This window comes from Neisseria sp. CP9 (assembly GCF_047758525.1).
Classification (GTDB): Bacteria; Pseudomonadota; Gammaproteobacteria; order Burkholderiales; family Neisseriaceae; genus Neisseria.
In genome coordinates, this window is the sequence record NZ_CP180502.1 from 748,479 (window position 1) to 863,821 (window position 115,343).

106 protein-coding genes, 3 tRNA genes and 1 pseudogene (1 of these 110 only partly in view) are annotated in these 115,343 nt (G+C 50.3%); 55 read left to right on the forward strand and 55 right to left on the reverse strand.

Annotation, left to right across the window (positions count from 1 at the left end):
- From ACMYUL_RS03500 to ACMYUL_RS03510, 3 genes are all read right to left on the reverse strand, one after another.
- On the reverse strand, window positions 1-23 hold the start of the coding sequence (locus ACMYUL_RS03500; protein WP_415772084.1) for a rhodanese-like domain-containing protein. The gene continues 304 nt to the left of window position 1, outside the view; 23 of the gene's 327 nt are visible here — the first part of the coding sequence; it begins with the start codon at window positions 21-23; its stop codon lies off the left edge, out of view.
- Window positions 24-122: 99 nt separating this feature from the next.
- Complete coding sequence (locus tag ACMYUL_RS03505; protein WP_415772086.1) at window positions 123-779, reverse strand: protein-L-isoaspartate O-methyltransferase family protein; 657 nt, start codon at window positions 777-779, stop codon at window positions 123-125.
- Window positions 780-880: 101 nt separating this feature from the next.
- Complete coding sequence (locus ACMYUL_RS03510; RefSeq protein ID WP_342032308.1) at window positions 881-1,384, reverse strand: GAF domain-containing protein; 504 nt, start codon at window positions 1,382-1,384, stop codon at window positions 881-883.
- Window positions 1,385-1,567: 183 nt separating this feature from the next.
- On the opposite strand from ACMYUL_RS03510, the gene tpiA reads away from it, so the two are divergent.
- The 5 genes from tpiA to ACMYUL_RS03535 all read left to right on the forward strand — a co-directional run bounded on the left by tpiA (window position 1,568) and on the right by ACMYUL_RS03535 (window position 4,827).
- A complete protein-coding gene (gene tpiA, locus ACMYUL_RS03515) occupies window positions 1,568-2,341 on the forward strand; it encodes a triose-phosphate isomerase (protein WP_101809926.1) in 774 nt (257 codons plus the stop codon).
- A 7-nt stretch (window positions 2,342-2,348) separates the two neighbouring features.
- Entirely contained in the window at window positions 2,349-2,711 is a 363-nt protein-coding gene (gene secG, locus ACMYUL_RS03520; protein WP_019270391.1) for a preprotein translocase subunit SecG, read from the forward strand.
- Window positions 2,712-2,724: 13 nt separating this feature from the next.
- Window positions 2,725-2,810 (forward strand) — tRNA-Leu (locus ACMYUL_RS03525).
- Between the two features lie 143 nt (window positions 2,811-2,953).
- Window positions 2,954-3,801 (forward strand): IS630 family transposase gene (locus ACMYUL_RS03530; protein WP_415772089.1). Its coding sequence is split into 2 segments (ribosomal slippage): window positions 2,954-3,269 and window positions 3,269-3,801, totalling 849 coding nucleotides; the frame shifts between segments, so codons are not numbered across the junction.
- Window positions 3,802-4,263: 462 nt separating this feature from the next.
- A complete protein-coding gene (locus ACMYUL_RS03535; RefSeq protein WP_342032307.1) occupies window positions 4,264-4,827 on the forward strand; it encodes a hypothetical protein in 564 nt (187 codons plus the stop codon).
- A gap of 195 nt (window positions 4,828-5,022) precedes the next feature.
- Here ACMYUL_RS03535 and ACMYUL_RS03540 read toward each other — a convergent pair whose 3' ends face one another.
- Window positions 5,023-5,412: a hypothetical protein gene (locus tag ACMYUL_RS03540; RefSeq protein ID WP_342032306.1), complete on the reverse strand. Its 390-nt coding sequence runs from the start codon at window positions 5,410-5,412 to the stop codon at window positions 5,023-5,025.
- A gap of 390 nt (window positions 5,413-5,802) precedes the next feature.
- On the opposite strand from ACMYUL_RS03540, the gene ACMYUL_RS03545 reads away from it, so the two are divergent.
- The 9 genes from ACMYUL_RS03545 (at window position 5,803) to ACMYUL_RS03585 (ending at window position 16,541) form a co-directional block, all read left to right on the forward strand.
- Window positions 5,803-6,702, forward strand: a complete 900-nt coding sequence (locus ACMYUL_RS03545; RefSeq protein WP_342032305.1) for a YoaK family protein — start codon at window positions 5,803-5,805, stop codon at window positions 6,700-6,702.
- A gap of 302 nt (window positions 6,703-7,004) precedes the next feature.
- Entirely contained in the window at window positions 7,005-7,685 is a 681-nt protein-coding gene (locus tag ACMYUL_RS03550; protein ID WP_342032310.1) for an OmpA family protein, read from the forward strand.
- A gap of 367 nt (window positions 7,686-8,052) precedes the next feature.
- The gene (locus tag ACMYUL_RS03555; RefSeq protein ID WP_415772092.1) at window positions 8,053-10,257 is read left to right on the forward strand and encodes a TonB-dependent hemoglobin/transferrin/lactoferrin family receptor; all 2,205 of its coding nucleotides are present in this window, start codon (window positions 8,053-8,055) and stop codon (window positions 10,255-10,257) included.
- Between the two features lie 226 nt (window positions 10,258-10,483).
- Window positions 10,484-12,304 carry a heme anaerobic degradation radical SAM methyltransferase ChuW/HutW gene (gene hutW, locus ACMYUL_RS03560; RefSeq protein ID WP_415772094.1) on the forward strand — a complete coding sequence of 607 codons (1,821 nt, stop codon included), beginning with the start codon at window positions 10,484-10,486 and terminating at the stop codon, window positions 12,302-12,304.
- Between the two features lie 380 nt (window positions 12,305-12,684).
- Complete coding sequence (locus ACMYUL_RS03565) at window positions 12,685-12,927, forward strand: hypothetical protein (protein ID WP_342032302.1); 243 nt, start codon at window positions 12,685-12,687, stop codon at window positions 12,925-12,927.
- A gap of 245 nt (window positions 12,928-13,172) precedes the next feature.
- On the forward strand, window positions 13,173-13,793 hold the full coding sequence (locus tag ACMYUL_RS03570) for an NAD(P)H-binding protein (RefSeq protein ID WP_415772096.1): 621 nt from the start codon (window positions 13,173-13,175) through the stop codon (window positions 13,791-13,793).
- A 186-nt stretch (window positions 13,794-13,979) separates the two neighbouring features.
- Window positions 13,980-14,417 carry a ribonuclease HI gene (rnhA, locus tag ACMYUL_RS03575; RefSeq protein ID WP_009310956.1) on the forward strand — a complete coding sequence of 146 codons (438 nt, stop codon included), beginning with the start codon at window positions 13,980-13,982 and terminating at the stop codon, window positions 14,415-14,417.
- A gap of 476 nt (window positions 14,418-14,893) precedes the next feature.
- A complete protein-coding gene (locus tag ACMYUL_RS03580) occupies window positions 14,894-15,292 on the forward strand; it encodes an HIT domain-containing protein (RefSeq protein ID WP_342032300.1) in 399 nt (132 codons plus the stop codon).
- A gap of 55 nt (window positions 15,293-15,347) precedes the next feature.
- Window positions 15,348-16,541 (forward strand): LD-carboxypeptidase, encoded by a 1,194-nt coding sequence (locus ACMYUL_RS03585; RefSeq protein WP_342032299.1) that lies wholly within the window; start codon window positions 15,348-15,350, stop codon window positions 16,539-16,541.
- A gap of 490 nt (window positions 16,542-17,031) precedes the next feature.
- Here ACMYUL_RS03585 and porB read toward each other — a convergent pair whose 3' ends face one another.
- The 3 genes from porB to ACMYUL_RS03600 form a co-directional block, all read right to left on the reverse strand.
- Complete coding sequence (gene porB / locus ACMYUL_RS03590) at window positions 17,032-18,105, reverse strand: trimeric porin PorB (RefSeq protein ID WP_070602345.1); 1,074 nt, start codon at window positions 18,103-18,105, stop codon at window positions 17,032-17,034.
- A 706-nt stretch (window positions 18,106-18,811) separates the two neighbouring features.
- The gene (truA, locus tag ACMYUL_RS03595) at window positions 18,812-19,630 is read right to left on the reverse strand and encodes a tRNA pseudouridine(38-40) synthase TruA (protein WP_070602344.1); all 819 of its coding nucleotides are present in this window, start codon (window positions 19,628-19,630) and stop codon (window positions 18,812-18,814) included.
- 83 nt (window positions 19,631-19,713) lie between these two features.
- Window positions 19,714-22,272: a FimV/HubP family polar landmark protein gene (locus tag ACMYUL_RS03600; RefSeq protein ID WP_415772100.1), complete on the reverse strand. Its 2,559-nt coding sequence runs from the start codon at window positions 22,270-22,272 to the stop codon at window positions 19,714-19,716.
- 348 nt (window positions 22,273-22,620) lie between these two features.
- On the opposite strand from ACMYUL_RS03600, the gene ACMYUL_RS03605 reads away from it, so the two are divergent.
- The 5 genes from ACMYUL_RS03605 to ACMYUL_RS03625 are packed head-to-tail and all read left to right on the forward strand — an operon-like array spanning window position 22,621 to window position 25,390.
- Window positions 22,621-23,154: a septation protein A gene (locus tag ACMYUL_RS03605; protein ID WP_342031468.1), complete on the forward strand. Its 534-nt coding sequence runs from the start codon at window positions 22,621-22,623 to the stop codon at window positions 23,152-23,154.
- Entirely contained in the window at window positions 23,154-23,444 is a 291-nt protein-coding gene (locus ACMYUL_RS03610; RefSeq protein ID WP_415772103.1) for a YciI family protein, read from the forward strand. Before ACMYUL_RS03605 ends, ACMYUL_RS03610 begins: the two co-directional genes overlap by 1 nt.
- Window positions 23,444-23,713, forward strand: coding sequence for a BolA family protein (locus ACMYUL_RS03615; protein WP_415772104.1), 270 nt, complete (start codon window positions 23,444-23,446; stop codon window positions 23,711-23,713). Before ACMYUL_RS03610 ends, ACMYUL_RS03615 begins: the two co-directional genes overlap by 1 nt.
- 34 nt (window positions 23,714-23,747) lie before the next feature.
- On the forward strand, window positions 23,748-24,611 hold the full coding sequence (locus ACMYUL_RS03620; protein WP_415772106.1) for a peptidylprolyl isomerase: 864 nt from the start codon (window positions 23,748-23,750) through the stop codon (window positions 24,609-24,611).
- 20 nt (window positions 24,612-24,631) lie between these two features.
- A complete protein-coding gene (locus ACMYUL_RS03625) occupies window positions 24,632-25,390 on the forward strand; it encodes a peptidyl-prolyl cis-trans isomerase (protein WP_415772108.1) in 759 nt (252 codons plus the stop codon).
- A gap of 130 nt (window positions 25,391-25,520) precedes the next feature.
- Here the strand turns inward: ACMYUL_RS03625 and ACMYUL_RS03630 are convergent, their stop codons facing one another.
- Window positions 25,521-26,678: an NnrS family protein gene (locus ACMYUL_RS03630; RefSeq protein ID WP_342031464.1), complete on the reverse strand. Its 1,158-nt coding sequence runs from the start codon at window positions 26,676-26,678 to the stop codon at window positions 25,521-25,523.
- 111 nt (window positions 26,679-26,789) lie between these two features.
- Window positions 26,790-27,170: a hemerythrin domain-containing protein gene (locus ACMYUL_RS03635; protein ID WP_009310946.1), complete on the reverse strand. Its 381-nt coding sequence runs from the start codon at window positions 27,168-27,170 to the stop codon at window positions 26,790-26,792.
- 171 nt (window positions 27,171-27,341) lie between these two features.
- On the opposite strand from ACMYUL_RS03635, the gene ACMYUL_RS03640 reads away from it, so the two are divergent.
- From ACMYUL_RS03640 to ACMYUL_RS03655, 4 genes are all read left to right on the forward strand, one after another.
- The gene (locus tag ACMYUL_RS03640; protein ID WP_003759367.1) at window positions 27,342-27,806 is read left to right on the forward strand and encodes an Rrf2 family transcriptional regulator; all 465 of its coding nucleotides are present in this window, start codon (window positions 27,342-27,344) and stop codon (window positions 27,804-27,806) included.
- Between the two features lie 520 nt (window positions 27,807-28,326).
- Window positions 28,327-29,298, forward strand: coding sequence for an energy transducer TonB (locus tag ACMYUL_RS03645; protein ID WP_342031463.1), 972 nt, complete (start codon window positions 28,327-28,329; stop codon window positions 29,296-29,298).
- Between the two features lie 59 nt (window positions 29,299-29,357).
- Window positions 29,358-30,017 carry a MotA/TolQ/ExbB proton channel family protein gene (locus tag ACMYUL_RS03650; protein WP_003759374.1) on the forward strand — a complete coding sequence of 220 codons (660 nt, stop codon included), beginning with the start codon at window positions 29,358-29,360 and terminating at the stop codon, window positions 30,015-30,017.
- Window positions 30,018-30,020: 3 nt separating this feature from the next.
- The gene (locus ACMYUL_RS03655; RefSeq protein ID WP_003759376.1) at window positions 30,021-30,458 is read left to right on the forward strand and encodes an ExbD/TolR family protein; all 438 of its coding nucleotides are present in this window, start codon (window positions 30,021-30,023) and stop codon (window positions 30,456-30,458) included.
- Between the two features lie 692 nt (window positions 30,459-31,150).
- Here the strand turns inward: ACMYUL_RS03655 and ACMYUL_RS03660 are convergent.
- The 4 genes from ACMYUL_RS03660 to ACMYUL_RS03675 all read right to left on the reverse strand — a co-directional run bounded on the left by ACMYUL_RS03660 (window position 31,151) and on the right by ACMYUL_RS03675 (window position 34,772).
- Entirely contained in the window at window positions 31,151-31,936 is a 786-nt protein-coding gene (locus tag ACMYUL_RS03660; RefSeq protein WP_210399678.1) for a cytochrome c1, read from the reverse strand.
- A gap of 14 nt (window positions 31,937-31,950) precedes the next feature.
- Entirely contained in the window at window positions 31,951-33,300 is a 1,350-nt protein-coding gene (locus tag ACMYUL_RS03665; protein ID WP_342031462.1) for a cytochrome bc complex cytochrome b subunit, read from the reverse strand.
- An 18-nt stretch (window positions 33,301-33,318) separates the two neighbouring features.
- A complete protein-coding gene (gene petA / locus ACMYUL_RS03670) occupies window positions 33,319-33,900 on the reverse strand; it encodes a ubiquinol-cytochrome c reductase iron-sulfur subunit (protein ID WP_003761390.1) in 582 nt (193 codons plus the stop codon).
- Between the two features lie 122 nt (window positions 33,901-34,022).
- Complete coding sequence (locus ACMYUL_RS03675; RefSeq protein ID WP_342031461.1) at window positions 34,023-34,772, reverse strand: Nif3-like dinuclear metal center hexameric protein; 750 nt, start codon at window positions 34,770-34,772, stop codon at window positions 34,023-34,025.
- A 231-nt stretch (window positions 34,773-35,003) separates the two neighbouring features.
- Between ACMYUL_RS03675 and ACMYUL_RS03680 the strand changes: the two genes are divergently transcribed.
- Window positions 35,004-35,942: a LysR family transcriptional regulator gene (locus ACMYUL_RS03680; RefSeq protein ID WP_342031460.1), complete on the forward strand. Its 939-nt coding sequence runs from the start codon at window positions 35,004-35,006 to the stop codon at window positions 35,940-35,942.
- Between the two features lie 116 nt (window positions 35,943-36,058).
- On the opposite strand, the gene ACMYUL_RS03685 is transcribed toward ACMYUL_RS03680, so the two are convergent.
- Together ACMYUL_RS03685 and ACMYUL_RS03690 are read right to left on the reverse strand one after the other, a co-directional pair.
- Complete coding sequence (locus ACMYUL_RS03685) at window positions 36,059-37,618, reverse strand: TerC family protein (protein ID WP_342031459.1); 1,560 nt, start codon at window positions 37,616-37,618, stop codon at window positions 36,059-36,061.
- 238 nt (window positions 37,619-37,856) lie between these two features.
- The gene (locus tag ACMYUL_RS03690; protein ID WP_342031458.1) at window positions 37,857-38,678 is read right to left on the reverse strand and encodes a fimb protein; all 822 of its coding nucleotides are present in this window, start codon (window positions 38,676-38,678) and stop codon (window positions 37,857-37,859) included.
- Between the two features lie 150 nt (window positions 38,679-38,828).
- On the opposite strand from ACMYUL_RS03690, the gene ACMYUL_RS03695 reads away from it, so the two are divergent.
- The 3 genes from ACMYUL_RS03695 (at window position 38,829) to mscL (ending at window position 41,962) form a co-directional block, all read left to right on the forward strand.
- On the forward strand, window positions 38,829-40,268 hold the full coding sequence (locus ACMYUL_RS03695) for an MFS transporter (protein ID WP_415772115.1): 1,440 nt from the start codon (window positions 38,829-38,831) through the stop codon (window positions 40,266-40,268).
- A 179-nt stretch (window positions 40,269-40,447) separates the two neighbouring features.
- Entirely contained in the window at window positions 40,448-41,236 is a 789-nt protein-coding gene (gene fabI, locus ACMYUL_RS03700) for an enoyl-ACP reductase FabI (protein WP_415772116.1), read from the forward strand.
- Window positions 41,237-41,521: 285 nt separating this feature from the next.
- Window positions 41,522-41,962: a large conductance mechanosensitive channel protein MscL gene (mscL, locus tag ACMYUL_RS03705; protein ID WP_003766815.1), complete on the forward strand. Its 441-nt coding sequence runs from the start codon at window positions 41,522-41,524 to the stop codon at window positions 41,960-41,962.
- Window positions 41,963-42,113: 151 nt separating this feature from the next.
- Here mscL and katA read toward each other — a convergent pair whose 3' ends face one another.
- From katA to mraZ, 13 genes are all read right to left on the reverse strand, one after another.
- Window positions 42,114-43,628 (reverse strand): catalase KatA, encoded by a 1,515-nt coding sequence (gene katA / locus ACMYUL_RS03710; RefSeq protein WP_415772119.1) that lies wholly within the window; start codon window positions 43,626-43,628, stop codon window positions 42,114-42,116.
- Between the two features lie 414 nt (window positions 43,629-44,042).
- Entirely contained in the window at window positions 44,043-45,335 is a 1,293-nt protein-coding gene (locus ACMYUL_RS03715) for a valine--pyruvate transaminase (RefSeq protein ID WP_342031456.1), read from the reverse strand.
- 215 nt (window positions 45,336-45,550) lie between these two features.
- Window positions 45,551-46,633: a phospho-N-acetylmuramoyl-pentapeptide-transferase gene (gene mraY, locus ACMYUL_RS03720; protein WP_342031455.1), complete on the reverse strand. Its 1,083-nt coding sequence runs from the start codon at window positions 46,631-46,633 to the stop codon at window positions 45,551-45,553.
- 279 nt (window positions 46,634-46,912) lie between these two features.
- Window positions 46,913-48,280, reverse strand: coding sequence for a UDP-N-acetylmuramoyl-tripeptide--D-alanyl-D-alanine ligase (locus tag ACMYUL_RS03725; protein ID WP_415772121.1), 1,368 nt, complete (start codon window positions 48,278-48,280; stop codon window positions 46,913-46,915).
- Between the two features lie 40 nt (window positions 48,281-48,320).
- Complete coding sequence (locus tag ACMYUL_RS03730) at window positions 48,321-49,205, reverse strand: peptidase (protein WP_415772123.1); 885 nt, start codon at window positions 49,203-49,205, stop codon at window positions 48,321-48,323.
- Window positions 49,206-49,229: 24 nt separating this feature from the next.
- Entirely contained in the window at window positions 49,230-49,751 is a 522-nt protein-coding gene (locus ACMYUL_RS03735) for a M23 family metallopeptidase (protein ID WP_415772864.1), read from the reverse strand.
- 282 nt (window positions 49,752-50,033) lie between these two features.
- Window positions 50,034-50,402 (reverse strand): hypothetical protein, encoded by a 369-nt coding sequence (locus tag ACMYUL_RS03740; RefSeq protein ID WP_415772125.1) that lies wholly within the window; start codon window positions 50,400-50,402, stop codon window positions 50,034-50,036.
- A 12-nt stretch (window positions 50,403-50,414) separates the two neighbouring features.
- On the reverse strand, window positions 50,415-50,609 hold the full coding sequence (locus ACMYUL_RS03745) for a hypothetical protein (RefSeq protein WP_415772127.1): 195 nt from the start codon (window positions 50,607-50,609) through the stop codon (window positions 50,415-50,417).
- Window positions 50,610-50,692: 83 nt separating this feature from the next.
- Window positions 50,693-52,171, reverse strand: coding sequence for a UDP-N-acetylmuramoyl-L-alanyl-D-glutamate--2,6-diaminopimelate ligase (locus ACMYUL_RS03750; protein WP_415772129.1), 1,479 nt, complete (start codon window positions 52,169-52,171; stop codon window positions 50,693-50,695).
- Window positions 52,172-52,195: 24 nt separating this feature from the next.
- Window positions 52,196-53,944, reverse strand: a complete 1,749-nt coding sequence (locus ACMYUL_RS03755; protein ID WP_415772131.1) for a peptidoglycan D,D-transpeptidase FtsI family protein — start codon at window positions 53,942-53,944, stop codon at window positions 52,196-52,198.
- Window positions 53,945-54,025: 81 nt separating this feature from the next.
- Window positions 54,026-54,289, reverse strand: a complete 264-nt coding sequence (gene ftsL / locus ACMYUL_RS03760; protein ID WP_003761340.1) for a cell division protein FtsL — start codon at window positions 54,287-54,289, stop codon at window positions 54,026-54,028.
- 55 nt (window positions 54,290-54,344) lie between these two features.
- Entirely contained in the window at window positions 54,345-55,298 is a 954-nt protein-coding gene (gene rsmH, locus ACMYUL_RS03765) for a 16S rRNA (cytosine(1402)-N(4))-methyltransferase RsmH (RefSeq protein ID WP_342031448.1), read from the reverse strand.
- On the reverse strand, window positions 55,295-55,750 hold the full coding sequence (mraZ, locus tag ACMYUL_RS03770; protein WP_003761336.1) for a division/cell wall cluster transcriptional repressor MraZ: 456 nt from the start codon (window positions 55,748-55,750) through the stop codon (window positions 55,295-55,297). Before mraZ ends, rsmH begins: the two co-directional genes overlap by 4 nt.
- Window positions 55,751-56,102: 352 nt before the next feature.
- Between mraZ and ACMYUL_RS03775 the strand changes: the two genes are divergently transcribed.
- From ACMYUL_RS03775 to ACMYUL_RS03785, 3 genes are all read left to right on the forward strand, one after another.
- Window positions 56,103-57,260, forward strand: a complete 1,158-nt coding sequence (locus tag ACMYUL_RS03775) for a class I SAM-dependent methyltransferase (RefSeq protein ID WP_342031447.1) — start codon at window positions 56,103-56,105, stop codon at window positions 57,258-57,260.
- Between the two features lie 165 nt (window positions 57,261-57,425).
- A tRNA-Met gene (locus ACMYUL_RS03780) sits at window positions 57,426-57,502 on the forward strand.
- 6 nt (window positions 57,503-57,508) lie between these two features.
- Window positions 57,509-57,584 (forward strand) — tRNA-Ala (locus ACMYUL_RS03785).
- Between the two features lie 281 nt (window positions 57,585-57,865).
- On the opposite strand, the gene aroB is transcribed toward ACMYUL_RS03785, so the two are convergent.
- The 7 genes from aroB to pilM all read right to left on the reverse strand — a co-directional run bounded on the left by aroB (window position 57,866) and on the right by pilM (window position 64,930).
- Window positions 57,866-58,945 carry a 3-dehydroquinate synthase gene (aroB, locus tag ACMYUL_RS03790; RefSeq protein ID WP_342031446.1) on the reverse strand — a complete coding sequence of 360 codons (1,080 nt, stop codon included), beginning with the start codon at window positions 58,943-58,945 and terminating at the stop codon, window positions 57,866-57,868.
- An 85-nt stretch (window positions 58,946-59,030) separates the two neighbouring features.
- Complete coding sequence (locus ACMYUL_RS03795; RefSeq protein WP_342031445.1) at window positions 59,031-59,543, reverse strand: shikimate kinase; 513 nt, start codon at window positions 59,541-59,543, stop codon at window positions 59,031-59,033.
- Between the two features lie 228 nt (window positions 59,544-59,771).
- Complete coding sequence (pilQ, locus tag ACMYUL_RS03800; protein WP_342031444.1) at window positions 59,772-61,907, reverse strand: type IV pilus secretin PilQ; 2,136 nt, start codon at window positions 61,905-61,907, stop codon at window positions 59,772-59,774.
- 17 nt (window positions 61,908-61,924) lie between these two features.
- A complete protein-coding gene (locus ACMYUL_RS03805; protein ID WP_003765902.1) occupies window positions 61,925-62,491 on the reverse strand; it encodes a pilus assembly protein PilP in 567 nt (188 codons plus the stop codon).
- Window positions 62,492-62,508: 17 nt separating this feature from the next.
- Window positions 62,509-63,201 (reverse strand): type 4a pilus biogenesis protein PilO, encoded by a 693-nt coding sequence (locus tag ACMYUL_RS03810; protein ID WP_003765893.1) that lies wholly within the window; start codon window positions 63,199-63,201, stop codon window positions 62,509-62,511.
- Window positions 63,202-63,819: a PilN domain-containing protein gene (locus ACMYUL_RS03815; protein WP_003759517.1), complete on the reverse strand. Its 618-nt coding sequence runs from the start codon at window positions 63,817-63,819 to the stop codon at window positions 63,202-63,204.
- A 1-nt stretch (window position 63,820) separates the two neighbouring features.
- Complete coding sequence (pilM, locus tag ACMYUL_RS03820) at window positions 63,821-64,930, reverse strand: type IV pilus assembly protein PilM (RefSeq protein WP_342031443.1); 1,110 nt, start codon at window positions 64,928-64,930, stop codon at window positions 63,821-63,823.
- Window positions 64,931-65,080: 150 nt separating this feature from the next.
- Here pilM and ACMYUL_RS03825 point away from each other — a divergent pair, with 150 nt between their 5' ends.
- Window positions 65,081-67,486, forward strand: a complete 2,406-nt coding sequence (locus ACMYUL_RS03825; protein WP_342031442.1) for a penicillin-binding protein 1A — start codon at window positions 65,081-65,083, stop codon at window positions 67,484-67,486.
- Window positions 67,487-67,780: 294 nt separating this feature from the next.
- Here the strand turns inward: ACMYUL_RS03825 and ACMYUL_RS03830 are convergent.
- Both ACMYUL_RS03830 and yihA read right to left on the reverse strand, forming a co-directional pair.
- Window positions 67,781-67,893, reverse strand: a pseudogene (locus ACMYUL_RS03830) (IS5/IS1182 family transposase); the annotation flags it as partial.
- Between the two features lie 164 nt (window positions 67,894-68,057).
- Window positions 68,058-68,711, reverse strand: coding sequence for a ribosome biogenesis GTP-binding protein YihA/YsxC (gene yihA, locus ACMYUL_RS03835; RefSeq protein WP_045073544.1), 654 nt, complete (start codon window positions 68,709-68,711; stop codon window positions 68,058-68,060).
- Window positions 68,712-68,911: 200 nt separating this feature from the next.
- On the opposite strand from yihA, the gene ACMYUL_RS03840 reads away from it, so the two are divergent.
- The 24 genes from ACMYUL_RS03840 (at window position 68,912) to dtd (ending at window position 97,999) form a co-directional block, all read left to right on the forward strand.
- Complete coding sequence (locus tag ACMYUL_RS03840) at window positions 68,912-69,538, forward strand: c-type cytochrome (protein ID WP_003759506.1); 627 nt, start codon at window positions 68,912-68,914, stop codon at window positions 69,536-69,538.
- A gap of 306 nt (window positions 69,539-69,844) precedes the next feature.
- Window positions 69,845-71,800 (forward strand): cytochrome c biogenesis protein ResB, encoded by a 1,956-nt coding sequence (locus ACMYUL_RS03845; RefSeq protein WP_415772866.1) that lies wholly within the window; start codon window positions 69,845-69,847, stop codon window positions 71,798-71,800.
- Window positions 71,790-72,977, forward strand: a complete 1,188-nt coding sequence (ccsB, locus tag ACMYUL_RS03850) for a c-type cytochrome biogenesis protein CcsB (protein ID WP_415772138.1) — start codon at window positions 71,790-71,792, stop codon at window positions 72,975-72,977. Before ACMYUL_RS03845 ends, ccsB begins: the two co-directional genes overlap by 11 nt.
- A gap of 420 nt (window positions 72,978-73,397) precedes the next feature.
- Complete coding sequence (locus tag ACMYUL_RS03855; protein ID WP_415772140.1) at window positions 73,398-74,240, forward strand: class II glutamine amidotransferase; 843 nt, start codon at window positions 73,398-73,400, stop codon at window positions 74,238-74,240.
- A 133-nt stretch (window positions 74,241-74,373) separates the two neighbouring features.
- Window positions 74,374-74,835 (forward strand): transcriptional regulator NrdR, encoded by a 462-nt coding sequence (nrdR, locus tag ACMYUL_RS03860; RefSeq protein ID WP_003776195.1) that lies wholly within the window; start codon window positions 74,374-74,376, stop codon window positions 74,833-74,835.
- A 40-nt stretch (window positions 74,836-74,875) separates the two neighbouring features.
- A complete protein-coding gene (locus tag ACMYUL_RS03865) occupies window positions 74,876-75,406 on the forward strand; it encodes a hypothetical protein (protein ID WP_415772142.1) in 531 nt (176 codons plus the stop codon).
- Window positions 75,407-75,476: 70 nt separating this feature from the next.
- The gene (gene ribD, locus ACMYUL_RS03870; RefSeq protein ID WP_415772144.1) at window positions 75,477-76,574 is read left to right on the forward strand and encodes a bifunctional diaminohydroxyphosphoribosylaminopyrimidine deaminase/5-amino-6-(5-phosphoribosylamino)uracil reductase RibD; all 1,098 of its coding nucleotides are present in this window, start codon (window positions 75,477-75,479) and stop codon (window positions 76,572-76,574) included.
- A gap of 505 nt (window positions 76,575-77,079) precedes the next feature.
- On the forward strand, window positions 77,080-78,387 hold the full coding sequence (locus tag ACMYUL_RS03875) for a nucleotide sugar dehydrogenase (RefSeq protein ID WP_039862706.1): 1,308 nt from the start codon (window positions 77,080-77,082) through the stop codon (window positions 78,385-78,387).
- 164 nt (window positions 78,388-78,551) lie between these two features.
- Window positions 78,552-79,985 carry a lipopolysaccharide biosynthesis protein gene (locus ACMYUL_RS03880; RefSeq protein WP_415772146.1) on the forward strand — a complete coding sequence of 478 codons (1,434 nt, stop codon included), beginning with the start codon at window positions 78,552-78,554 and terminating at the stop codon, window positions 79,983-79,985.
- Between the two features lie 126 nt (window positions 79,986-80,111).
- Window positions 80,112-81,284, forward strand: coding sequence for a glycosyltransferase (locus tag ACMYUL_RS03885; protein WP_070511912.1), 1,173 nt, complete (start codon window positions 80,112-80,114; stop codon window positions 81,282-81,284).
- A gap of 15 nt (window positions 81,285-81,299) precedes the next feature.
- Window positions 81,300-82,577 (forward strand): O-antigen ligase family protein, encoded by a 1,278-nt coding sequence (locus ACMYUL_RS03890; RefSeq protein WP_070511909.1) that lies wholly within the window; start codon window positions 81,300-81,302, stop codon window positions 82,575-82,577.
- Window positions 82,578-82,590: 13 nt separating this feature from the next.
- Entirely contained in the window at window positions 82,591-83,664 is a 1,074-nt protein-coding gene (locus ACMYUL_RS03895; RefSeq protein WP_415772149.1) for a glycosyltransferase family 4 protein, read from the forward strand.
- 13 nt (window positions 83,665-83,677) lie between these two features.
- Window positions 83,678-84,850, forward strand: a complete 1,173-nt coding sequence (locus ACMYUL_RS03900; RefSeq protein ID WP_415772151.1) for a glycosyltransferase — start codon at window positions 83,678-83,680, stop codon at window positions 84,848-84,850.
- Entirely contained in the window at window positions 84,843-85,460 is a 618-nt protein-coding gene (locus ACMYUL_RS03905; protein ID WP_049229481.1) for a sugar transferase, read from the forward strand. The genes ACMYUL_RS03900 and ACMYUL_RS03905 overlap by 8 nt, the downstream gene beginning before the upstream one ends.
- On the forward strand, window positions 85,447-86,421 hold the full coding sequence (locus ACMYUL_RS03910) for an ATP-grasp domain-containing protein (RefSeq protein WP_415772153.1): 975 nt from the start codon (window positions 85,447-85,449) through the stop codon (window positions 86,419-86,421). The genes ACMYUL_RS03905 and ACMYUL_RS03910 overlap by 14 nt, the downstream gene beginning before the upstream one ends.
- Window positions 86,408-87,094 (forward strand): HAD family hydrolase, encoded by a 687-nt coding sequence (locus ACMYUL_RS03915; protein WP_415772155.1) that lies wholly within the window; start codon window positions 86,408-86,410, stop codon window positions 87,092-87,094. The genes ACMYUL_RS03910 and ACMYUL_RS03915 overlap by 14 nt, the downstream gene beginning before the upstream one ends.
- 48 nt (window positions 87,095-87,142) lie before the next feature.
- On the forward strand, window positions 87,143-87,925 hold the full coding sequence (locus ACMYUL_RS03920; RefSeq protein WP_415772157.1) for a formyltransferase family protein: 783 nt from the start codon (window positions 87,143-87,145) through the stop codon (window positions 87,923-87,925).
- Complete coding sequence (locus tag ACMYUL_RS03925; RefSeq protein WP_415772159.1) at window positions 87,918-89,093, forward strand: DegT/DnrJ/EryC1/StrS family aminotransferase; 1,176 nt, start codon at window positions 87,918-87,920, stop codon at window positions 89,091-89,093. Before ACMYUL_RS03920 ends, ACMYUL_RS03925 begins: the two co-directional genes overlap by 8 nt.
- A 298-nt stretch (window positions 89,094-89,391) precedes the next feature.
- Window positions 89,392-91,284, forward strand: a complete 1,893-nt coding sequence (locus ACMYUL_RS03930) for a polysaccharide biosynthesis protein (RefSeq protein ID WP_003776168.1) — start codon at window positions 89,392-89,394, stop codon at window positions 91,282-91,284.
- Window positions 91,285-91,371: 87 nt separating this feature from the next.
- Window positions 91,372-92,505 (forward strand): polysaccharide export protein, encoded by a 1,134-nt coding sequence (locus tag ACMYUL_RS03935; protein WP_415772162.1) that lies wholly within the window; start codon window positions 91,372-91,374, stop codon window positions 92,503-92,505.
- Between the two features lie 162 nt (window positions 92,506-92,667).
- Window positions 92,668-93,114, forward strand: coding sequence for a protein-tyrosine-phosphatase (locus ACMYUL_RS03940; RefSeq protein WP_003759455.1), 447 nt, complete (start codon window positions 92,668-92,670; stop codon window positions 93,112-93,114).
- A 50-nt stretch (window positions 93,115-93,164) separates the two neighbouring features.
- Window positions 93,165-95,351 carry a polysaccharide biosynthesis tyrosine autokinase gene (locus ACMYUL_RS03945; protein ID WP_415772164.1) on the forward strand — a complete coding sequence of 729 codons (2,187 nt, stop codon included), beginning with the start codon at window positions 93,165-93,167 and terminating at the stop codon, window positions 95,349-95,351.
- Between the two features lie 606 nt (window positions 95,352-95,957).
- A complete protein-coding gene (locus ACMYUL_RS03950; RefSeq protein WP_415772166.1) occupies window positions 95,958-97,298 on the forward strand; it encodes a tetratricopeptide repeat protein in 1,341 nt (446 codons plus the stop codon).
- Between the two features lie 239 nt (window positions 97,299-97,537).
- Window positions 97,538-97,999: a D-aminoacyl-tRNA deacylase gene (gene dtd, locus ACMYUL_RS03955; RefSeq protein ID WP_070511883.1), complete on the forward strand. Its 462-nt coding sequence runs from the start codon at window positions 97,538-97,540 to the stop codon at window positions 97,997-97,999.
- 90 nt (window positions 98,000-98,089) lie between these two features.
- Here dtd and ACMYUL_RS03960 read toward each other — a convergent pair whose 3' ends face one another.
- The 18 genes from ACMYUL_RS03960 to nuoF all read right to left on the reverse strand — a co-directional run bounded on the left by ACMYUL_RS03960 (window position 98,090) and on the right by nuoF (window position 115,310).
- Window positions 98,090-98,389: a DUF2818 family protein gene (locus tag ACMYUL_RS03960; RefSeq protein ID WP_415772169.1), complete on the reverse strand. Its 300-nt coding sequence runs from the start codon at window positions 98,387-98,389 to the stop codon at window positions 98,090-98,092.
- Between the two features lie 128 nt (window positions 98,390-98,517).
- Window positions 98,518-99,960 (reverse strand): NADH-quinone oxidoreductase subunit NuoN, encoded by a 1,443-nt coding sequence (gene nuoN / locus ACMYUL_RS03965; RefSeq protein WP_415772170.1) that lies wholly within the window; start codon window positions 99,958-99,960, stop codon window positions 98,518-98,520.
- 9 nt (window positions 99,961-99,969) lie between these two features.
- Entirely contained in the window at window positions 99,970-101,466 is a 1,497-nt protein-coding gene (locus ACMYUL_RS03970; protein ID WP_060974819.1) for an NADH-quinone oxidoreductase subunit M, read from the reverse strand.
- Between the two features lie 108 nt (window positions 101,467-101,574).
- On the reverse strand, window positions 101,575-102,036 hold the full coding sequence (locus ACMYUL_RS03975; RefSeq protein WP_415772172.1) for a type II toxin-antitoxin system VapC family toxin: 462 nt from the start codon (window positions 102,034-102,036) through the stop codon (window positions 101,575-101,577).
- Window positions 102,036-103,253: an AAA family ATPase gene (locus tag ACMYUL_RS03980; protein ID WP_415772174.1), complete on the reverse strand. Its 1,218-nt coding sequence runs from the start codon at window positions 103,251-103,253 to the stop codon at window positions 102,036-102,038. Before ACMYUL_RS03980 ends, ACMYUL_RS03975 begins: the two co-directional genes overlap by 1 nt.
- A gap of 103 nt (window positions 103,254-103,356) precedes the next feature.
- On the reverse strand, window positions 103,357-103,677 hold the full coding sequence (locus ACMYUL_RS03985; protein ID WP_154885631.1) for a cupin: 321 nt from the start codon (window positions 103,675-103,677) through the stop codon (window positions 103,357-103,359).
- A 224-nt stretch (window positions 103,678-103,901) separates the two neighbouring features.
- Window positions 103,902-104,207: a chorismate mutase gene (locus ACMYUL_RS03990; RefSeq protein WP_415772177.1), complete on the reverse strand. Its 306-nt coding sequence runs from the start codon at window positions 104,205-104,207 to the stop codon at window positions 103,902-103,904.
- 69 nt (window positions 104,208-104,276) lie between these two features.
- On the reverse strand, window positions 104,277-106,301 hold the full coding sequence (nuoL, locus tag ACMYUL_RS03995; protein ID WP_415772179.1) for an NADH-quinone oxidoreductase subunit L: 2,025 nt from the start codon (window positions 106,299-106,301) through the stop codon (window positions 104,277-104,279).
- A gap of 311 nt (window positions 106,302-106,612) precedes the next feature.
- Window positions 106,613-107,059, reverse strand: coding sequence for a hypothetical protein (locus tag ACMYUL_RS04000; RefSeq protein WP_415772181.1), 447 nt, complete (start codon window positions 107,057-107,059; stop codon window positions 106,613-106,615).
- A 79-nt stretch (window positions 107,060-107,138) separates the two neighbouring features.
- Window positions 107,139-107,444 (reverse strand): NADH-quinone oxidoreductase subunit NuoK, encoded by a 306-nt coding sequence (gene nuoK, locus ACMYUL_RS04005; RefSeq protein ID WP_002215628.1) that lies wholly within the window; start codon window positions 107,442-107,444, stop codon window positions 107,139-107,141.
- Window positions 107,441-108,112, reverse strand: a complete 672-nt coding sequence (locus tag ACMYUL_RS04010; protein WP_415772183.1) for an NADH-quinone oxidoreductase subunit J — start codon at window positions 108,110-108,112, stop codon at window positions 107,441-107,443. Before ACMYUL_RS04010 ends, nuoK begins: the two co-directional genes overlap by 4 nt.
- 64 nt (window positions 108,113-108,176) lie before the next feature.
- Window positions 108,177-108,779, reverse strand: a complete 603-nt coding sequence (locus ACMYUL_RS04015; protein ID WP_415772185.1) for a hypothetical protein — start codon at window positions 108,777-108,779, stop codon at window positions 108,177-108,179.
- An 83-nt stretch (window positions 108,780-108,862) separates the two neighbouring features.
- Window positions 108,863-109,342, reverse strand: a complete 480-nt coding sequence (gene nuoI, locus ACMYUL_RS04020) for an NADH-quinone oxidoreductase subunit NuoI (RefSeq protein ID WP_002216341.1) — start codon at window positions 109,340-109,342, stop codon at window positions 108,863-108,865.
- A 184-nt stretch (window positions 109,343-109,526) separates the two neighbouring features.
- Window positions 109,527-109,751, reverse strand: coding sequence for a hypothetical protein (locus ACMYUL_RS04025; protein WP_415772187.1), 225 nt, complete (start codon window positions 109,749-109,751; stop codon window positions 109,527-109,529).
- A 49-nt stretch (window positions 109,752-109,800) separates the two neighbouring features.
- Window positions 109,801-110,877, reverse strand: coding sequence for an NADH-quinone oxidoreductase subunit NuoH (gene nuoH / locus ACMYUL_RS04030; protein WP_049226405.1), 1,077 nt, complete (start codon window positions 110,875-110,877; stop codon window positions 109,801-109,803).
- A 2-nt stretch (window positions 110,878-110,879) separates the two neighbouring features.
- Window positions 110,880-113,141: an NADH-quinone oxidoreductase subunit NuoG gene (nuoG, locus tag ACMYUL_RS04035; RefSeq protein WP_415772189.1), complete on the reverse strand. Its 2,262-nt coding sequence runs from the start codon at window positions 113,139-113,141 to the stop codon at window positions 110,880-110,882.
- A 333-nt stretch (window positions 113,142-113,474) separates the two neighbouring features.
- On the reverse strand, window positions 113,475-113,945 hold the full coding sequence (locus ACMYUL_RS04040) for a hypothetical protein (protein ID WP_415772191.1): 471 nt from the start codon (window positions 113,943-113,945) through the stop codon (window positions 113,475-113,477).
- Between the two features lie 66 nt (window positions 113,946-114,011).
- Window positions 114,012-115,310 (reverse strand): NADH-quinone oxidoreductase subunit NuoF, encoded by a 1,299-nt coding sequence (nuoF, locus tag ACMYUL_RS04045; RefSeq protein ID WP_415772193.1) that lies wholly within the window; start codon window positions 115,308-115,310, stop codon window positions 114,012-114,014.
- Window positions 115,311-115,343 lie beyond the last annotated feature (33 nt).

Sequence of the window (115,343 nt, forward strand, 5' to 3'; positions counted from 1 at the left end):
GGAGTGAGTTGTGGAATTGTCATGATGTTGTGTGTGTGAAATGATGGAAACGATGAAAGGTCGTCTGAAAACGTTTCGCCATGTCCGGCTGGTTTTCAGACGACCTTTGAGTTCAAAAAAGATTAAAAATCGAAATCGCCGAAAGGACGGTTTTCTTTGTCGTCCAAATGCGCGACCAGCGTGTCGAACAGGACTGTTTCTTCAAATTCGTTGCCCTTGCGCGTAATCAGCAGCGCGCGCTGTACCGGCCGGCGACCGACGATGACCGCCATGCGGCCGCCGTCTTTCAACTGTTCTTTCAATACGTCAGGCACGCGATCCACCGCGCCGCCGACGTAAACCGCATCAAACGGCGCGCCCGCGGAAGGCTCGGTCAGCCCGTTGTTTTGCACATAATCGATATTGTTCAAAGCCAAGCTGTCCAATACTGCTTTGGCGCGGTTTTGCTGCTCGGCATCGAGGTCGTCTGAAACCACTTTGCCCGCCAGTTTCGCCAAAAGCGCGGTCGCATAGCCCGAACCCGTGCCGATTTCCAAAACCGTATCGGTTTGGGTCAGCTTCAAACCCTGCGCCAACCGCGCCACAATTTTCGGCTCGAGCATCTTATGTCCGTTGGCAAGCGGCAGCTCCATGTCGGCATACGCCAAACCCTGCAAAGACTCGTTCACGAAACGCTCGCGCGGAATCTCCTCCAAAGCGTCCAAAACGTCAAAATCCAATACATCCCACGGACGGATTTGCTGTTCGACCATGTTGAACCGCGCTTTTTCAAAATCCATTTTGTGCTCCGTTAAATAATTGTTTTAGCAATGGCAGACATTATAAAACTACACTCCCGCCGCGCCAACTTCAGCGCGCGCCGCCCGCCTGTTTTTCAGTCTCAAGCCGCCTGACGCGAAGCCTTAAACCGTTTCGCCAAAATCTTCGCCAGTTCGCCCAAATACAAAGCATCCGTTTCATCAAACTGCGCCAAATGCTCGCTGTCCACGTCCAACACGCCGATACAGCGGTCGTCTGAAAACAGCGGAACCACAATTTCCGAACGCGACAAAGACGAACAGGCAATATGGTCGGGATGCGCGTTCACATCCTCGACGACCATCGTCTCGCCCTTCGCCCAAGCCTGACCGCACACCCCGCGCCCGAACGGAATCCGCGTACACGCCAAAGGCCCCTGAAACGGCGACAAAACCAATTCGTCCGTACGCGTATCGACCAAATAAAAACCCACCCAAAACCAGCCGAACGCCTCCTTCAAAACCGCCGCCGTGTTTGCCAAATTCGCCACCCAATCCGTCTCGTCCGCCACCACAGACTCAATCTGCGGCAACACCTCCCGATAAAGCGCGGCCTTGTCCGAAGCCGAAAAATGAAGCGCGTGCATAGCCAGGTCCTATATATGTGTATATCAAGCAGTTATTATAAAACAGGTCGTCTGAAACAGCATTTCAGACGACCCCGGTCATCCCGTTTCAAGTTGCTAACCCGTCGCATATCCACTAAACTTCACGTTACATCGCGCTACACGCAGCGTACAGCCAAAGAAACACAACACGGAGCAAAAAAGATGTATCACCAAATCGGAATGTGGGATCAAAAATGGGTCATCGGCAACTGGAAAATGAACGGCCGACTCCAAAACAACAACGCACTCATGCACCGCTTCCGCATCATGCCCACCGCCGAACGCGTCCTCATCGGCCTCGCCGCCCCGACCGTTTACCTGTTGCAACTGCACAACGCCATGCAGATTGTCCTCAACAACCGCATCCTCACCTGCGCCCAAGACGTCAGCCGTTTCCCCAACAACGGTGCCTATACAGGCGAAGTTTCCGCAGAAATGCTCGCCGACATCGGCACAGACATCGTCCTCATCGGACACTCCGAACGAAGCCTCTATTTCGGCGAGAAAAACGAAATCCAACGCCGCAAAATGGAAAACGTCCTCAACGTAGGTCTGATTCCCCTATTGTGCGTCGGCGAAAGCCTTGAGGAGCGCGAAGCCGGCAAAGAACACGAAGTCATTGCCCACCAACTCTCCGTATTGCAAGGACTGGACACCAAAAACATCGCCGTCGCCTACGAGCCGGTATGGGCAATCGGCACCGGCAAAGTCGCCACCGTAGAACAAATTGCCGACATGCACGCATTCATCTACAAAGAAATCTTGTCTTTGTGCGGAAGCGATGTTAAAATCCGCGTTCTTTACGGCGGAAGTGTGAAAGCAGACAATGCAGCCGACATCTTCGCAGTACCTCATGTAGACGGCGCATTGGTTGGCGGCGCGTCATTATCATATGACTCATTTACCGCCATCATCAACGCAGCACAAGCCTCGTAGAAAACATATGGAAGCCTTTAAAACCCTTATCTGGATTATTAATATTATTTCCGCTTTGTCAGTGGTTGTGTTAGTATTGCTGCAACACGGCAAAGGCGCGGACGCAGGCGCGACCTTCGGGTCAGGCAGCGGAAGCGCGCAGGGCGTATTCGGTTCCGCAGGTAACGCAAACTTCCTGAGCCGCGCAACCGCCATCGCAGCGACTTTCTTCTTCGCAACCTGCATGGCAATGGTTTATATCCATACCCACACAAACAAACACGGCTTGGACTTCAGCAACGTACAACAAACCAAGCAGGCACCTAAGCCCGCCGCTCCTGCTGAAAACCAACCCGCACCTGCTGCACCCGCTCCTCAGCAGCAGAAATAAAAGTTTTTCAAATGCCGACATGGTGAAATTGGTAGACACGCTATCTTGAGGGGGTAGTGGCCGTAGGCTGTGCGAGTTCAAATCTCGCTGTCGGCACCAACACAAAAAACCGCTTAGACTTCTAAGCGGTTTTTTTCTGTCTAAAATATTGATGGATAAGGTTTGATGAATCAATTGTTGATGAATAAAGTATAGTCAATTAAAAATAAAATAGTACAATACTCAACTTTTAAGGTCTAACCATGGCATACTCTGCGGACTTAAGAAACAAAGCTTTAAACTATTACGAACAATGCAAAAACATCAGCCAAACCGCAGCAACGTTTAACTTGTCAAGAAACACGCTTTACCTGTGGATTCGCCTTAAAAAACAAACAGGCAGCCTAAAACATCAAGTTACCGGTCTAAATGCCGTCAAATTGGATAGGCAAAAACTGGCTCAATATGTTGGGCAACACCCGGATGCCTATCTGCATGAAATCGCCAAACATTTTGATTGTACGCCAGCCGCCGTTTGCTATGCACTCAAACAGATGGGGATGACGCGCAAAAAAAGACCACCACTTACAAAGAACAAGACCCGGCCAAAGTAACGCATTATTTGACACAGCCGGCCGAATTTTCCGACTACCAACGTGTTTATTTGGATGAAACAGGATTTGACCGCTACCTGTTCCGCCCCTATGCCCGCAGCCTGAAAGGGCAAATAGTGAAAGCGCAGATAAGTGGGAAAAGATACCGACGCTTATCTCTGGTGTCCGCACAAGTCGGCAACCGGCTGATTGCTCCGATGGTTTATCAAAATACGATGACCGGAGTCTTTTTTGAAGCGTGGTTTCAGCAATGCCTACTGCCCGCATTGACTCAAAAATCGGTGATTATTTTAGATAATGCGCGATTTCACCGTATGGGTGTCTTACGGGAAATGGCGGAAAAATGGGGACATAAGGTATTGCCTCTTGCACCTTATTCACCTGAGCTCAACCCGATTGAGAAGGTGTGGGCGAATATTAAGCGGTATCTGCGAACCGTATTGTCTGATTACGCCCGATTTGACGATGCGTTACTGTCCTATTTTGATTTTAATTGACTATATTTATGACTAAGGTTTGGTAATAAAGCATTGAGCATTACGTTTTAAATCAGACAAGGCAACGAAGTCGCAGGCAGTACAGACGACCTGTCACTTTAGCCACCCAAAGAATCTCTCCTTTTACACTGAAGAAAAGTAATGCTGTTTTGGTCGAAACTTAACGCACCATAGCCCCAATTTAAAGCTCATTCGCCACCTCACCACCCTACTTTGCCGCGCAAAATCTTAATCCTCCCTATCGTCAAAATCGGCATTTTGCCTACCCGTGATATATCTTTACTTAATTTCAAGTAGCTTTGCGTAAATCAAATCCACTGTTTTCAAAAGAACAAATGTCACTTTATTGATAATGAGTATCGTATTTTCATATATGGACGAGACAAGCCTTCTTTTCTCTGTTAAGGTAGGGCTTTCTGTCAGCCTATGCTGACCCCGATAGACTAAATCCGGAGTAAATTGATGAAATCCAATCTGAAATTAATCGTTCCCGCCGTTCTTATCGCTACCGCGCTGTCTGCATGCGGCAGCTCCGGCTCTAAATCTAAACCGGAAACTGCTCCGACTCCTACTGCGCAACAATCTGCTCCCGCACCTGAAACGCCTAAAACCATGGAAGTCAATAATATTGAACGCACCAAGGAAGTGGCTTACAAATGCGGACCAAACGGTACTGATCCTTTGAATGTCATGTACGGTTTCCAAGGTGATGAGCCTGTGATCGCACAAGTGAAATACCAAGGTCAACTGACTCCGGGTCTTGCCCGCATCGTCGGCACCGGCAATGATGTCAATGGCTTCTGGGGTGAAGGCGTGGCATGGATTGCCAACCGCGCCAACTACGCCAACATCGACAAAGTGGACGGCAATATGCTGACTATCCGCCAACAAACTGTCGTCAACGGTCAAAACCAAGTCGTGGACAACATCATCACCAAGTCCTGCGTATTGGACCAAACCGCTACGGCCCAATTGAACAAAGCACCTACCAAACCTGCTAAGGGCAAAGGCAAAGCGAAGAAATAAAGACGTTGTATAAAGCGAAAGGTCGTCTGAAAACTTGCAATCGGGTTTTCAGACGACCTTTTTGCATCATCGGCTGTCTTTCTGCATGATTCGGTAAACGGACACTGCAACACCACAAACAACCCGCCTTAGCGCCGGCTCTCTACGATTGCCCCACTCTATCGGCTCAAGGCTGCACACATATCAAACCGTTTTTTACCACCAGTAATACGGTCGGTAAAACGGGAATCCCCACTCGTCGTAATAGCGGTAATAGCGTGCTTCGCGCAGCTGTTGTTGGGAAATATAATTTTGCCATGCCATCTTATAGCAGGCTTGGAACATGGGGTCGGACACTTTGTCGATGTATTTTAAACGGAAGGCTTTTTGTTCTGCACTGGGCGCGCCGACTTGTTCCGCCTGCTCGAACTGTTTGCGCATGAGTTTGGCGGTCTCCGGATCGCATTCGGCTGCCAGACTGACTTGAAGATTCTGTTCATAACGTCTTTGCGCTTGTTCGCGTGCGGCTTTTTGTTCGGGCGTAGTGGCACAGGCGGCCAGAGTTGCCACGATGCACAACATCAGGGAGGCTCGAATGGGAGACATGATTTTTCCTTTTTATATCAAGGGATAGGGATAATGTACGCCTTTTGCGACAAATTGTGAAGCCTGTCGTGCCGTCCATATTCGACTGACAAAAACGACAAAGCGCAGATAAAACCTGCCATAAAACCTGACAGGAGGTCGTCTGAAAAAAAGGAAAAGACGTTTTCAGACGACCCCGTATCTCGCCCTACCCTCTTTTATCATTTTGCAACGATTGTGTTGCGTTCATGTTCAACGTTGATGTTCACAAAATGAAAGACTGATTTGAATCAGCCCCGCAGCAGCCGTTTTAGTAATTTCGCCATATTCATTGAAGAAGCCCTTAGCGATACAATATCGCTCCATATCCAATCGAATCGAGGTCGTCTGAAAAATTGAAAAGGGATTGATATGACGGCAAATCATCACGAAGAAACACCAAGCGGGCAACAGCAGCCAACCAGCCGCCACAAGCGTCGGCACGAGCGCCTGCATGCGCCGCCGTTTTGGCAGGCGGACAGGCCGTATCTGCACGAACACCATATTTCCGATGTGCGCTTCCGCAGGCTGGGCTATATCATGGCGATGTTGGCGGGTGCGATTAATGCGGGCGGTTTCTTTGCGTTTGCACGCTACACGTCACACGTTACCGGCTCGATGTCGCTGCTGGCGGACGCTGTTTATCTGCGCGAATGGATAACGGCGGCAGTGGCTTTAATCAGCGTGTTGTGTTTCGTGGTCGGTGCGGCGCATTCGGGCTGGGTGGTTTTGTGGACGCAACAGAAGCGGTTTCGCGGCAGCTTTGGGTTTTCCATGTGGCTGGAAGCGGTTTATCTGCTGATATTCGGCTTGTTCGGACTGACGACTTCACAATGGAACATTGGAAGCGGGAATATGGTTTTCCCGTCTTTAGCGTTGTTTTTATTGTGTTTCATCATGGGGATGCACAATACGGTGATGACGCTTTTATCCGGCGGCGCCATCCGTTCGACGCATATGACCGGCACGGCGACCGACTTGGGCATCGAGCTTTCGCGCGCGCTGTATTACTCGAAAAAACATCATCCGCGCCTGCCGCATGTGCATGTCAATAAGCCGAAGATGTGGCTGTTGAACGGTTTGATGTGGGCATTTCTACTGGGCGGTATCGTGGGTGCTTGGGGCTACCACAAAATCGGACACCATTTCGCGCTGCCGGTATCGGCAATCTTGTTCATCTTGGGCGCGGGTTCTGTGGGCTATGATGTGAAAGTGCGCGTGAAATTTGCGCTGGCGGGATGGTATCGGCGGCATCGTGCGAAACAGCGTTAAGGAAAGCGGCATCGCAGTAAATCCGTATGCCGACATAGTCAAATTATCAGTTTTCAGTGAACCAAACCGCTTTTCTTTTACCCAATCAAATAGACAGTCCTGCGTGATGACAATCCCTTCAAATCTTTTGTTTTGAATGAAAAACACCTTAATCAAGGCTGCCGCGTCGCGTTATCCCTGAAACGCGCGGGCAATTTTGGATGAACGGAGATTGGATTAAGGATAATATGAATCATGGCGGGAGCCATCTCTTCTTCCAACTGATTTTCAGACGACCCCTGCGTCGTCGAAAGGACATCTTAATGAAACTCTTTAAATCCCTGACCGTTGCCGCGTTGGCAATCCCTTTGGCACTGACCGGCTGCGTAACCGACCCTGTAAGCGGACAACGCAACACTAGCAAAACCGCCATGTACGGCTTGGGCGGCGCGGCAGTGTGCGGCATCGTCGGCGCATTGACCCACGGCGGCAAAGGCGCGCGCAATTCCGCGTTGGCGTGTGGCGCGATTGGTGCGGGCGTCGGCGGCTACATGGACTATCAAGAGAAAAAACTGCGTGAGAACCTGAAAAACACCAACATCGAAGTAGAACGCCAAGGCAACCAAATCAAGCTGGTCATGCCTGAAAACGTTACCTTCGCTACAGGCAGCGCGGCATTGAGCGATCAGGCGCGAAACGCTTTGGCGACCGCCTCCGAAACGCTGGTGCAATACCCCGACACGACTTTGACGATTAACGGCCATACCGACAACACCGGCAACGATGCCATCAACGAGCCGCTGTCCCGCAACCGCGCGCTTGCCGTTGCCGACTACCTGCAATCGCGCGGCGTGAACGGCTCGCGCCTGACCACCGCCGGATACGGCTCACGCCATCCTATCGCGTCTAACGCCACTGCCGAAGGCCGCGCCCAAAACCGCCGCGTCGAGATTTTGATCAATCCCGACCAAAATGCCATCAAAGCGGCGCAACAGCAAATGTAAGCTATCCGTCTCAGGATAAAGCTTAAAGGTCGTCTGAAATCCGATTTGGGAGCCAGTTCACTTTCAGACGACCTTTTTTCATAGCCACATCATATGGACAAAGCATACGCCCTACTGCCCTTTCCTCGCAAACAGAAACTCACCCAAACGATTCCGCTCATAAACTTTTATCGAAAATTCAGTGTTATTCAAAAACGTTTTCCGCCTTCTTGTACATGATGGAAGCCGGATATTTTTTATTTCCATCCCCTCTTACCACACCACCGCCCGCCTTATCCCATTCCCGATATTCGCCATAAAACTTGCGCATTCCTCAAAATTACAATATAAATAGAAACGATTATTATTTGATTTACAGGTACGCTTTATGAAACAAAAAGCCGTCGTTTGTACTTTAAGCGCATTGTTTTCCCAACATTATTTGTATGCAGCGGATGTTCAGCCTGCCCAGCAAGTAGAGCTGGCGCCCGTGTTGGTTACCGCCGACCGCAACGCGCAAACGCTGGACAAAGCTGCGCCGAATGTGTCGGTTATCGGGCGCAAGACCTTAAACCAAGCGTCGGCGCAGAATTTGGACGACATCGTTTTGTACGAACCCGGCGTCAGCGTGCCGTCTGATAACAACCGTCGCGGTCATGCGGGCATCAATATCCGCGGCATAGACGGCAACCGCATCCTGATGATGGTGGACGGCGTACGCATTCCCGAGTCCTACGCGGGCGGCGGCTCCAACGGCGCGATTTCGGGACGCGATATGGTCGAAAGCGACACGCTCAAGCAGGTTGATATTGTCAAAGGTCCTTATTCCGCGCTCTACGGCAGCGATGCGCTTGGCGGCGTGGTGAACATGGTCACGCTCTCGCCGCGTGATTTTGTCGATGCGAGCAAACGCGGTCATTTAGGTTTGAAACACGGCTACCGCAGCCGCGACCGCAGCCACGGCGTAACGGCGACAGCCGCCGGTTTCCATGAAAACGCCGAAGGCCTGCTGATGCTGACGCGCCGCCAAGGACACGAAACGGAAAACATGGGCGGCGACAAAAGCTACTCGACTTCGCGCACCGCCACCAACCCGCAGAAAAACAATGCCTACAATATTTTGGCGAAAGGCAGTATCGGCAACGAACACCACCGTTTTGAAACCTTGTACGAACAGTATTACCACGCCAACGACACCGTGTTGGCAAACGGCTTGGGTTCACAATCGCGCGGGCCGGTAACGGTGGCGACTTCGGAAAGCAACGCCCGCGACCGCATCCGCCGCCAACGCATTGAAGCGAGCTACCGCTACACCGGCGAGGGTCGTCTGAAAGAAGCGAACCTGACCGCCTATCAGCAAAAACTGCGCACGGAAGACGATGCCGTCGATGTCAGCATTACCCGCATGGGCGTGCGCCAACTGGGCAACTCGACCCGCTATTCCGATTACGGTTTCGAGCAGGTGATACGCGGCTTGACCGGACGCGGCGTGTGGGAATTTGACGGCGCGGTCAAACAAACCGTCGTTGCCGGAGCCGAATACAAACACACCGAAACCGCCCGTCCGCGCGACAGCCTGACCGTGGACAACCTGACCGGCGCCGTCAGCAAAGTCTATGCGGGCAGCACCTATCCGAACAAAACCTTTCCCGACAGCAAACGCAAAACCGTCAGCCTGTACGCGCAAGACAGCCTGACTTTCGGCAACGGCATCGTCCTGACCCCAGCCCTGCGTTATGAAAAAGACAGGTTGACCACCGAAACCGACCAAGCCTATCTCAACGCCAATCCCGACGGCACGGCAACCCGCTTCAACGATTCCGCGCTCACGCCCAGCCTGCGTCTGAGCGTTCCGATGGGCGAGCATTTCACCGGTTTCGCCACTTATTCACAAGGCTTCCGCACGCCGCCGTTTGACAGCGCGACCATGGCGTTTGCCAACACAACCTACGGCTATGCCGTCATCCCGAATGCGAATCTCAAATCCGAACGCTCCAACAGCTTCGAATTGGGCATGAAGTTCAAAAACGAACGCGCCCGCGCGCAAGTTACCGCGTTCTACAACCGTTACCGAAACTTCATCGACCGCACCGAAGTCGGGACCGCCTCCATAGGCGGCCGCCCGATTATCCAGTACCAATATCAAAATCTGGATAGGGTCAAAACCTACGGTGCCGAAGCCTCCGCCGCCTACAAATTCCTGCCGGGCTGGCAAGTCTCCGGCAGCATCGCGTGGATGCGCGGCAAGCAGCAAGACGGCACGCCGCTGGATTCCGCCTACCCGCTCAACGGCGTTTTGGGCGTGGACTACGCGCAAGAAAAATGGGGCGTCGATACCAAACTGCGCTGGTCGAAAAAACACAGCCGCGTCAGCAGCGACAGCGTTTTCCAAACGCCGGGATACGGCGTATGGGATGTCGGCGCGTGGTACAAGCCGTCTAAAAACGTCGAAATCGGCGCGAACATTTACAACATCGGCAACAAAAAATACTGGCAACACGCAGACGTCGCCGGCATGAGCCGCTCAAGCGTGATGGATTTGTACACCGAAACCGGCCGCAATTTCGCCGCCCGCGTGCAGCTTAAGTTTTAGTGTTCCCAAAGAGGTCGTCTGAAAACAAGCCATGAGTTGAATGCTTCATTACTAAGGCTAAAGATTTTTCAGACGACCTCAAGCCATCCCGCACAATACCGAACTCAAAAATTAGTCAATTACCGATACTTTTCATTTTCTGTTTCCCCTCACTATCGCCCCTTGACACTACCTATCGCTAGTGATTTAATTTTCAAATCTGATTAATAATCATTTTTAATCAACTATGGAACAGCAGATTGTTTGGACACCGCGCCAATCCGCGCCCAAAGCCTTTCCCGAACGGCAGGCGTTGATGCCGATATGGGGCGGCATACCGATTCCTCGTCCGCAATGGCAAAATATTTGGCGGCAGAAGCTCCCCCATGCCGCCGATTCCGACGCGCTCGCCTATCTGCACATTCCCTTCTGCGCCAACCACTGCGTGTTCTGCGGCTTCTACCGCAACGCATGGAAAGAGAGTTACAGCAGCGTTTACACCGACAAAATCATCGAAGAAATGGCGGCAGAAGCCGAAATCCGCCAAGGCAACGGCAAAATCCGCGCCGTCTATTTCGGCGGCGGCACACCCACCGCGCTGCAAACCCAAGACCTCGCCAGACTCATCCGCGCCTGTTACCAATACCTGCCGATTGCCGACGACTGCGAGTTCACCATCGAAGGCCGCATGAGCCATTTCGACATCGAAAAAGCCCAAGCCTGCGTCGAAGCGGGTGCCAACCGCATTTCCATCGGCGTGCAAACTTTCGACACCGCCATCCGCCGCCGCCTCGGCCGCAAACACGGCGGCGACGAAGCCTTTGCCTATCTGGAAAAACTGTGTGAAATCAACGCCGTCATCGTTGTCGATTTGATGTTCGGCCTGCCCAACCAAACCGATGCCGTCTGGCAAAACGACCTCGAACGCGCCACCGCCCTGCCTTTGTCCGGACTCGACACCTACGCCTTCAACCTCTATCCCATGCTGCCCATCAACCGCATGGTGGAGAAAGGCGCATTTCCCGCCCCGCCGGGTTTCGACGTTCAGGCCGACCAATACGCCTACGCCGTCGAAACACTGGCGCAAAAAGGCTGGAACCAAGTCAGCAACAGCCATTTCGCCTATCCCGGCCGCGGCGAACGCAACCGCTACAACACGCTGGTCAAATCCAATATCCCCTGCTGGGCGTTCGGCTCCGGCGCAGGCGGCAACTTCGGCGGCTTCAGCTATCAGGTGCAGGGCGATTTGGACAGCTACCTCGCCACACCGAAAGGCGAAAAAAACATTGCTTTCATGAGCGGCCACAGTCCGAACAAAACCCTGCTCGGACAAGTGCAGCACGACATGGAAACAGGTCGTCTGAATCCCTCGCTGTTTGACGGCAACGCCGCCGCGCAGAAACTGATTGCCCAATGGCAGGCAATGCAACTCTTTGAAGAACAAGGTTCAGACGGCCTCATCCGCCTGAACACCAGCGGCCGCTACTGGTCGCCCACCCTCATCCGCAAACTCATGCTCACCCTCCCGACCCAAGAAAAGGATCAAACCATGCAAAAACTTTCATCCGAACAACAAATCATGTTGCGCCAATCATTGGAAAAAAATCCCGGCCAAGTGCTCGAAATGCTCGCCGCGCAAAACCAATGCAGCTTTGAAGATGTCATCCGCTGCCTGCCCGAAAGCTGCATCCGCCAAACCGAAGGCAGCCGCATCGTCGAAATCCTCCAAGCCGTCGCCGCTTGGGACGAAGCCGTCACCTTCATCGCCCACACCCCCGACGCCATCGTCGAAGTAACCGGTAAACTGCCCGGCGGCAAAGTCGGCCGCGGCTTCTACAACTTCGACCACCCCGAAACCGACGGCGGCGTACACGGTCATATCTATTACGAAAACTGCGCCGCCATCTACCTTTTAGAACGCCCGTTTATGGGCAAAGACACCTGCTCGCTCAACTTCATCAACCGCAACGGCGACGCCATGTTCAAAATCTTCGTCGGCCGCGACGAAGCAGGCGAACTCAAACAACACCAAATCGAAGCCATGAGAAAACTGTTCGAGGCAGCTTAAACAGGTTTCAGACGACCTCTGCCTGAAAACCGATAGAAATTGCCGCATTCCTGCACAAACGAAATCATCTTCCGGCATCGTAAATATCCGATGAAATTCGACAGGTTGCCTGCAAGATTGGCGTTTGCCACAAAGTAAGCTCGCGCTTACCGCCCTCTCCCTAGCTCTCTCCCGCGGGGAGAGGGAATTGAGGATACTGAGATTCAACCATTTTGTGCTTCTCTACCACTTGAAGTTTACCCGTCAACCCATCCCCTCTCCCCGTGGGAGAGGGCTAGGGAGAGGGCAAAGCCCGCATTACGACAGTTGTTATAAAACCTACTTTACCCGTTTTCAGACGACCGCAGCTCTGTCACGAAAGAAAACCAAAAAGAAGTAGCGTGAGCTTTGCCCACGACCACATGGCTTCAAACACAACAAGGTCGTCTGAAAGTGCAAACATCAATGAAGTTAAAACGAATGCAGCGAGTTTTGTTGAAACCCAAATACAGATTTCAGACGACCTTTGGGTTAAAGTCGCGGACAAAGCACGCACCACAACTGAAATCCACCCATTTTTGGCATTCTCTGTCGCTTGGATTCTCCCTGCCAACCCATCCCCTCTCCCCGTGGGAGAGGGTTAAGGAGAGGGCAAAACCCACGTTACGGCAGTTGTTATAAAACTTGCTTTACCCGTTTTCAGACGACCTCCACTCTGCCGCAAAAGAAAACCAAAAAGAAGTAGCGTGGGCCATGCCCACGACCACACAACATTCAAATGCAAATAAGGTCGTCTGAAAAATCAAAAATCCTTACCCCACACAACTCTTCCACAACAAAGTGGACAAATTATTGAACCCCTTACCATCCGACACACAAAGGAGTCCCCATGCAACTCATCTTCGGCGCCAACGGCCCGGCCGGCCGCGCATTCCTCCGCACGCTCACCCACTCCGCCGACACCGTCGCCGTATTAAGAAAGCCGCCTGAAGACTCGTTCTTCAGCGAACACCACATTCAGACGACCGTGGCCGACGCGCTCGATGCCGATGCGCTCGACAAAGTGTTCGCACAATACCGCCCCGACAGCGTCATCAGTTTCGTCGGCGGCAAAAACGAACAAGGCATACGCAGCGACGCACTGGGCAACATCAACATCATCGCCGCCGCCCAGGCCGCCAACCCGCAAGCCCGTTTCATCCTGATTACCAGCATGGGCTGCGGCGAACAATGGGACATGATGAGCGAACCCTTCAAACAAGCCCTCGGCGAAGCCGTCCGTGCCAAAACCGAAGCCGAAATCTACCTCAAACAAAGCAGCCTGAACTGGACCATCCTCCGCCCCTGCGGCTTGGACAACAGCGAAGACAGCCGCCACATCCTGACCGACCACCCCGACGGCATCCCTAAAAACTACATGAGCCGAAACGGACTCGCCGCCGCCGTCGCCGCTGTCCTGCAATACCCCGAAAGCATCGGCAAGGTTTACACCGTCGGCGCAGGCAGTTAACACCGCACACTTAATCAAACAGGTCGTCTTGAAACCGTTTCAGACGACCTGTTTTCTATTGCCGACAAGCGTAACGCCAATCAGCGCGGCATCCATTCATCCGCTTAACCAACCATTCCCAAACCCCGCTTTCAGACGACCTCCTGCCTTGTGTTATGATAATGGCTCTTCACACAAAGGTATTTTATGGACAAACCCGTCTATCTCTACACCGACGGCGCATGCAAAGGCAATCCCGGCGCCGGCGGCTGGGGCGTGTTCATGCGTTACGGCGCACATGAAAAAGAACTGTTCGGCGGCGAAGCGGAAACCACCAACAATCGCATGGAGCTGACCGCCGTCATCGAAGGGCTGAAATCCCTAAAACGCCGCTGCCAAGTCATCATCTGCACCGACTCGCAATACGTTAAAAACGGCATGGAAAGCTGGATTCACGGCTGGAAAAAAAACGGCTGGAAAACCGCCGCCAAAAAACCGGTGAAAAACGATGATTTATGGAAAGAACTCGACAGCCTGGTTCAACAACACGAAGTCCGCTGGACTTGGGTAAAAGGCCATGCCGGACACCCTGAAAACGAAAAAGCCGACGAGCTCGCCAACCGAGGCGCAGCAAAATTTTTATAACACTTAACCCATGACGATACTCAAACATCTCAAACCATGCTTTTGGATTGCCATCATTGCATCGATTTGTGTGACGCCAATAGCACTGATGTTCGCCTATTCGCCCTTTCATGATGTCAATGATTTTTTTCGCTTTGGCTTGTGTGATCACGTTAAGAGTGCCGAAGAGTGTGCCGACTTAATCACGCCCTCCTATTTATAGTGGATTAACTTTAAACCAGTACGGCGTTGCCTCGCCTTAGCTCAAAGAGAACGATTCTCTAAGGTGCTGAAGCACCAAGTGAATCGGTTCCGTACTATCTGTACTGTCTGCGGCTTCGTCGCCTTGTCCTGATTTAAATTTAATCCACTATATTTTGGTGAACCCTACCTGAATGGTGGTTTTACGCATTCATACCGCTGACTGCCATTTATCTCGTTCTAAAAATCCTGATTGAAATCATCCGATTCCTATTTAGACTCAGAAAGAAACCCCCATGACCTGCCCCATCTGCACTGCCGACAACGAAGATATTTTGCTACGAACCCCAAACCTGCGCGTCATCGCCGTCCACAACGAAGCCGCAGCCCCGGCATTCTGCCGCGTCATCTGGAACGACCACATCGCCGAGATGACCGACCTTTCAGCCGCCGAACGTGCCGAAATCATGGAAATGGTGTATAAAGTCGAAGCCGCCATGCGCCAAGTATTCCGTCCCGCCAAAATCAACCTTGCCAGCCTGGGCAACGTCGTCCCCCATCTGCATTGGCACGTCATCGCCCGCTTTGAAAACGATGCCAACTTTCCCGCCCCGATTTGGGCAGCCCCCGTCCGCGAACACGGCATGACCCTGCCGGACAACTGGACGGAACAAGTCAAAGCCCTGCTGGCGTAATGTTCAGACGACCCCTGCCGAAAAGGTCGTCTGAAACCCAACCAAAGGAAACCATATGACCTGGAAAACCTCCCGCCGCCATTTCCTCCGCGCCTGCTCCGCCGCAGCCGGAGCCGGACTGCTGCAAGCCTGCGGCACCGGCACTACCGTTACCCCATCTACTCAAACCGGCAACACAGCGAAAGCCCAACCCGTGCAGCCCAAAACCAGCCATCCCCCACGCTCCGGCGACAACCTCCTCCGCGTCGTCGCCCCTTCCGGCTTTGCCGAAGACCCCAACCGCGTCAACGCGGGCTTGACCCGCCTCTATAACGCAGGTTTTACCGTGACCAACCAACAAGCAGGCAGCCGACGCTATCAACGCTTCGCCGGCTCCGACGCCCAACGTGCCGCCGACTTCCAAGAGGTCGCCACCGGCCGCGTTGAAACCCCCAAAGTCCTCATGGGCTTGCGCGGCGGCTACGGCGCGGCACGCATCCTGCCCCAAATCGACTTCGCCTCACTCGGCGCCAGAATGCGCGAACGCGGCACTTTATTCTTCGGCTTCAGCGACGTTTGCGCCGTCCAACTCGCCCTGCTCGCCAAAGGCAATATGGCAAGTTTCGCCGGACCTATGGTTTACAGCGAATTCGGCAAACCCGAACCCAGCGTCTACACCATGGATTCGTTCATCCGCGGCACCACCAACAACGTCAACGTCATCGACGTTCCCGCCATCCAACGCGCCAACGTCAACGTCGAAGGTACCTTATGGGGCGGCAACCTCAGCGTCCTAGCCTCCCTCGCAGGCTCGCCCTATATGCCCGACATCCAAGGCGGCATCCTGTTCGTCGAAGACGTCAGCGAACAACCCTACCGCATCGAACGCATGTTGAACACGCTTTATCTTGCAGGCATCCTGCAAAAACAACGCGCCATCATCTTCGGCGACTTCCGCATGGGCACCATCCGCGACGTGTACGACTCAAGCTACGACTTCTCCGCCGTCGTCAACCACGTCTCACGCACCGCCAAAGTCCCCGTCCTGACAGGCTTCCCCTTCGGACACATTACCAATAAGAGCACCTTCCCCTTGGGTGCACATGCCAAAATCCACAGTACAGCCAACGGCGGCTACACCGTAACCTTCAGCGGCTACCCTACCCTGAACCCTGCCGCCCTAACCCTCAACAACCTGCTGCCCCCGCCTATGCCGACGTTCAACGGCTCTACCTACCGCAGCACGACAACCGAAGAAGTCATCGAATAAACAAACTTTCGATTCAAAAAAGGTCGTCTGAAAATCCGAACCCGGTTTTCAGACGACCTTTTTCTATCCAATAAACTTCAAGCCAGAATTGAATGAGTGACACACCACAATCTGCTGCAATCTTACGCTGTTACAGATAATATAGTGGATTAACTTTAAATCAGGACAAGGCGACGAAGCCGCAGACAGTACAGATAGTACGGAACCGATTCACTTGGTGCTTCAGCACCTTAGAGAATCGTTCTCTTTGAGCTAAGGCGAGGCAACGCCGTACTGGTTTAAAGTTAATCCACTATACAATCTACGGCAATCTTCCATCGTTATAGTCTATGCAAGCAATAGCGGGGTAAATTCAAATCAAGACAAGGCTGCGAAGCCACAGACCGTACAGATAATACAAAACCGATACACATCCAACCAAACACACATCATTCAAAAAACAAAAGAGCCTGCATAAAGCAGGCTCTTTATTTAAACTAATCGTACTAGATTAGAATTTGTGACGCAGACCAACCAGACCAGCGGTAGATTGAGTTTTGTCGCCACCTTTGCCTTCTTTCAACCAGCCGGCAGAAACAAGAGCAGAAGTACGTTTAGAGAAGTCGTAGTCAGCACCAACAATCACTTGGTTGTATTGGCTGTTACCTTGTTTCACGCCGTTTTCTTTAGCTTTGAAGCCGTGAGCGTAAGACAGACGAGGCATTACGTTACCCATACGGTAGCCGCCAGTTACAGCAACTTCAGTACGTTCGTTTTTCTTAGCGTCAGCTACGTCAGCTTTAAAGCCTTCGTATTGACCGGCAACAGAAACCAGTACGTTGTTAGCATCGTAACCACCTACCAGACGGTGTACTTGGTAGTCTTTGTAAACGCCAGAACCCAAAGTGGTGTTGCTGTTGAACAGTTCCAGATGTTCTGTATCCAAAGATTTACGTTTTGCGAAAGTACCAGCGTAGCGACCAAAGAAACCGGAGTTTTCATAGTTCAGACCCAGGTCGAAAGAGTGACGGGTTTTCACGTCATGAACATGTTTGTCCTCAGGGTTAGCATTGTCGCGTGGTTGGTATTGAGCGCTTGCGCTGAAACCAGCAAATACTGGAGAGTCGTAACGTACAGATACTTTACGCTCGTCAACACGTTTCAGTTTACCGAATTGCAAAACTGATGCATTCGCGTCGCTAGATTCCCAAGGATCTACGCTGTCGCTGTTGTCTTTCAGAGCAGTGTTCAATTTACCAGCGCGAACTTTACCGAAGCCACCTTCCAAACCGATGAAGGATTCACGAGTACCCCAACCTTTGTCAGTACCGGCAACAGAAGTATTTTGCTCTACTTGCCAGATAGCATTCAGGTTGTTGCTCAAGTGTTCGTGACCTTTGAAACCGATACGGGAACCAAAGTCAGCAATTTCAGTTGCAGTTTTGTTTTTGGTGCTTACGTGATTAACAGTTTCTTTAGTACGAGAAACTTCAACACCGGCTTTAACTTGACCGTACAGAGTCACGTCAGCCATAGCTGCAACAGGCAAAGCTGCCAAAGTCAGAGCAATCAGAGATTTTTTCATTGCTGTATTCCTTTTCTATCGTGAAGAAATAACTTAAGCAGACTCGGATAGAATCCGCTTAGGCTTTACATTATCGCTGGAATCAGCGATTCCATGACTCTCACTATAATTGTTCCTCTCTAAAAAAACAAACTTTATTCACTACCCCTACTGACCACCTGACCTCACAGCACCCGCATCACAACAAGGCATTCGCAATATTTTCCTTATAAATCATAATGTAATATCAACTTACCCGTTGTTTGCATTTTTACAACACAATTTCCTAAACGGTCGTTTTAGGCGATTGGCTGTTGTTTTTTAGCTAAATCAGCCGGATGAATGAATAAACGGGTGCAGGTGTGTACTTTCTTATAGCATGCAATTTATGTGGGATTAGCCGGTCATGAACATTAGGTATATTCCCTCCCTCAATGTAGAAACATAAATCCTGCCCTTTGAATTTGCGGTTTCGTCGGTGTAACACCGACATGACCTGTCCCGTAGTTTCCTCAAAAGAAAAGGTCGTCTGAAAATCTTTGTATTGATTTCAGACGACCTTTTGCCATTGGCACATACAATTCCCGCAAACCAAATTTCTGGAAAGGTTGATAGAAATATCTATTCGGGCAGACTGTGACCTTATTGATGCAGTGCGGGCATTACCCGCAACAGACTTTGGCAAAGAAAGATTCTCCATAAGCACGCACTTAGATTTCAAACGACCTCACAGCCATATTGGCATTTCGGGACGAATGATACCGAACTCGGACGGATAATCCACTCCGGTCAGATACAGCCCATCAGGCATAAAAGTCGGGGGGGCTTTTAATCGACTGCGCTCTTCGATTAAGTCCTGAAATCCGGAAACGCTAAGCCTGCCGCTACCAACATAAACCAATGCACCCATGATATTACGCACCATATGATGTAGAAAGGCATTGCCGTGCAGGTCTAATTTGAGGAATTGCGGCGTACCGCTGATTTTTGCGCTGTATAAGGTTTTAATGGGCGATTTTGCTTGGCATTCGGCAGCACGAAAGCTGGAGAAATCATGTTCGCCTTCTAATAATAGAGCTGCCTGTTGCATTTTTTCAGGATCGAGTTTGAGGTGCGTCCACCCTACTCTGCCTTGCAATATCGGGGAGCGGACGGGAGATGATTCCAAAAGGTAACGATATCTTCTACCGTATGCGTCAAAGCGGGCGTGAAAATGTGGGGCAACCTGCTGCGCGAACAATACAGCCACACCTTCAGGAAGATAAGCATTGACGCCCCGCACCCACGCCTGCTCGGGACGGACCACTGCGGTATCAAAATGGACGACTTGTGCAGTCGCGTGTACGCCTGTGTCGGTTCGTCCGGCAACAATAGTACGGATGGTTTCACCCGCAATCTGACTGAGTGCGCATTCCAAGGTCGTCTGAACAGTGGGTAAACCGTCGGCTTGTTTTTGCCAACCGTAAAATTGGCTGCCGTCATAAGACAGGGTTAATGCCCATCTTTGTATGGTTTTTATGGATAATGATTCGGTGTATGCAGTCATATGTCGTCTGAAAATAATAAAAGATGCCGTTTTCACGGCATCTTTTATTTTAGCATTGTTCAATTTCGATTTACTTGCCAATATTAGGCATTCAATTCGTTCATCAATGCTTGGGCTTTATTACGGATCTCACCGCTTGCGTCTTCCAGCAATTCAGTCAATGTCTCGCGGGCAGCATCGGGATCGCCGATTTCAACATACATTTTAGCTAGGTCATATTTAGCTTCCAGCGGAGCTGTCATACCGACGGACTCGGAGATGAAGCCTGAGTCAAAACCGGAATGTTCATTACTGTTGTCGGCAGTATCTTCAACACCCAGATTTTCCCATTCGATAGTTTCGTCAGCGCTGGCTTCTTGAGTGTTTTCAATACTGAAATCTTCACCATCTTGGAATGATAAAGGTTCGTCTTGTTTAATCTCAAACGGCTGAACATCGGCTTCAGGCTGTGGCTGCTCTGTTTTTTCAATAACGAAGTCCAGCGCTTCCTCAGAGCTATCTGCCTGTTTGTCTGCTGTTTCAACTTCAGCCAACACTTCTTCTTGTATGTCTGCGACTTCAACTTCAGACGACGTTTCTTCTTGTGCGCCTAATTCAGGGAAAGGCTCAATAGCTTTAGCCGCTTTTGGCTCTTCCGCGAAGAAATCCCAACCCTCTTCCGATTCTTCAGATTTGGCTTCTACTTCTTCTGCTTCTGCATCAATTGTTTCTGATTTAGGCTCTTCCACCTCTACTTCGAAAGGAATTGGCTCTTCTTCCGGTGCTTGTGGTTGAGCTTCTGACAGGTCGTCTGAAACAGATGGTGCTACAAAAGAGGAAACGTATGGGGCCTCTTCCTCATGAGCAACCTCTTTTTCTACTGCTTCTACTTCAGCAGCTCTGTCTTCCATTACAACAGCAACATGTTGATATGGATTTTCCGGCTCAGGCTCATATACACTTTCGGTAGATTCGACAGTATCCCAATCGATATCACGGCGTTTTTCGGTTTCTTCGTCGATGGTTACGGCGCTAGACACGATGCTGGCTTGAGTATTGTCCAGTTCGTTCAGATCCAGATCGACGTTTTCTTGTGCAGGTTCGGCAACCGGAGTCGGCTCATTAAAGAATACTTCATCATCGAAATCATCTTCAATTTCCAAACCGTCTTCTTCAGGTTTAGGAGCTTCTACGACAGTTTTCGGAACTACTGCTTGTGGTTGTGGCTGCAGTTGTGGTGCAGCAGCGGCAGGAAATACATCGTCTTCGATACTGATATCGAGATCGTCTTCATCCTGTTCATCCTCATTTATTGCACTAACAACAGACGTAGGCGCGACAGCGGATTTCTTACGTTTGCCCAACAAGAACAACAGCAGGAACAAACCTGCAAAAGCTGCGCCACCAATCAACAACCAGCGCCATAAACCGCTGTCTTCTGAAACTGCTTCCTCTTGTTGTTGTTTTTCTGTGGCAACTGCCGAGGCAATACGCGCTTCTACGTCAGCTTGTGCCTGAGAAATTTCTTGAGGTTCCGCGTTTACTGCTGCAGACGATGCATCTGGTTCAGGCAGAACTTTCACTTGCTCTGCAGATGCTGCGCCTGTTTCAGCTTTATTTTGTTCCGGAGCGCTCGCCGCCGTTACCGCGGGTTTGTTTTCGGGCTTGGCTTCTTGTGTCAGCTCAGCTTTTTTATCCTCTTTTTTATTTTCTACTTTGGTGTTTTCTACCGGGGTCTCTTTAGGTGCTGCTGTAGGAACTGTTGTGTTACCCGCTTTTTCAGACGAGCCTTGAGTTTGAGGCTTATTGCTTTCCTGAACCGGAGGTTTGACTTGGGCAGGTTTGGACGCCGTCGATTTCATATCGCTATGCATCGGGATGTACAAGACTTTACCTGCAAGCATACGGTCTGCATCTTTACCGATGAAAACACCGGGGTTCGCCTTAACCAATGCCTGTATGGTTTGTTCGACAGTCATACCTTGCGGGCGGATTTTGGTGGCAATTTCAGTCAGAGTCTCACCCTGACGAACCAGATGCTGCTTGCCATAACGAATCTCAGTGCCATTAGCACGGACAGCAGGTTGTTGCTGTTGTCTTGATGGCTGAGCCTGCGCTGCTTTATTGGTATTGTTTTTATCTTTTTTTGTATCCTCCTTGCGACCGGCTTCGCTTTGATTTCCGTTTTGTATCGCACGATTGATGCGGTCGCGCGCGGCTTGGCGATCAAATTGAGAATGGTATGAATTGTTGTCAGCCGAAGAATTGGAATTAGATGCAGATTCACTGCGTGCGCGGCTTGAACCATCCGTTTTGCCGGAATAGCCCGCAGGATCAATGATGGCTGTGTATTCGCGTGATTGCGAACCTGCGCCGACTTGGAAAATCAACACAGGATCTTTAATCGCTTTGTTTGAGCGGATGGTCACGACTGCTTTGTCGCCTGACTTATGAACACTGGTACGCAAATTGCTATTGGAAACAGTTGCTTTTCCGCCTTTCAACAGCGCTTGAGCCTCGTCACCGGTTACGGTGATACTGCCTGAAAACGGCTCGCCCAGGTGGGATTGGACGTTCAACCCGCCAAGCCCGGCACTCGCACCAAACGACACTACCAAGGCCACAGATGCCGCGATTAATTTGATTTTATGATGGTTTTTCAAAACTTGTCCCCTGTGTAAAATGACAACCCTGCTAGAACTGCTACATGCTTAACCGTATATTACGATATATTACGTTATGATATCTTCTAAAGTCGCAGTCTGCCAAGTAATCCGATGAATTAAGTGATGAAACAAACGAGAAATTAACAGGTTTGTAATTTCTGTGTTTCTTTTTTACAAATCTTACTGATAACATAGTTTATCATCCCAACAGCATTTTTTAAACCCCTTTTTTAGATTATCGCCCGCCTGCATCGGCAATTTCAGTTCAAGGTGGTGCAAAAAGGTAAGGCTGCCTGTATGATTAGCGTTTGACCGATTGGTTTCATCTTTTTTGTTTGTTTGATTATGAAAGTTTTAAGCGATTTATTAGCAGTCATTTTGTTTTTCCTGACTTACACGATAACGAAAAACATGATTACTGCCACTGCAGTTGCCGTCGTATTCGGCATTTTGCAGGCTGGTTTTACTTACTGGAAATACAAAAAACTCGATACGATGCAATGGGTCGGCCTGATCCTGATTGTCGTATTCGGCGGCGCAACCATTCTACTCCGTGATGACCGTTTTATCATGTGGAAACCGACCGTTTTGTTCTGGATTGGCGCATTGGTTTTACTGATCAGCCATTTAAGTGGAAAAAACGGACTAAAAGCGACTATGGGTAAAGAGTTGGAGCTGCCTGAACATGTTTGGAGCAAACTGACTTATGCCTGGGTCGCATTCATGATATTTTTAGGTATTGCCAACTGGTTTGTGTTTACCCACTTCAAAGAACAATGGGTAAATTACAAAATGTTTGGCTCTACCGGCTTTTTGTTTGTTTTCTTTATCGCTCAATTTTCCTATTTGAGCCGGTATTTACCCAAGAAGGATAGTTAATGGAATATTACATGCTACTGGCTACTGATGCCGACGATGTTCACGAAGCGCGCATGGCGGCACGCCCTGCTCATCTGCAACGCTTGGAAGCTTTGAAGGCAGAAGGACGTCTTCTGACCGCCGGCCCCAACCCTCTTCCCGACAATCCGGAGCGCGTGTCCGGCAGCTTGATTGTGGCTCAATTTGAATCTTTGGATGCTGCTCAAGAATGGGCCGAACAAGACCCTTACGTAGATTCGGGCGTCTATGAAGAAGTATTGATTAAACCGTTCAAAGCCGTATTCAAATAATGGATATGCGCGAGGCCATCGAAGGTCGTCTGAAAACACTGAATCCTGTCTTCTTTGACTTTCAGGACGACAGCCACCTGCATGCGGGTCACGCAGGGAACAAAGGAGGTGGGCATTATACCGTCGTGGTCGTCAGCGAAGCTTTCGACGGCATCAGCCGTCTCAACCGCCAACGCACCATTAAAACCTTACTGCACGATCTGTTTTCCGAAGGGCTGATTCACGCATTGAGCATCAAAGCGGCCACTCCGGACGAATACTTCCACTAAATTACAGACATACTGGACATAAAAAGAGAAAATTATGAAGAAAAAACATCTCATCTCTATGCTGATGACTGCCTTGGTTTCCGGCAGCCTTTCTGCCCAAACTTTGGTTACTGTTAACGGTCAAGCCATCGACAGCAGCGTCATTGATGCCCAAGTTGCCGCGCTGCGTGCCACAAACAATAAAATTCCCGATTCTCCCGAACTACGCAGGGAGCTGACCGAGCGCCAAGTCATCAATACCGTCGTATCACAAGAAGCCAAACGCCTGAAACTCGACCAAAGCGCCGAATTCAAACAAGCTTTGGAACATGCCCGTACGGATGCCAAAAAACAAGGTGCCGATAAAAAAGCACATTTCAAAACCGAATGGGCGGCATTTGAAAGCGATTTACTTGGACAAGCTTATGCGATTCACGTCCTCCGTCAAAATCCTGTCCAAGAAAAAGACGTCAAAACCGCTTACGATAATTTCAGCAACTTCTACAAAGGCACTCAAGAAGTACAACTGGGCGAAATTATTACCCGCACCCAAGCGGATGCCCAAAAAGCCATTTCTGATTTAAATGCCAAGAAAAGCTTTGCCTCCGTCCTGAAGCAATATTCAATAGATGAACGCGCCAAACAAGCGGGCGGCATCCAGCAAGGTTATGTTCCCTTAAAAGATTTGCAGGAGGCTGTTCCCCCGCTCTATGCCGCAGTTAAAGATTTGAAAAAAGGCGCGCACACTACAACGCCTCTGCAAGACAGCGACGTATATGCCGTCTTCTATGTCAACGACCGTCGGGATGTAAAGCTTCCGTCTTATGACGAATCCAAAAGCAGTATAGCCCAAGACCTGCAAGCCTCCCGCGTCGATGAAGCACTACAATCTCTGTTGCAAAAAGCCACAATTAAATAACTGTTCACGGAGTTTTTATAATGAAACACCAAACTGCCGCCGCAGTCATCATGGCGACGGCTGTTGCCGGATTCGCCGTCGCCAAAGTGCCTGATATTGACCCAGCGCGTATAGACGGCGAAGTTGCCCGCATTCTCAAGCAAGCCGAACAGCATCCTGACTCAAAACAGCAGCCTGATGGCAAAGTGGTCCGCCAAGAAGTCGTCAAACACTTGCAAAGCATAGAAATTCTCAAAAATGCCGCACTCAAAGCCGGATTGGATAAAGACCCCGAGGTCCGTAACCAATTCCTCACTATGGAAGCGGAATTTTACGCGGCGCAATATGCCGACTATCTGAAGCGCACTGCCGAAATCAGCAATGCTGAATTATTGAAGTTTTACGATCAGCAAACCCGTATGATCAAGATTCAGCAGGTTAGCTTCGACACGCCCGAAGAAGCACGAGCAGCACAAGAATTGCTCTTGAAAGGCTTATCATTTGAAGAATTGACGAAACGATATCCGAATCAGCAACCTGCATTTGAAGATTTCGTCATGGCAAGGCAGCTGCGCCAACCGCTTGCAGGCATCTTGGGTCCAATGAATCGGGGAGAGGTAACTCGCAATCCTGTTGAAATTGAAAACAAGTTCTTCCTGTTTAAAATCAGCGAAGTACAAAAAGATCCTCAAGCACCGCCATTTGATCTGATTCGCGATCAACTCACCCAGCTGCTGAAAGAAGATAAAGCCCAACAGCAAATTCACCAGCTATTGCGTGAAAACGGTATCGAGCAATAACACGCACTGAAACGATACGGACTTCGGTAAAACCACACCGTACCGGTTTAAAGCGGATTCCCATATAAAAAGGTCGTCTGAAACCTTAAAACAAGTTTCAGACGACCTTTCGTTTACTATCTTGGTTTAATTAACCCGGTTTGCCATCCGCACGCGGACGGATGAGCCAAGGGATGTATTTCCATGCGTAAAGCAGCAAGGACAGGGCAAACAAGACTGCGGAAGTGCGGATGCTGTGGGTATAACCGGTGCCGCTGACGAAGGTTGCAATGACGCGGATGACAGTGGCGGCTATCATCAGCCAAAAGGCGACGGGTACGGATTTAGGCGGCGGATAGATGGAGTTGCCGGTATGTCCGAGCGCAGTGCGCGCCATCATGCCTAATGTCAGGACGCCGATACCGCCGACGCCGATGAGATGTACGCCAAGATTAAGGAAAGAGCTGTGGAAGTAGGAAGCACCGATGGCAATCAATCCCAAACCTGTGAACAAATAGCCTGCGAACAAAATCCACAGCATCGGTTCTTTCAGAACGGCTTTATACCACCAGCGGTAAACCTGTACGGTAAAAATCACGCCCGCTGCAAAGGCAAAAGCAGATGAAAGCCAAGGCAGGGCATGGTGCGCCATCAGCATGGCAGTCAGCATGGGCAACCAGAGGGATGCGTGAGCGACCCACATAGGGCTGGGGATTTGCGGAACATTCAGGCGTTTGGAGGTAAAGAAGGAAATAATCCGCATACCGATAAGGCCAATAAAGCCTGAGACCATAATCAGACCGGACTGCAGCCCGCTGAGCAGTGCAGATGCGTTTCCGGCATGCAGTTGGAAGTGGAATGCGGCATGCGTGCAACCCAGGACGACGATGGCGAATACGGCGACGTAATTGCGTTTGTTTTTGGAACGGATGACAGGCAATGCCATGCAAACTGCGCCGTACCAAAAAAACAGCGTACCGAGTATGCCGCTGGCGGTTGCACCCCAGCCCGGAATGAAAACGGCAATCCTTGCCGCCAACCAAAAAGCGGTCAATCCTGCCAAAACGCCGCCGCGCGTGGGCGGCTGCCCCGTCCAAGTGGCAACGGCAGTCAACAGAAAGGCAATGACGACGAGTCCGGCATAGCCCCAGATCATCTCATGGGCGTGCCAATAAAAATTGGACAACTCGGGCGTACCCGTATAGCCGAAGCCCCAAAGCAGGATGGAGAGTGCGCCGTATAGTGCCGCCAGCGAGTAAAACGGGCGGAATGCCATTGCCCAAACAGGGTGTTTGAAAAAGGCGGTCATGGTAGTTCCTTGGTTTGTTTTTTGAATGGTTTGTTTTAGGTTTGAATAGACAGGAGGGTCGTCTGAAAACACTAAAATCGTGCTTTTGGACTTTTCAGACGACCTTTTTTATCAGATTCCTTCGGGTTCCGGTAAAAACGGCTCGACTACGGGAAACAGTTCGCGTTCTTCAAAACGGGCATGGTCGCGTAGGGTAACGGCAAAGTCCTTATTCCATGCTTCGTTAAGATATTCAGGATTTGCCATCATACTGCGCAGTTTGGCGTGTTCGGCTTCGAAACGTTCGCGCATCGCAACGGGAATATTCTGCCAATGCGGGGCGAACATGGTTTCTTCTTCGACAAAATGCGGTTCCAATTCAAGGAAATGGGCTTCAAGCTCTGTTTGATGGCTTTCAGCGGGCGCACGCAGGAGGCGGACGCAGAGTGAAAGAGCGTGATGGTGTTCGCGGGAAAGTTCGATAAGTGCTGGGTGGCGTTTTAACGGCTTCATAATATTTGATTATAATGATAATAAATTATCAAACTACACTGGATTAATTTAAATGTTTCAGATATTATGAAACTTAATCATATATAAAGTCAAACACATAACGGCGACAATTTCCCACTGGAAACACTGCCGCCGCCCTAAAAAAATAATATATTCTGAACAGAGAAAACCATGTATCTGACGCAACATACGGATTATGGTCTGCGGGTATTGATTTATGCGGCCATAAACGACGATTCGTTAGTCAATATCGGAACCATTGCCGAAGCCTATAACATTTCCAAAAGTCATTTGATGAAAGTCGTTACCGCGCTTGTCAAAGGCGGATTCCTGACCAGCATAAGAGGGAAAGGGGGCGGACTGCGTCTTGCCGACACACCTGATAAAATCAATGTCGGAGCGGTCGTTCGCCATCTTGAACCCATGCAGGTTGTCGAATGCATGGGAGAGAACAACGAATGCCTGATTACGCCGTCTTGCCGCCTGACCGGCATTTTGGGCGGAGCGATTAAGGCTTTCTTTGCGCATTTGGACGGGTTTACTTTGCAGGATCTACTCAATAAACCGACCTACGATTTACTATATGAACCCAAAATCGAAATCGTTGTCGAAAAAACAGACGATAAATCAGCATAAGCTACCTACCCTGCCGATATGTTTTAAGAGACTTAACTGAAAACCCGCACAATCCCAAAATAGGAAACATCTGATCATTCTTACAACCACAACATTTCACAAGCATCAAATTTTCTATTTTCAGACGACCTTTTTGGGAAAGTGTACGGGTTCATCCCGCTATTCAAGCCACACCAACTACCGACCTGCAATAGCGGGAATCAATCTAAGAACACAAACCAATCAATAAAATAATATTTTTGCAGCTTTTTCTCCTCTAAGGCACGCCATCGCCATCGTTTTATCCAAACCACTTTTATTGTAAATTTGTGAACTTTTCCAGATGAACGACTACTAATGCAGTTGACTGAGGCGTCGCTTCCTCTTTTTCTTTTGTTTTATTGTGATAATGAATAGCAATATCAAAACATTGCATTGTACATATTAATATTTTAGATTATTTCAGAATAAATATTAACTCAAAAAACAGATGTAAAAATAGGTTGCAAACAAAAATTGTTGCTATTATCATGCGTCGATTATGAATAAAGACCGAATTTTAATCCCAGTAGCCGTCATTACCGTATCATTGCTTCACGCGGGTTTGATTGCGCTTTTGTGGGAAACATACAAACCGCTTATACCGGAAATGGCAAATATTGAGTTTGTCGATTTGGCGGATTTGGGTGGTGGCGACGGAGGTGGAGACGGCACCCCCGAAGGCGAAGGTGCGCCTGCCGCTCCGGAAAAAACGCCCGAACCGCAAAAGCCCAAGCCTCAACCGAAACCCAAACCGGTCGAACAACCCAAACCACAGTTCAAGCCGGTAATAACAAAAAAAGCGGATGCCGATATTCAGCAACCGAAAGAGAAGCCCAAGCCGGTTGAGAAACCAAAACCTGAGCCTAAACCCGAACCCAAACCGGAACCTAAGCCAGAGCCCAAACCAGAGCCACGCCCAGAGCCTAAACCCCAACCCAAAGCAGAACCTAAACCTGCACCTAAAGCCTCAGACTATACCAGCAGCAAAACTGGTCCGAATACTGCGGAAAACGGTAAAGGCAACGGACAAGGTAAAGCTCCTCATGGCGACAGCAAAGGAAACGGCGGAGGCAACAAAGGTCCTGGTAACGGACAAGGTGAAGGCAGCGGCCCCGGCAGTGGTGGCAACAAAGGCGAACATGGTTCAGGTAGTGGCAGTGGAGGAGGTTCCGGCGGTGGAAATGGCCCTGGAGCCGGACCGGGTAGTAGTAGAGCCAATCCCGTTAAAGGCGGCACTTGCCATATTCCTAAACCGCCATATCCGCCTATAGCGGCAGAAAACGGAGATACAGGTACAGTTATGCTGAGTGTCTTGGTTGGCCCAGGAGGAAAAGTTGCTGAAGTTAAAATTTTAAAACGCAGTGGCTCCAATGCTCTTGACCAAGCTGCCCGTAAAGCAGTTAAAAATGGTGCTTGCAATGCCTCTGTCTGGACTGAATTCCGAGTCCCGGTCTCTTTTACTCTTGAGTAATCGAGCGCAACACCTTTATCGACAAAAGTTTTAATTTACTTGGAAAATTTGGAAAAATTATGGATTTAAAAACAATATTCGAATCAGGCGATTTTGTTCTGATCAGTGTATTCGTGTTGATGTTAGTAATGAGTATCGTGACCTGGTGTCTGATTATCCTGCGCTCCATCAAACTGAAAAAAGCCAAAACCGCCAACGCACTCGTTAAAACGCAAATGCTTAATGCCTTTACGCTTACCGAAGCCGTGCAAAAAGTGAAAGATATTGATGCGCCCATGAGCCGCGTAGCGGACGAATCCCTGCGTGCCTACCAAAGCTATCGTCAAAGCAACGCGAAAACACTGACTACCGAGCTGCCTTTGAACGAATACCTCGTCATTCAAATCCGAAACAGCATGGAACAAAACATGCGCCAGTTTGATTACGGCATGACTGCTTTGGCATCCATCGGTTCAACTGCCCCGTTTATCGGCTTGTTCGGTACGGTCTGGGGGATTTACCACGCCTTGATCAATATCGGTCAAAGCGGTCAAATGAGTATTGCCGCAGTAGCCGGCCCGATTGGTGAAGCCTTGGTATCAACCGCCATCGGTTTGTTTGTCGCCATCCCTGCTGTCTTGGCGTATAACTTCCTCAACCGCGGCAAGAAAACCCTCTCTCAAGATATGGACGCTTTCGCACACGATTTACACGTCCGCCTGTTGAATCAAAAGGACTAAATTATGGCATTCGGCTCTATGAATTCCGGCGATGATGCACCGATGTCAGACATCAACGTCACGCCTTTGGTCGACGTGATGCTGGTACTGTTGATCGTTTTCATGATCACCATGCCCGTACTGACCCACTCGATTCCTTTGGAACTGCCGTCCGCTTCAGAAAATGCAGCGAAGCAGAAGGAAAAGCAGCCTAAAGACCCTCTACGCCTGACCATAGATGTTAATGGCAACTATTACATCGATGGTGATTCTGCAACCAAAGCGGATATTAATACGGTTACTTCCCGACTGAAAACTGAAAAGCAGAAAAACGCCAATACCATCGTTGCCATTTCAGCAGACAAGGCCGTTGAATACGAATATGTCAACAAAGCCCTCGAAGCTGCCCGCGAAGCAGGTATTACCAAAATCGGCTTTGTGACCGAAACTAAAGCACAATAATACCGGCAGTAAAAAGGTCGTCTGAAAAGCATTCCTACTTTTCAGACGACCTTTTACATACAAATCAGACACAGCCTAAATACATCCAATACACTCATTTTCAGTAATTCCTCTTTTCTTCATAGTGCAGATGAACCGCATTTTTTATAAATTCGACTTCCTAGACACTCAAATCTGCCCTAACCTTCCTGATTGGAGAATAGTTAGACACAAAGCCGGAGACTCTCCATTCGCTCAAGGATAAGGGGTCGTCTGAAACCTTCACTCTTTTCTGTATAAATACCCTTAGCCGCTACAATATAAGGATTCGGGAAGGTTGTTTTTAACACCCCTATTCCCCGATTTCCCTTAATAACAAAACCACCATGCCGGATTAGCATCCACCCAATAAAGCGATGAAACCATCTTTATCTTCAATCAAACGAGCACAGAACACACTCTCTACAAAACACTTTCCATTTCAAAAAAGGTCGTCTGAAACCAGATGTGTAACATAGTGGATTAACTTTAAATCAGGACAAGGGGACGAAGCCGCAGACAGTACAGATAGTACGGAACCGATTCACTTGGTGCTTCAGCACCTTAGAGAATCGTTCTCTTTGAGCTAACGCGAGGCAACGCCGTACTGGTTTAAAGTTAATCCACTATAAAAAAGGCAAACCCGATTAGGTTTGCCCTTTTTATTACAAGACTTAATGAACGTCTTTCCAATATTCTTTTTTCAGGAAGTATGCCAGAGGCAGCATTACTGCAAACAAGAACATCAACACGATATAGCCTGTACGTTTGCGCTGGAGTTGCGCCGGTTCACCCATGTAAACCAAATAGTTCACCAAATCGCGTACATAAGCATCGTACTCTGTTTGGACGACTTTGCCGTTTGGCAAACGACGGCTGTGCGCGCCGGTAGATTCCCAATAGAGCTTGGGTTTCAATTCGCCATGTTCGTCTTTCACCATGACCGGCTGACCTTTGGCATCCAGCTCAACTGCTTGAACGCCTTGTTGCTCCCACAAGGGGTGAGGCATGCCGACTTTGTCGAATACGACGTTGTTCCAGCCGCTAGGACGGGTCGGGTCTTTATAGAAGCCGCGCATATAGGCATACAGATAATCCGCGCCTTTAGAACGGGCAATCAGTGTCAGGTCCGGAGGAGCCGCACCAAACCATTTGGCAGCATCTTTAGGATTCATCGCCGCCAACATGACATCACCGACGTTGTCTGTCGTAAACATCAGGTTTTTCTTGATTTCTTCGTCAGTCAAACCGATGTCTTTCAGACGGTTGAAGCGCATACCGCTTGCCGAGTGGCAGGATAAGCAGTAGTTGGTAAAAATTTGAGCACCGCGCTGCAAGCTGACTTGGTCGCGCAGGTCAATCTCGACTTTTTCATAGTGTCCGCCACCGCTGGCGACGGCGGCACTCATAGGCACTGCCAATAACAAGGCAGCAAACCAGTTTTTCAGGGTATGTTTCATTTTCGCTGCCCTCATCAGATATTGGTTGCAAACAGGTAAGCACCCACTGCGGTAATACCGACATAAACAAAGAACATGATTTTTTGTTTAGTGGTGCTCATGGTTACGCGTTCCGGAACCGGTTTGTTTGTATCCAGTTTGGTATAGAACGGCATACCCAGGAAGAATGCAAAATAGACGAAGGACAGGATACGCGCAACCAAAGTACGGGTCTCGGTTGCTACCATCGCACCCAAAATACCCAAACCGATAAAGGCAATGATGAACAGAACCAACGCAGTTTTGAAGATTGGGCCGCGATAGCGGACGGATTTCACTTCACCTTTATCCAACCAAGGCAACAGGGCAATCAGGACAACTGCTGCCCCCATACCGATTACCCCCCAAACCTGAGTACCGAGGAATGAAGGAATCGCACGCAAAATAGCGTAGAACGGGGTAAAGTACCATACTGGTGCAATGTGCGGCGGTGTTTTCAGCGCGTTTGCCGCGTCAAAGTTCGGGGCTTCAAGGAAGTAGCCGCCGCCTTCGGGTGCGAAGAACAATACGGAGCAGAAAACAATCAGGAATACGACAACGCCCAAGATGTCTTTGACGGTGTAGTACGGATGGAAAGGAATGCCGTCGAGCGGAACGCCGTTTTCATCTTTGAGTTTCTTGATTTCCACGCCGTCAGGGTTGTTCGAACCCACTTCGTGCAAGGCGATGATGTGTGCCACGACTAAACCGAGCAACACCAGCGGTACGGCAATAACGTGCAGTGCGAAGAAGCGGTTCAGGGTAACGTCGGAAACGTTGAAGTCGCCGCGAATCCAAGTGGATAAATCAGGACCGATAACAGGGATGGCGGAGAACAGGTTAATAATCACCTGCGCGCCCCAGAAGGACATTTGACCCCAAGGCAGCAGGTAGCCCATAAAGGCTTCGGCCATCAATGCTAGGAAAATCAGGGAACCGAAAATCCACACCAATTCGCGCGGTTTTTTGTACGAACCGTAAATCAAGCCGCGGAACATATGCAGGTATACGACGATGAAGAAGAAAGATGCGCCGGTAGAGTGCATGTAGCGGATAATCCAGCCGCCGGACACGTCGCGCATGATGTACTCTACTGCGGTAAAGGCAGCAGGCAGGTGATAGGCATTCAGGTTGCCGTCCGGTTTGTAGTTCATGGTCAGGAAGATACCGCTGACGATTTGAATTACGAGGACGAGCAGAGCCAAAGAACCGAAGTAGTACCAGAAGTTGAAGTTCTTCGGCGCGTAGTATTGAGCCAAATGCTCATTCCACATTTTAGACAGAGGGAAACGAGCGTCCGTCCAGTCTAACAATGCTTTTGCTTTGTTATTGGTTTGGTTTGCCATAATTATCGTTCCTTATTTTTAGTCTTCGCCTACCAAGACTGTCGTATCGCTCAGATATTTGTAGGGCGGAACAACCAGGTTGGTCGGTGCAGGAACACCTTTATACACGCGGCCTGCCATGTCGAATTTCGAACCGTGGCACGGACAGAAGAAACCGCCTTTCCAGTCTGCACCCAAATCGGCAGGGGCAACGTCAGGACGGTAGGTCGGCGAGCAGCCCAAATGGGTACAGATACCGATGGCTACAAGGATGTTCGGCTTAATCGAACGGGTCTCGTTTTTAGCATATTCGGGCTGTTGATCCGCATCCGAATTAGGGTCAGCAACCGCGCCGTTCAAACTTTTCAGGTCTTTGAGCTGCTGATCTGTGCGGTTAACCACCCAAATCGGCTTACCTTGCCATTCGGCAGTCAACATTTGTCCGGATTCGATTTTACTGACATCGATTTCGACGGCAGCACCTGCGGCCTTGGCTTTTTCCGACGGAAAAAAGCTTGCCACGAAAGGCGTAGCTACGCCCAAAGCCGCCACACCGCCCGCGCCGCATGTAGCCAGCGTCAGAAAGCGGCGGCGACCGCTATTGATTTCTTGATTATCCATTATTCAGTCGTCCTAAAATTTTGGGAATACCGAGCCATTAAACGATGTAATTCTACCTAGTTTGCCGTGATACTCAAAGCATTATTTAAATTAAGGTAAATTTTCATGACGATTATCAAGGCTTAGGCGGGATTATCTTCGTCGAAATGACAGATTTCCAACTCGAAATGCCGGGCTACGGCTTCGCCCAGGGCGCGGATGCCGTAACGTTCCGTCGCATGGTGTCCCGCGCTGACAAAGGCAACGCCTGTTTCATTGGCAAGGTGAAACTGCGCTTCCGAGATTTCTCCGGTCAGATAAGCATCGACACCTTCGTCTATGGTCGTCTGAAAAAATCCCTGCGCACCGCCGGTACACCATGCGATGCGTTTGATTTCGCGCGACATATCGCCGACGGCTACGGGTTGCCGCCCCAGCGTTGCAGCAATGTGTTGCAACCATTCAGCCAAAGTCTGCGGCGTTTTCAGACGACCTATATTCAACAGGTTCTGTTCTCCGAACTGCCTTTCGACTTCCCAACCCAACTTATCGGCAAGCTGCGCGTTATTGCCCAAGACAGGGTGCGCATCCAGCGGCAGGTGGTAGCCCGCCATATTGATTTGGTGTTGCAATAATGTTTCGATGCGCGCTTTTTTCCAACCCGTAATCGTTACCGGCTCGCTTTTCCAAAACATCCCGTGGTGCACCAAAAGCATATCCGCGCCCTGCTCTGCAGCGAAATCAACCGCCGCTTTGCTTGCCGTCACCGATGTCGCAATTTTGCCGACTTCCGCCCTGCCCTCGACCTGCAAACCATTGGGCGCATAGTCCTTGAACATTCCGACCTGCAACACCTCGTCGCACCACGCCAAAATATCGTTGCGTTTCGCCATATCATTCCTTTCAACACATAGCGGATTGAATTTCACGGGACAAGACGGAACAACGCCATCCCTGTTTCAAGTCAATTCACCGCATTCATACAAAATCGGACGCACATTCTAACCGCAAACCATGACGCATCCCAATCCCTACGCCGTTCAACACGCGCCCGCATTTACACCCCGGCATGAAATATTTTAATATTGCCCGTTTCAAAAGGTCGTCTGAAAGCGTAAAAACCAATGGATTCCATCATCGAACTGCGCCATCTCAAAACCCTGCTAGCACTCGAAGAAACCGGCAGCGTATCCCTTGCCGCCAAGCGCGTCTTTTTGACCCAATCCGCCCTTTCGCACCAAATCCGCGCGCTTGAAAACTATTACGACACGCCCCTGTTCGAGCGCAAATCCACACCCTTGCGCTTCACGCCCGCCGGCGAACGCCTGTTGCGGCTCGCACGCGAACTCCTCCCGCAAGTTTCCGCCGCCGAGCGCGACCTCGTCCGCATCATCGAAGGCGAAGCAGGCGAATTGCGGCTGGCAGTCGAATGCCACACCTGTTTCGACTGGCTCATGCCCGCGATGGGCGAATTCCGCCCCATGTGGCCGCAAGTCGAATTGGACATCGTTTCCGGCTTTCAGGCAGACCCCGTCGGACTCCTGCTGCAACACCGCGCCGATCTCGCCATCGTATCCGAAGCCGAAAAGCAAAACGGCATCAGCTTCCGCCCCCTGTTTGCCTACGAAATGGTCGGCATCTGCGCCCAAGACCACCCGCTTGCCGCCAAAACCGTTTGGGAGGCAGAAGACTTCATCGGCGAAACCCTCATCACCTATCCCGTTCCCGACGAAATGCTCGATCTGCCCAAAAAAATATTGTTACCCAAAGGCATCAACCCGCCGCGCCGCCGCAGCGAACTAACCATCGCCATCATCCAACTCGTCGCCAGCAAACGCGGCATCGCCGCCCTGCCCTACTGGACCGTGATGCCCTATCTCGAAAAAGGCTACGTCGTCCACCGTCAAATCACTGCCAACGGCCTGCAAAGCGAACTCTACGCCGCCACGCGTACCGAAGACGCAGACAAAAGCTATCTCGACAACTTCTGCCAAATCGTCCGCGAACGCAGCTTCACCGACCTCCCCGGCTTAAGCGAACTGACAATGTCCGGGCAGGATTGATGTTTTCTTGAAACAGGGTGTCACAACATTCACACACTTCGATTTCCATATCAAAAGGTCGTCTGAAAACCCAAATCTCAGGTTTTCAGACGACCTTTTTACTTCATCTCCCCGATTTAGCCTTCTTCAGGCAGCTTGGTGATTTTTACCCGCTCGATGCGTTGACCGTCTTTTTCAACGACTTGGAAACGCCAGCCGTGGAAATCGGCAAAATCGCCGACATCGGGAATGCTTTGCAGTTCTTCCATAATCAGTCCGGCGACGGTGTGGAAGTCGGCATCTTCTTCTTGCGGCGGGAGGTTCAGTTGCGGCGCGAGTTCGACATATTCAAACGAACCGTCCACAGTCAGACTTTCATCGGCATTTTCTTGAACGGCGGGTTCTTCTTGGCGTTCAAACTCTTCAGGAAATTCGCCTGCGATGGTTTCCAGCAGGTCTTTCATGGTAACCATGCCCAAAACCGCGCCGAATTCATCGACCACCAAAGCATAATCCGCGCTGCTTTGGCGGAACAGTTCAATCGCACCCAATGCAGTCGTACTGTCCGGCAGGACTAGCGGCTGACGTAGGACGGCTTGGATATTGAGTTCGCCGGTTTCGAGTAGTTGGGCGAGCAGGTCTTTTTTGTTGATGTAGCCCAACGGTTCATCGACACCGGCTTTACCGACGACGAGCAGGCGGCTGTATGGGGTATTTTGCAGTTGGGCGTGTTGCTCTTCGCGGCTTTGGGAAATGTCCAAACGCTCAATGTCGCGGCGGGGAATCATCACGCCGAGGATGGGACGTTCGGCAAGCGTGAGGACACTGCGTATCATGGATTTTTCGTTTTCCTCAAAATGCCCGTCGTCCTCTGCTTCGTCGCCCGCTTTGGCAAGCACGCTTTCGCGTATGCCCATCATGCCCAAGACGTTCTCGGCGGTGCGCTTGCGCCACGAGCTGCTGATATAGTCGTTTTTGCGGCTGTTGCGTTGCGAAACTTGGTTAAACACTTCAATCAGGATGGAGAAGCCGATAGCGGCGTAGAGGTAGCCTTTCGGGATGTGGAAATGGAAGGCTTCGGCGATGAGGCTGAAACCGATCATCAGCAGGAAACCTAAGCAGAGCATGACGACGGTAGGATGCCTGTCTACAAACTCGGTCAGCGGTTTGCTCGCGGAAATCATGACGGTCATGGCAACGGCAACCGCGCCCATGGCGACGACGATGTGATCGACCATGGCGACGGCAGTGATGACGGAATCGATGGAAAATACCGCGTCAAGAATCAGGATTTGGGCAACCACGCTCCAAAATCTCGCGTGTTTCTTCTGGCTGTCGGCAACGGCAAATTGGTTATGCCCTTCGAGGCGTTCGTGCAGTTCGGTGGTGGCTTTGTAGAGCAGGAAGATACCGCCCGCGAGCATAATCATGTCTTTGCCGGAAACGTCCAACCCGCTGATGTGGAACAGCGGGCGCGTCAGGGTCATGATGTGTGCCATGAAGCCGAGCATGATGATGCGGATAATGACCGCAAGCCCCAAACCGGTAATGCGCGCGCGGTCGCGTTGGGCGGGTTTGACTTTGTTCGCCAAAATGGCGACGAAAACGAGGTTGTCTATCCCCAAGACAACTTCGAGTACCAGAAGCGTGGCAAAGCCTATCCAAGTATGCGGCTCTGCCAACCAACTGAAATCCATGATTTTTCTATTCCTTTGTGTTCAAACGCGAAAAGGCAGCCTGAAACGCTCAAGCTGCCTGATTCATATCGATACGCACGAAAAACGGCGGGCGGTCATGCTGCTCTGCTCTGGGTCTTTCATGTGTGCGTATGTCTCAAGTAAAAATAATGTAAATAGTTTAGCAGTTTGGAAGGCGGATGGCAAAAGGTCGTCTGAAAACAAGGAAATTGGCTTTCAGACGACCTCCCAATCGGCTTTAAATAACCTGCTCTTTGTTTTTGGCCGCAGCGGCGTTTTTCGTCATAAAACCGTCTATCGGCGCATAACCCACGAAATCAGCGTTTTCATCCATGATGACTACCCAGTCTTTTGTACGGCTGCTGGTCAGAGGCAGGAAGAACAAAGGTTTGCCGGACGAAGTCACTTTGGCTGATTTGATAATGTCCGTTTCAGACATATTGCGCGCGGCAGCCAGTTCTGCCAACGGCTTCATCGCACGGCGGATTTTTTCGCGTTCGGCAGGACTGTCGGGCAGCCACCAATTCGGACGCATACTCGGCTCAATGCCCGTCAGCGACAAGCTCAGACTCTCATTGGCTTCTTCAACATTGACCGCCTCACGCACGCCTACGCGCTCTATACCGAACCAAGGCAAAGTTTTGAAGCCGTCTTTGGCTTTTGCCAAATCCGCCTCATCGATTTCGGCAGCAGTCACAATATTGATACGGTCACGCTCAAAAGCGGCGGCAACAGGACGGGCAAGGGATACGCTGTACAAGCCGTAAATCAAAGCGGCAAGCTGGATGGCGCCGATTAAGGAATAATCGACCACGCGCTCGCGCATTTTTTTCTTGGGGCTGGCAAGAATCAGGGTCAACAGCGGACCGCACACGATATCCACCGATACGACCAACTTATACAAATCCAAGCCTCCGGTCAGTTCGGCATAGGGAAAGGGATACCAGACTTCAAAAACAAGCAGCGCCGCCAAGCCTGCTAAAACAAGACTGACAAGCAGATGCAGCGAGGCGCTTTTCACGGCGAAACGCCATCGCGAAACATGTTGAGTATTTTCCATAATGTTTGTCCGTAACGTAATTATTTGAAATATGATTTTTTGAAGACGTCATTATATCGGAATATAAAAGTTTTGCGGAAAACCAAATAAACATTTTTTTACATATCCCATGTTAAAATCCGCATTCTTCAAATATTTCAATATGATGCTATGCATACTTCCGATATTGGCATAGACGATACGGCTCACGAATACCACGCCGACAATCCCGATTTTCCTGCCAAAACCATTGTGGCGACGCTGTTTTTCGGCGCGTTTTTCGGCTACCTCAACGACACGCTTTTAAATGTTGCGCTCACGCCGATTATGAAGGATTTTGGGGTCGACAAGACCACCGTCCAATGGCTGACGACGGGCTTTTTGCTGGTGATGGGCGCGTTCACGCCGATTACGGCGGGCGTGATTCAATGGTTTGAAACGCGCAAGATGGTGTTGTTTACGCAGGCGACGTTTTTGGCGGGTTCGCTGATTTGCTCGTTTGCGCCGACTTTCGGGATTTTGGTCGCGGGGCGGATGGTGCAGGCGGTGTCCGCCGCGTTTTTCGTGCCGCTCCTGTTTAACGGCATTTTGTCGATTTATCCGCCGAACAAACGCGGGACGGCGATGGGCGTGATTACCATGATGTTCACCGCCGCGCCCGCGATAGGACCGACGTTGTCGGGCATCATCATCGACCACACGCATTGGCGCGTGCTGTTCGGCTTTACCGCGCCGTTTATGCTGGCGGCGATGGTATTGGTGGGCAAGTATCTGACGGTCAACTTGAGCAACATCAGCCGTCCGAAGATTGATATTTTGTCGGCAGTCTTGTCGATTGCGGGCTTCGGCGGGCTGGTGTATGCGAGCAGTAATTTTGCCCGTCTGCCGCTGGCGGAATTTATCCTGCTGTTTGCCGCTTCCGTCGCGCTGGTGGGCTGGTTTGCATACCGCCAGTCCCGCTTGGCGACGCCGCTGCTGAACCTTCGGGCGTTTGAATATAAGCAGTTCCGCCACTGCGTCGTGATTCTGGCGGGCGCGGTGTTCCTATTTTTGGGTTTGGAACTGATGATGCCGATGTACACGCAGCAGGTGCTGATGCTGACGGGTACGGCGACGGGGCTGATTCTGATGCCCGCGAGCATCGCTCAAGCGGTTGCCGCGCCTTTGTTCGGCAAACTGCTGGACAAGAAGGGCGGACGGTTTGTCGTGTTGCCCGCCACGGTGATGCTGACGGTGTCGCTGGCGGTGTTGTGGCTGTTTTTGCGGATTGACACGCAAATCATGATGCTAACCGCCATGTTCACGCTGATGGCGGTGTCCGTCTCCGCCTGCGTAACGGGCGAAACCCACGGCTTGAACGCGCTGCCGAAAAAACTCAATCCCCACGGCGCGGCGATTCTGACCACCATCAACCCGATTGCCGGCGCGATCGGCGCGGCATTTTTCGTCGGCGCAACCAATATCGGCGAGAAACTTTCCTCCGCCGCTTCGCCGCAACAAGCCATGCTCGACGGCATCCATTTAGCGATGGGCAGCGCGCTGGTGTTGGGCGCGGTGATGGTGTTTTTCGCCATGCGCCTGAAACGGCATGAACCGGACAAGCAAGTTTGAACATAAGGTACCAAACAGGCATTTGAAAGAAGCCGCAAACAGTACAAAGAGGTCGTCTGAAAAAATGCAAAAACCGTCAGGACGACAGGTTATCTCTTGTTTTCTATACCGAAACCGCCTCAGTTTGCTATAATGCCCAGTTTCATCAAACCGCAATACCACACTTTAAAGGACAAAAAATGAGTTTTCTGCAAGGTAAAAAAATCCTGATCACCGGCATGATTTCCGAGCGTTCCATCGCTTACGGCATTGCCAAAGCCTGCCGCGAACAAGGCGCGGATTTGGCGTTTACCTACGTTGTTGACAAACTGGAAGAGCGCGTCCGCAAAATGGCTGCCGAATTGGGTTCCGAACTCGTGTTCCGCTGCGACGTTGCCAGCGACGACGAAATCAACCAAGTTTTCGTTGACTTGGGCAAACATTGGGACGGCCTCGACGGTTTGGTGCACGCCATCGCGTTTGCCCCGAAAGAAGCTTTGAGCGGCGACTTCCTCGACAGCATCAGCCGCGAAGCGTTTAACACCGCACACGAAATTTCCGCATACAGCCTGCCCGCATTGGCAAAAGCCGCCCGTCCGATGATGCGCGGCAGAAACTCCGCCATCGTCGCCCTGAGCTACTTGGGCGCGGTTCGTGCCATTCCGAACTACAACGTCATGGGCATGGCAAAAGCCAGCCTCGAAGCAGGCATCCGCTTTACCGCCGCCTGCTTGGGCAAAGAAGGCATCCGCTGCAACGGCATTTCCGCCGGCCCGATTAAAACCCTCGCTGCTTCCGGCATTGCCGATCTCAGCAAACTCTTAGGACACGTCGCTTCCCACAATCCGCTCGGCCGCAACGTAACCATCGATGAAGTGGGCAATACCGCCGCCTTCCTGCTCTCCGAACTCTCTTCAGGCATTACCGGCGAAATCACTTACGTTGACGGCGGTTACAGCATCAATGCCCTGAACGACGAAGAGGCGTAATGATTTGTAATATTTCGTAGGAAAAGACAACTTATTACTCAAAAATCCGTCTGAATAAGTGGTGTAAAAAAGGTACACCGGCTATTTCAGGCGGTTCTTTTTTCGTATAAAAGGCGGCATATTTCGGGAATTTTGTCATAAAAACAAATTTTAACTTTTATGAATTTTATTTAACGAATAAAACGATACTATGCCTGCCGGTTTGGAAAAGCCCGTCCGTCACTTCGGACGCACTTTTTTTATAAATTTCACTTTCATTATCCACAAACATACAGGAGGACATTTATGTCTATTGCTTCAGAATTTAAACAGTTTATTATGCGCGGCAACGTTATCGACTTGGCAGTCGGTATGGTCGTCGGTACTGCGTTCAGCGGCATCGTTAAATCTTTGGTTGACGACGTAATCATGCCCCCTATCGGTCTGTTGATCGGCGGCGTTGACTTCTCCAACCTGTTCATCACCCTGAAAAACGGTGCGCAAGCACCCGCAGAAGGCTATGCCAACTTGGCAGCCGCTCAAGCAGCCGGTGCTGTTACCCTGAACCTCGGTCTGTTCATCAACTCCGTTATCAGCTTCCTGATCATTGCTGCTGCGATTTTTGCTGTTATCAAAGCATTGAACTCCATGAAAAAAGCCGAAGCGCCTGTTGAAGAAGCACCTGCAGAGCCTAGCGAAGAAGTATTGCTGTTGCGCGAAATCCGCGACTCTCTGAACAAAAAATAATCTTTTGAAGATTTGAAATAAAAGGTCGTCTGAAAATTTTCAGACGACCTTTTTGTTTGCTTATCTCTCTGATATTAATAATTTACGGTTTACGGTATCGGATTGCGTGGGATAACAATTCTTCAATCTCTATCCACATAGCTCCTCCCATTTACAGCAAACCCGGCTGACCCAATGCCGGGTCGGTCGCGCGGGCGGCTTGTGCGTCTTCAACGGTCAGCCCCAAGGCTTTCGCCACGCCTTCACCGTAGGCAGGGTCGCAACGGTGGCAGTTGCGGATGTGGCGGTATTTGATGAAGTCGGGCGCGTCGCCCATGGCTGCGGCGGTGTTGCCGAACAAAGCCTGTTTCTGCGCGTCGTTCATCAGGTTAAACAAGGCGCGCGGTTGGCTGAAATAGTCGTCATCGTCTTGGCGGTAGTCCCAGTGCGCCGCGTCGCCGTTGATTTTCAAAGGCGGTTCGGCGAAGTCGGGCTGTTGCTGCCATTGGCCGAAGCTGTTGGGTTCGTAGTGCGGCAGGCTGCCGTAATTGCCGTCGGCGCGGCCTTGTCCGTCGCGCTGGTTGCTGTGGACGGGGCAACGCGGGCGGTTGACTGGGATTTGGCGGAAGTTCACGCCTAAGCGGTAGCGTTGCGCGTCGGCGTAATTGAACAGACGGGCTTGCAGCATTTTGTCGGGGCTGGCGCCGATACCGGGCACGAGGTTGCTCGGGGCGAAGGCGGATTGTTCCACATCGGCGAAGAAGTTTTCGGGATTGCGGTTCAACTCGAATTCGCCCACTTCAATCAGTGGATAGTCTTTTTTCGGCCAAACTTTGGTCAGGTCGAAGGGATGATACGGCACTTTTTCCGCATCAGCTTCAGGCATGACTTGGATGTACATCGTCCATTTCGGAAACTCGCCGCGTTCGATGGCTTCGTACAAGTCGCATTGGTGGCTTTCGCGGTCGTCTCCGATGATTTTCGCAGCTTCTTTGTCGGTCAGGTTTTTAATGCCTTGCTGGGTGCGGAAATGGAATTTCACCCAAAAACGCTCGCCCGCTTCGTTCCAGAAGCTGTAAGTATGCGAACCGAAGCCGTGCATATGGCGGTAACTGGCGGGAATGCCGCGGTCGCTCATGACGATGGTAACTTGGTGCAGGGCTTCGGGCAGCAGCGTCCAGAAGTCCCAGTTGTTCGTAGCGGAGCGCATATTGGTGCGCGGGTCGCGTTTGACGGCTTTGTTCAGGTCGGGGAATTTGCGCGGGTCGCGCAGGAAGAACACGGGCGTGTTGTTGCCGACCATATCCCAGTTGCCTTCTTCGGTATAGAACTTCAACGCAAAGCCGCGGATGTCGCGTTCCGCATCGGCTGCGCCACGCTCGCCTGCCACGGTGGTGAAACGGGCGAACATCTCGGTTTGCTTGCCGACTTCGCTGAAGATTTTGGCGCGGGTGTATTTTGTGATGTCGTGTGTTACGGTAAACGTACCGAACGCGCCCGAACCTTTGGCGTGCATACGGCGTTCGGGGATGACTTCGCGCACGAAGTCGGCGAGTTTTTCATTCAGCCACAAATCCTGCGCCAGCAACGGGCCGCGCGCGCCTGCGGTCAGACTGTTTTGATTGTCGGCAACGGGGGCACCGTTGTTCATGGTCAGGTGGGTTACGGGACATTTAGAGACAGTCATGATGATTTCCTTTGTGAAATGGTCAGTGGTTTATATAGTGGATTAACTTTAAACCAGTACGGCGTTGCCTCGCCTTGCCGTACTATCTGTACTGTCTGCGGCTTCGTCGCCTTGTCCTGATTTAAATTTAATCCACTATAAAATGATTTGCCGAAAAGCATATTCGTAGCCGGTTTCTTGGCATTCATAAATTTCTTGTATCGACATTTGTTTTTCCTTTTAATTAAGCTATGAAAAGAACTATACAGAAAGGTTTTGACTATTGGAACTATGACTTCAATTTAATATTGTTATTATTAATTGAGATTTTATTTTTGTTAGATTTTTATTATTATTCGACGCATGAAATAGAAAAAGGTCGTCTGAAACTGTTTTCAAACGACCGTTTGACTGAATGGCTCTCAACTTTACTGTTTACGCCACGTCATACAACCCGCGTACCACCCTGCCGATGGCGGCGACGCCTTTTTCCAGCGTTTGAGCGTCCTGCGCGATGCTCATGCGGATGCACTCGCGGGCGTGCGGGTAATCCTGCGTGTCGATGCCGACGAAGAAATGTTCGCCCGGAATAATCAGCGTGCCTTCGGCTTTGAGCATTTCGTACAGGATTTGCGATGAAACGGGCAGGTTTTCAAACCAGAGCCACAGGAAAATCGCGCCTTCGGGCTTATGGATTTTCAGCGGATACGCGCCCAGCTCGCGCTTGAGCAGCGAAACGGCGGTTTGCGCCTGATTGCGGTAAAACGGCCGGATGACGTCGTCTGAAAGCTGTTTCAGACGACCATCCTGTAGCAGCGGCGTTGCGATGGCTGCGCCGAAGCGGGTGGGCGACAGGTTCACAATTGCGTTCAGGCTGCTGACGGCTTTGACCACTTCCGGCGCGGCGACGATGATGCCGGTGCGCACGCCCGGTAAGCCGACTTTGGAAAGGCTGAAGCAGAGGATGATGTTTTCGTGCCAATTCAGCGTCACGTCGCTGTAAATGATGTTGGGGAACGGCATTCCGTAGGCGTTGTCGATAATCAGCGGAATGCCGTGTTCTTGCGCCAAAGCGTCCAGCCGCGCCATTTCGCCGTCGGTCAGCACGTTGCCGGTCGGGTTGGTCGGACGCGAACAGCAAATCGCGCCGATTTTGCCTGCTTTGAGTTCGGGCAGGCTTTCCAGTGCATCAAAGTCCACGCGGTATTTGAAGAAACCTGCTTCGCCTTCGTGTTCGACCGCTTCGATTTTAGGTTTCACGGAAACGAAGTGCTGCCCTTCGACATGCACGTCGGCATAGCCGATGTATTCGGGCGCGAGCGGCAGCAGGATGGCTTTCTCTACGGAAAGGTCGTCTGAAACCTTGAATTTTCCGCCGAAGAGGTTGAAAAGATAGAAAAACGCGTTCTGCGAACCGTTGGTCAGCGCGATATTGTCGGCGGTCAGGTTCCAGCCGTATTCGCGGTTGAGGAAGGCGGTCAGCGCGTCAATTAGCGCGGCATCGCCCTGGGGATTGGAGTAGTTGCCGATGTTCTCGACAGCGTGTTCCGCCGCCAGCTTGGAAAATACGTCGGCGAACACGGCGTTGACTTCGGCGATCCGCGCCGGATTGCCGCCGCCGAGCATGTTGACGGGCTTGTCGCTTTTGAGCGCGTCGCCGAGGTCGTCCATAAGTTGCAGGATGCCGCTGTGTTGCGTGAATTTTTCGCCGAATGCCGAGAACTGCATGATGACTCCGTGTAAATATGATTGGCGGGGATTATATCAGCTTGATATGTCGAGGGGTCGTCTGAAAATGAATGTGGCGGATTTTAGCCACAACCGCTCTGACATGGGGGATGTGTGACCATCATTCATCTGCCCTGCCCTCTCAAAAATTCAGACGACCCGATGAATCTCATCGGGTCGTCTGCAAATGTGAACGTCGGAAAAAGGAAAGCAACTTAGCGGATTTTCAGCGTACTCAATCCGATTAACACCAAGACGATGGTAATGATCCAAAAGCGGACGACGACTTGGGTTTCTTTCCAGCCTTTTTGTTCGTAGTGGTGGTGGATAGGCGCCATCAGGAAGATGCGTTTTTTGGTTTTCTTATACCAGCCGACCTGAAGCATAACGGACACGGCTTCGACGACGAACAGACCGCCCATGATGACGAGGACGAACTCTTGACGGACGATGACGGCAACGGTACCGAGTGCCGCACCCAATGCCAGCGCGCCGACGTCGCCCATGAAAACTTGCGCAGGATAGGCGTTAAACCACAAAAATCCAAGACACGCGCCGCACATGGCGGTACAGAAAATCACGACTTCGTTCGCACCTGCGACATAAGGCAGTTGCAGGTATTGGGCGAATTGCGAGTGTCCGCTGGCGTAGGCGAAGATGGCGAGGCCGGCGGCAACGAGGACCACGGGGAAGGCGGCAAGTCCGTCAAGGCCGTCGGTCAGGTTGACGGCGTTGGAAGTGCCAACGATGGTCAGATAGGTCAGGACGACGAAGCCGACCACGCCCAGCGGCAAGGCGACTTGTTTGAAGAAGGGAACGATCAGGATGTTGTTGGAGGAGTTTTCAGCAAGGAAAAACAGGGCAAGCGCGGCAATAATGGCGACACTCGACTGCCACACCATTTTGAATTTGGCGGAAACACCGTTGGGGTCTTTATAGACGACTTTGCGCCAGTCGTCGTAAAAACCGAGTGCGCCGGTAGCGAGCAATACCGCCAGCAGAATCCAGATATACGGGTTTGCCCAGTTGCCCCACAACAGCGTGGATACGGTGATGGCGGTCAGAATCAGCGAACCGCCCATCGTCGGCGTGCCGTTTTTGATGAGGTGGGTTTGCGGCCCGTCGGTGCGCACTGCCTGCCCGACTTTTAACTGCGTCAGTTTGCGGATGGTCCATGGACCGAGCAGCAGGGAAAACGCCAAGGCGGTCAAGGCTGCCATGACGGCGCGGAATGTGGTGTATTGAAAGACATTCAGACCGGACAACCAGTTACTGAAATGTGCAAGCCATAAAAACATGGGGCTTCCTTTTGTTTTTGTTGTTACATTGGGCTTATCGCCCGTTTTAAAGTTTGGTTTTGGGGTCGTCTGAAAAAGTTTCAGACGACCTTTGTAGATTACCAAGCAGGTTATGACAGTCAGGGCTTAATGAAGTTCACTTTATATTCAGGTTTTTAGGGAACTTTTATCCGTTATCCAGACCGCTGGCGGCGTTATGGAACGGAGGCGGCGTTAGTGTCTTTCTCAATCACGCAAATCGGATAATTTCGCACCAATCAGCAATAAGGCTTTTCATTTTCAGACGACCTCTTTATCCGTCAACGCCTCGACGACTTCTTCCATCTTCATAAAACGCGAGCCCTTAACCAATACGGTGGCGCGTTCGGGCAAATCGTGGCTCAACACTTGAATCAACGGGTCTTTGGCGGCGAACCACAAACCGTCCGCGCCAAACGTTTCCGCCGCTTCGACGCTGTTGTCGCCGACAAAATAAGCCGCTTCGATACCTTGGTCGCGGGCGTACGCGCCGACTTCGGCGTGCATGGCGGCGGCTTCGTCCTCGCCCAGTTCGCCCATATCGCCCATCACGAAAATACGCGGCGCAGGCATACGCGCCAACACGTCAATCGCGGCTTTCATGCTATCGGGGTTCGCGTTGTACGTATCGTCAATCAGGGTTGCGCCTTTGATGCCGGATTTGACGTTCAGACGACCTTTGATGTTGCTGAAACCCTTCAAACCTTCCGCCACATCGTTCAAACTCAAACCTGCCGCCAAAGCCAGCGCGGCAGCAGCAGCAGCGTTGTGGACATTGTGGCGGCCGGGAACGGGCAGCACCACGGCGGCGCGCTCGTTGCCGCACACCAAATCAAATTCGCACGACAAAGGTTTCAACACGATATTTTCCGCATGGACATCGCCGCTATCGACGCCGAAAGTCTGTTGCTGATGACCTTGGGAGGTCGTCTGAAACACGGCGGCATGTTCGTCTTCGCACGGAATCAAAGCTAATCCGTCTTCGCCCAAACCTTGATAAATCTCGCTTTTCGCCTTGGCAATATCGTTCGTGCCGTCAAAACCACAGCCGACATGGGCGCGCAAAGCATTGTTGACTAAAGCGGCATCGGGTTTGGCAATTTGCGTCAAAACCGCCAGTTCGCCAAAATGGTTCATGCCCATTTCGATCACGGCATAGCGGTGTTTTTCTTTTAATTTCAATAAAGTCAACGGAAGGCCGATATGGTTGTTGAAGTTGCCCGCCGTCGCCAAAACGGCATCATCGCCGAAACGGTGGCGCAATACCGCAGCCAGCATTTCCTTCACCGTCGTCTTGCCGCCCGAACCGGTAATGCCGAACACAAACGGGTTCACATTCCCGCGCCACGCCTTCGCCAGCGTTTGCAACGCGGCAAGCGTGTCATCGACTTTCAACGCGCCGTCCAAAGCAGCACAATCTTCGCGCGAAACCACAACCGCCGCCGCACCCGCAGCCAATACGTCTTCAACAAAATCATGTGCATCAAACCGCTCGCCCGCCAATGCGAAAAACACATCGCCCGCGCGGATGTCGCGGCTGTCGGTTACGATGCGCGAAACGGGTTTGTTTTCAGACGGCGTCGGAAGGTTGAGGGTTTGGCAGATGAAATTTAGGTCTAATGGTTTCATGGTTTCTTTCGTTTGTTTTTTTCAGACAGTTTTTTAACACTCAGCTACCGATTTTTCCGTACTCCTGATAATCGGAGAAACACAATACGATGGTTTTACCGTTTTTACGGTAAGGATGGCAAAGGCTGTAATGACCGTCTTCCGCTTCATAGCGCATTTCCTGAGTTTGTCCGGCAAATACTTTTTGCAGATATTCGCGCTCCTTTAAATTCGGAGAATAGACATAGTCCATTTTCTTGATCATCACTTTCTCACCATTTCGGTCCATGACAAAATTATCATTACCTTCTACATTTTGATTTGCGGCAGGTACAGCTTCATTTTGACTGGCGGCAGGTACAGCTTCGCCACCTACGTTAAGGCGGGAATCGGCTGAAAAAGCCAGATAAACCGGTTTGTTGTCGATCTTATCCTGCACGATAATCATGGCAGATTTGAACGACAAATCATCTTTAGCCATCAAATCAAGGATTTCTGACGATTTTTTAATATACGCCAAGTCGAAACGGTAATCTGTCAAGGCATCTATTTGAGCAGGATTGTCTTTGACGATGCGCTCCGACGATTGGGTTAAGATGTCGCGTTTTTGCCGAATAGTCAGGTAATTGCCGCCGAACAGCAACGCCGCCAAAATAGGAAATACCGCCAACAGCAGATATACGGTTTTCCTACCGCCACGGACTTCTTCTTCCTGCCCGCGCTCGGCAATACGGGTCAGATTCAACATGATGTTCAGCATCAACGTACCACCCATTACAGCCAAAATCCCCAAAATACTCATCAGGAAAATTTCTGTAATGTGTTCACGGAACACCTTGAGTCCGAAGACTTGGATCAATATCAACGCGAACACCCAATACACCAGCAGTGTCACTGCTACCATACCGATGATGTTCGTTGCCTTGACCAATTTTTTTGCGTTCATCTCTTCACTCTTTTTTCAGACGACCTATTTATCCTGATTAATCAATGGATACGGATTAATCGCACCGCTTGGCAGATACACGCCGTAATGCAAATGGGCCGGCGTAGTTTTGGCGTTGCCGGTTTTGCCGACATAGCCGATGACCTGTCCTTCTTTCACACGTTCATACAGGCGGACGCTGGCGAATTTGTTGAGGTGGGCATAGTAGTGCCATGCGCCCGGCCCTTGGATGCCGATGACTTTGCCACCCAATCGGTTACGCCCGATTTTGGTTACGATACCGGGCGTCGTGCTGCGTATCGGCGTGTTTTTCTTGGCGAAAATATCCACACCTTCATGTCTGCGCCCCTGGCTGCGCGCCGCGCCCCAAGTGTCGTCAAAACGCTTGCCTTTAACAGGATTGGGCAGGCTTTGCGCCGACGGCGGTTCTTTCGCCCTCATCTCGGCAATTTCGGCGTTCGGGCGCGGCAGTTGTTTGGTGGTACAGCCTGCAAATAAAATCATGACTGCACTGATTAAAAGGGTTTTTGTCGGCATTTTCAGCATCAAATCGGTCTCCTCGTTTTTCAGACGACCTTTGAAATTTGAAATCAGGGTCGTCTGAAACAACTGTGATGGGTTTAATGGCTGACGTGCCGTAATGCGTGGGTTGTGTTGCTTTTATTTTGTGGGGGATAAACGTTTTCAGACGACCTTAAGGCTGCCGGGCCGTCTGAAAATTGATTACATTGTTGTCAAATTTATAGTGGAATCGATAAGTCTAATACGAAGTACAGCAAAACTTCTCTGCCCTAAGGTGACTCCTCTCTGTCTGTATATACTCAAAAATTACTCTTCAATATCGACATATCCCAAATCGATCAGTGCCTGCTCCACATTTCCCACTGCCTCGTCATCATCTTTAACCATCAGTAGGAAGGCATTTTCGGCATAACCAATGTCTATTAGTCGAAGCCCATGGGGCTTAAGCAATGTATCGTAAGCATCTGAAACAAAGATATGGGCATTGAACATCGCAAACATATTCATCTCATCACTCTCACAAAGCTCGTCCAATTCATCTTCTTCATCCGGCACGGCAATGCCTTCTTGAGTGCAAAATGCTGCTACTGTACGATCGCACACTTCGTCATCAATTTCTGTCGTATCTATTTCAATACCCAGTTTTTGTATAGGATAAAACCGCTCTAATTCCAAATATGGATTTTTCTATTCCATATAATCCATAAATTGATGATCAGCATAATGCCATTCACCTGATTCGCTATACCAACCTAAATGCTTAAATAACCAATCACACACCAAATCCTCATTTTCAGCCGGAGGAGCTTTGGGTAAATCTTCACGGGTTAAGTAAGGGACGGCTGCAAGCAAGGCATTGAATAAAGGAGTATAACGTTGCATATTTTTGCCTATTAAAAGTGAGATGGAGTAATGTGTAATTTCCTATTTGCCAATAGCCTTAAGGAATTATCTGGAAAATATTTTTACCTGAGTTCTGTCAATGCTTTTTCTGCGATTTCAAAATCAGAAAAATGGTGCTTCACGCCTTGTACATCCTGATAGTTTTCATGCCCTTTACCGGCAATCAGGATGATGTCGCTTGAAGCAGCACGTTCGACTGCGTAACGGATGGCGGCGGCACGGTCGGCTTCGACACATTCGGGCGCGGGCACGGCAGGCAGGATGTCGTTGATGATGTCTTGCGGATTTTCCAAACGCGGGTTGTCGCTGGTTACGACGACTTTATCTGCGCCCTGTACGGCTGCTGCGCCCATCAGCGGACGTTTGCCGCGGTCGCGGTTGCCGCCGCAGCCGAATACGCACCACAAAGCCGCACCCTGTGGTTTGATTTCCTGCAAGGTGGAGAGTGCTTTTTCCAATGCATCAGGCGTGTGGGCGTAATCAACGACGACCAAGGGCTTGCCGCTGTTCATGATGCAGTCCATGCGACCTGAAGCGGGACGGATTTTTGCCAGCACATCCAATACTTTATCAAGCGGATAGCCGTTGGCACAAAGTAAGGCGATGCAGGCGGCGAGGTTTTGCGCGTTGAACCGTCCGAGCAGGCGCGTGCGGCAGCGGCCTTCGCCCCACGGGGTTTGGAATACGGCTTCCATGCCGTCCGAAGAGGCTGTGAAATGAACAATGCGGATGTCGGCGTGTTCGCTGAAGCCGTAGCTGTAAACGGCCAAATCGGGACAGTCTTTTTTCAGACGACCTGCGAGTTCTGCACCGTATTCGTCATCCACGTTGATAATGGCGTGTTTCAAGCCGTGCCAGTAAAACAGGCGCGACTTGATGGCGCCATAGGCTTCCATCGTGCCGTGATAGTCGAGGTGGTCTCGGGTGAGGTTGGTGAAGATTGCGCTGCGGAATGGCACGCCGTTGACGCGCGATTGGTCAAGGCCGTGGCTGGAGACTTCCATCGCGGCGGCTGTTGCGCCCTGTTGACGGAAACGGTAGAGCAGGGTTTGGACATCGACAGGGGCGGGGGTGGTATGCGTGGTTTCTTCCAATTCGCCCCAAAAGCCGTTGCCGACCGTGCCGATAATGGCGGTTTTTTCGCCCAACAAATCGGCGGCTTGCGCCAGCCATTGCGTGATAGAGGTTTTGCCGTTGGTACCGGTTACGCCCCAGACTTTGAGGTCGTCTGAAACGTTGCCGTAAACTTGCGCCGCCAATATGCCGGCACGGTGTTTCAAATCTTTGATGCCTTGATTGGGAACTTTCCATTCAGGATTCCACGCAAAATTGCCGTCGTCGTCCCAAAAAACAAAAGCCGCGCCGTTGGCAATGGCTGCGGGGATATAACTGCGGCCGTCTGTATATTCGCCCTGACAGGCAACAAAAATATCACCTTGTTTAATTTGACGGCTGTCTGAATGCAACAAACGCCCTGCTGCGTTTGCACACAGCAGAGGCGGAATGTTGGTTTCAGCTAAAGGGGTTAACTTGCTGAACATAAAATAATCTCGTTGATACTCGGATTAAGACGGTGTTTTGACGGCTGCAACATTGGTCAGAGGCTTGGTCGGGGAAACGCCTAAGATATTCAGGCTGCCACCCATGACTTGTTTGAAGACCGGACCTGCCACTACGCCGCCGTAGTAACCGTTTGCAGTCGGCTCGTCGATGGTTACCGCCACAATCACACGCGGATTCTTAGCCGGAGCAAAACCGATGAAAGTGGCAACGTGTTTGTTATCAACGTAACGTCCGTTAACCAACTTACGCGCCGTACCGGTTTTCGCACCGACGTCGAAACCATCTACCGCACCTGCTGTACCTGTACCGCCGGGTTCGGTTACAGAAACCATCAAATCACGAACTTCACGCGCGGTCGAAGCCTTAATCACGCGTTTGCCTTTTGGCGCAACCGCCTGTTTCTCAAAGCTGACCGGCAACAATTCGCCATCATGTGTCAACATGGTATAAGCACGCGCCAATTGCAGCAGGCTCAATTGCAAGCCGTAACCGAAAGACATGGTTGCCTGTTCAATCGGCTGCCATCTGCGCCAGCTTCTCAAAAGACCGGCCGTCTCACCTGGGAAACCGGAGTGCATCCGCACGCCCACACCCAAATCATGATAAAAATCATACATTTCTTTAGGTGTGAATTTTGCAGACAGTTTGCTGGTACCGACGTTGGAAGATTTTTGCATAATGCCGCGCACATCCAAAGTAGGATACACATGGGTATCACGTACGGTAGCGGGGCCGATTTTATAAGGCATGGTGTTAAAACGATCAGCCACACCGACTTTGCCGGAATCCAATGCTTTGGCAATCGTAAACGGCTTCATTGCAGAACCCGGCTCAATCATATCGGTAACGGCTCGATTGCGGCGCTGTTCGCTATCGGCGCTGCCCGGTTGGTTCGGATCGTAGGCAGGGCTGTTAACCAAAGCCAAGATTTCGCCGGTTTGCGCATCCAATACCACAACCGTACCTGCTTTGGCTTTGTGATAAGCCACTGCCTTATTCAGCTCATCATAGGCAAGTGTTTGAATACGTTGATCCAAAGACAAAACCATGTCCTGCCCGTTTTTCGGATCGCTGTTGCGCGGAGAATCCAAACTATCGACGATATTGCCTTTATTGTCGCGCAAAACCACTTTCGCGCCGTCCGCACCATGCAGACTGTCTTCACGCGACAATTCCAAGCCTTCCTGTCCTTTGCCGTCGATATTGGTGAAACCGATAACATGTGCGAACAGGTTACCCATCGGATAATGGCGTTTCAGTTCTTTTTGGAATGCCAAACCTTTAATGCCCAAAGCTTTAATTTCTTCCGCTTTTTCCTGGCTGAGTTGACGCTTCAGATAAATAAAATCTTTATCTTTTTTCGCCAATTTTTCCTGCAATGCCTCAACAGGCAGCTCAACAATAGCCGCCAACTTAGCCATCTGTTCGGCAGTCGGCATTTCTTCCATACCGGAAGGCATGGCATACAAGGATTCAGTCGGTGCACTCAACGCCAAAGTCGCGCCGTTACGGTCCGTAATCATGCCGCGCGACGCAGGTAAAGCCAGGGTACGGACAAAACGCTGATCACCCTGATTTTTCAAAAATTCATGCTGCGTGGTTTGCAAATAGATGCCGCGAGCCAGTAGTCCGACAAACGCAGCCGCAATCAGCCACAACACCAAAGAAATCCGCCCATCACTGGTGATGGGTTTTTTAGCTTTGGTTGCCTTGGGCAGCATGCTTGGTTTATATTCGTTTTTAATCAACATCTTAACATCTCAATTCATGATCACCCGAACCGTGTCTTTATCCGACGGCACCAGTTTGCAGTGCCGGATAAGCCGGCTATATTATTTTTTTCGTTCCACCATCACGGTATTATCCGCGCCGGGCGGTTTGAGGCGTTGCTTCTCAGCCGCCACCTTAATCAGCTTGTGGTTCGCCAGCCGCGCCTGATCCAATTTCAAGCGTGCATAGTCCTGATCAAGCTTGATTTCCTGCTTTTGCGCTTTATCCAAAGCGATGAAGTGCAAACGCGATTGGTCTTGCACAGTGACCACCGCAAAAGCAGATACCGATACCAAGACCAACAAAAGGATATTTAATTTATTCATTATTTTCAGACGACCTCAATCTGTTTGTTCCGAGGACACCTGCCCCACATAATGCTTATTCTGCAATCTCACCGCCCGTCCGCTCTGCAACGCGTAAAACTGCGCTGCGCGCCCGCGGATTGGAGGCGGTTTCCTCAACACCCGGCTTTATCGCCTTTCCCACTGCCTTTAACGGCGGCAGAGGCAAATCCGCTTCTTTTACTACCGCCCAACGCGGCAAAGGAGGATGTTGCGAATACTTTTTGACAAACTGTTTTACGATGCGGTCTTCAAGCGAATGGAACGCGATAACCGCCAAACGCCCGCCTTGCTTCAGACGACCCATCACTTGCGGCAGAACCGCCTCTACCTCTTCGAGCTCGCGGTTAATAAAGATGCGAACTGCCTGGAAGGTCCGCGTCGCAGGGTCTTGCCCCCGCTCACGAGTACGGACGTTTTGTGCCACGAGCTGCGCCAGCTTGCGGGTTGTATCGATCGGACTTTCTGTCCGTTGCGCAACAATGGCGCGCGCAATCTGGCGACTAAACCGCTCTTCACCATAATTCTTGATAACCTCGTGCAAATCCTGTTCTGATGCTGTTGCAATCCATTCTGCAGCAGACATTCCCCGCGTCGGATCCATGCGCATATCCAAAGGTGCATCAAAACGGAAACTGAAACCCCGTGCGCCGTCATCTACCTGCGGGGACGAAATCCCCAAATCAAACAACGCACCATCTATTTCTTCAATACCCAGCTTATCCAGGGTCGTCTGAAAACTGGAAAAACCGTCATGGACTACCGTAACGCGCCCATCCTGCTCGGCCAGCTTTTGCGCCGCCTCAATCGCTTGCGGGTCTTTATCGAACACAATCAGACGACCTTGACTTCCCAGACGGGACAAAATCAATCGGGAGTGCCCTCCCCTGCCGAACGTCCCATCTACATAAATACCGTCTTCACGAATCGCCAGAGCATCAACCGCCTCGTTTAACAAAACGGTGATATGTTGATATTCAGCATTACTCACAATTGCAAATCCGTCTGACTTAATTGGAACGCCAACTCTTCAGGATCGTCATCCAAAGCCTGAGTCATTTCAGCTTCCCATTGATCACGGCCCCACAATTCCAAACGGTTGGCGCGACCGACCAAGGTAACGTCTTTTTCGAAATCCACCCGTTTGCGCAGATTGGCAGGAATCAGTACGCGACCGGCGCTATCCCATTCCAGTGTATCCGCATTGTGCAGCAGCAGATTTTGATAACGCTGCAACATCGGATTTCCTGCCGTTTTCAAGTGCAAAAGCTGCTCGGCAACCTTTGCCCATTCAGCCTCCGGATACATCAGCAATTTTTGACGGGAATCCAAAGTAACCACAATCGACGGCGTATAATGGCGCAGCAAAATATCGCGGAACTTGGCAGGAATTGCCAACCGCCCTTTGCTGTCAATACTCAATTCGTGAGCGCCACCAAACACAATTTCGTCCTAATCGGTTTAAATCGGAATTTTTTGGGCAATGCAGACACTTTTACCCACATCGCCCCACTAGCCCACACTATAAAAAATTTTAACGCCTCGGTCAAATCGCCTTACTCTAAAATCCCAGTACATATGCAACAACAAAATCATTAAAAAACAGTATTTTAACCGAACAAGTAAACAAGCCTAACCACCCATTTTACCCGATTTGGTTTTTAAAAACACAATATGTAGTATTAAAAATATTATTTAGACACAACATATGGTATAAAAAAATGAAAAAACGCCCCTTTTCCGTTCACGTTATAATAGACAAATAAATTCATAAATTTTACATTATCTAACAATTATGAAGGCACACCTCCCCCTCCCCTCCCCTGCCGCGCAAGCCTCAAGTTCCAAACTATTCGAAATAATCAAACAGGAAATAAAAGCCCAAAATAACTGGATTCCTTTCTCACGATTTATGGAGCTTACACTCTACACACCCGAATACGGCTACTACACCGGAGGCAGCCACAAAATCGGCACAGACGGCGATTTTATCACCGCCCCCACCCTCACCCCATTATTCGGACAAACCCTCGCTCGACAACTTGCCGAACTACTCCCCCAAACCGCCGGCAACATCTACGAATTCGGCGCAGGCACAGGACATCTCGCCGCCACCTTATTGAAAAGCCTTTCAGACGACCTCAAGCATTACTACATCATCGAACTCTCCCCCGAACTTGCCGAACGCCAACACCAATTCATCGCCGAACACACCACTCCACAACTGGCACAAAAAGTCATACACCTGACCGAACTGCCCGAATCCTTCGACGGCATCATCATCGGCAACGAAGTCCTCGATGCCATGCCTGTCGAAATCATCCGCCGCACTCAATACACCTTCCAACACATCGGTGTCTCCATTAACTCCGACGGACAGCTTGAACATAGCCCGCAACTCTTAAACCAACCCGACCTCCTCCGTTTAGCCGCCACCTACTTTCCAGAAACCGCCCCCCCCTACACCAGCGAGCTACACCCCGCCCAATACGCGTTTATTCTCACCCTCGCGCAGAAAATCACACGCGGCGGCATGATATTTATCGACTACGGTTTTGACGCCGCCCAGTATTACCACCCACAACGCGACGAAGGCACACTCATCGCCCACTACCGCCACCACACCATTCACGACCCGTTTTTCCATATCGGTCTGACCGACCTGACCGCACATGTCAACTTTACCGACATTGCCCAAGCAGGCATCGACGGCGGACTAGACCTCATCGGCTACCTGCCCCAATCTCATTTCCTGTTCAACCTTGGTATTACCGAACTGCTGGCACAAACCGCTCCCGCAGGCACAGCAGACTACCTCCGCGTCAGTACCGCCGTACAAAAATTGACCGACCAACACGAAATGGGCGAACTCTTCAAAGTCATCGCCTTTGGCAAAAACATCGACATCGACTGGACAGGTTTCCGCTTCGGCGACATCTGCCACAAACTTTGAAATCCCCCACCTCAAACCACCCTCCAAACACACAGGTCGTCTGAAACAGAGTTTCAGACGACCTCATCCACGTTTTATTCCATTAAAAAACAAAAACAAAACACAAAGTACAAAATAAAACTTGCCAAAAACTCAAAACAACATATAATAGCGACTTCACGAAACGGCGAATTAGCTCAGTCGGTTAGAGCAGAGGAATCATAATCCTTGTGTCCGGGGTTCGAGTCCCTGATTCGCCACCAAATTTCGGGGGTATAGCTCAGTTGGTAGAGCGCTTGCATGGCATGCAAGAGGTCAGCGGTTCGATCCCGCTTACCTCCACCAGATAAAAAAGACCTTGTTTTAAACAAGGTCTTTTTTTGTATTTATTGACTCTATCATAGATTAACAACACGACACATATTCCACGTAATCAATTTTCTAAGCACCGAATAAAAAAACTAATCGCTCTCAAACCATCCTCTCTGTTCACAACCCCATCACTTTCCTTCTATTGTTAAGAGGCTGCCATGATGCAATTATCTTGATAGCCTCTTATATCGTACTTTTAATTTGTCCTGTTTTACATGAAGTTATGGACACGTTCTAAAGACATTACTTGACCTTCATAGATACGGACTCAAGGTTTGGCGCAAAATTTCCATATCCGTAATCTTCGTAATGTTTGCCTCACCCAGACGATTCAATCCGATAAAGCGCATAACGCCGCCACTCACTTTTTTATCATGACTCATGTGCTCTATCCATTTTTCAAATTCAAACTTCGGCGGTGCTGATGGTAATTTTGCGGCCTCAAACAATGCTGCAATACGAAGCGTATCTGCCTCATGAATTTTACCCAGTTTCTCGGATAACCGTCCTGCCAATACGCATCCCGCGGCTACTGCTTCTCCATGCAGCCACACGCCATAACCCATTTCTGCCTCAATGGCATGCCCAAAAGTATGCCCCAGATTCAACCATGCACGAATCCCCTGTTCTGTCTCATCTTGAGCCACAATCTCAGCTTTCATTTTGCAACAATGGTACACAGCCTGCGCAAGTTTCTCCTGGTCCTGCATCATTAAATCGGCCATGTTCTGCTCTAACCACTCAAAAAACTCAATATCGCCAAGCGCACCGTACTTAATGACCTCTGCCATACCGGCAGATAATTCACGCTGCGGAAGCGTTTTAAGCGTAGATAAGTCCGCCAGTACAGCCTTAGGTTGATAAAACGCGCCTATCATGTTTTTCCCAAGTGGATGGTTGATTGCCGTCTTACCGCCAACCGAGGAATCGACCTGACTTAACAATGTAGTCGGCACTTGAATAAATGGGGCGCCACGCTGATAAGTTGCCGCCGCAAAACCAACCATATCGCCAATGACCCCTCCCCCCAATGCAATCAAGGTCGTTTTGCGCTCTGCCCTATTTTGCATTAAACCGTCAAAAATAAGATTAAGCGTTTGCCAATTTTTATATTCTTCCCCATCAGGCAAAATAATACTGAAACTGGGAATATCTAATCTATCCAAGGTCGTCTGAAAAGATTCTAGATATAAGGGCGCAATCGTCTCATTCGTAACAATGGCCACCTTATTACTTAAATATGGCTTTAATAAAACATCAGCTTGTTCAATAAGATGATTCCCGATAAAAATAGGATACTGATGGGAGGGAGTTTGGACGGTCAGGGTACGCATTTTGATTCCTTGTTAATCTTTAGTTGCCAGCTCTCATTTAGGGTCGTCTAAAAACCTATATCGTTACTCACCGATAACAAATCTATTATCGACTTAACGCCTCAAACAACCGTTTCACCGTTTTTGCACAGCTGTCGGACTCGATCACAATGTGCGCAGTATTTCGATATAAAGGATCACGGGCATTATAGAGTTCCTGCAATTTAGCAAGCGGGTTCTCTACCTGCAACAAAGGGCGGCTATTATCATAACGGGTCCGTTCTAACAAAACTTCAGGCGTGGCATGAAGATACACGACCGTACCATTTCGTCGCATATTTTGCCTGTTTTCCTCACGCAAAACCGACCCTCCTCCTGTTGATAAAATAATATCCTTCATCGCAGTCAGTTTCTTGAGCATAGCAGTCTCTCGATTGCGAAACCCTTGCTCACCCTCCATCTCAAAGATGAGCGGGATAGACACACCTGATGCCGTACAAATTTCATGATCGCTATCATAAAACGGGCGATCCAACATTTGGGCAATATATCGACCCAAAGTGGTTTTACCGGCACCCATTAAGCCAATTAATATTAAATTACCGTTGATTTTTTCCATAAAAAGCATTTTATACGATACTCAGCATTATTTGTGCTACCCATCAAAACTCATGCCTACCAGCACCACGCATCAATTTGTAACCCATTGACCTTAATCGTTTTTTATTTCAAATTCCTAAAATTCTTTGACTGTTATATTAGACGTACAAATCCCGATTCCCAAATCGAATAAATAAAAAAACGGACAGATATCAAAAAGATATCTGCCCGTTTTTAACTCATTTACTTAATAACGCAAATTACTACCCACGCCATCCATGATGCGAGGCGTTATGAAAATCAACAATTCGCGTCGTTCTTCTTTCTTAGCTCGTGATTTAAACAAGTTTCCTACTACAGGAATATCGCCAAGCAATGGAACTTTATTGATAGTATCGCTATTGTCTTCTTCATAGATACCACCAACAATCAAAGTACCACCATCTTCAACCATAGCCTGAGTATTCAAGTTCTTAGTCTGAATACACTTGGTTATCAAAGAATCTACAGTACAGTCGACCGGAGTATCTTTAGTTATCTTAACGGTCATAATGATTTGACCATCCGGAGTTACATTAGGGGTAACTGTCAGACCCAAAACCGCTTTTTTGAATGAAACCGAAGTCGCACCACTTGAAGAAGCTTCTTGGTAAGGAATTTCGGTACCAGATTCAATCGTAGCTTCTCGACGATCCTGAGTCAGAACGCGCGGATTAGAAATGGTTTTGCTCTTACCAGTTGCTTCAGAAGCAGAGATTTCCAAACCTAATGCACCAGATGACAAGGCTCGTACCAAAGCAATACTGTTCGTTGCTGCTGTAGCAGGCAAGCTTACGTTAGGCTGCAAAGACCAAGTTGGATAAGCAGACTCTCCGCGGAATACTGAGGCGTTAGTATTGTGGTTATTCTGAGCAGCTGACCAATCATTGCCCCAAGAGTTTCTTCCTCTTGCACCAGCAGCACCAAACTTAACGCCCAAATCGCGTGAGAATCCATCTTTTGCTTCTACGATACGCGCTTCAACCATAACTTGACGTGTAGGAACATCCAACTCATCAATCAATTTACGGAATTTCTCGATGACATTTCGATTATCCGTAACAATCAAGGTATTCGTTGCGGGGTCAATCAAAGCACTGCCTCGGCCGCTCAACAAGGTATTGCGACCATTGGAATTGCTACTTCCATTATCTTCCAAACGAAGGATTTTGCGGAACTCCTCCACATTTTTATATTTCAATTGGAAGGTTTGCGAATACAAAGGACCAAGCTCTGCAATTTCTTTTTCTGCTTGCAAGAAGGCCTTATCCTTCGCCAACAATTCATCACGTGGAGCAATATTGATGATATTACCTTGACGACGCATATCCAAATTACGGGCTTGCATTACCAAGTCCAATGCCTGATCCCAAGGCACATCCTTGAGGGATAAAGTCATCTTACCATTTACCGTATCGCTAGCCACAATATTGACGCCGGACTCTTTTGCAAGAATCTGCAAAATAGTACGAACTTCAACATCTTGGAAATCTAGAGAAATTTTACGACCATTGAAAGATTTATTTGCATTACCACCATTCAAACCACGTGACTCCGTATCAGCGGCTTTAGGTAAAATTTCAAAAGTAAAATGCCCTGCTGCCGGCTTAGTACGAACTTCCCAGTTTGAACTATTTCGAATGATCAGCTGAGTATCATTACCGATTCGTTTTAAAGTTATATTTTTTACAGGTGTATTGAAATCGCCCACATCCAAACTACGTTGTGCTTGTGTTGGCAACGGATAGTTTTTCAATGTAATGATGACACGATCACGCTGTTGTTTAATATCAGGCTGTCCAGTAAAAGCCGGAACGCTTAATTCAACAACACCTGAATTGCGCGAGCCTTTACGGAAGTCGATATTAGCGGAATTAGCGACTTGCTTTGCTTTTTCTGACGGAACAGAATCCTGCATAGAAGGTTTATTATTTGATACAGACATTGCAGAATTTCGGTCAGCTGACTCGCTAACAAAAACCCAAACTTCATTACCATGAATTTCAGTATTATATTGGGCAGTTTTATTCAAACCCAACACGATCCGGGAACGGTCATTATTTTGTGCCGCCGTAATCTGATTTAATAACGGATCGGCATACTCCAATACTGATTGAGGCAATCGGATAGTAGTGTTAGCAAAATCAAGTGCAATTCTAGCTGGAGCCGAAGTAACAAAACCGCTCGGACTGGTTACATCACGATCAAAACGGATTTTGATAATTTTTTGACTATCAGGAAGAGTAGATACATTGATATCAGTAATATTACCTGCAAAAGCAGTTTGCACAGCCATGGCTACGCCAATACTGGCAAAAAATTTTGTCATGTGCTTAGTTTTCATAAAGTGAGACCCCTTAATTAATTTGGAATTGCGGCAGATTCGCTTCGAGATTCAGCTGTCGAAGCACCACTTGAACCTTCATCTGACTGTGTACTTAACGGCAATTCAGCCTTTCGATATATCCAGTTACCAGAACTGTCTTCTATTAATTCAGTCAAAGTAATTTTATCCTCAGTAATCGTTTGGATTTTACCGTAATTCTGACCGATATAGTTGCCCGGCATAACGGTATAAACATGTCCATTTACATCGATAAAGCCAGATGTCTTATTATTACCACGCAGAATACCGACATAACGCATATTTTCCAAACTAAATGCTTCCAATGTCTCTTTCTGACGATTCAAATTAGGAGCATTATTCCCCTTGGGTGCATTTTCCAAACGTCGATAGTCAAACGCATTCAACCCATTATATGCTGGAGGAGTATATGCAACTGGCGGAGTAATCGTCGGTGCTTGAAATGGAGTAACCTTAACTTTAGCTTCATCCTGCGTCTGTTTTATCCACATATTTAAATCATCATGAGTGGGGGAACATGCTGCTAAAGACAAAACACCTACGAGTAAGATAGTATTTTTCATGATTTCCCTAATAACTTTTATTTATTGTCAACTTCAGCACCATTCTGCGCATCACTTCCGTTAGCCTGTGCCTCCTTCTGTTTGGCTGCAAGCTCGGCAGCAACTTCTTCTGCAGGACGAGCCTTATAAGTTGTTGCAGTGGCACTCAGTGTCAAAATATCACTTTTGCCCTCTTTACCACTTTTTCCGTCTGCTGCTTGGGAGAGCTTCAGAGATTCCAAAGTAATGATTCGCGATAAACCTCCGACATCACGAGCAAACTGGCTAATCTGATTATGCTTACCCGTAATGGAAATTTCATAGGGTAACTTTTGAATTGGACCATCATTAACCGGAGCTTGAGGGACAACACTATCCAACCGCAAACCATTAGCGGATCCAGCCTGATGCAATTCTTGGATTAAATTAGGAATTTCGGCATCTGTCGGCAGTTGTTTCAACAAAACATCAAAAGCTGAACGGATAGACGCCAACTCCTCCTGAAGGTTATGCAAATTAACAGCCTCAATACTTTTTTTCGTATATGTTTCCTTTAGTTCGGCTTCTTTAGCTTCCTGCGTAGAAAGTGTTTCGAGTTGCTCTTTGAAAATACCAACATATCCTATTGCCAAGACCCCCGCTATTGCCAACCCTGCGATAAATAACTTAGCAGGCATATTTAACAAATAGAGGTTTTGGATATCAATATTTTTTGCTTTACTTACAGACATTTATTTTACCTCTTGCTTCTGTTCGCCAGTTTCAGTCGTGTTCGCGGCTGGATTTTGTACGGGTACTGATGGATGACCTGAATTATTCAACAAAACCTTCAGAGTAAATTCTTGATAATTATCAATTTTCTTAATACTCAGAAGTTCTGGCTGAGCAAAAACCCCAGTGCTTGGCAAAGAACGCATAAACATTGCGATCTTATTATCACTACTTGCTCGACCCGTAATTTTGTAAGATGTCGAACTTTCTGCTTCCAACGCTGTCAGATAAGAGTTATCGGGAGTGACTACATTTAAGCTGTCGATAATATAGGCAGCCTGTGAACGTTTTTCCTGTAACTCTTCTACTTTTTGTTTTTTTGATAGGAAATTTTCTTTTTCTTGCTGCAGTTTTAGAATTTCTCCCAAAGCTTTATCCAGCTTTTCAATTTCCTTCCCTAGAAGGGCATTACGGTCTTCCTGTCTGCTGATTGCATTATTAATTGTCAAATATGTCAACACAAGCAGACCTGCACCTATCAATAACGCCGAAAGCATTAATACTTTAAATTGTTGCTTTTTGCGCTGTTTGATTTCTTCCCTATAAGGAAGAAGGTTAATTTTAACAAATTCAATCATATTACAGTCCCCTTAATGCTAATCCGAATGCTAATGTTAAAGACGGCGCATCAATTTGCAGCTGTGGCAAATCAATTTTATTGTTTCGTTCAGCATATAAAACCGGGTGAATACACTGTGTCGCAGTATTGGTTTGAGAAAAAATACTTTCTGCCAATCCAGCCTGTTGCGATGTAAACCCAGTTAATAAAATATGTTTAATGTTTGAGAAGGTCTCTGTCGTCTGCGTAGTGTAGTAAAACTGCAATACACGTTGGATTTCTTGCGCTACCTGAACGTTAAAGCGATCTGCGACTTGGGTCTGATAATCAGATGGTTTGCTGGATGAAGCTATCATCTGCGCCGCTTTTTCTTCTGTCACTTGATAAGTACGCTGAATCAGTTGATTCAGTTGCTCTGTGCTGACAGGGGTCTCTTGTTTATACAAAATCTGTCCGTTTTGCATCACCAATGCGTACATTTGGGTAGCATGAATGCCAAATACGGCAACTTTTTCATTAGTCAATTCAGGTGCATGATTATTAATCCAAAAAGCATAGGCATTTCTCTGAGCCAAAAGATCCAAATCTAAGGCAGACAGATCAAGTCCTGCATTTTCAAACATTTCAATAACAGGCTCAATATCGTCTTTTCTAGCTGCTACGGTTGTAATCTGCTGCCCCGCCGGGGAAACGGATACGCCGGTCACCTGATAGTCATAACTCATTTCATCAATAGGACCGATTGCTGAAATTTCAGATTCAGCGAACTCGTCCAAATCAAGTTCGGTATCGCGAGGGTTGTAAGTTATGTTCTCTATTGTTGCCAAGCTTTGTGGTACAGCTGCAACAAAGTTCTTACAAGAACTGCGCAATTGCGTATAAGTATGTTGCAAATAGGTGACAAGTTGGTCGTAATCTTGGATTTTGTTACCTTTTACAATATTTTTAGGTAATTTGGTAATAACGTATTTTTCTAGCTGAATTTGGTTTAAACTACGGCCTGTCAGCTGAACCATCTTAATGGCATGCTGGCTGATGTCGATGCCGATAGCGGCTCGGTTGCTTAACCCTCCGGAAGCTTTACTTGCCTTGCTGGTTTTGCTTTTAGGGCTTTTTGATAAGCTAATCATATAATTTCCCTGTATTGTTAGGAGTGAGTAACTGTTTCGATATCCGTAAAGGATTTCTTTTTCTTTGCACAGTAAATACTGTGTTTCACAGAAATCGGTTTCTATTTTACTTTATTTAATGCCAGTGATGGCAAAAATTATTACTTAGTCATGATTAAAAAGATTATAACGACCTGTCTTGGTTTGATATTAGGATTGGCACTCTTCGGTGTCGGCTTGCTCGCTATTGCGATTTTGGTCACATACCCCAAGTTGCCTGCTCTTGATTCTTTACAACACTACCAACCCAAAATGCCCCTCACAGTATATTCTGCCGACGGTCAGATTATTGGGGTTTACGGTGAACAGCGCCGGGAGTTTACAAAAATTGGAGATTTTCCAAAGGTTTTGAAAGACGCTGTTATTGCCGCAGAAGATAAACGTTTCTATGAGCACTGGGGCGTAGACGTAGTAGGCATTGCCCGTGCCGCTATCGGCAACGTAGTCGCCGGCGGTTTGCAATCAGGTGCCAGTACCATTACTCAACAGGTAGCAAAGAACTTCTACTTGAGTAACGAGCGTACATTTACCCGCAAATTCAATGAAGCCCTATTGGCCTATAAAATCGAACAGACGCTTAGTAAGGATCAGATTTTAGAACTGTATTTCAACCAAATCTATTTGGGTCAACGGGCGTACGGTTTTGCCTCTGCCGCTCAAATCTATTTCAACAAAAACGTGAAAGATTTGACTTTGGCTGAAGCATCCATGCTGGCAGGCCTACCTAAAGCACCTTCAGCGTATAACCCCATCGTTAACCCCGAGCGTGCCAAACAGCGCCAAGCCTACATCCTGCGAAACATGCAGGAAGAAAATATGATTACTGCACAACAACGCGATCAAGCTTTGAAAGAAGAGCTGCATTATGAACGTTTTGTGCAAAACATCGACCAAAACGCTCTGTATGTTGCTGAAATGGCACGCCAAGAGTTGTATGAAAAATATGGCGAGGACGCATACACCCAAGGCTTTAAGGTCTACACAACCGTCAATACCGCCAACCAACGTGTTGCTACTGAAGCCCTTAGAAAAGCGTTGCGTAATTTCGACAGAGGCAGCAGTTATCGTGGCGCAGAGAACTACATCGACCTCAGCAAAACTGATGACGTAGAAGAAACTATCAGCCAATATCTTTCTACTTTATATACGGTTGACAAAATGGTCCCTGCCGTTGTTTTGGAAGCCTCTAAAAAAGGAGTTCTGATTCAACTGCCTAGCGGAAAAAGATTCAATCTGAACAGCTACGCACTCGGTTTTGCAGCCCGTGCAGTCAACAACGAAAAAATGGGAGAAGACCGTATTCGTCGCGGTTCCGTCATCCGTGTCAAAGGCGGCGGCAACAATTGGTCTGTCGTTCAAGAACCTCTACTACAAGGCGCTCTGGTCTCATTAGATGCGAAAACAGGTGCCGTGCGTGCATTGGTCGGCGGTTATGACTTCCACAGCAAGACATTTAACCGAGCCACTCAAGCCATGCGCCAACCAGGTTCTACCTTTAAGCCTTTCGTATACTCTGCGGCACTCGCCAAAGGCATGACAGCATCCACCATGATTAATGACGCACCACTCTCCCTGCCGGGTAAAGGTGCCAATGGTTCTGCTTGGAATCCTAAAAACTCAGACGGCCGTTATGCAGGCTATATCACCCTGCGCCAAGCATTGACCGCCTCTAAAAACATGGTTTCCATCCGAATCTTGATGTCCATCGGTATCGGATACGCGCAACAATACATCCAACGTTTCGGCTTCAAACCGTCCGAAATCCCTGCCAGCCTGTCTATGGCGCTTGGTACCGGTGAAACAACACCATTGCGTGTCGCTGAAGCATATAGCGTCTTTGCCAATGGCGGTTACAAAATTTCCGCATACGTCATCGACAAGATTTATGACAGCGAAGGTCGTCTGAAAGCACAAATGCAACCTCTTGTTGCAGGTGAAAACGCTCCTCAAGCCATCGACCCGCGTAACGCATACATCATGTACAAAATCATGCAAGACGTTGTCCGTGTCGGTACTGCGCGAGGTGCCTCCGCACTTGGCCGTTCCGATATCGCCGGTAAAACCGGTACGACGAACGACAATAAAGATGCATGGTTCGTCGGCTTCAACCCAAGTATTGTCACTGCCGTATACATCGGCTTTGACAAACCGCGCAGCATGGGCCGCGCAGGTTACGGCGGCACGATTGCCGTTCCAGTCTGGGTCGATTACATGCGCTTCGCGCTCAAAGGCGTAGAAAACAAAGGCATGAAAGCACCGGCAGGTATCGTAAACAGCGGCGGCGAATACTATATGAAAGAACGTATGACCACCAGCTCCGATATCACTCTGGACAATAGCGGTACCGTTCCACGCCCTGCACAACAACCTTCCCGACAACAACGCCCGGCCAATGCTAACACTGCCGCAACGCCTGATAGCGATCGGGATGGCGGAGACCGCGGTCGCGGTGATTTGCAAGAAACGCCGGTACAGCCAAGCAATGTTAACAATCGACAATTAGACTCGCTGTTCTAATTACACCGGTCAAAAGGTCGTCTGAAACCCGAATCAGGAATTTCAGACGACCTTTTTATATGTAGCAGCACAATCTCAATTCATTGCCATGTGAACAAGATAGAAAAATTCACTTTAAACCGATACAGCATTGCCTCATCCGAGCCTAAAGCGGAGAGTTTCCCAAAATGCTAAAAAAAACCAGTTTCATGTCATCTGCACTGCTCATCAAACTTATCCCCTACCCCTTGATTTCAAATTACCTCGCCACACTAGATTCTGCCCCTTCCACTCACCCCATCAATCAAACGAATTGTATAGTGGACTAACTTTAAACCAGTACGGCGTTGCCTCGCCTCGCCTTGCCGTACTATCTGTACTGTCTGCGGCTTCGTCGCCTTGTCCTGATTTAAAGTTAATCCACTATAAAAACAACAAGGTCGTCTGAAACATGATCCAACATTTTCAGACGACCTTTTTGGGTTTATCTATTTCAAAGCAACATACACGGCAGTAAGACGATTTTGTTCCCTCACCCTGCAAGACAATAAACGGATTTGCGTCCCGTCAATGCAGACCATACTACGACCGATTACAATGACTCGGAATTTTCCGGATTTCCGATATTCAAGTTGTCCATTTCTTCTTGATGCGTAGCAAACCATCCGCCGACGACTTGGTTGACTTCTTCTATGCCTTGCTTTTTAAGGCTGGAAAATAGTTGTACGCTGATGCGTTGACGGGTCATATAGGGCTTGAGAGATTTTTTGACTGCGCCTAAAGTTTTGATTTGCTCGTTTTTCGACAGCTTGTCGGCTTTCGACAACAAAATATGCACAGGGCGGCCAGTGATATGGAAAAAGTCCAGCATCCGCAAATCTAGCTCTTTCAATGGGTGGCGCGCATCCATAATCAACACCAAGCCGATGAGCTGGCGTCGTTGTTGGAGATAGTCGCCCAAGAGTTTGACCCAATGCGTACGGATGGCTTCGGGAACTTGCGCATAACCGTAACCCGGCAAATCGACCATGAAGCTGCCATTGCTCAATTCGAAGAAATTGATGTGTTGGGTTCGACCTGGCGTTTTGGAGACGTAAGCGAGCCGGACATGATTGGTCAGGGTATTAATCGCGCTGGATTTGCCTGCGTTGCTTCGTCCGACAAATGCGATTTCTGCGGGCGTGTCGGGCAGGTCTTTGAGATGGTTGACGGTGGTGAAGAATTTGGCGTTCTGAAAGAGGTTCATCCGTATTTCCTTGTTTCCTAGGATGGAGTGGCAGAATTTGCCGTGTCCATGTTGCGAAACATGGTAGTAATTTAATGTAAATCTAGTATAGAATAGCACGTTTATAGAATTATCGGTTTTTATCGGGTAAAATTTATCCGGCGTTTTGAGTATAAAAAAGGCATTGTCGCGGTATGCAATGCTGTAATCAGGAGCACTCCATGAAACGATTGACTTTAGCGGCCTTGGTTTTGGCTGCCGGCGCGGCTGTCGCTGCCCCGAAAGCGGATATTGCAAAAGGCAAAGAAGTGGCTACTACCATTTGTGCGGCATGTCATGCTGCGGACGGCAACAGCGGCATCGCCATGTATCCCAAGCTCGCCGCGCAACACAGTGCCTATATCTACCGTCAAACCTTGGATATTAAAGAAGGCAAACGTACAAACGGTTCCGCCGCTGTGATGAAACCTATGGTGATGAACCTGTCCGAGCAAGACATCCTGAATGTATCTGCATTCTATGCCAAACAACAGGCCAAATCCGGCGAGGCTAACCCGAAACAAAATGATCCTGTTTTGGGCGGCAAAATCTACCGAGGCGGTTTGGTGGATAAAAAAGTTCCTGCCTGTATGTCCTGCCACGGCCCCAGCGGCGCGGGCATTCCGGGCGGCGGTACCGAAATCGGCGCATATCCGCGCTTAGGCGGCCAACATATGTCTTATGTGGTCGATCAAATGAAGGCTTATAAATCCGGACAACGCAAAAACGCGATTATGGAAGATATTGCCAAACGCCTGACCGAAGAAGAGTTGAATGCGGTTTCCAACTTCATCCAAGGTCTGCATTGATTCCTATCAATCCGTCTGTTTGCGGATGATGTGAATATCAAGGTCGTCTGAAAACGCTTGCCCTTGGGCGGTTGTTTTCAGACGACCTTGTGCGATGGTATGCCGCCGCTTTTGAGGCAATAAGTATTTTCAAATGGCAGCCTTTGGCTTTTTGCCCCATCATGTCTATTTTTCGTGCCGTTCGATAATCGGGTCTCTTCCGAATCCCGACCTTCCCCGTATTCTTTATCAAATCAAACCGCTATGAGCAAATCCCCTTCATCCGTCCCCCTTATCCACAAACCTTGGTTCGCTTTTTTAAGCTCCATGCGTTTTGCCGTTGCCTTGCTCAGCCTTTTGGGCGTCGCTTCGGTTATCGGGACGGTGTTGCAGCAAAACCAGCCGCAGGTCAATTATGTCGTGAAATTCGGCCCGTTTTGGTCACAGATTTTCAACTTTTTAGGCTTGTACGATGTTTATGCGTCCGCTTGGTTTGTGGTCATCATGATGTTTTTGGTGATATCGACCAGCTTGTGTCTGATTCGCAATGTTCCGCCTTTCCTTCGTGAAATCAAATCATTCCGTGAAAACGCCAAAGAAAAATCATTGGCAGCGATGCGCCATTCGACCGTTTTGGAAGGCAAGATGTCGTCTGAAATCGCCCAGCGTTATCTCGAAGTACAAGGTTTCAGCTGCAAAACCGTAACGCGCGAAGACGGATCGGTTTTGGTTGCCGCCAAAAAAGGGGCGATGAACAAGTGGGGCTATATTTTTGCCCATACCGCGCTGATTGTGATTTGCTTGGGCGGCTTGATAGACAGCAACCTTCTGCTGAAAATCGGTATGCTGACCGGACGCGTCGTACCGGACAATCATTCCGTCTATGCCAAAGACTTCAAACCGGAAAGCATTTTGGGTACGTCGAACCTGTCGTTCCGCGGCAATGTGAACATTACCGAAGGGCAAAGTGCGGACGTGGTCTTCCTCAACGCTGACAACGGAATGTTGGTTCAGGATTTGCCGTTTGATGTGAAGCTGAAGAAGTTCCACATCGACTTTTACAATACCGGTATGCCGCGTGATTTTGCCAGCGATTTGGAAATTACCGACAAGGAAAGCGGCAAAAAATCCGAACACACCATCCGCGTCAACCATCCGCTGACGCTGCACGGCATCACCATCTATCAAGCGAGCTTTGCCGACGGCGGCTCCGATTTGAAGTTCAAAGCCTGGAATTTGGGCAACCCAAGCCGCGAGCCGGTTACGCTCAGGGCAACGTCTATGCGCGACTTCCCGCTCGACATCGGCAATACGTCCTACAAGCTGGAGTTTGACCAATTCACGTCCATGAACGTAGAAGACATGGGTAAGTCGTCTGAAAAAGAGCAAACCCTGCAATCAGCGATTAACGACGTGCGCGCCGTGTCCCAAGAGAACAAAAAATACACCAACATCGGTCCGTCCGTTGTTTACCGAATCCGCGACAAAGCGGGGCAGGCTGTCGAATATAAAAACTACATGCTGCCGGTTAAACAAGAACAGGATTATTTCTTCATTACCGGCACACGCACAGGTCTGGAACAACAATACCGTTGGCTGCGCATTCCTGCCGATAGAACCTCCAAACCCGATACCTTCATGGCGATGCGCGAACTCTTGAAAGACGAAACCGCACGCAAAACCGTCATCCAAAACGCGACCTTGAACGCGCCCGAAAACATCCGCGAGCAATTTACCCTTGCCGCCGAAAATACCTTGGGCATTTTTGCGAAAGGCGGCTATTTGGCGTTGGACGAATTTATCACCAAAAACATCCCCAAAGAGCAGCAGGAAAAAATGCAGGGATATTTTTACGAAATGCTGTTCGGCGTTATGAACGCCGTATTGGAAGAAACCATCCAAAAATACAAACTGACCGAGTGGCCTCAAGACGAAGCGCGCAACCGCTTCCTGCTGCACAGTATGGACGCCTACACCGGTCTGACCGAATATCCTGCACCCATGCTCCTGCAACTCGACGGCTTTGAAGAAGTCCGCTCCTCCGGCTTGCAAATGACCCGCTCGCCCGGTGCATTTTTAGTCTATTTAGGCTCTGTTTTGCTGGTTCTCGGCACGATATTTATGTTCTACATCCGCGAGAAACGCGCGTGGGTCCTGTTTTCAGACGACCGCATCCGCTTTGCCATGTCTTCCAGCCGTAACGAACGCGACCTGCAAAAAGAGTTTCCGCAACATACACAAAGCCTGCAACGACTGGCGAAAGATTTGAACCATGACGCATAACCATAACCCCCTACCCGAACACGAGCTGCTGACGCACAAATCGTTCCTCAAGTCCCTGAATACGGTTGACTGCATATTCGCCCTCTTGACCGCAGCCGGCGCATTCTTCGCCCAAACCCGCATCCAGCACACCATGGACATCTACGAAATGGTGATTTTGTGGGCAAGCGCGGGCATTACCGTCTTTTTAGGCTGGTTTTTCAAACCCATGCGCTGGTTTGTACCTTTGTGTGCCGTCCTCGCATACGGCGCAGTCATGCTCTACGATGGCGAAATCAAACACGCCGACGACTTCCTGCTCAAATACTTCCTCAGCAGCCAGTCTGCGATTATGTGGCAATGCGCCTTCATCTTCTTCGCACTTTTTGCCTACATCGCCGGCGCCGTGTTGGCACAACGCAAAAATGTCGCCACCAACACCCTGCTCGGCATGGGTTCTGTATTCGCTTGGGTATCCGCCGTCGCAGGCTTTACCGGACTTTTAGTGCGCTGGCACGAAAGCTACCTCTTGCGCCCTGACGCAGGACACATCCCCGTTTCCAACCTCTACGAAGTCTTCATCCTCTTCCTCGTCATCACCGCCCTGATGTACCTCTACTACGAAGCCCGTTTCGCCGTACAAAAACTCGGCGGCTTCGTCTTCAGCTTCATGGCGATCGTCGTCGGCTTCGTCCTTTGGTACAGCTTTTCCCGCGAAGCACACACCATCCAACCCCTGATTCCCGCCCTGCAATCATGGTGGATGAAAATCCACGTCCCCGCCAACTTCATCGGCTACGGCGCATTCTGTATCGCCGCCATGCTCGGCATCGCCGAACTTTGGGCATTGAAAAACGAAAACGCCGGCAAAAAATCATGGCTACCGCATTCGCAAGTCATCGAAGAAGTCATGTATAAAGCCATCGCCGTCGGCTTTCTGTTCTTCACCATCGCCACCATCCTCGGCGCACTGTGGGCTGCCGACGCATGGGGACGCTACTGGAGCTGGGACCCGAAAGAAACTTGGGCATTCATCGTCTGGCTCAACTACGCCGTCTGGCTGCACCTGCGCCTTGTCGCAGGCTGGCGCGGCAAAATCCTCGCATGGTGGGCAGTGATCGGACTCTTTGTTACCGCCTTCGCCTTCATCGGCGTCAACATGTTCCTGAGTGGCCTGCACTCTTACGGCACCTTGTAAGCGTCAAAGCACAATAAAGAAAGGTCGTCTGAAAAGCTTTAGCGCAACCCGCAAAGCATTTTTCAGACGACCTTTCCACACCATCAGCCACAACACTATAAAATCACACAAAACACCTCCCAATATCCCTCCTCTTCCTATTGAAACACCCCTTCCGATACACCATAATTCCATCTATAAGGCCGATCACGCAAAACGCGTGTACATTGCGTCGATTTACCCGTTTTATAGTGGATTAAATTTAAATCAGGACAAGGCGACGAAGCCGCAGACAGTACAAATAGTACGGAACCGATTCACTGGTGCTTCAGCACCTTAGAGAATCGTTCTCTTTGAGCTAAGGCGAGGCAACGCCGTACTGGTTTAAAGTTAATCCACTATACCCTCAACCCCCAAATCAAAATAACAAAGGTCAACATCATGTGCCAACTGCTCGGCATGAACTGCAATACCCCCACAGACATCGTCTTTTCCTTTGAAGGCTTCCGCCGTCGCGGCGGCATCACCGACCACCACGCCGACGGTTTCGGCATCGGCTTCTTCGAAGGCAAAGGCGTACGCCTGTTTCACGACGACAAACCCAGTGCCGCCTCGCCCGTCGCCGACCTCGTTCGCGCCTACCAAATCAAATCCGAAAACGTCATTGCCCACATCCGTAAAGCCTCTCAAGGACAAACCTCACTGGCAAACACCCACCCCTTCATGCGCGAAATGTGGGGTGAATACTGGCTGTTTGCACACAACGGACATTTGATGGATTTCTACCCCGAGCAAGGCGAGTATTACCATGCCGTCGGCACCACCGATTCCGAACGCGCCTTCTGCTACATCCTCAACCGCCTGCGCAGCCGCTTCGCCACCAAACCCGACCCGGACACCCTATTCGACGCCCTCGCCGCACTGACCCATGAAATCCGCCACTTCGGCCTGTTCAACTTCGTTATGTCAAACGGCGACAACCTGTTTGCCCACGCCAGCACGCTTTTGCACTACATCGTGCGCAAAGCCCCGTTCGGCAAAGCACGGCTTTTAGACGACGACGTCATGGTCGATTTTTCCGAAGTCACCACCCCGAACGACAAAGTCGCCGTCATCGCCACCTTACCGCTGACCCGCGACGAAACCTGGTCGCAACTGGCAGTGGACGAACTGGTCATGTTCCGACAAGGCGACATCGCCCGCAGCGACCGTCCTGAACAACCCGTCTACATGAGCGTAGAAGAAGGCTTGGCAATCGCCCGCGCCGTCGGCGTATCCGTTTAAAACGAAGAGGTCGTCTGAAAAGCAGAAAACGGTTTTCAGACGACCTCTTCAACCCATAATAAACCCACCGACTATACGGGAATAGCTCAATCGGCTACAATTCCGTTTCACAAACAAATAAATTCAAAAACTTATGAAATGTCCGTTTTGTCAGCATCCCAATACTCAAGTCACCGATTCGCGGCTCTTGGAAGAGACGAACAGTATCCGCCGCCGCCGCCGTTGCGTGGAATGCGGGCAACGGTTCAGTACGTTTGAAACGGTCGAAATGCGGATGCCGCAGGTCATTAAATCCAACGGTACGCGCGTGGCGTTTAATCCGCACAAGCTGAGAACCAGTTTGGAACGGGCTTTGCACAAACGCCCGATCGCCCAGGAAAAAATCGATGAAACGGTCGCGCTGATTGAGCAGCGTCTGTATCAGTCGGGCAACAAGGAAGTGCCGTCGCGCATGGTGGGGGAAATGGCGATGGAGGAGTTGGCAAAAATCGATCAGGTCGCCTATGTCCGTTTTGCTTCCGTGTATAAAAGTTTCAACGACGTGTCCGAGTTTACTCAGGCAATCGCCACGCTGGTGCAGACCGACGGGAAATAGGTCGTCTGAAAGCGGTGTGTTGATGATGAAGAGGATGTTTATGAAAAGAGTTTTATCCGTAGCCGCCGCACTATTCTGCCTTGCCGCCTGCAGCCCCGAGCAGAACAATGCCGCGCCGAAAGCCGCCTCCGATACGGTTCAAACGCTGACGAGCATGGACGGCAAAATTTCCATCTCCGTTCACAACAGCCACTTCACCGACATCATCGCCGATTCCGCCCGCCATCCGAAAAACGTTCCCGCCTCCAGCCTGATTCTGCTCCAACACGACCCTGAAGCGCGCATTACGATTTATGCGGCGAACAACGGCCCGGCGCAAACGGATGCCAAAACCTATTTCGCCGAACTCAAAACCGCCCTGCAATCGGACGAGACTCAAAATGTCCGCGTCGGCATCGCCACCGACAACCGCATGAATTACCAAACCGACCGCGAAGACCGGCAAGGAAAGTTCAACCAATACTGCATCGCCATTCACGAAGCCAATATTTATACCGTTTGCGCGTACAGCCATCACGCGGGTCAGAAGGAATTGTCGGAAGTATTGAAAGAATTGAGCTTGTCGCGTTAATGAGTTGACGAATGGAATACGGCGAAAGAAAAGGTCGTCTGAAAACGGAAAACTTTAAGAAATCCAAATTATGTTTGATTGTATTGATACCCAAATGATGCAAAACGCCCTTGCCCTTGCGCGGCTCGGGCGTTTTTCCACTTCTCCCAACCCGCGCGTCGGCTGCGTGATTGCACACGGCAGCCAAATCGTCGGGCAGGGGTTTCATGTCAAAGCAGGCGAACCGCATGCCGAAGTGCATGCGCTGCGGCAGGCAGGCGAAATGGCATGCGGGGCGACGGCTTATGTGACGCTCGAACCATGCAGCCATTACGGTCGCACACCGCCCTGCGCCGAAGCCCTTGTCGGCTCGGGCGTATCGCGCGTGGTCGCCGCCATGACCGATCCCAATCCGCTGGTGGCAGGCAAAGGTTTGGCAATGCTGGAAGCCGCAGGCATCCGCACCGAAAGCGGTTTGTTGGAAGCTGAAGCGCGCGAACTCAACCGCGGCTTCCTCTCCCGTATCGAACGCGGCCGCCCGTTTGTACGCATCAAATGCGCCGCCAGCTTGGACGGCAAAACCGCGCTCGCCGATGGACGCAGCTACTGGATTACCGGCGAAGCCGCAAGGGCGGACGTACAAACCTTACGCGCGGAAAGCTGCGCCGTCTTAACCGGCATCGGCACGGTGCTCGCCGACAATCCGCGCCTCAATGTCCGCGCCTTCCCGACCCTGCGCCAACCCGCGCGTATCGTGTTGGACAGCAAACTGCAAACGCCATTGGGCAGCCACATGGTTTCAGACGACCTCAGCCCCACCGTCATCGTAACCGCCGTCGATGATGAAGAACGCCTCAAGCCATACCGCGCATTCAGTCATATCCGCATCTTGAGGTCGTCTGAAAACGCCGCCGGACGTATAGACCTTGCCTCACTGCTGCCCCGGTTGGCAGAGCTGGGCTACGGCGAGATTATGGTCGAAGCTGGCGCGACGCTGACCTCCGCCTTTATCGAAGCAGGCTTGGCAGACGAAATCGTGTTGTACCAAGCGCCGAAAATCTTAGGCGAAGGCAGAAGCCTGCTCACCCTCCCCGCCAACCCTGCCGTTTTGACTTCGGAAGGCGAATGGGAAAGCCGTTCGGTAGAGCTGTTCGGGCAGGACGTAAAATGGGTTTTGCGTAAAAAATAAGCTGATTCATAAACAACAAAGGTCGTCTGAAAACTGATTTTTGGTTTTCAGACGACCTTTTTGTCAGAAGCAACGATATTTGACCGTATCGCCTAATCTGCTTGCCAGCGTTACAAATACCGCTTCAACATATACCTTAGTAATATTAATTTTAGGTTAAATTACGCAAATATATTAATACTAATTTTTATTAATTATTTGTATTTCCGATATTATATTTAGTCACCAACGGTATAGTAATCACTAAAAATAATACAATTCAAAATCTTACCGCCTAGCTTGATTATAATATTTGCATAAACATTTCCCAACACTCCATTATCGTCGGGCAATGCTGCATTTGCACATGCAAAACTTTTACGTCCAAAACCAATCTTAGGGAAAGATTTATTTTCGACACCGACAAAACGGATTCCGACCATGCTGCTTTATGACAGCCGGCCGGAGTTCCGATGCGGCATTTTGCACTGTGCGGCACGCCCTTTTCCATCACATGAGACTTGTCATGAAAAATATTACCATTCAGAAATTTGCAGATAAAACCGCCAAAATCGGCATCGTCGGCTTGGGCTACGTCGGCCTGCCTCTGATGCTCCGCTATGTGGACATCGGTTATCAGGTTTTGGGCTTCGACATCGACAAAACCAAAGTCGACAAACTCAACAAAGGCGAAACCTACATCGAGCATATTCCTGCCGAGAAAATCGCCGCCGCCTCAAACAGCCTGTTTGAAGCCACCACCGACTTCTCCCGCATCGGCGAAGTGGAAGCCGTGATTTTGTGCGTACCGACTCCGTTGAACAAATACCGCGAGCCGGACATGAGCTTCGTTATCGACACCACCGACGCGGTGAAACCTTACCTGCGCGCCGGTCAAGTGCTGTCTTTGGAATCCACCACCTACCCCGGTACGACCGAAGAAGAATTGCTGCCGCGCGTTGAAGAAGGCGGCTTGAAAGTCGGTAAAGACGTGTTCTTGGTGTACTCTCCGGAACGCGAAGACCCGGGCAACCCGAATTTTGAAACCCGTACTATCCCGAAAGTCATCGGCGGTCATACCCCTGCCTGTTTGGAAGTCGGTATCGCGTTGTACCAGCCTGCCATCGACAAAGTCGTACCGGTAAGCTCCACCAAAGCCGCCGAGCTGACCAAGCTTCTGGAAAACATCCACCGCGCCGTGAACATCGGTTTGGTGAACGAGATGAAAATCGTCGCCGACAAAATGGATGTCGATATTCACGAAGTCATCGCCGCCGCGGCAACCAAACCGTTCGGCTTCGTTGCCTACTATCCCGGCCCGGGCTTGGGCGGACACTGTATCCCCATCGACCCGTTCTACCTGACTTGGAAAGCGCGCGAATACGGCGTGAACACCCGCTTCATCGAGTTGGCAGGCGAAGTGAACTCCCACATGCCCGACTACGTCATCAGCAAAGTGGGCCTGGCTTTGAACGAACACAACCGTTCCATCAAAGACAGCAAAATCTTGGTTTTGGGTATCGCCTACAAGAAAAATGTGGACGACATGCGCGAAAGCCCGTCTGTGGAAGTGATGGACCGCCTGCACAAATTGGGTGCAAACATTTCCTACTCTGACCCGCACGTGCTTGAGTTCCCATACATCCCCGGCCATCACTACTTCGACCTGAAGAGCGAGCCGCTGACGCCGGAAACTGTGGCAAAATACGACTGCGTGGTTCTGACTACCGATCACGACAAATTTGACTACGACATGATTGCCGAACACGCCAAACTGATTGTCGATACGCGCGGCAAGTTCCCTGCGAAAAACCCGAAAGTCGTGAAAGCGTAATACCTTTGACGATTGAGGCAGACTGCCTGCCGACAGGTTTCGGCAGGCAGTCGGCTTTCTTAGACCGTTTGTTTTCAGACGACCTAAGAAAGCCCTTATTTATATGATGCCGCTGCGTTTTCAGGTCGTCTGAAAATCTTGGCGGCAACAAATCCCTCCTGTTTATGAATATAAGAAAAATACTCGGCTATGCCTTGGGTCCGATAGGCAGTGCGGCTTTCGGCATCCTCTCGCTTCCGCTGATTTCATGGTACTACCCTGCGGAAGATATTGGCCGCATCGTCTTACTGCAAACCATATCCGCTCTGACCATCCTGATTTTGGGGCTGGGTTTGGATCAGGCGTATATCCGCGAATACTACGCTACAGAAGATAAAGCTGCGCTGTTTAAATCCTTCAGCCTGTCTCCGTTTGTTTTGAGTATTGCCGGGGTATTGCTGATACTTTTGTGGAATCCCTCTTGGCCGTCTGAAATCATTTTTGACTTGAACAATGCCAAGCTGGGTGTTCTGTTTTTGGTCTTCTTACTGACCACCCTGTTTACCCGCTTTTTCTCGCTCATCTTACGGATGCAGGAAAAGGCAATTGCTTTCTCACTCAGCCAGCTGACACCGAAATTCCTGATTTTGGTTTTGGTTTTGCTCTTCATCCTAATCGGCATCCCCACCCACACCACCAGCTTGGTCTTTGCCTATACCGTTGCCCAAATACTGACCGTCGCCGTCTTGATCTACCAAACCCGAACCGATTTGGCCGCCGCCATCCGTTCGCCTTGGTCGGCAAAGCTGCACAAAATGGGGTTGAAATACGGACTGCCTTTAGCCTTCGGCAATCTCGCCTACTGGGGACTGACTTCCATCGACCGCTTTGTGTTGAAGCAGATGGCAAGTTTGGAGCAACTGGGTATTTACTCGATGGCGGTCAGCTTCGGCGCTGTCGCCCTGATTTTCCAAAGCGTATTCTCAACCATATGGGCGCCATTGGTGTTCAAATGGGTTGAAGACAACACCAACCTCGACAAAATCGGCGGCATCACCCTGTCGATGACTGCGCTCATCAGCGCGATGGTTTGCTTTATCGGTATTTTTTCGCCGGTGGTCACTTGGATCCTTCCCGGGAAATATGCATCGGTACAGTTTATTTTACTGTCGTGCATGATGTTTCCTTTGTTTTATACGCTGACGGAAGTGACCGGCATCGGTTTGAACGTCGTCAAAAAAACCTGGCTGATTACCGCAGTCAATATTGCGGCATTCCTGCTGAACTTCGGTCTGCTGTATTGGCTGGTTCCGCTCTTGGGCGCACGGGGCGCCGCAATGGCGAGCGCGACTTCTTTTTGGGTATTCATGCTCATTAAGACCGAATTGTCTTCAAGGATGTGGCAGAAACTGCCCTGCCGGAAAATTTATACTCACACCGCACTCTGCCTGATTTTGTGCCTGAGCTATACCTACTTCGGCAACACCGGCAACTATTTCATTTTTGCTTTAATCTGGCTGGCAGGTTTGATTGCCCTGACTGTGAAATACAAAACACCACTTTCTTCAGCTTTATCGGCAGTGAAAGGTCGTCTGAATAAAAAACATTCAACACAATAACAACCATACCGCGCGCAGTTTTGATTCTGCCTCCACAAAACGCTTACTCACCGAGAATCTTTGATTTTGTGCCCTGTCCGCAACCCATGTGGCTTGTACGCTGACACATCCGACACAGGTATTATCATGCATACATTAATCATTCCTTCTTGGTATCCATCCACTCCGGACGACGTCAACGGAATCTTTTTCCGCCTGCAAGCACAAGCCTTGCAACGCTCCGGAGTCAAAGTAGGGGTCGTCGCACCGATATTCCGTTCGTTCAGAACCCAGGCGAAAACTGCGTTCAACCCGAAAAATTACGGAATAAGGACCTACATCGACAAAGACGTACAGACTTATGTGTACGACAGCATGTTTTTCTTCCCGCGCATTCCGTATATCGACCGTAAACGGGAAATCGCCGCCAGTATGAAACTGTTCCGCCGATACGTTGCAGACCACGGCATGCCCGACGTCCTGCACGCACACTGCGTCAACAGCGGCGGCATTATTGCTTACGAGATCCACAAAGCAACCGGCATCCCGTATGTCATCACCGAACACAGCACCACCTACGCCCGCAAACTTATCCGCGACTGGCAGCGCCCGCTGATGTATGCCGCCGCCCAAAACGCCGCCGGCCGCTTGGCCGTCAGCCGCGACTTTGCCGAACTGCTGAAAGAAGAATATCAAGGATTGGAATGGCAATATGTTCCCAATATCCTGTCCGCCAGCTTTGAAGCGCCGATAGACCTTGCTAACAAACCCGCCAACGAAGACTTTACCTTCTGTTCGGTCGCGCACCTGCAACATAAAAAAGGCTACGACATCCTGCTGCCCGCCTTTGCCGAAGCAGTCAAAGCCTATCCGAACCTAAAACTGAAAATCGGCGGCGGCGGCTACGAAGAATTCAAGCTGCACCGTCTGGCAAAAGATTTGGGCTTGGAAGACAACGTTATCTTTGAAGGTCGTCTGAAAAACGAAGAAGTCTTGGATTTGATGCATCACAGCGATGCTTTCGTATTGGCCAGCCGCCACGAAACTTTCGGCGTCGTGTTCATCGAGGCTTTGGCGCAAGGATTGCCCGTTATCGCGACGCGCTGTGGCGGTCCCGAGACTATCGTCAATCCATCCAATGGGCTTTTGGTTGACGTCGAAGACCAAAAATCGCTGACAGAGGCGCTTATCTCCCTCTATCGAAACCGAAAAAAATACCTCCCGCGCCTGTTGCGCGAAAACTGTCTGAAAGAATTTGGAGAACGTCCTGTTACCGAACAAATCATTTCTGCATATAATAAAGCTCTTGGAACGACCTAAATTTCAGGAAGCAACGTGAAAATTAAAAAACAAAATATATACATTACTATGCTTTATACGATGGTTACCGCCTACATGCTGGGGCCGATGCTGTCGTATAAACTGGGGATTCCGCGTATCGACAATCCGCTGACCCTTTTGCTGGCGCCTGCCACCCTGCTGATTTTTTTCATAGAAAACAAAACATTCAACAGCAAGGCAGGACTCATGCTGATGGCGCTCGGGCTGATGACCGGCTGGAGCGCAATCCATCTGTTCATCACGCCCTTGGATTCGGTCAGGGTCATGGATACCTTTTTCTTCCTGTCGGTCGCCGGTTTGTTTTACCTGCTGTATCTGATTTTGAGCCGACACGAAAACCCCTTGCGCTTCGTACGCAGGCTGTTGGTTTACTTTTGCGCCTTTATCATTATTCCACCCGTTATCGAGGTGTTGACCGGCATCCAGTTTGTCAAATCAGACGAAATTTTGGCGATTGAAGCCGGCGTTATTAAAGGCTTTTTCTTCAACCCCAACAACTTGGGCACAACCGCCCTCTGCTTCGCCCCTGCCGTTTTGATATTTTTCAATATCGGTGTCAGCAAAAGAGAATATTTGTTCGGTTGGCTTCTGTTTTTGAGTTTGGGCGCGATTATTTTCGCCAGCGCATCGCGTACGGCGACGATGAGTTACATCATTTTGTTTATCCTGAACTTGATTTACCGTAACAACGGGCTGTTTACGCTGATGACCATAGGCGTTACAGGCGCAGGCTTGTCGATGATTCCGAAACAGTACATTGCCGATTTCCTGCTCTCGATGCACGGCAATGCCTTTTTGGAAAACATTTCTTCCCGCCTGTATTTGTTCCTGTTCAATTTGGAGAGTGACAACTCGGTCGGCTACCGCCAAGAAATTTACAACTACTTCTGGAGCAATCCGCCGCTTTTGCTTTACGGTTACGGCCCTAAAAACTTTCAGGAATACTTCGGCGGGCATTTGAGCGACAGCCTCGGTTTTGAAAATCCGCACAGTTTCATCATCGAACTGTATTTGGGCTTCGGCATGATTTCCTTAATCGGCTTCATCTGTTACATCATTTGGTATGCAGTGAACGTCTTTTTAAGCCAAAACCTGCGGAACAAACAAAAAGCCATCGGCTTGGCGGCAATCGGCCTGTTTATTTTGGGCGGCTTCATCCCGTCCACCATTTTGCGTATGCCCTTCCTCTGGCTGCCCTGCTTTTTGATTTTCCTGTACAGCGTCCTGCCGCAGCGCGATACGGCGTATAACGCGTACCGATACACCCCTTGATAGAAAACACGATATGAAAAAAATTGTTTTGACTACTTCCATGTCCGGCCTCGGCGGCACTGAAAACGCGACCTTCCGCTTAGGACGGTTGCTCAGGCAGCGGGGACATGAGGTCGTACTTGCCTCTTCTGACGGCCCGCTCATCAAAGAAGCCCAAGCATTGGGTATTCAATGGCGTCCTATTGATTTTTATCAGGGCGGCATCTTGGGCTACATCAAGGGCATGTTCGCCTACATGAAGATGTTGAAACAAGAAAAACCCGACATCATCCACTGCCAAATGGCGCGTATCGTTCCCGCCTGCGCTATCGCTGCGAAAATTTCCTCGCCCAAAACCAAAGTGTTCTATCACGCGCGCGGTTTGGAAGCGGAAACCTATCCGAAAATCGCCGAACTTTTCGACAAGCTGGGCGTATATATCATCGGCAACTGCAGACACGAACAGGAAAAACTGATCCGCCACGGCTTCCCTGCCAACCGCATCACCTACACCTACAATGCCCTACACAAAGTCGATTACGTTCCTGAAAAAACCGCCAAAGACTACGTCATGCTCGGCACCCTGTCGCGCTTGGACACCGTCCGCGCTGTGCATGTGATGCTGGACATCTTTAAGAAAATGGTTGACCGCAATATGCCCGTACGCCTGAACGTGGCAGGCATAGGCGAAGAGATGGACAATCTGAAAGCGCAAGCGAAGCGTTTGGGCATAGACGACAAAGTTACCTTCCTCGGCGGCGTGCGCGATTTGACCGGTTATTTCAAAGACGTGGATATTTTGGTGAATACGCCGCACTGTATCGGCGACCACGGCGCAGGTGTCGGCAACAATATCCTTGAAGCCGGTCTCTACGACACACCCGTCGTGACCTACAACATGGGCGGCATTTCCGAAATGGTCATTACCGGCGAAACCGGATACTGTTTCCCCTTTGGCGAAGACGAAGCCTTTATCGAAGCCGTCGATAAACTCATCAAGCAGCCCGAATTGCGCGAAAAAATGGGCAAAGCCCTGCATAAACACGTTGAGACCTTGTGTTCCGATGATGAAATCTATCGCACCACAATGGCTGCTTACGATATGTGAGGTCGTCTGAAATATGAACATCACCATCGTCGCCCCCTACTGTTCGCTGCCGTCCGAGCCTCATTTCAACCGCTTCTGGTATCTTGCCGAGCTGTTGTCACAGTCTCATGACGTGCTGCTGATTACCAGCAATTTCAAACACTACGACAAATCTTTCAGACGACCTGAAGATGCCGAATCTGCCTCGCAAGGTCGTCTGAAAGTCATGCTGCTGGAAGAGAGCGGCTACGGCAAAAACGTCTCGCTGGATCGTGTCAAAAGCCATCATGTGTTCGTCAAACATTTTGAGCAATGGCTGAACAACTGCCGTCCGGGCGAGCAAGACGTCGTCTTTTCCGCCTACCCGCTGATTGCCACCAATCTGCTTTTGGGCGAACACAAAGCGCGTTTGGGCTACAAGCTGATTATCGACGTGCAGGACGTATGGCCGGAATCCTTCTCCTCGGTCGTGCCGTTTTTGAAAAAAATCCCGCACAACCTGCTGCCCTTCTCCTCCCGCGCCAACCGTGCCTACCGTTACGCCGACGCGCTGGTCGCCGTATCGCAGACCTACCTCGACCGTGCCAAAGAAGCCAATCCGAACGTACCCGGCGAAGTCGTCTATATCGGCGCGGATTTTCCGAAACTTGATGCCGCGCCGGCAAAAGACTTCGGCGACAACAAAACTCGCTTCTTCTACTTGGGTACGCTCAGTTACAGCTATGACGTGGAAACCGTGTGCAAAGGCGTTCGGAAACTTTTGGACGACGGCGAAAATGTAGAGCTGCACATCATGGGCGGCGGCCCCGATTTGGACAGGCTCAAACAATACGCCTGCGAGGGCATCCGGTTTTACGGCTACATCCCCTACACCGAAATGATGTCGGTCGCCAAAGGCTGCGACATCTCCGTCAACGCCATCCATTCCTACGCCATGCAGTCGATTACCAACAAACTTTCCGACTATATGGCATTGCAAAAACCGATTTTAAACAGCCAGGTCAACGACGAAGTTGCCGAAGTCCTCACCCTGCTGCCGCACGCGGACTACCGTTCCGGCGATGTGGACAGCTTCGTCCAAGCCGCCAAAGACATTCTGGCACGCAAAAACGACCCCGTTCAATCCGACGAAATCGTCCGCCGCTTCAAGCGCGACGTGGCGTATCAAAAAATCGTCAACCTGATTGAAAGATTAGCCCATGAGTAAATTCTTCAAACGCCTGTTTGACATCGTCGCCTCCGCCTCGGGACTGATTTTCCTCTCACCCGTATTTTTGATTTTAATCTACCTCATCCGCAAAAACCTGGGCGAACCGGTATTTTTCACCCAAGAGCGGCCGGGCAAAGACGGCAAACCGTTCAAAATGATCAAATTCCGCTCCATGCGCGATGCAGTCGATAAAGACGGCAACCCTCTGCCCGACAGCGAGCGGCTGACCCCTTTCGGCAAAAAGCTGCGCGCCACAAGCTTGGACGAACTTCCAGAGCTTTGGAACGTTCTAAAAGGAGATATGAGCTTGGTCGGCCCACGACCGCTTTTGATGAGCTACCTGCCGCTTTACAACGAATTTCAAAACCGCCGCCACGAAATGAAACCAGGCGTAACGGGTTGGGCGCAGGTCAACGGGCGCAACGCGCTTTCGTGGGACGAAAAGTTCGCACACGATATTTGGTATATCGACCATTACAGTTTTTGGCTGGATATGAAAATCCTGTTTTTGACAGTCAAAAAAGTCTTTATCAAAGAAGGTATTTCGGCTGAGGGAGAAGCCACCATGCCCTATTTCACAGGAAATGACACTGATGCGAAAAAATAACGTACTTATCCTTTCCGCGGGAAGGCGCGTCGAATTGGTACAGGATTTTCAAACCGAAGCCGCCAAGTTTTCAGACGACGTCAAGATTTTGACGACGGATTTGGTGCCGCGTATGTCTTCCGCCTGCCACGTTTCGGACGGTTCGTTTGAGGTGCCGTTGATCAATGACGATTCATATATCGACAGCATTTTCAATCTGGCGGTACGCGAAAACATCGGTTTAATCATCCCCACCATAGACACCGAACTGCAAAAGCTGGCAGACGAACGCGAACGCTTCGAAACGGCAGGTATCCACATCGTCGTTTCCGATTCAGACTTCATCGCGCAATGCCGCGACAAACGGAAAACCGCCGATCTGTTTGCCCGCTACGGCATACGCTCGCCTAAAATTTACGACCGCGAAAAATTGGTTTTCCCTTGCTTCGCCAAGCCTTACGACGGCAGCCGCGCCATCGGTGCCAAAAGAATCGACACGCCCGCCTGCCTGACACCTGAAATCGTGGATGACCCCAAACTGATGTTCTGCGAGCTTATCGACATCGAAAACGAATTCTCCGAATTTACCGTCGATATGTATTACGACCATGAGGGTCGTCTGAAATGCGCCATCCCGCGAAAACGCTTGGAAGTGCGCTCCGGCGAAGTCAGCAAAGGCGTTACCCGCAAAAACAGCCTCTACCAAACGCTGCTGGAAAAAATGGCGGTATTGGAAGGCGCGCGCGGCTGTATTACGGCGCAATTCTTCTGCAACGAAGAAACCGGCGAATTCTACGGCGTGGAAATCAACCCCCGCTTCGGCGGAGGCTTCCCGCTGACGTATGCCGCAGGCGGCAATTATCCGGGCTGGCTGATGCGCGAATATCTCGGCGACGGAGAAATCCCGTTTTCAGACGACTGGGAAAACAACCTCATCATGTTGCGCTACGATGCCAAGGTCTTGGTTCATGAAAACGATTAATCCCGAAACCGCCGTCATTGTCTTCGACTTGGACGATACGCTGTATTCCGAATACGAATACAAGCTGTCCGGTATCCGTTCGGTCATCGACAATGTTGCCGCCCTGTATCCCGATTGGAATTCAGACGACCTATGGCGCAGCATCGACCCCGATGGCAAAGACTGGCTGGACAAGTTGTGCCGCCACTGCGGTTTCAACGAATCGGAGAAACAGGTTCTTCTATGGCAATACCGGCTGCACCGCCCGATGCTGACGCCGTATGCCCCGCATGATTTCCTGTCCGAACTGACCGCGCCTTTCGCCGCACGCGCGCTGATTACCGACGGCAGAAGCCTGACCCAACGTCTGAAACTGGAAGCCTTGGGTCTGTCTTCCCTGTTTGACGACATCCTCGTCTCCGAAGCCTGCGCTTCGGAAAAGCCAGACGGCAAACGCTTCCGCCATCTGCAAGACAAATATGCCGAAAAGGCAGACTGCTTCATCTATATCGGCGACAACATTTCCAAAGACTTCATCACGCCGAACGCTTTAGGCTGGATAACCATAGGATTGCGTCCCTCCGGGCAGAACATCCACCGCCACCTGCCTGAAAGTTTTAACACAGAATATCATCCCAACTTTTGGATTGACTCCCTTCAAGATTTAGCATCTTTGGGCAATTCAAGCATTTAAACATTACATAATCAAACGTACACTCACGATACTAAAAAGGACTATTTCATGACGAAAATATTATTCATGGGACGTAAACGGCTTTCCGCCAACCTACTCCGACTCTTATCCTCACAAGACGGCATCGAAATCGTCGGCGTTCTGACCGACAGCCACCTGCAAGGCTCGCCGACGACCGCCGCCGCTAAAGAATTGGGCTTGCCGCTCTACACTTTCGATACCGCCTTGGAAGCGATGAAGGAAGGTCGTCTGAAATACGATTTGGGCTTGTCCGTACTCTACTGGCGCAAACTACGCGACGAATTCCTGACCATCCCGCACTTGGGTACGATCAACTTCCACCCTGCCCTGTTGCCCGAATACAAAGGCACGGGCGGCTACAATCTCGCCATCATGGACGAATTGTCCGAATGGGGCAGCACCGCCCACTACGTCGATGCGTCCATCGACACCGGCGAAATCATCGAAGTGGACCGCTTCCCCATTGACCCCGCCGCCGAAACCGCCCAATCGCTCGAACGCAAAACCATGCAGGCATTGGAGCCGTTCGCACAACGCATTATCGCCCGCGCCATTGAAGCGCAAGCCAAACTGCCGACTACGCCCAACATCGGCGGCCGCTACGTCAGCCGCGATGAAATGGAAGCCATGAAGCAAATCCGCGACGGCGACGATGTGGAGAAAAAAATCCGCGCCTTCTGGTTTCCTCCTTACGACGGCGCATACGTCGAAATCGACGGTCAAAAATACACCTTAATCAACCGCCAACTGCTGGAAGAAGTCGCCCCCAAAGACTCCACCAGCCTTTTCGCAGGAAAAGCCAATGCTTAACACATCCCTTTCCCCATGGCCGAGCTTCACCCAAGAAGAAGCCGATGCCGTTTCCAAAGTCCTGCTGTCCAACAAAGTCAACTACTGGACAGGCACCGAATGCCGCGAATTTGAAAAAGAATTCGCCGCATTCGCCGGCACGCAATACGCCGTCGCCCTTTCCAACGGCACGCTGGCACTCGATGTCGCGCTCAAAGCAATGGGCATAGGCGCAGGCGACGACGTCATCGTTACCTCGCGCACCTTCCTCGCCTCCGCTTCCTGTATCGTTACCGCAGGCGCAAACCCCGTGTTTGCCGATGTGGATTTGAACAGCCAAAACATCAGCGCGGAAACCATCAAAGCCGCGCTGACGCCGAATACCAAAGCCATCATCGTCGTCCACCTCGCCGGTATGCCCGCCGAAATGGACGACATCATGGACTTGGCAAAAGAACATGATTTGTGGGTTATCGAAGACTGCGCCCAAGCGCACGGCGCGAAATACAAAGGCAAATCCGTCGGCAGCATCGGACACGTCGGCGCATGGTCGTTCTGCCAAGACAAAATCATGACCACCGGCGGCGAAGGCGGCATGGTGACCACCAACGACAAAGAGCTGTGGAGCAAAATGTGGTCGTACAAAGACCACGGCAAAAGCTATGACGCCGTGTACCACCGCGAACACGCCCCTGGATTCCGCTGGCTGCACGAAAGCTTCGGCACCAACTGGCGCATGATGGAAATGCAGGCGGTCATCGGCCGCATCCAACTCAAACGTATGCCCAAATGGACGGCTCGCCGCCAAGCGCACGCCACCAAGTTGGCAGAAAGCTTGGGCAAGTTCGCCAGCATCCGCCTGATTGAAGTCGCCGACTACATCGAACACGCGCAATACAAGTTCTACGCCTTTGTCAAACCCGAACACCTCAAAGACGGCTGGACGCGCGACCGCATCGTCAATGAACTGAACGCGCGCAAAGTCCCCTGCTATCAAGGCAGCTGCTCCGAAGTCTATTTGGAAAAAGCCTTCGACAACACGCCGTGGCGACCCAAAGAGCGGCTGAAAAACGCCGTCGAACTGGGCGACACCAGCCTGATGTTCTTGGTGCATCCGACGCTGACTGACGACGAAATCGCGTTCTGCAAAGAACACATCGAAGCTGTATTGGCAGAAGCCACCGCATAAAGTAAAAACCGCCGCGCCCGTATCATCGGGACGGCGGCGGTTTACTGCTTCAGCCGAATATAGTGGATTAAATTTAAATCAGGACAAGGCAACGAAGCCGCAGACAGTATAGATAGTACGGCAAGGCGAAGCAACGCCGTACTGGTTTAAAGTTAATCCACTATAAAAAAGGGAATCGGCAAACAGCCGACACATACGGAAAACCAATGCTCCGTAGCAACAAACGTCTTTTCAGACGACCTTTGCATGACCGAGGTCGTCTGAAACCCACCCACAACATTATTCAGAACATACCAAAATGAATTTGGAAACCCTGTTATCCCTGCCCCGCAACGTCAAAAAAACCTTCTTCGTCATCCACGACGTTTTGATGATTTTTATCGCCTTTTGGTTTGCACAAAGCCTTCGAGTCCAATACTCCGACGAATGGGCAAGCATGGCGAACTGGCTTGCCTTCGGCTCGACCGCCTTTTTGACCATCGCGCTGTTTGTCAGACTGGGGCTGTACCGCGCCGTTACCCGCTTCGTCAGCACCCGCGTCCTGACCGCCGCCGCATTCGGCAGCCTGATTTCAGCCGTCTTGTTCTGCCTGACCACCTTGGTTTTCGAGCGCAAACTGCACCTTGCCCTGCCCGTCGTTTATTTCTTGCTGCTGGTCGTCTGTATCACCAGTTCTCGCATGATTCTGCGCGCCATCCTGACCGACCGGCACAAAAAACAAATGGCGCCCGTCATCATTTACGGCGCAGGACAATCCGGCCGCCAACTGCTAGAAGCCATCAAACAGGTCAACGAATATTCCGCCGTCGCCTTTGTGGACGACAACCCCAAAATCCGCCGCACCGTCATCTACGACCTGACCGTCTATGGTCCTGAAGACATCCAATCGCTCATCGACCGCTACGGTGTGGAAAAAATCCTGCTCGCCATCCCCAGCTCCACTCAGGAAGAACGCCGCCGCATCATCCAAAGCCTCGAAAAATACAAATGCGAAGTGCTGACCATTCCGGGCATGAAAGACTTGGTGGACGGTAAAATCAAAGTCAGCGCGCTGAAAAAAATCTCCGTCGTCGATTTGCTCGGCCGCGACCCGGTAGCCCCGCGACCCGAACTCATGGGCGCGGACATCACCGGCAAAACCGTGATGGTGACAGGTGCGGGTGGTTCCATCGGTTCCGAACTCTGCCGCCAAATCCTGAAATGCCGCCCGTCCAAATTACTGCTGTTCGAACTGTCCGAGTTCTCCCTATACAGCATAGACAAAGAATTGCGTGAAACTCAGGCAGCCGCCGGCAGTCAAATCGAAGTTGTGCCCCTGCTTGGTTCTGTACAAAACAAAGAACGCCTGATCAGCGTCATGACCGCATACGGCGTTGAAACCGTCTATCACGCCGCCGCCTACAAACATGTCCCCATGGTCGAGTTCAATACAGTTGAAGGCATCCGCAACAACGTCTTCGGCACGCTCTTGTGCGCCCAAGCCGCCGTCGAATCCGGCGTCAGCACCTTCGTACTCATCTCCACCGACAAAGCTGTGCGCCCGACCAACACCATGGGCGCCAGCAAACGCATGGCAGAACTCTGCCTGCAGGCACTCGCCGCCGAACCCGGCCAACACACCCGCTTCTGCATGGTGCGTTTTGGCAACGTTTTAGGCTCCTCCGGCTCCGTCGTCCCCGTGTTTGAAAAACAAATCGCCGAAGGCGGCCCCATCACCCTGACTCACCAAGACATCACCCGCTACTTCATGACCATCCCCGAAGCCGCCCAACTCGTCATTCAAGCGGGCGCGATGGGTAAAGGCGGCGACGTATTCGTGTTGGATATGGGCGAATCTGTTAAAATCATTGACTTAGCCAAACAAATGATTACGCTTAGCGGCCTGAAATTGAAAGATGCCCAACATCCCGACGGCGATATCGAAATTAAAATTACAGGACTGCGTCCGGGCGAAAAACTTTACGAAGAGTTGCTTATTGGAGACGAAGTACAAAAAACCACTCATCCCCGAATTATGACCGCCAGCGAAGTAATGCTGCCATGGGCACAATTAAATGACATAATTATGCGTATGGACTTAGCGTGCTCAAATTCAGACCAACAAACCCTGCGCGCCCTGCTGCTCGAAGCCCCCGCAGGCTTTAATCCCAAAGACGATATTTGCGATTTGGTTTGGCAGCAGACACATTAAACACCCTACCGATAAAGCAAAACATTCCACAAAAAGGTCGTCTGAAAGTTTTCAGACGACCCCGATAAGACTGACAAGGATACCGACATGAAAAAACAGCTTGCCCTCATCAGCCTGTCCCTGATGGCACTGACCGCCTGCAACAGCAGCACCGTCATTCCCGGCTCCACCATCAACACACGCAACAAAACCATCGTTTACGAAAACGGCGAAACCGTAGCAGACACCAAATTCGACAAGCGCGTCGCCATATATCCGATTACCTTCGGCCTCGTTGAAAAAATGCGCAAACCTCCAGTGTTGTCACAAAACAACGGTGTGCTTGAGCGCAGCAAAGCCGCCTACCGCTACCACATCGGCAAAGGCGACGTATTGAACATCATGGTCTGGGCGCACACCGACCTCAATTCGCCCGTACAACAAAGCAACCCGCAAACCAACCAAGTCAGCCGTGGCGCATGGGTGGACGAAGGCGGTTACATCACCTATCCGCTGGTCGGCAAAATCCAAGCGCAAGGCAAAACCATAGACGAGCTGCAAAACATCCTGACAGGTCGTCTGAAACGCTATCTTAAAAATCCCCAAGTCGCCATCAACGTAACCGAATTCCGCTCGCAACGCGTATCCGTTGCCGGGGCGGTCGGACAAGCCGGACAACTGCCGATTACCAACGTCCCCATGACCATCCTTGATGCCGTCAACCAAGCGGGCGGTGTGGCGCAAAATGCCGACACCCACAACATCAAATGGACGCACAACGGTGTCGACCACACCATTTCCCTGCAAAGCATCATGCAGTACGGCGACATGTCGCAAAACCACCTCTTAAGCAACGGCGACATCGTTTACGTGCCGAACAACAGCAACAGCAAAGTGTACGTTATGGGCGAAGTCGGCCGCCAAGCCACCCTGCCTATCGGCAACCACGGCCTGAACCTCACTCAAGCCTTGGGTGAAACCGGCGGCATGAACCAAGCCTTGGCAGACGCAACCGGCGTATTCGTCATCCGCCGTGCGCCCGAAGATGCGGCCAAACCTATCCACATTTACCAACTTAACCTGAAAGACGCGACCGCTTATGCCTTGGGCAGCGACTTCGACCTGCGTCCGAACGACGTTGTTTATGTGACTGCCGCCCCGGTTACCCGTTGGAACCGCGTAGTGTCGCAATTGACCAGCTTCTTCAGCAACGTCAACGCCATCGACAACACGTTCAAATAACCTGACGGCGCCTGACAGCACCTGCTGTCAGGCAAAACGGCAGGCCGGTTATTTATCGTCTGACGACATATAAACAAAACCTTTTCAGACCGACCAAATATCCGACCTCAAACCGTTTTATCATGATTTGACCCTACACAAGAAAAAAATACCGCTTCTCTTATGTTTCAAAATATTTTAGTAGTATGCATGGGAAATATCTGCCGCTCCCCGATAGCGGAGCGCATCTTGCAGAAAAAGCTGCCCGGACACCGTGTCAGTTCGGCCGGCATCAACGCATTGGCGGGAAAAGATGCCGACTTCCAAGCCATTAAAACCGCCCTTAAACACGGCGTAGTCGTTGCCGGACACACCGCCCGCCAACTGACCCCTGAAATGTGCAATGCAGCAGACCTGATTTTGGTGATGGAGCCGGCGCATATCGACATGGTTGCCGATATCCTGCCTTCCGCGCGCGGGAAAACCATCCTGCTCGCCCAATGGCTACCCAAGAAAAACATACCCGACCCGTTCAAACAAAGCAGCGAAATGTTTGAAGCCGTATTCCAACAAATACAAAGCGCAGCCGAGACTTGGGCTGAAAAATTGAACGGACCAACCCCGGCATAACACTCACTTTGCCGGATTCAATCAATTAAATCCAAACAGAAAGCCTACTGATGTATAAACAATATCCGTCATCAGCATCCTCCAACAACGACGAAATCGATTTCGGCCAACAACTGCACAATCTGTGGCTGCACAAATCCAAAATCGCCACCGCATTGATTGCGGGCGGCTTGCTCGGTGCCGTTTTCAGCTTTGCGTCCACGCCCGTTTACCGCGCCGACGCCATGTTGGAAATCGAAACCAAACAAAACCAGATTCTGACCGAAATCAACAACATGCTTTCCAACGAGCCGGCGCCTTCCGAAGCCGAAATCGAATTGGTCCAATCGCGCATGGTCATAGGAAAAACCGTTGACGAGCTTCAGCTTGACCAAGAAGTCAAAGCCACCTACTTCCCGGTTTTCGGCAACATGATTCACAACCTCAGCGGCAACGACGATCCGATTTTGAAAATCGGTACATTTACCGTGTCCGAAGAATGGATCAACAAACCTTTCAAACTGACCGTCAAAGACAGCAAAAACTATATCCTGACGCTCCCGAACGGTACAGCCAAAGAAGGCCGCGTCGGCACGCCGCTGAAAATCAATAACGAAACCGTTCTGAAAGTCGACCAAATCCTTGCCGAAACAGAGCAGGATTTCGAGTTGACCAAGTTTTCCAAGCTCAGCGCCATCGAAAACATCAAAAACCAACTCTCGGTCATCAGCAAAGGCAAAACCAGCCCCATCATCAACCTTGCCTACACCGATGTTGACCCGAAAAAAACCAGCGCCGTCCTCAACAGCATCGCCGACAACTACGTCGCGCAAAACCGCGAACGTGACATTCAAGTTGCCTCCAGCGGTTTGGCGTTCATCAGCGAAGAATTGCCTCGTCTGAAAGAAACCCTGCAAGAAGCAGAAAACAAACTCAATGCTTACCGCGAACGCGCCGGCTCGCTCGACATTCCGCTTGAGTCCAAAGGCGCGCTTGAAAGCCTGACCAGCATCGAAACCCAAATTACCCTGCTCAAAACCGAAGAAGCAGGTTTGGCAGAACTGTACACCCCGGAACACCCTTCCTATAAAGCCGTTTTGGACAAACTGGCGGTACTCGAACGCGCCAAGAGCAAAATCAACCAGCAAATCGCCGGCCTGCCCAACACCCAACAGGAAGTCATCCGCCTGACCCGCGACGTAGAAACCAACCAAGCGACCTACGTTCAACTCTTGGCGAAACAACAAGAACTCAACATCATGAAAGCCAGCGCGCAAGGCAATGTCCGCGTCGTTGACCATGCCTACACTCCGGAACAACCGATCGCCCCGCGCAAAGCCGTCATTACCGCATTAAGCGCGCTTGCCGCAGGCGCGCTCGCCTCCATGTGGGTCATGCTGCAAGGCCGTATGCGCCGAGGCATCACGTCGTCTGAAGAGATTGAAAACCTCAATCTCGAAGTCGCCGCCCTCGTACCCTACTCCAAAACCCAGCAAAAACGCGACCTGTTGAAACGCAAATTCAAATCCCTGACCGGCCGCTCCAATTATCTGCTGGCAAACGAGGACGCCTCCGACGTCGCCGTCGAAGCCATCCGCGCCCTGCGTACCAACATCTACTTCTCCATGCTGGATGCGCGCAACAATGTCCTCATGATTACCGGTGCGGCTCCGGAAGCGGGCAAATCCTTTATTTCCGCCAACCTCGCCACCGTAATGGCACAATCAGGCAAACGCGTATTGCTGATCGATACCGACATGCGTAAAGGCTATTTAGACCAACTGTTCAAACTGACGCCCGAATACGGCTTGGCAGACATCCTTTCCGGCCATGTCTCCCCTGCTAAAGCCGTCTGTGAAACGCGGATTGAAAACCTGCACCTCATCAGCAACGGCGGTTATCCTAAAAATCCGTCCGAGCTGCTGATGGACAGCCGCTTCACAGAATTGCTGGCAAACGCCCAAAAACGTTACGACTACGTGATTATCGACACTCCGCCTGTCCTCGCAGTGACCGACGCAACTATCGTCGGACAACTGGCAGGTACGGTTCTGCTGGTCAGCCGCTACGGCAACACCACCACCAGAGAGCTTGAAATCAGTGCCGACCGTCTGCGTCAGAACAAGATCAATATCAAAGGCGTCATCCTGAACGGCATGAAGCGCGAAGCCAACAGTATGTATGACTACTACGCCTACCATTCTCCGCAGGATGGCAAAAAACCGGTTAAAAAAGAAACGCCGGAAAACAAAGCTTAAAGTAGAAAACCAGCTCTTTTCCTGCCAAAAAGGTCGTCTGAAACTGAAAAATCAAGTTTCAGACGACCTTTTATCATCCCTTGCGACAGACGCGATAAAAATCACTCTATTTAGACTTAAACAAGAGAATGGCGTATCACTTTAAAGTCCGCTCCCCTATTCGCCGTACAATATTCCCATCTCCGCAGCCTTCAGATTGTTGTAAACAAAAGACAGCCCCTTTTCATCTTTACAATTGATTGAAGCCGATACCTCCAACAACTTCACACCGCTCCGACCACACTCCCTACCCAGTGCCAATTGTATCTGACTCCCTTTTAAATCAAAAACGATTTATCTTATTGTTTATATTTAAATTTTTTTCAATACACCCAAACCTCCTCCCCATTACCAAACCTTCATACCACAAAATATCAAAAGAAAATATAACTAACTGTATTTATTCCATTTACCGCCATTGCAAATAACTACCGATATTCTCGTCATATCATTAACAATAAATTACAGAAAACAGTATAATAACCAACCTAGTCCCTTTTCCCATTTCATCTTATGCCCGCAGTACCCGACTCTTCTCGTACGCTCTCTGTCAAGCCGGCAAACAGAATGACCGCCGACACAGTCAGCCCTGCACTGCTGCCCCAACAGGCAGCAGGCAATCGGTACGCCGGTACTGCCTATCAAGTCAACAAAATCACCTACGCCTCCGGTCTGACACGCCTGGCAACAGCGCCTAAGTCTCAACCCAAACCTGTCGAGCTGACGCCGGAAGAAGAATTCTCGCTATTGCAAAACAGCGAGCAGCAAGGCATTCCGACCGAACACCACTTATCTGCCTATACCCGCCTGGCCGAAGCAGGAATGCCGGAAGCGCAGCACGTCCTGATGCGCTTTTACCAAGAACGCAACGAACCCCAAATGTACCACTGGGCGCAGCTTGCCTCAGCGCAAAACTCCGCCGAAGCCCAATACTGCCTTGCCTACCGCCACAGCCTGAAGCCTGATTTTGAAAGCGCAGTCAAGTTATACCGACAAGCGGCGGAACAAGGATTTGCCCCTGCACATTGGCAACTGGGAAAAATGTACTACCGCGGTATCGGCATGAAAGCCGACTCAGCCCAAGCCGAAATCCATTTACGGCAGGCAGCGGAAGCTGGGTTTATCGCCGCACAAGTTATGTTGGGCGACTTGCTTGCCGCGCAAAATCAGGCGGAATCCATGACCTGGTATCGGAAAGCCGCCGCAAAAGGCAGCGGGGACGCCGCCGCCGCTTTGGCGCAGCACAGCCTGACAGGAAATTTGACCGGACGCGATCCGCTCCAAGCCATGCGCCACACCCGTTTCGCCGCAGACCGACGCCATCCGGAGGCCTTGCGCATTATGGGCGACCTCTACCGCTACGGACTCGGCGTCAAAGCCGACCCGCACGCAGCGCACGACTATTACCACCGTGCTGCAACACTCGGCTGCGCCACCGCCATCCAAAAGCTGCTTAGTGATGCCGCGCTGCACAATCCCCAACAGTACGAACAAATCCGGGAAGCCGCCCTGTTCTTCCAAAAAACGGAACAAACCTTCCGCAATGCCGAAGCATGCCATTACGGCATAGGGACGGCGGTGGATTACGACCGCGCCAGAAAACTTTATCTGGAAGCCGCCGAATTCCATCATAAAAATGCCGCCGCCGCATTGGGCAAATTGTATTATTACGGACAAGGCGTCGAAACCGATTTCCAATCTGCCGCCCACTGGTTTGAAATCGCGGCGGAACAAGGCCATACCGAAGCGCAATACTATTTGGCACGACTCTATTACCACGGGCAAGGCGTCTCCAGCCATATTCCCTCTGCCTGCCGCTGGTTGCAGGCAGCCATCAGCGGCTGTTATGGAAATCCCGATGCTTTGCGCCCCCTGTTGGCAAAATGGCAAAAAGAAGCAAGCCGTTAAACCTGACGACATCCCGCTATAAAATCCAAACTTATATAGTGAATTAAATTTAAATCAGGACAAGGCGAGGCAACGCCGTACTGGTTTAAAGTTAATCCACTATAAAACAAATGGCTCTAGACCAACAGAAATACCCTGTTAGACTAGAGCCAATCGTTTTCAGACGACCTCTCCCAGATAAATCAACATCAGGCAGCGAAACCATCAACCTTGCTGCACATCTTATTCAAGGAAACCACATGCGCGCCGTTATTCAAAAAGTAAGTCATGCCCAAGTTGACGTCCTGAGTGAAGGACACCGCGAAACCAGCGGCAAAATCAGTCACGGCTTTCTGATTCTTTTAGGCATTACACACGATGACAACGAGGCCGATGCCTCTTATATCGCCGACAAGATAGCCAATCTGCGCATTTTTGAAGATGAAGCCGGGAAATTAAATCTGTCGCTTAAAGACACGGGTGGCTCAGTCTTGCTCGTTTCACAGTTCACCCTCTACGCCGATGCGCGCAGCGGCCGCCGTCCCTCTTTTTCCGCTGCCGCCCCTGCCCAACGGGCAGAATCCCTTTATCAACGCACCGCAGAATTATTACGCACCCACGGTCTGACGGTAGAAACCGGCCGCTTCCAAACCCATATGCAGGTTTCACTCTGCAACGACGGTCCTGTCACCTTGTTGCTGGATTCCAAAAAACTTTTTTAAAACAAACACGATTAACCGCATATTGACCAACATTCAGATAAGCCAGCGAAGGCTCATGGCAAGAAATAACGCTGAGGTCGTCTGAAAAGCTTATTCACGGTTGCGCGCATGCCAGAAATAACGCCATACGAAACAGGGGAAGGCAAATATCAGGTAGAGGCAGACTACGGTAGCGTAAAACTCCCAGTCTTGATGCTGTACCGCGCCGGCGCGGGATTCGAGGATGTAGGCGAGGATGGCGGTCAGAAGGAAGCCCGCCGCCAATTCGACGAGGTGATGTCCGAAATGTTTGCGCTTGAGCGGGAGTACGCCGAAAAATTTGGCGGTAACGAAAGGAGCGTTGGCGAAGATGAGCGCCAATACCAAAAGAATGTACATGGATGCGGTCATGATGTATGTGTCTTTCTGTTTTCAGACGACCTCTTTGATTCAACGGGTCGTCTGAAAAAACAATCTTGGGCTGCGTATCTTAACAAAAACGGCAGCCTTTGACACGGCTGCCGTTTCGGTTCATCGCTTTACAAGGTGTTTTCCAAGGCCCTGGCGCACCAGTCAATCATTGTTTGCGGCATAACGCCCCACAAAACCAGCAAGAACGCATTGACGCTTAGGAAGAATTTGGCGGCATAATTGCTGCCGACGGGCTGGTCATGGGTGGGTTCGTCGAAATACATGACTTTAACCACACGCAGGTAGTAGAATGCGCCGATTAAGGACATAACGACGGCGAAAACCGACAACCAAACGTGATGGAATTTCAGCAACACCATAATCACACCGAATTTGGCATAGAAACCCATCAGCGGCGGGATACCTGCCATAGAGAACATAACCAGCAGCATCAGTAAGGCAAACCAAGCATGGCGTTGGTTCAAACCTGCCAAATCTTTGATTTCTTCACATTCGATATTATCGTTGGACAACACCATCAATATGCCGAAGCCCGCAGCCGCCATCAACGCGTAAGTAATCGCGTAATACAGACCTGCGGTAGCACCGATTGAGCCTGCCATAAACGCCAGCAGGATAAAGCCCATGTGCGACACAGTCGAATAGGCGAGCATACGTTTGATATTGGTCTGCATAATCGCGGCAAGATTACCGACCACCAGCGATGCGACGGCAAGAACGGCAAACATTGGCGCCCAGTATTGATGCACTTCGCCAAAACCGGTCAGCAAAATACGGAAGGCAAACATCACAGCGGCAATTTTAGGCGCAGTACCGATAAACGCGGCAACGGATGTCGGCGCACCGTGATACACGTCGGGCACCCACATATGAAACGGCACCGCGCCCAGTTTGAACGCCACCGCCACGACGATAAACACCAGCCCCAGTTTCAACAGCCATTCGTTGGCAAGTTCGCTATAAGACGACGCCAAAACAGTGGCAAACTCCAGCGAACCCGTCGCGCCGTACACCATCGAAATGCCGTAGAGCAGCAGGCCGGAAGCCAGCGCACCCAAGACGAAATATTTGAGCGCGGCTTCGGCGGAACGGCCGGAATCGCGGCGCAGCGCAATCATGGCATAAAGCGACAGCGACAAAAGTTCCAAACCGATGTAGGCGGTCAGGAAATGCGCCGCGCTCACCATCACGCTCATGCCTAACAGGGCAAACAGCGACAAAGTGTAAAACTCGCCTTTAAAAATACCGCGCGCCTGATTATAGGGCTTGCTGTAAATAAACAGCCCGAAGGTCAATCCGTACAGCACCAGCTTGGACAGGCGCGACATACCGTCGGCAATATACATTCCGTGAAACGCCAGCGTACTGCCTTGCTCCCACACCGCCAGTTGCGTAACCGCTACGATAATAACGGTTCCCAAGCTCATCAGATGGGTCAGATAGCGGTTTTCATCGCTAATCCACAAATCTGCCAGCAATACGGCAATCAGCAGCGCAAACAGCACGATTTCGGGCATGGCAGGCATTAAGTTCAAATCAATCAAGTTCATTCGCACACCTCAAATCTTGCTTTGCGCCACATGGGCAATCAAATCGTTTGCCGCCTGATGCACCACTTCGATAAACGCCTGCGGATACAGACCCATACCCAATACCGCAACCGCCAAAATCGCCAGAATCGCAAATTCGCGGCAGTTGATGTCTTTCATATCGGCAACGTGCGGATTGCCGACCGCGCCGAAAATCACGCGCTTATACATCCACAGCGTGTAAGATGCACCGTAAATCAGCGTCAGCGCCGCCAGCGCGCCCACCCAGAAATTCACTTTGACCGCGCCCATAATCACCATAAACTCGCCCACGAAGCCCGAAGTCGCCGGCAGACCCGCGTTTGCCATCGCAAACAGCATCATAAACGCCGCAAACTTGGGCATCACGTTCACCACGCCGCCATAATCGGCAATATTGCGCGTGTGCAGGCGGTCGTACATCACGCCGATGCACATAAACATCGCCGCCGACACGAAACCGTGCGAAATCATCTGAATGACCGCACCTTTCAACGCCCAGTCGTTCAACTGGCCGTTAATGAACAAGAACATCCCCAAGGTAACGAAACCCATATGGCTGATGGACGAATACGCCACCAGTTTTTTCATATCGGTCTGCACCAGCGCAACCATGCCGATATACACCACCGCAATCAGGCTCAACACGATGATGACCGGCGCGAAATAGCGCGACGCGTCGGGCAGAATCGGCAGGATAAAGCGCAAAAAGCCGTATGCGCCCAATTTCAGCGTAATCGCCGCCAACACCATCGAACCGCCCGTCGGCGCCTCAACGTGGGCATCCGGCAGCCAAGTGTGCACGGGGAACATCGGCACTTTCACCGCAAACGACAGGAAGAACGCCACAAACAAAAGCTGTTGCACGCCCAGCGGAATCTGTTTGATGTTTTGGAAATCCTCAATCGCAAAGCCGCCCACTTGGTAAGACAGATACACAATCGCCACCAGCATCAGCAACGAACCCATCAGCGTATAGAGAAACAGCTTCACCGACGCATACACGCGGCGCGGACCGCCCCATACACCGATAATCAGGTACAGCGGAATCAGCATACCCTCGAAGAACACATAAAACAGCAGGGCATCCCGCGCTGAAAACGCGCCGTTAATCAGACCCGACATGATTAAAAACGCCGCCATATACTGCGCCGGACGTTTCTGAATCACTTCCCAACCCGCCAGCACCACCATCAGCGTGATAAACGCGTTCAGAATGACAAACAGCACCGAAATACCGTCCACCCCCAGCGAGTAGTTGATTCGCAAAAGCGGAATCCACTCGTGGAACTCGGTAAACTGATAGCCGCCGCTCAAACGGTCGAAACCCGTAAACAAGGGCAGCGTTACCAAGAAACCGGCAAGCGCACCGATTAAAGCGAGCACGCGGGCAAGCGGCGCACGGCTGTCCGGCCCCGTCGCCAAAACCAGCACGCCCGCAGCGATGGGTATCCATATTGCCAAGCTGAGTAGGTAGTTGGAAAACATAGTGGTTAACCTGTGGTTAAAATAAAAATATAGTTGTATGGGTTGGTTTTTCAGACGACGTTTCAGGAGGTCGTCTGAAAAAGGTTGTTCAGGCTTCTGCTATTTGTCTCAAGCCAATTCTGCCGAATCTTCCAGCCTCATTCTTTCATGTAAATCTTTAATCTTATTAACATCGGTATCGTGGGATAAGATTTCTAAATTATTCACACTGGCAGTCGCATAATGAAACATATCGAATTTACGTTTTTCTAAATTCTTCGGCGTCTTATCACGTTCGGCTTCAAACTTATCAAAGCGGTACAGATCACTCGCCAAATCAGAAACATTCTGTGTAATGTCCAAAGATTCAAACTGTGCCAAAACACCGGTCAATCGAGACAATTTTTCAGATTTTCCCCAATCCACACCGCGCAAAACTTCATAGCGGATAAGTGGGGTAATCACAAAACGGTTGTCATCCTGTTGCAACTTTTCCGCCATATCGCTCAATACGGCTTTCCGCTTTTCTTCGTCACTGTCATCATCCGCCAAATAAACCAAGTAATTGGTATCTAAAAGATAAACCGTCATTATTTATCCCCTAATCCGTCCAATTCCTGACGTACCAATTCCAATAAGGCTTTTTTTGCCTGTTCTTGATCACGTTCTTGGACGCGTTCTATCTTCTTCTTATTCAAATCCACGCCGAATGCTTCGTTGAGCAAATCCACAAAAGAAGCATTACTTGGATAGTCAATCATCTTGCCATAGACCACACCGTCCTCCTTGCTACGTACCAAACGGTAGGCTTCTCCCTGCTCCAACTGACTGATGACCAAAGACGAATGCGTGGTAATGAAAAACGTTGTGTTCGGAAACAATTTTTTCAGCAGCGGTACAATTTTGATCTGCCATTCGTTGTGCAAATGGCTTTCTATTTCGTCAATCAGCACCACGCCGCGCACATTGGCAATTTGCTGCTCGTTGGTAAAGTAACTGTATCCCGCGACAATAGATTGGATAATCTTCAAAAGAGAAGTAAAACCGCTGGATAAATCGGAAAGTTCGAGCTTTTGGTTTTCTATTTTGATAAAGACACGGTTATTGCCTGAAATTTCCAAAAATTCGGGGTCTATGCGGTTGTCGATTTTATTGAGCAAGGACAGCAAAGTATCGATTTCAATTTTACGGTTGTCTTCTTTCGACTGATACGGATTGGCGGATTGTGCCCGCTGAATAATCCACTCTTCTAGATTGGTATCCATATTTAAGGATTTAATATCTTCAACCTTATGATAAAAAACCGAAAACAACCGTTCTAAATATCCCTTTGAACGTTGCTGAAAACTACCTATTTGTTCAATCGCACCATCCTTATTTTTAACATTTCCCCGATTTTGTGCCGCTAAATAAACTATGGGTAAAAAGTGTCGAAACCCTAAAAAGGGTCTTTCCTTTTCCCATTGAAGATTTACGGCATAAGTGGGAAATATCACATCATTCTCTGTTGGAAGACGTTTTGGGCGTTCGTTTCCTATAGATTCCAGACTAAAACTTCCCTTTCCAATGGGCGTAATAACATTTTTAAAAGGGATGGATTCTGGAGTTATCCAAGAAACAACTTGTTGTGCAGCCGTACTGGTAAACAACAATACCGCAAACAAACATTCCAAAAATTTGGTCTTACCCACACCATTCTCGCCAATCATCGTATAAACACGCTGATTGGGCTGGAAATCTACCTGCATCGTGCCGACACCGGTTACATGCTCAAAACGAACTGTACCGTCAAACAGCCGTTTATCCATATTATCTGCCCTTCTATTTTTCAGACGGCCTGATTATCTGAAATGTCAGATGTCGTCTGAAACTCTAATCTGTTGCCGCCTGAAACCTTCTTTTCAGACGACCTCAAACACTGCCTTCTTTCTCAATCACCAAAATCCGCGCTTCGCCGCACGGATGGGCAACGTGTTCCGTACCGATTCCTGCGTAGAAGATGTCGCCGCTTTTCAACCGAACGATGTGTTCTTCACCGTTTTCCCGGTAGTGCATATCGACTTCGCCGTCCATCACGGCAAACACTTCCTCTCCGTCGTTGACGTGCCATTTGTAGGGCTGGTCCGTCCAGTGCAGGCGTACGGTGGTGCCGTTCATATTGGCGATGTCGAGTGCACCCCATGCTCGGGAAGCGGTAAATTCGGCGGAGCGGATGGTGTGCGTGTCGGGCATTTTCGCGTCTCTTTGATTCTGTATCTAGATAAACCTGTCGATACAACTGTTTCTTAAATCCCGTCATTCCCGCGCAGGCGGGAATCCAGAACGTAGATTTTAGGAAACCTTTTTCCTTGACAGGTTTATGCACCGATAGGTCTGGATTCCCGCCTGCGCGGGAATGACGGCGGTCGGCAAATTCCGTATCTATCCAAGTAAATCAATTATGACCGAAATGTTGACTACGCCCCGTCGGTACGGTTGGTTTCCATCTCCAATTTAATGAACGCATCAATCATGCTGCGCCAAACTGCTTCGGCCACTTCGGGCGACAAACCGGCCTTTTCGGCATAGGCACGACGCGAGGCAATCACTTGCGCTACCCGTTCGGGCGCGGAAACCGCCTTTACATCGCTTTTAGGTTTCAGACGGCCTGCCTGCCGCACCAGCTTCTGCCGGCGGACGAGCAATTCTATTAATTCCTTGTCCAAGCCGTCGATGGCTTCGCGGACTTCTTCTAGGGTTTGCGGTAATTTGTCTTCAACCATTGTTTCTCGTGTTTCCTTTTTCAGACGACCTCTACACCGGCTACGGACAGGTCGTCTGAAAATCCGTCTTTATCTGAACAATCCCCAGAAGGTCATGCCGAGCAATACCAATACGCCGAACACCATAGCGGCGGCGTAGGTGTAGATAAAGCCGGTTTGGACTTTGCGTATCTGAGCGGCAATCGCGCCGACCAGTTTGGCGGAGCCGTTGACGATGCCGTTGTCGATAATGGCGGTATCGCCGACTTTCCAGAAGAAGTTGCCCAATGCACGCGTGCCTTTGGCGAAGACGTTGAAATACAGGGCGTCGAGGTAGTATTTGTTTTCAAACAAAACGTAAACCGGACGGAACGCCTGCGCGATTTTGGCGGGCAGGTGTGGCAGTTTGACGTACAAAAGCCATGCGCTCAATACGCCTGCGATAGCGAGATAGAGGACGGGCGAATGCAGGCTGTGCGACACCATTGCCAATGCGCCGTGGAACTCTTCTTTCATGATGTGCATGGTCGGATGCGCGTCGGCGTTGACGAAAATCACGTCTTTGAAGAAATCGCCGTAGAGCATGGGTTCGATGGCGATGTAGCCGATGATGACGGACGGAATCGCAAGCAGAATCAGCGGCAGGGTAACGACCAGCGGACTTTCGTGCGGATTGTCGTTTTTACCCAAGCCGTGATGTTCTTCGCCGTGGTCGTCTGAATGGTGTTCGGGCAGGCTGCGCCATTTTTCTTCACCGTGGAACACCATAAAGTATTGGCGGAACGCGTAAAACGCGGTAACGAACACGCTGGCGAGAACGGCAAAATAGGCAAATCCGCTGCCCGGAAGGGTACTGTATTTCGCCGCTTCGATAATCGAATCTTTGGAATAGAAGCCAGAGAAGAACGGCGTACCAATCAGCGACAAGTTACCGATCAGCATGGTCAGCCAAGTAATCGGCATGTATTTTTTCAGATTGCCCATATGGCGCATGTCTTGGTCGTGGTGCATACCGATAATGGCGCTACCCGCCGCCAAGAACAGCAAGGCTTTAAAGAAGGCGTGGGTCATGACGTGGAACATCGCCACGGAATAGGCGGACGCGCCCAAAGCCACGGTCATGTAGCCCAGTTGCGACAGGGTGGAATACGCAACCACGCGCTTGATGTCGTTTTGAATCACGCCCAAGAAGCCCATAAACAGGGCGGTAATCGCGCCAATCACCATAATGACCGACAACGCGGTGCTGCTCATTTCGTAAATCGGCGACATGCGCGACACCATAAACAGACCCGCCGTAACCATCGTTGCGGCATGAATCAACGCAGAAATCGGCGTCGGGCCTTCCATTGAATCGGGCAGCCAGACATGCAGCGGGAACTGAGCCGATTTACCCATCGCGCCCACAAACAGGAGCAAACAGGTTACGGTAATCAAAGACCATTCCACACCAGGGAAAAGCTGGATGGTGGCGTTTTGTACGTTGGGCAGATAGGCGAATACATCTTGATAGCGCAGGCTGCCGCCGAAATAGGCAAGTACCAAGCCGATGCCGAGCAAAAAGCCGAAGTCGCCGACGCGGTTCACCAAAAACGCTTTCAGGTTGGCAAAAATTGCGCTCGGACGTTTGAAATAGAAACCGATCAAGAGATACGACACCAAGCCCACCGCTTCCCAACCGAAGAAGAGCTGGACGAAGTTGTTGCTCATAATCAGCATCAACATGCTGAATGTAAACAAAGAAATATAGCTGAAGAAGCGTTGGTAGCCGACTTTTTCATCGTGCATATAGCCGATGGTGTAGATATGCACCATCAATGACACGCCCGTTACCACGACCATCATCATCGCCGTCATCGTATCGACCAAGAAGCCGACGGAAAAATCCAAACCGCCCATCGTCAGCCAGGTATAGACATTCTCGTCAAACTTGGCGCGGCTGCCGTCGATAAAGCCCCACAGCACATAAGCCGACAGCACGGCGGACACCGCCACGCCGAGTATCGTAACCGTATGCGCGCCGGCACGTCCGATTTTATTGCCGAACAAACCCGCAATCAGCGAGCCTGCCAAAGGCACGAGGGCAATGATGAGATATAAAGTCATGTCGTTCATTTTGGATGAACCTTTTTGATTTTAGGAGTTTTCTAAACTTCAGACTGCCCGAAAGGTTTTTTAGATTGGCTTGCCAATTCGACACTTTCAAGCTGTCTTCGTATCTTTATTAATGGGTTTTCAACTTCAACCCATACTGCACGCTACATACTCAAATCTGATAAAGCTGTCCTTCAAGACAATGGGCTTTAATCGGTCATGTTATTTTTTTCGTCGGGGTTAGCCCAACCTACCGCATCAGGTCGCCTGAAACAGTCTGAAATCGCTTTTCAGACGCCCCCTACTCTTCCAAATTTCCCATCAGTTTTTGTCTAACGGTAATCGTTACATACTTCTATTTTCAGAGAACGCCAAATTTTTTTTGGGCTCCAACCCTCTCTTTTAATGAAAAACTGGTCATCAGCATAACCCAACATATCTATCTCTTTGCCATTTTGTGAAAGGCTATAAAACTCATGACTCGGGTCGCCAAAATCATCTTTATATTTAGCCAACTTCATGCCGTTATCCAAATATATTTTTTGTTTGACCAGTCGGTAAGTACCACGTCGTACCTTTCCAGGCTTATCATCGCTCTGCATGCAATATTGACGATTTGGAAATAAGGCAACAGTCACAATTTTTGCATTTCCCTGTCCAAAATATGGGGTCATATATAACCCTGCCGGACGGCTACTTTTAGCCAGCGCAACACTAGAAGAGCAAGCAATCAAGAAAGCTAATAAACCTAGCTTGGCATAATTCGATATATTTCTCATTTTTTATATTGATTGGCGACCATACACTTATAAACATATTGGGAAGGGGATCTGCATTTTTCAGACGACCCCTGTCTCCCTAACCTTTCAACTCGTCCAAATCGGCAACATTAATCGTTTGTCGGTTGCGGTACACCAGCACCATAATCGCCAAACCAATGGCGGATTCGGCAGCGGCGACGGTCAATACGAAAAATACGAAAATCTGTCCGGCGGTATCGCCCAGATGCTGCGAGAAGGCGATAAAGTTGAAGTTCACCGCCAAGAGCATCAGCTCGATCGACATCAGCAAGACCAGCACGTTTTTGCGGTTCATAAAGATACCCATCGCGCTGATACCGAACAGGAGCGCGCCCAATACCAAATAATGCGTCAAGGTAATCATGCTTTGCCCTCCTCTTTCGGCTTGAGGTCGTCTAAAACTTCGTTTTCTTCGAGAGATTCGACTTGCGGTTTCACAGCTTCCATTTTCACCAAGCGCATACGGCCTTGGTCAGCGCGTACTTTAACTTGGTCGGCAGGATCCATGCGTTTCGGATTAGTGGTTTTACGGTGAACCAGCGCAATCGCCGCCACCATACCCAACAGCAGCAATACCGCCGCCAGCTCAAACGGCAACAGATAATCGGTATAAATACGGCTGCCCAAATCGCGGATGTTGTTGTAATCGGCAGGAATGTCTTTCATCAAACCAAATGCGGCAAGGTCGGTTTTCGGGTTGACCAGAATCAGGATCAGGGCAACCGCCAACAGCGTACCGACCACACCGGCAACAGGCGCATGACGCCAGAAACCGGCGCGCATTTCCTCGATGTCGATATTCAGCATCATCACGACAAACAGGAACAGCACCATCACTGCGCCGACATACACGACCACCAGCGTAACGCCCAAAAACTCTGCCTGCATCAGCATCCAAATCATCGCGCTCACGCAGAAGGTCAGCACCAGATGCAAAGCAGCATGGACAGGGTTTTTCGCAGTAACGGTACGCAGCGCGCCGTATAGGACGATGGCGGCCAATAGGTAAAACAGAATAAGTTGAAAGCTCATAATTTGCACTTTCCGTTTTGGGATATTTCAATCGATTTCGCGTTTTGGCTTTATCGGACGTAGTTTATTGGTTGCACCAATAGCTTAAAAATTCATCCGCCAAGCCTTTGGGATTAGCACGTTCCGTCCACGCTAAGGGTACATCGTAATACTCCAATTCGTGAACCAACACAGGAATGTTTTTGCCAAACGTTCTGGCTATCACTCCCTCGGCAAACAGGCGTTGCACTACGGCAATTTGGGTTTCGACCAAGGCTTGGTAAAACTCGTTTGATTTCTCATCAATATCTTCACCCTTGTCTTCACTATCGTTATCAAACAAGGCTTCGTATTGTTCTTCGGTGTAAGCAAAGAGAGTATTTTCCAGCCATGCTTGAAGTTCCGTGTTGTTTCTATATGCATCTACGCCCAACAATTCGGCTTCATCTTGCAACCAATAGGCATAGTTCCATTTGGCTTCGTCATCTTGTTTGTGTGTCTCGCCCTGCTTCTTTACAAATTGTTGACGGGTGTTGTAGCTAACTAAAAGACTAGGCAACCATTCATCACCACCGCTCAGCCAAAATGATAAGGCATACACATCATTCCGAGTCTCTTCAGATAGACCTGCCAATGCGGCAGCGGTTTTTTGAAAAACCATATCTGAAAAGGCTTGTTGTTCATTCATTCTGTACTTCCTTAAATAACGGCAGCAACTGGAATGGTAGGATTCGGATTACCTTCCAAACTTCGTAAACGCACGATTCGTACTTAGCGGTACGGCGCGTCAGCGGCTTTGCGTTTGGCGATTTCGGCTTCGTATTTGTCGCCGATTGCCAAGAGGATCGGCTTGGTCATGTGCAAGTCGCCTTTTTTCTCACCGTGATATTCAAAAATATGGGTTTCCACAATCGCATCGGTCGGGCAGGCTTCTTCGCAGAAACCGCAGAAGATGCATTTGGTCAGGTCGATGTCGTAACGCTTGGTGCGGCGCGTGCCGTCTTCGCGTTCTTCCGATTCGATGTTGATCGCCATTGCCGGACACACCGCCTCGCACAATTTACATGCGATGCAGCGTTCCTCGCCGTTCGGATACCGCCGCTGCGCGTGCAGACCGCGAAAACGCACGGATTGCGGCGTTTTCTCTTCGGGGAAATAAATCGTGTCTTTGCGGGCGAAAAAGTTTTTGAGCGTTACGCCCATGCCTTTTACCAACTCGCCCAAAAGAAAGGTTTTTACTAGGTTTGCCATATTATTCAACCCCTTATCTCAGGGAATATTTTGAAGGCTTCAAGCCGTCTGAAAACTGGTTATTTTAAAAACGAAACGTTGAAATTCGTTTCACCGCGTTCATCTTCATGCATACGCACATTGTAATGATGCACCTGACCGCAGGCCTGTACTGTCCACACTTCCTCGGACTGCATCCGCCCTTTCACACGTTTGACATCGCTGATTTTTGCATCGATGGCTTTGATGTTTTGGCATAAGAAAGCGGCACTTTCCCATTGCTTGATGACCTTCGCGACATCATTGCGCAAGAATTGCGCAAGATGTTGTCGCCGCCGAACGTGGCACTTTGACCGCCGTATTGGATACCGCCGACAAGAGCGCACGATGCCAAGATGGCGGAAGACAACATTGCTGCATATCTCTTCATTTGCTTCATCCTTTCACAAGCCGCATCTGAATCAAAGTTTTCAGACGACCTATTTCCACAAATTCAGCGGCGAAATCATCCACAGACCCAAAATCACGATATAGGCGAAGCCGATGGGAATCAGCACTTTCCAGCCCAAGCGCATGATTTGGTCGTAGCGGTAGCGCGGGAAGGTGGCGCGTATCCACAGATACCAGTACAGCACTGCCGCCATTTTCACGAACATCCAGAATGCGGAAGGCGTACCGATAATGCCCCAGCTTTGCGGGAATGGGGACAGCCAGCCGCCGAGGAACATCAATGATGTCAGCGCGGCAATCAGGATCATGAAAATGTATTCGGCAAGGAAGAACAGCGCGAACGCGAAGCCGGAATATTCGACGTGGTGTCCGGCAACGATTTCGGATTCACCTTCAGCCACGTCAAACGGCGCGCGGTTGGTTTCGGCAACGGCGGAAATCAGATAGACGATGAAGATTGGGAAGAGCGGCAACCAGTTCCACGAGAATACGGAACCGCCCGCGATGCCTTTTGCTTGCGCGGCAACGATGTCGGAGAAATTCATACTGCCCGACACCATCACGACGCACACCAGCGCGGCGCTCATGGCGATTTCGTAAGAAATGCTTTGCGCGGAGGCACGCATTGCGCCCAAGAACGAATATTTGGAGTTGGAAGCCCAGCCCGCGATGATCACGCCGTAAACCGACAGCGAGGTAATCATCAGGATGTACAAAAGACCGATATTGATATTGGTCAGCACCCATTCTTCGTTGAACGGAATCACTGCCCACGCCGCGAAAGACGGGGCAAGCGACATAATCGGGCCGATGTAGAACAGAGCTTTGTTTGACAGCTTCGGACGGGTTACCTCTTTAAACAAGAGTTTGAACACGTCGGCAAACGGCTGAATCAGACCCCACGGGCCGGTTACGTTCGGACCGACGCGAAGCTGCATGAAGCCGATGACTTTACGTTCGAAATAAGTCAGGTAGGCGACGGTCAGAATCAGCGGAATCAGGATAATCACGATTTTGACGATGACGGATACCACCAAGCCCACGGTAATACCCAAATCGCCCAGACCGAGCGTTGCGGCAAAGAGGTTTTGGAACCATTCCTGCATAATCAAGCTCCCGCCAGTTCAATAGTGTTCATCAACGCACCCAGCGCGGCATTTTCGGTATGCAGCGGCAGATGCACCACGTTTTCAGGCAGTCCGGCATCGGCTTTGACCATCACGGACACGCCTGCGCCGTTTTGTTTGGCAACAGCGTTTTGTCCGTCTTGCAGGCCTAAGCGCGCCAATGTGTTCGGATTCACACGCGCGGCAGGCACGGCGGCATGGCTGGTTTCTTGCAACGGCGCGGAACGGCGCACGATGGCATCGGTGTGATAAATACCGACTCCGCCTACGCGCACGAGGCGGTTTGAGGTCGTCTGAAAATCTTTTTGAGTCGAAGCGGCGCGGTTGTTCAGTTTGGACGGCAGGCTTTCCGCATCCAGCGCGTCTTTCAGAATCGCGGCGGTATCGTGGTATTCAAAGCCTTGCAGGTCAAACAGGTTGCCCAATACGCGCAACACTTTCCACAGCGGACGCGAATCGCCGAAGCCTTGAACGACGCCGTGGAAGGATTGCAGACGGCCTTCCATATTGATGAAGCTGCCCGAGGTTTCGGTAAACGGCGCGATCGGCAGCAATACGTCGCACACGTCCAGCAGCGTTTCGCTGACAAACGGCGTAAACGCCATCACGCTTTTCGCCTGTTTCAACGCGGCTACGGCTTTTGCGCCGTCTGCCGTATCGATTTCCGGCTCGACGTTGAGTAGCAAGACTGCCTGTTTCGGCGCGTTTGCCATTTCGGCAACGCTCTCACCTGAGTTCACGCCCAATACGTCCGCACCGACGCTGTTGGCAGCCTGCGGCAAAATACCCAGCACCGCGCCGGTTGCGTCCGCCAGCTCTTGTGCGGCGGCGTAAATCGCAGCGTAATCGGGATGGTTTTGCACTTCCGCGCCCAAAATCACCGCTGCTTTTTCAGCGTTTTTCAGGCTCGCGGTAATCGCGTTTTCCGCATCGGCAGACAGGTTTTTCAGACGACCTGCCCACTCGTCGGGATGCACCGCTTCTTGAGCCAGAAGCGGCATCAACAATTCTTCCTTGCTGCTTGCCAACACGCTCAAAGCCATGCGTTCTTTGGCGGCACGGCGCAGGCGGGCGGTCAGAAGCGGCTGTTCTTTGCGCAGGTTCGCACCGACCACCAGTACGGCTTCGTTGTCCGCCAGCGATTCGATGCTTTGTCCCAACCATTGCGCACCATTGAGGTCGTCTGAAAGACGTTTGTCCAGTTGGCGCAGGCGGGTGGCGAAATTTTTAACTCCCAAGCCGTCGGCAAGTTTCTTCGCCAAATACAGCTCTTCGACCGTATTCATCGGGTTCGCCCAAATGCCGACTTGGTTTTGGTTGCCGTCTTTGGCGATACATTCAATCGCGCTGCGGACATATTCCAGTGCGGTTTTCCAATCTACGTCCATCCACTCGCCGCCCTGTTTGATTTTCGGGTTTTTCAGACGGCTTTCGTGATACAGGCCTTCGTAGGCGAAACGGTCGCGGTCGGACAACCAGCATTCGTTGATCGCTTCGTTTTCCAGCGGTAGCACACGGCGGACGGTATGGTCTTTGGTTTGTACAATCAGGTTGCTGCCCAAAGCGTCATGGGCGGAAACGGATTTGCGGCGGTTCAATTCCCAAGTACGCGCGTTGAAACGGAACGGTTTGCTGGTCAGCGCGCCGACGGGGCACAAATCGATGACGTTGCCCGACAGCTCGGTTTCCACCGCTTTGCCGATAAAGGGCATGATTTCGGAGTGTTCGCCGCGATTCGCCATCGCAATTTCCTGCAAGCCGGCGATTTCTTCGGTGAAACGTACGCAGCGGGTGCAGTGGATGCAGCGGCTCATCTCCTCGGCGGAAACCAAAGGCCCCATGTCTTTGCCGACGACGGAACGTTTTTCTTCGGTGTAGCGGCTGGTGGTTTTGCCGTAGCCCACCGCCAAATCCTGCAACTGGCATTCGCCGCCTTGGTCGCAGGTCGGACAGTCGAGCGGATGGTTGATGAGCAAAAACTCCATCACGCCTTCCTGCGCCTCCCTCGCCTTCGCCGAATGCGTGCGCACAATCATGCCGTCCGTTACCGGCGTGGCGCAGGCGGGCAGCGGTTTGGGGGCTTTTTCCACGTCCACCAGACACATACGGCAGTTGGCGGCGATGGAGAGCTTTTTGTGGTAACAGAAATGCGGGATATAAGTACCGAGCTTGTGCGCGGCCTCAATCACCGTCGCGCCCTGCTCCACAGATACCTGTTTGCCGTCGATTTCGATTTGTAACATGGTTCGTTCCTAGTTACTGGATTTTTGAAAAGGGGTGCAGGCTGCTTTCATTACGCCTGATATTTGTCTAAACAGGGCTTCGACTTCCCTCAGTGCTAGCCCGAATTGCAGGTGAACGACCTTAATGTCAACCACGTTGCTGCCCGTCAAATTCTGTTCGAGCCATGCGGCAACTTTGGGTTTGCTGAGCAACATGGTGACAATTTTATCTGCGTCTGACCGCGCCTTAGCCCTCTAATATAGCTGACGGCCATATAGCAGACCACCGCACCGAGAGCAACAACCACTCATTTCTGCCATATATTGACTCCTGTTTCAGGTAGCCTGCAAGTGCTACCTCCACCACACTGTTTGATAAGCAGGCAAAACATGAATGGAATTGTCTATTTTGTACCGCCCGTTTTCCTTGACTAGCTTGAAACGGGCTACGCCGTCCGTTTTACCAAAATCGGCGGATACCGTGTTACCCTGAACCGTAAATTTGGGTGTATGCCACTCAAAACCGCCATTGCCTGGTTCCGTCCAAAGGCCGCTGTAACATCTGGGAACTACCCCGTTACAATCATCTTCCGCCTGAAAACGCCTTTTTTCTCGATTCAGCACGGCGACAGCCGTCCTACTGAGAAAGCGTTTAGTAGCCGCATCGGCAGTTTTCTCATTAACACAAATGCCTTTGGCATTGCAATCTAAAAAACCCTTGACCACTGCAATTTTTTGGGCATCATCATGATTTTTGGCCGATGCCTGTTGCGTGTTCAATGCGGTAAATACAGTAAATAAAATACATGCTACTGTCTTTTTCATTAGTCTGTTCCTTAGATTAATCAAAACGTTCTTGCCATCCCAAGCGTTTAGGCAGTCTACACTTTACTAGCCGCCCCATTTATGGGACTTCATCGGCCCGCCGTGTTCAATGTAATGCACAAACTCCTCACGGAAATGCTTGGTAAAGCTGCGGACGGGGAAAACGGCGGCGTCGGCGAGGGCGCAGATGGTGCGGCCTGCCATTTGGTTGCCGACGGAATCCAGTAAATCCAAGTCTTCCATGCGGCCTTTGCCTTCTACGATGCGGTGGACGATGCGGTAGAGCCAGCCGGTGCCTTCACGGCAAGGAGTGCATTGGCCGCAGGATTCGTCGTAGTAGAAATAGCTCAGGCGCTCAAGGGCTTTGACCATGCACACGTCTTCGTCCATCACGATAATCGCGCCGGAACCGAGCATCGAGCCGGCTTTGGAAATCGAGTCGTAGTCCATATTGGTCTGCATCATGATGTCGGCAGGCAATACGGGAGCGGACGAACCGCCGGGGATAACGGCTTTGAGTTTTTTGCCGCCGCGCATACCGCCCGCCATTTTCAGGATTTCGGCAAACGGCGTGCCTAACGGCACTTCATAGTTGCCCGGACGTTCGACGTGGCCGGAGATGCAGAACAGTTTGGTACCGCCGGCATTCGGAATGCCTTTGTCAGCAAACGTCTGACCGCCGTCGCGGACGATAAACGGCACGGAAGCGAAGGTTTCGGTATTGTTGATGGTGGTCGGCTTGCCGTACAGGCCGAACGAGGCGGGGAACGGCGGTTTGAAGCGCGGCTGGCCTTTTTTGCCTTCCAGTGATTCGAGCAATGCGGTTTCTTCGCCGCAAATGTATGCGCCGTAGCCGTGGTGGGCGAAGAGTTCAAATTCAAAATCCGAACCCAAAATATTTTTACCCAAAAAGCCTGCGGCTCGCGCTTGGTCGAGTGCGGCTTCAAAACGTTGATAACCTTCGAAAATTTCGCCGTGAATGTAGTTGTAACCCGCTTTCGCGCCCATCGCGTAACCGGCGATAATCATGCCTTCAATCAGGGCATGAGGGTTGAACATGATGATGTCGCGGTCTTTAAACGTACCCGGTTCGCCTTCGTCTGTGTTGCAGACGACGTATTTTTCGCCGGGGAAGGAACGGGGCATAAAGCTCCATTTCAAGCCGGTCGGAAAGCCCGCACCGCCGCGCCCGCGCAAGCCGGAGGTTTTGACTTCGTCAATCACGTCGGTTTGCGAGATGTTTTCGGACAGGATTCTACGCAGGGCGCTGTAACCGCCGCGTTTGACGTATTCGTCCAATGTCCAGCAATCGGGATTGGCGGTATCCACTTGGTCAAAAATCACGCCTGATTGGTAAATAGCCATTTTTGGTGTGCCTGTTCGTTTTCGTATCGGTTG

What these genes read in the sequence shown, in the direction of transcription:
- ACMYUL_RS03505 (WP_415772086.1), bottom strand. Translation starts at nt 779, where the DNA reads ATGGATTTTGAAAAAGCGCGGTTCAACATGGTCGAACAGCAAATCCGT.
- ACMYUL_RS03510 (WP_342032308.1), bottom strand. Translation starts at nt 1,384, where the DNA reads ATGCACGCGCTTCATTTTTCGGCTTCGGACAAGGCCGCGCTTTATCGG.
- tpiA (WP_101809926.1), top strand. Translation starts at nt 1,568, where the DNA reads ATGTATCACCAAATCGGAATGTGGGATCAAAAATGGGTCATCGGCAAC.
- secG (WP_019270391.1), top strand. Translation starts at nt 2,349, where the DNA reads ATGGAAGCCTTTAAAACCCTTATCTGGATTATTAATATTATTTCCGCT.
- ACMYUL_RS03535 (WP_342032307.1), top strand. Translation starts at nt 4,264, where the DNA reads ATGAAATCCAATCTGAAATTAATCGTTCCCGCCGTTCTTATCGCTACC.
- ACMYUL_RS03540 (WP_342032306.1), bottom strand. Translation starts at nt 5,412, where the DNA reads ATGTCTCCCATTCGAGCCTCCCTGATGTTGTGCATCGTGGCAACTCTG.
- ACMYUL_RS03545 (WP_342032305.1), top strand. Translation starts at nt 5,803, where the DNA reads ATGACGGCAAATCATCACGAAGAAACACCAAGCGGGCAACAGCAGCCA.
- ACMYUL_RS03550 (WP_342032310.1), top strand. Translation starts at nt 7,005, where the DNA reads ATGAAACTCTTTAAATCCCTGACCGTTGCCGCGTTGGCAATCCCTTTG.
- ACMYUL_RS03555 (WP_415772092.1), top strand. Translation starts at nt 8,053, where the DNA reads ATGAAACAAAAAGCCGTCGTTTGTACTTTAAGCGCATTGTTTTCCCAA.
- hutW (WP_415772094.1), top strand. Translation starts at nt 10,484, where the DNA reads ATGGAACAGCAGATTGTTTGGACACCGCGCCAATCCGCGCCCAAAGCC.
- ACMYUL_RS03570 (WP_415772096.1), top strand. Translation starts at nt 13,173, where the DNA reads ATGCAACTCATCTTCGGCGCCAACGGCCCGGCCGGCCGCGCATTCCTC.
- rnhA (WP_009310956.1), top strand. Translation starts at nt 13,980, where the DNA reads ATGGACAAACCCGTCTATCTCTACACCGACGGCGCATGCAAAGGCAAT.
- ACMYUL_RS03580 (WP_342032300.1), top strand. Translation starts at nt 14,894, where the DNA reads ATGACCTGCCCCATCTGCACTGCCGACAACGAAGATATTTTGCTACGA.
- ACMYUL_RS03585 (WP_342032299.1), top strand. Translation starts at nt 15,348, where the DNA reads ATGACCTGGAAAACCTCCCGCCGCCATTTCCTCCGCGCCTGCTCCGCC.
- porB (WP_070602345.1), bottom strand. Translation starts at nt 18,105, where the DNA reads ATGAAAAAATCTCTGATTGCTCTGACTTTGGCAGCTTTGCCTGTTGCA.
- truA (WP_070602344.1), bottom strand. Translation starts at nt 19,630, where the DNA reads ATGACTGCATACACCGAATCATTATCCATAAAAACCATACAAAGATGG.
- ACMYUL_RS03605 (WP_342031468.1), top strand. Translation starts at nt 22,621, where the DNA reads ATGAAAGTTTTAAGCGATTTATTAGCAGTCATTTTGTTTTTCCTGACT.
- ACMYUL_RS03610 (WP_415772103.1), top strand. Translation starts at nt 23,154, where the DNA reads ATGGAATATTACATGCTACTGGCTACTGATGCCGACGATGTTCACGAA.
- ACMYUL_RS03615 (WP_415772104.1), top strand. Translation starts at nt 23,444, where the DNA reads ATGGATATGCGCGAGGCCATCGAAGGTCGTCTGAAAACACTGAATCCT.
- ACMYUL_RS03620 (WP_415772106.1), top strand. Translation starts at nt 23,748, where the DNA reads ATGAAGAAAAAACATCTCATCTCTATGCTGATGACTGCCTTGGTTTCC.
- ACMYUL_RS03625 (WP_415772108.1), top strand. Translation starts at nt 24,632, where the DNA reads ATGAAACACCAAACTGCCGCCGCAGTCATCATGGCGACGGCTGTTGCC.
- ACMYUL_RS03630 (WP_342031464.1), bottom strand. Translation starts at nt 26,678, where the DNA reads ATGACCGCCTTTTTCAAACACCCTGTTTGGGCAATGGCATTCCGCCCG.
- ACMYUL_RS03635 (WP_009310946.1), bottom strand. Translation starts at nt 27,170, where the DNA reads ATGAAGCCGTTAAAACGCCACCCAGCACTTATCGAACTTTCCCGCGAA.
- ACMYUL_RS03640 (WP_003759367.1), top strand. Translation starts at nt 27,342, where the DNA reads ATGTATCTGACGCAACATACGGATTATGGTCTGCGGGTATTGATTTAT.
- ACMYUL_RS03645 (WP_342031463.1), top strand. Translation starts at nt 28,327, where the DNA reads ATGAATAAAGACCGAATTTTAATCCCAGTAGCCGTCATTACCGTATCA.
- ACMYUL_RS03650 (WP_003759374.1), top strand. Translation starts at nt 29,358, where the DNA reads ATGGATTTAAAAACAATATTCGAATCAGGCGATTTTGTTCTGATCAGT.
- ACMYUL_RS03655 (WP_003759376.1), top strand. Translation starts at nt 30,021, where the DNA reads ATGGCATTCGGCTCTATGAATTCCGGCGATGATGCACCGATGTCAGAC.
- ACMYUL_RS03660 (WP_210399678.1), bottom strand. Translation starts at nt 31,936, where the DNA reads ATGAAACATACCCTGAAAAACTGGTTTGCTGCCTTGTTATTGGCAGTG.
- ACMYUL_RS03665 (WP_342031462.1), bottom strand. Translation starts at nt 33,300, where the DNA reads ATGGCAAACCAAACCAATAACAAAGCAAAAGCATTGTTAGACTGGACG.
- petA (WP_003761390.1), bottom strand. Translation starts at nt 33,900, where the DNA reads ATGGATAATCAAGAAATCAATAGCGGTCGCCGCCGCTTTCTGACGCTG.
- ACMYUL_RS03675 (WP_342031461.1), bottom strand. Translation starts at nt 34,772, where the DNA reads ATGGCGAAACGCAACGATATTTTGGCGTGGTGCGACGAGGTGTTGCAG.
- ACMYUL_RS03680 (WP_342031460.1), top strand. Translation starts at nt 35,004, where the DNA reads ATGGATTCCATCATCGAACTGCGCCATCTCAAAACCCTGCTAGCACTC.
- ACMYUL_RS03685 (WP_342031459.1), bottom strand. Translation starts at nt 37,618, where the DNA reads ATGGATTTCAGTTGGTTGGCAGAGCCGCATACTTGGATAGGCTTTGCC.
- ACMYUL_RS03690 (WP_342031458.1), bottom strand. Translation starts at nt 38,678, where the DNA reads ATGGAAAATACTCAACATGTTTCGCGATGGCGTTTCGCCGTGAAAAGC.
- ACMYUL_RS03695 (WP_415772115.1), top strand. Translation starts at nt 38,829, where the DNA reads ATGCATACTTCCGATATTGGCATAGACGATACGGCTCACGAATACCAC.
- fabI (WP_415772116.1), top strand. Translation starts at nt 40,448, where the DNA reads ATGAGTTTTCTGCAAGGTAAAAAAATCCTGATCACCGGCATGATTTCC.
- mscL (WP_003766815.1), top strand. Translation starts at nt 41,522, where the DNA reads ATGTCTATTGCTTCAGAATTTAAACAGTTTATTATGCGCGGCAACGTT.
- katA (WP_415772119.1), bottom strand. Translation starts at nt 43,628, where the DNA reads ATGACTGTCTCTAAATGTCCCGTAACCCACCTGACCATGAACAACGGT.
- ACMYUL_RS03715 (WP_342031456.1), bottom strand. Translation starts at nt 45,335, where the DNA reads ATGCAGTTCTCGGCATTCGGCGAAAAATTCACGCAACACAGCGGCATC.
- mraY (WP_342031455.1), bottom strand. Translation starts at nt 46,633, where the DNA reads ATGTTTTTATGGCTTGCACATTTCAGTAACTGGTTGTCCGGTCTGAAT.
- ACMYUL_RS03725 (WP_415772121.1), bottom strand. Translation starts at nt 48,280, where the DNA reads ATGAAACCATTAGACCTAAATTTCATCTGCCAAACCCTCAACCTTCCG.
- ACMYUL_RS03730 (WP_415772123.1), bottom strand. Translation starts at nt 49,205, where the DNA reads ATGAACGCAAAAAAATTGGTCAAGGCAACGAACATCATCGGTATGGTA.
- ACMYUL_RS03735 (WP_415772864.1), bottom strand. Translation starts at nt 49,751, where the DNA reads ATGCTGAAAATGCCGACAAAAACCCTTTTAATCAGTGCAGTCATGATT.
- ACMYUL_RS03745 (WP_415772127.1), bottom strand. Translation starts at nt 50,609, where the DNA reads ATGCAACGTTATACTCCTTTATTCAATGCCTTGCTTGCAGCCGTCCCT.
- ACMYUL_RS03750 (WP_415772129.1), bottom strand. Translation starts at nt 52,171, where the DNA reads ATGTTCAGCAAGTTAACCCCTTTAGCTGAAACCAACATTCCGCCTCTG.
- ACMYUL_RS03755 (WP_415772131.1), bottom strand. Translation starts at nt 53,944, where the DNA reads ATGTTGATTAAAAACGAATATAAACCAAGCATGCTGCCCAAGGCAACC.
- ftsL (WP_003761340.1), bottom strand. Translation starts at nt 54,289, where the DNA reads ATGAATAAATTAAATATCCTTTTGTTGGTCTTGGTATCGGTATCTGCT.
- ACMYUL_RS03775 (WP_342031447.1), top strand. Translation starts at nt 56,103, where the DNA reads ATGAAGGCACACCTCCCCCTCCCCTCCCCTGCCGCGCAAGCCTCAAGT.
- aroB (WP_342031446.1), bottom strand. Translation starts at nt 58,945, where the DNA reads ATGCGTACCCTGACCGTCCAAACTCCCTCCCATCAGTATCCTATTTTT.
- ACMYUL_RS03795 (WP_342031445.1), bottom strand. Translation starts at nt 59,543, where the DNA reads ATGGAAAAAATCAACGGTAATTTAATATTAATTGGCTTAATGGGTGCC.
- pilQ (WP_342031444.1), bottom strand. Translation starts at nt 61,907, where the DNA reads ATGAAAACTAAGCACATGACAAAATTTTTTGCCAGTATTGGCGTAGCC.
- ACMYUL_RS03805 (WP_003765902.1), bottom strand. Translation starts at nt 62,491, where the DNA reads ATGAAAAATACTATCTTACTCGTAGGTGTTTTGTCTTTAGCAGCATGT.
- ACMYUL_RS03810 (WP_003765893.1), bottom strand. Translation starts at nt 63,201, where the DNA reads ATGTCTGTAAGTAAAGCAAAAAATATTGATATCCAAAACCTCTATTTG.
- ACMYUL_RS03815 (WP_003759517.1), bottom strand. Translation starts at nt 63,819, where the DNA reads ATGATTGAATTTGTTAAAATTAACCTTCTTCCTTATAGGGAAGAAATC.
- pilM (WP_342031443.1), bottom strand. Translation starts at nt 64,930, where the DNA reads ATGATTAGCTTATCAAAAAGCCCTAAAAGCAAAACCAGCAAGGCAAGT.
- ACMYUL_RS03825 (WP_342031442.1), top strand. Translation starts at nt 65,081, where the DNA reads ATGATTAAAAAGATTATAACGACCTGTCTTGGTTTGATATTAGGATTG.
- yihA (WP_045073544.1), bottom strand. Translation starts at nt 68,711, where the DNA reads ATGAACCTCTTTCAGAACGCCAAATTCTTCACCACCGTCAACCATCTC.
- ACMYUL_RS03840 (WP_003759506.1), top strand. Translation starts at nt 68,912, where the DNA reads ATGAAACGATTGACTTTAGCGGCCTTGGTTTTGGCTGCCGGCGCGGCT.
- ACMYUL_RS03845 (WP_415772866.1), top strand. Translation starts at nt 69,845, where the DNA reads ATGCGTTTTGCCGTTGCCTTGCTCAGCCTTTTGGGCGTCGCTTCGGTT.
- ccsB (WP_415772138.1), top strand. Translation starts at nt 71,790, where the DNA reads ATGACGCATAACCATAACCCCCTACCCGAACACGAGCTGCTGACGCAC.
- ACMYUL_RS03855 (WP_415772140.1), top strand. Translation starts at nt 73,398, where the DNA reads ATGTGCCAACTGCTCGGCATGAACTGCAATACCCCCACAGACATCGTC.
- nrdR (WP_003776195.1), top strand. Translation starts at nt 74,374, where the DNA reads ATGAAATGTCCGTTTTGTCAGCATCCCAATACTCAAGTCACCGATTCG.
- ACMYUL_RS03865 (WP_415772142.1), top strand. Translation starts at nt 74,876, where the DNA reads ATGAAAAGAGTTTTATCCGTAGCCGCCGCACTATTCTGCCTTGCCGCC.
- ribD (WP_415772144.1), top strand. Translation starts at nt 75,477, where the DNA reads ATGTTTGATTGTATTGATACCCAAATGATGCAAAACGCCCTTGCCCTT.
- ACMYUL_RS03875 (WP_039862706.1), top strand. Translation starts at nt 77,080, where the DNA reads ATGAAAAATATTACCATTCAGAAATTTGCAGATAAAACCGCCAAAATC.
- ACMYUL_RS03880 (WP_415772146.1), top strand. Translation starts at nt 78,552, where the DNA reads ATGAATATAAGAAAAATACTCGGCTATGCCTTGGGTCCGATAGGCAGT.
- ACMYUL_RS03885 (WP_070511912.1), top strand. Translation starts at nt 80,112, where the DNA reads ATGCATACATTAATCATTCCTTCTTGGTATCCATCCACTCCGGACGAC.
- ACMYUL_RS03895 (WP_415772149.1), top strand. Translation starts at nt 82,591, where the DNA reads ATGAAAAAAATTGTTTTGACTACTTCCATGTCCGGCCTCGGCGGCACT.
- ACMYUL_RS03900 (WP_415772151.1), top strand. Translation starts at nt 83,678, where the DNA reads ATGAACATCACCATCGTCGCCCCCTACTGTTCGCTGCCGTCCGAGCCT.
- ACMYUL_RS03905 (WP_049229481.1), top strand. Translation starts at nt 84,843, where the DNA reads ATGAGTAAATTCTTCAAACGCCTGTTTGACATCGTCGCCTCCGCCTCG.
- ACMYUL_RS03910 (WP_415772153.1), top strand. Translation starts at nt 85,447, where the DNA reads ATGCGAAAAAATAACGTACTTATCCTTTCCGCGGGAAGGCGCGTCGAA.
- ACMYUL_RS03915 (WP_415772155.1), top strand. Translation starts at nt 86,408, where the DNA reads ATGAAAACGATTAATCCCGAAACCGCCGTCATTGTCTTCGACTTGGAC.
- ACMYUL_RS03920 (WP_415772157.1), top strand. Translation starts at nt 87,143, where the DNA reads ATGACGAAAATATTATTCATGGGACGTAAACGGCTTTCCGCCAACCTA.
- ACMYUL_RS03925 (WP_415772159.1), top strand. Translation starts at nt 87,918, where the DNA reads ATGCTTAACACATCCCTTTCCCCATGGCCGAGCTTCACCCAAGAAGAA.
- ACMYUL_RS03930 (WP_003776168.1), top strand. Translation starts at nt 89,392, where the DNA reads ATGAATTTGGAAACCCTGTTATCCCTGCCCCGCAACGTCAAAAAAACC.
- ACMYUL_RS03935 (WP_415772162.1), top strand. Translation starts at nt 91,372, where the DNA reads ATGAAAAAACAGCTTGCCCTCATCAGCCTGTCCCTGATGGCACTGACC.
- ACMYUL_RS03940 (WP_003759455.1), top strand. Translation starts at nt 92,668, where the DNA reads ATGTTTCAAAATATTTTAGTAGTATGCATGGGAAATATCTGCCGCTCC.
- ACMYUL_RS03945 (WP_415772164.1), top strand. Translation starts at nt 93,165, where the DNA reads ATGTATAAACAATATCCGTCATCAGCATCCTCCAACAACGACGAAATC.
- ACMYUL_RS03950 (WP_415772166.1), top strand. Translation starts at nt 95,958, where the DNA reads ATGACCGCCGACACAGTCAGCCCTGCACTGCTGCCCCAACAGGCAGCA.
- dtd (WP_070511883.1), top strand. Translation starts at nt 97,538, where the DNA reads ATGCGCGCCGTTATTCAAAAAGTAAGTCATGCCCAAGTTGACGTCCTG.
- ACMYUL_RS03960 (WP_415772169.1), bottom strand. Translation starts at nt 98,389, where the DNA reads ATGACCGCATCCATGTACATTCTTTTGGTATTGGCGCTCATCTTCGCC.
- nuoN (WP_415772170.1), bottom strand. Translation starts at nt 99,960, where the DNA reads ATGAACTTGATTGATTTGAACTTAATGCCTGCCATGCCCGAAATCGTG.
- ACMYUL_RS03970 (WP_060974819.1), bottom strand. Translation starts at nt 101,466, where the DNA reads ATGTTTTCCAACTACCTACTCAGCTTGGCAATATGGATACCCATCGCT.
- ACMYUL_RS03975 (WP_415772172.1), bottom strand. Translation starts at nt 102,036, where the DNA reads ATGACGGTTTATCTTTTAGATACCAATTACTTGGTTTATTTGGCGGAT.
- ACMYUL_RS03980 (WP_415772174.1), bottom strand. Translation starts at nt 103,253, where the DNA reads ATGGATAAACGGCTGTTTGACGGTACAGTTCGTTTTGAGCATGTAACC.
- ACMYUL_RS03985 (WP_154885631.1), bottom strand. Translation starts at nt 103,677, where the DNA reads ATGCCCGACACGCACACCATCCGCTCCGCCGAATTTACCGCTTCCCGA.
- ACMYUL_RS03990 (WP_415772177.1), bottom strand. Translation starts at nt 104,207, where the DNA reads ATGGTTGAAGACAAATTACCGCAAACCCTAGAAGAAGTCCGCGAAGCC.
- nuoL (WP_415772179.1), bottom strand. Translation starts at nt 106,301, where the DNA reads ATGAACGACATGACTTTATATCTCATCATTGCCCTCGTGCCTTTGGCA.
- ACMYUL_RS04000 (WP_415772181.1), bottom strand. Translation starts at nt 107,059, where the DNA reads ATGAGAAATATATCGAATTATGCCAAGCTAGGTTTATTAGCTTTCTTG.
- nuoK (WP_002215628.1), bottom strand. Translation starts at nt 107,444, where the DNA reads ATGATTACCTTGACGCATTATTTGGTATTGGGCGCGCTCCTGTTCGGT.
- ACMYUL_RS04010 (WP_415772183.1), bottom strand. Translation starts at nt 108,112, where the DNA reads ATGAGCTTTCAACTTATTCTGTTTTACCTATTGGCCGCCATCGTCCTA.
- ACMYUL_RS04015 (WP_415772185.1), bottom strand. Translation starts at nt 108,779, where the DNA reads ATGAATGAACAACAAGCCTTTTCAGATATGGTTTTTCAAAAAACCGCT.
- nuoI (WP_002216341.1), bottom strand. Translation starts at nt 109,342, where the DNA reads ATGGCAAACCTAGTAAAAACCTTTCTTTTGGGCGAGTTGGTAAAAGGC.
- ACMYUL_RS04025 (WP_415772187.1), bottom strand. Translation starts at nt 109,751, where the DNA reads ATGAAGAGATATGCAGCAATGTTGTCTTCCGCCATCTTGGCATCGTGC.
- nuoH (WP_049226405.1), bottom strand. Translation starts at nt 110,877, where the DNA reads ATGCAGGAATGGTTCCAAAACCTCTTTGCCGCAACGCTCGGTCTGGGC.
- nuoG (WP_415772189.1), bottom strand. Translation starts at nt 113,141, where the DNA reads ATGTTACAAATCGAAATCGACGGCAAACAGGTATCTGTGGAGCAGGGC.
- ACMYUL_RS04040 (WP_415772191.1), bottom strand. Translation starts at nt 113,945, where the DNA reads ATGAAAAAGACAGTAGCATGTATTTTATTTACTGTATTTACCGCATTG.
- nuoF (WP_415772193.1), bottom strand. Translation starts at nt 115,310, where the DNA reads ATGGCTATTTACCAATCAGGCGTGATTTTTGACCAAGTGGATACCGCC.